The following is a 111052-nucleotide window of genomic DNA, read 5'->3' as shown; positions in this document are numbered from 1 at the left end:
GACCGAGGGCGCGAACGACCAGTCGAGGTCGGCGAAGACCTGGATCTGCTCGAACGCGTCGCACCAGAGTTCCTCGTCGTAGTCGGCGGTGCCGAGGTCGTACAGCTCGACCAGGGCGTTGGGCACCCGCCCGGCGGCCTCGGTCCCCTCGTAGTTGTCGGGGATGTCGCTGTAGATCTCGTGGGCCTGCTGGAAGCCCTCGCGGATCTCGTCGGTGATCTCGCCGGTGTAGGCCTCGGCGGTCTCCTCCGCGATGCTGCCCGCGTAGGAGAGGTTGGCGTCGGCCACCTCGCCGTCGGTGTCCTCCCACCGGGAGGCCGGGTGCGCGAAGTACTCGCCGTAGGTGGCGATGGCCTGGTCGTAGCGCTCGTCCGACATCTGCTGTTGGGCGCGGGTGAGGATGTCGCAGGCCTCGGCGCCCGAGCGTGCCCGGTCCATCAGGGACGGCGACATGGACAGCTGGAAAGCGCCCTCGACCCGCCCGTAGATGTCGACGGCCTCGACACACTCCCCCCTGGCGTGGACGGCGTCGGCGACCTGCAATCGCCACTCCCCCGCCTGCCACACACCGGCCAGCGCCGCCGTGACGGCGACCACCAGACCGGCCGCGGTCAGCACGGGCGCGATCCTCTTCGTCGGCTGACCACCCGAGGCCGCGGTGCGTTCGTCGTGGGAGCGCCCGACGAACAGCCCGTGGACCCCCGCGGCCAGGAACCAGACGAGAAGCACGGGAAGCCAGATCAGCAGGTGGTCCGCGGCCCCGTGCAGGGCGGCACCGACCAGGAGGCCCGCCGTGACGACCAGCGCGACGCCGAAGAAGATCCACTTGCGCAGGTAGAGGTATCCGGCACCGAGCCCGGAGAGGTTGAGCAGCGCGGCCCGGACCGCCGTCGGCGAGGCGAACAGCCCCATCCGGGGCGGCCTGGGCTGGGGGGCTCCGAACTGACCGGGGGGCATACCGCCGGGCGGCGGGCCGCCGGGGGGCATACCGCCGGGAGGGGGCCCGCCCATCCCGGCCGCGCCGACGGTCCCGGGTGGCGGGGCGCTGAACTGGGGTCCCGGGGGCGGACCGCCGGGAGGGGGCGCGAAACCGCCGGCGGGCGGCTGCGGCGGTCCCTGATGCGGGGGCGGTCCCGGCTGGGGCTGCTGCGGGCCTGAGGGGGGTTGTTGCGGACCCGAGGGGGGCTGCTGACCCGGGTACGGCTGCTGCGGGGGCGGTCCCGGCTGGGGCTGCTGCGGGCCTGACGGGGGTTGTTGTGGACCCGACGGGGGCTGCTGACCCGAGTACGGCTGCTGCGGCGGCTGACCGGGCTGGGGTTGGCCGGGGGGCTGCTGGGAGGGGTCCGAAGGAGGTGGTGAAGTCATGGGGGCCCTGGGGTCGGGAAGGTGATGGGGACGTCCCGCACACGGGACAGAGACGGGGATCGGTGTCCCCTGTTTCGACACTATCCGCGTACGGGGACGCCCTACCCCGTAACCCTCGGCCGGACCCGGCCAATCGCGACCCCCGGTCAGCTCCCGGACAGCGCCCGGCTGCGGTCGCGGGCCGCCTCGATCGCGTCGGTGAAGGCGGTGCGCACGCCGTGGCGCTCCAGTTCGCGCAGGGCCGCCGCCGTGGTGCCGCCCGGGGAGGTCACGGCCTCGCGCAGGACCACGGGGTGCTCACCGGAGTCCGTGAGCATGGCGGCGGCACCGGTCATCGTCTGCTCGACGAGCTTCTGGGCGGTGGCGCGCGGCATGCCCATCGCCACACCGGCCTCGACCATCGTCTCGGCGATGAAGTAGAAGTAGGCCGGTCCGCTCCCGGAGATCGCCGTCACGGTGTCCATGTGCTGCTCGCCGACGCGAATGACATCGCCGACGGCGCCCAGCAGGCTCTCTGCGCGGTCCAGGTGCCCGGGCTCGGCGTTGGCGCCGCCCGCGATGGCGGTCATACCCCGGCCCATGAGCGCGGGGGTGTTCGGCATGGCGCGCACGACGGGAACCCCGACGGGAAGGTGGCTCTCCATCACGGAGGTGGTGAGTCCGGCCGCGACGGAGATGACGAGGCGGTCCGGGGACAGGTGGGAGGAGAGGTCCTCCAGCAGGTCCACCATGTCCTGCGGCTTGAGGGCGAGCAGCAGTGTGTCGGCGCGCTTGGCGGCGTCCTCCGCGGGAACGACCTCGACGCCGTACCGCTGGCGGAGTTCGTCGGCGTGCTCCGCGCGCGGCTCGGTGACGAGGACGTCCTCCGGCGCGTGGCCCGTGGCCAGCATTCCGGCGAGGAGTGCCTCGCCCATCTTTCCGGCGCCGATGATCGCGATCATGAAGGGGTCCTCTCTGCGGGTCCCCTCCACGCTAACCGCACGGCCGCTCCGGTGTGGACGGGTCGTCTCACCGGCTGGACGGTCGGCCGCCGTCGCCCCCGTCCGTTCCGTGGTCGGTGTCCTGGTCGTCGACGGTCCCCTGGGGGTCCACGGAGAAGTGCCGGGGCGGTGCGGCCGGCCTGCGACGCAGGAGGGCGATGCGTTCACGCCGGTCCCGAGGCTGGTCGGCCGCCTCCGCGGCGGGGCGGGCGAAGTGCAGGCGGGTGAAGGCCAGCGCCTCGGCCAGTTCACGCAGCCGGGCCTGGCGGTCGGGGGACTTGCGTGTGCTCACCTCCAGGACCAGCTGGCCCTCGTAGGCGGTGGCCGCCAGATACTCCAGGACCTCGGCGACGGGCTGGCGGCCGCGGCCCGGGATGAGGTGTTCGTCGAGGTTCTGGCCGCCGAAGCCGTCGGCGACGTGGACGTGGGAGAGGCGGTCGCCGAGCCGCTTGGCCATGTCCATGGCGTCGGAGCCGGACATGGCGGTGTGCGACAGGTCGAGGGTGACGTCGGGGTAGTCGCGGTCGAGCGGGTTCCAGCTCGGCGCGTAGGGCACGACCTCGCGGTCGCGGACGCGCACCGGGTACATGTTCTCCACGGCGAAGGCGACGTCGGTCTCCTCCTGCATACGGGCGACGCCGGCCTCGAACTCCTTGGCGTACTCGCGCTGCCAGCGGAAGGCGGGGTGGACCACGATCGTCTTCGCGCCCAGGGCCTCGGCCATCTCCTTGGACCGGACGAGCTTGCCCCAGGGGTCTCGGCCCCACACGCGCTGGGTCAGGACCAGGCAGGGGGAGTGGACGGCGGTGACGGGCATCTGGTGGTAGTCCGAGAGGCGCCGCAGGAGGTCGATGTCCTGGCTGGCGGGGTCGGAGGAGACGAGCACCTCCACGCCGTCGTACCCCAGCTTCGCGGCGATCTCGAAGGCGGCAGGGGTCTTCTCCGGGTAGACCGACGCCGACGAGAGTACGACGGGCGCGCCTGGGACCTGGATAGGGCTCACGGGACCCAGACTATGCGCTACCCGGCCCCGCGCGCCTCCCGCCGCCGGGACCACGGCGTGCCGCGCTCCGGTGGCCGGTGCCGACGAACGTGGCCAGGCGGCGGATCCGGCTGGTGACGGCACGGAGGAGGGCGCGGCGCCCCGGTCCCCCGCCGGGGCTAGGGTTCGGACATGGTCCACAGACGCCCCGTGATCCCCGGGGACGCGATCCCCAGCCCCAACATCTGGAAGCACCCGCACACCTACGAACTGGAGAACGACGCTGTCGACCCCGACGGGGTGATCACCGCGGCCATGGACCGCGTGCGGCCGATCGACGGCGCCCATGTGCTGGACGTCGGCTGCGGCACCGGCTACCACCTGCCCGGGTTCGCCGCGCGGGCGCGGCTGGTCACGGGCGTGGAGCCGCACCCCCGGCTGGCGGAGGCCGCGCGGGCCCGGGTGCGCGGGCTGGACGGTGTCCGGGTGCTGGACGGGACGGCCCAGCGTCTGCCCGTCCCCGACGCCACCGTGGAGGTCGCGCACGCCCGGTGGGCCTACTTCTTCGGTCCCGGGTGCGAGCCCGGGCTGACCGAACTGGAGCGGGTCATGCGGCGCGGCGGGGTCGCGTTCGTGATCGACAACGACGCCACCCGCTCCACGTTCGGCGCGTGGTTCCGGCGGTCGCTGCCGAGCTACGACCCCCAGGCCGTGGAACGGTTCTGGGTGGCGCGCGGTTTCCGGCGCGAGGCCCTGACGATGCGCTGGGAGTTCACGGACCGGCGTGACTTCGAGGCCGTGGTCCGGATCGAGTTCCCCGCCGCGTTGGCGGCCGAGATCATCGACTCCCACCCGGGGCTGTCCGTGGACTACGCGATCAACGTGTGGTGGAAGAGGTACTGAGTGATGGGAGAGGCACCAGGGACACGGGTGCCGGGTCCGAATCTGTCACCTGCGAACGTCGGTGGTGGGACCACCCGACACGGTGGGCGTCACAGCCGTACGGCTCCGCCGAGGTTGTAGTGGAACACGTCGCGCTCTCGGACGTGGTCGCCCGTCTCGGGGGCGTCGATCATACGGCCCCGGCCGAGGTAGATGCCGACGTGGTAGACGTAGCCCCCGCTGTCGGACCAGTAGACGAGGTCGCCGCGGCGGGCCTGTGCGTAGGGGATCCGGACCCCCGCCGCCACCTGGTCGTGGGCGATGCGGGGCAGTTCGACCCCCGCCTGGCGGAAGGACCACTGGACGAGGCCGGAGCAGTCGAAGGTGCGCGGCCCGGTTCCGCCCCATCCGTAGGGCGTGCCCTTCTTCGACTCCGCGGCGCTGATCGCCGTCTCGACCGCCGAGGCGGACAGTCTCTGGTGGATCCGCTCGGATGCCGGGGCCGCGTCGGCGACCCCGCGGGCCGGTTGGGCCGAGGCCGGGGCGGATGCCGCGACGAGGAGGGACACGGCCGCCGCGGCGACGGCGATCGCCCGGGCGGCGGTCCGCACGGGTGCGGCCTGCCGCCCGGGACGCCCCGGACGGCAGGCCGGGATTTGCTCGTGGTGTCGAGAGTGACTCATGGGTTTCCCCGTTCGGATGTGACGGCGTCCCGGGCCGGGTCGGCCCCGGGGCGTTCCATCCCAACGGATCACCCTTCGTCGGTTTCACGCGTGAGCGAATCACCCTCTGTAATCAATTTGTCGCGCGTTCCCGGTAAAATCTTGCTCCCAAAAGCCGCATCTCAGTCAGTCGGCACCAGATTTCAGCCGAAGCTGACGACGTTCGGTAACAGAGCTCAGGCACCCAGCCGGGCCACGAGCCGCTCGGAGACGGCCACCATGCCCGCCTCGTTGGGGTGCACCGGCGCGGCCGTGTTCTCCGGGACCAGACCCTCGACCCAGCGCAGGGACGCCGACTGGCACACGTCGTGACCGCGTTCGAGGACGTCGACGAACACCGCGCCCGCGGCCTGGGACTCCTCCGCGATCATCTGGTTCAGGGCGGTCTGGGCACCGTCCAGGTAGGCCACGTCGCCCCAGGCGATGGGCGTGCTCGGCCAGCAGCCCCGGCCCTCCGGCAGGATCTGGAGGTAGCCGACGCCGACGACGGTCGCTCCGGGGCTGCGCTCGGCGATCTCGGCGTAGACGCCCGACACGTCGTCCCGCAGGCCCTCGATCCGCTGGTCGAGCTCGTCACCGTAGTGGTCGGCGCACGGGCTCCCGATCGGGTTCCTCAGACTCCGCTGGGCGCACTCCATCAGGACGTCGGTGAAGCCGAAGTCGTTGCCGCCGATCCCGACCGTCACCAGGTCGGTGTCGGAGGTCAGCGCGTCGAACTGCGGCGGAACATCGGTGAGGTCGGTGTGCTGGGGTTCGCGCAGGTCCCGGATGACCGCGCCGGAGCAGCTCACGTCGGTGAACTCGGTGACGCCCAGCGCGTCGGCAGCCAACCGGGCGTAGTTGCCGGACGACCTGAGGCAGCGGGGGTCGGAGCCGGGGGCGTACGGCGGGATCAGCGGCCCCGAGGTGAACGAGTCGCCGAGGGCCACGTAGTGGTCGTAGGCGGCCGCCTCCTCCGCCGCCGCGGGCGCGGGCGCGGCGGCCAGGCACAGGGCGGCGGCGAACGGGAGGGCGAGGAGGGGGGAGCGCCTGGGGGTGCGTCGGGGGCGGGAAGCGGACACGGTCGTGCTGTCGTCGGTGCGGGGCACGGGGTTCCTCTCCAGTGGGGGACCAGGGGTGTCGGACCCTACGCATTCTGTAACACAACCTACGAACGGCGTTGACTAACTCGTAGGTAACTTTCCTGTGTCCTGAGGCGCCGCCGCGAACGGCCGACCGCCCCGTCCGAGGGAGGCGTTAGCGTTGCGGGCATGGCCAAAGCAGCGAAGACGACGTTCCGGTGCAGCGACTGCGGGTGGACCACCCTCAAGTGGGTGGGCCGCTGCGGTGAGTGCCAGGCCTGGGGCACGGTGGAGGAGGCGGGCGCCCCGGCCCCGACGGCGGTCGCGGCGGCACCGGTGACCTCCCGCGCCCGGCCCATCACCGAGATCAGCGTCGAGACCGCCGAGGCCGTACCCACGGGGGTGGACGAACTCGACCGCGTCCTCGGCGGGGGCGCCGTCCCCGGCGGTGTCGTGCTGCTCGCGGGCGAACCGGGCGTCGGCAAGTCGACGCTGCTGCTGGAGGTCGCCGCGATGCGGGCCGCCCAGGGACCCGTCCTGTACGTGACCGGCGAGGAGTCCGCCGGTCAGGTGCGCCTGCGCGCCGAGCGGCTCGGCGCGCTCTCCGACAAGCTGTTCCTGGCCGCGGAGACCTCGATCGCCTCCCTGGTGAGCCACGTCGAGGCGGTCGGCCCCCGGCTGCTCATCGTGGACTCGGTGCAGACCATGGTCTCCCCCGAGGTGTCCGGTGTGCCCGGCGGCGTCACCCAGGTCCGCCAGGTGACGGGGGCCCTGATCCAGATCGCCAAGGAGCGCGGTATCGCGACGGTCCTCGTCGGACACGTCACCAAGGACGGTTCCATCGCCGGCCCCCGCCTCCTGGAGCACCTGGTGGACGTGGTGCTGCACTTCGAGGGCGAGCGCCACTCGCAGCTACGGCTGCTGCGCGCGGTCAAGAACCGGTACGGGCCCACCGACGAGATCGGGTGCTTCGAGCTGACCGAGAGCGGGATCGTCGGACTGCCCGATCCCAGCGGGCTGTTCCTCACCGAGCGCACCGACCCGGTACCCGGGACGTGCGTCACGGTCACCCTGGAGGGGCGGCGGCCGCTCATCACGGAGGTGCAGGCTCTGGTGGCCCCCACACCGCTGCCCGCGCCCCGCCGGGCCACGTCCGGGCTGGACACGTCCCGGGTGAACATGATCCTGGCGGTCCTGGAGAAGCGCACGGGCATGCGGCTGGCCAACATGGACGTGTACGCCTCCACGGTGGGCGGCGTACGGCTCGGGGAGCCCGCGGTCGACCTCGCCCTGGCCATGGCCGCGGGCAGTTCCAACAACGACGTGGCCCTGCCGCGCGGGTTCATCGCGATCGGCGAGGTCGGCCTGGCGGGGGACATCCGCGCCGTGAACGGGGTCCAGCGCAGGATCACCGAGGCGCAGCGGCTGGGCTTCACCGAGGCGGTCGTACCCAAGCACTCCGGTGACCCCGTGCCCGGGATCCGGACGCACGAGGTGGAGGAGCTCAGCGAGGCGCTGGCCTGGGTGGCGCGGCGGTCCAAACGCGCACGTGGCGCGTGAGGACAGGCCCGAAGGGGCACCGCTAGAAGTCGAAGACAGCGCCCTTGGCCGCGCGCAGCAGGCAGGTGTTGCCGAAGTTCTCCTGGTAGGTCTCCGAACCCCGCGCCGACGCGGTGACCGGGCGGTACTCCAGGGTGCAGGCCGCGGCCGGATCACCCGGGACGGCGTCGATCGAACCGGCCTGGGCGATGGCGGCGCAGGCCTCGGCCGCCCGCGGGTGGCTTCCTCCGCCGCCCTTGGGGGCGCACACCAGTGAGACCTCCCGCACCGACTGGTCCTCGAAGCCGACCCCCTCGACCAGCCGGAGCCGGTAGGCGCCGTACGAGGGCGGCCCGGACGGGGCCGCGGAGGTGACCGCCGTGGCCACGGGTGCGGCGGGGACGAGGACGATCGCGGTGGCGGCGCAGGTGGCCAGAACGGTCGCGACGGGTCTCACGAGAGCCTCCGGTACATCGGTGGGGCGTCGAACACGGGAGCGGGCCGTGTCGCCGCATCACTCACTTACGACTCTTCTACCCCGACGGAACGGGGTGTTGGCGGTCTACCGGTAGCTGCGGTCGTCGCGGTCGGTCTGGCCGTGGTGGCCGTGCAGCCAGCCGTAGTACCCGTGGTCACCGGACTCGTGCCCGCCTCGGTCCCCGGTGGACTCCCGGTCACCGTTCTCCCAGAAGTCGAAGACCGCGCCCTTGACGTCGAGCAGGACACACATGTTCGGGAAGGTCTTCTTGAAGTGCTCGGAGCCGCTGGACCGGGCGATGACGGGGTCCCAGATCATCGGACAGGCACTGTCGGCGAGGTCGATCCTCTTGATGGATCCGAACTCGTAGATGAGGTCGCAGGCGTCCTCGGGCCGCGGGTGGCTGCCGCCCGCGGGGTCGCAGTGGAGGCGCACGTGCTGCTTGTCGCCGGTGTCCTTGTCCTGGATCGAGAGCCTGTAGTACTCGAAGTTCCTCTCAGCCGCCTGCGCCGGAGCCGCCATGGACAGCGCGAGGGCGGAGACGGCGACACCGGAAAGGATGTTTCGGAACAGCTTCACCATGACTCCTGATGACGGTGGAATGACCTGACGTCACTCAGAGTAACATTACGATAACTTCCCGTGGCCTCTCTCGACGGTTCTCGCGTGGCGTGCGGCACGGCGGGGCCCGACAGCCGACCGGCCGCCCCCGAGGGAAGGGAGCGGCCGGTCGTCAGGTGGAACCTCAGGTCAGCTGGAACACCAGCTCGCCGGTGTCGCCCGCGTACTCCCCGTGCAGGTTGGCGCGGTACCACCCCGGGCGAGCGGCGGAGGAGTCACGGCAGTCCGTGAACGAGCGCTGCCGGTCCCAGCCGAACGTGAACTCCTCCGGCACCCCTCGACTGACCTGGCGCGCGTCGGCTGCCTCGCCCTCGACGCAGTCGGTGGTGGAGAAGATCCGGTCGTCACCGGAGTGGATGCGGATCTCCATGGCCTCGGCGCCCATGTCCACCGTGCAGGTCTGGTTCCCGGTGTTCACGACGGTGACCCGGAACCCCGGCTCGGCGCCGCTCCCGTAGACCTCCCGGTCCTCGTCGGCGAACGCGAAGGACACCACCACGTCCTCCGGACGGCACGCGTCCTCGGGGCTCTCGGGGGCAGCGGCACCGCCGGACTCGGCGTCGGCGCCCTCCCCGCCTCCGCCCCCGGCGGAGTCCCGGCCCTCCTCGTCCTCGGACGGATCGGACCCCTCGGAGTCCTCGTCCTCGCCCTCGGACGGATCGTCCTCGGGTTCCCCGCTCTCGTCCGCGGAGGGCGTCGCGGGTGGGACACTGGGAGTGGGGTCACTGTCCGCGGCGCCCGCCTCCGCCCGCGTCGGTTCGGCGTCGTCCCCGGAGGAGGGGCGGCAGGCGAACGCGATCAGGGTGAGGGCGAGCATGACCCCCGCCAACACGAGGGCACGCCGCTTCCAGTAGGTCTCGCGGCTGACAGCTCCTGGATGTCCGGTACTTGACGCCATGGGCCGTAGTATTGCGGTTTCGCGTGCCACCCACCTACCCAACCCGCCGATACTCCGTAAAAGATGAGCGATAACCCTTACAGCACAGCGGTTCTGGCGTGGTACGAGGCCAACGCCCGCGACCTTCCCTGGCGGACCCCCGGGGCCAGCCCCTGGTCGATCCTGGTCAGCGAGATCATGCTCCAGCAGACGCCCGTCGTGCGGGTACTGCCCGCGTGGCGGGCCTGGATGGAACGCTGGCCCACCCCGGCCGACCTGGCCAAAGAGCCCTCCGGCGAGGCCGTTCGCATGTGGAACCGGCTCGGCTACCCGCGCCGCGCACTGCGTCTGCACGCGTGCGCCGTGGCGATCACCGAGCAGCACGGAGGGCGCGTACCGGACAGCCACGAGACGCTGCTCTCGCTGCCGGGCGTCGGTTCCTACACCGCGGCGGCCGTGGCCAGCTTCGCCTTCGGACAGCGGCACGCCATTTTGGACACGAACGTTCGGCGTGTTCTCGCGAGAGCCGAAACCGGGATCCAGTACCCGCCGAAAACGCAGACGAAGGCGGAGACCGCCATCGCCGAGTCACTCCTCCCGCCGCTGCCGTCCGTCGCGGCGCGCTGGGGCGTGGCCGTGATGGAGCTGGGCGCCCTCGTGTGCACCGCCCGGACACCCGCCTGCGCGGACTGCCCGATCGCCGGTCAGTGCGCCTGGAGGCTGGCGGGCAAACCCGCCCACGACGGCCCGCCGCGCCGCGGGCAGACCTACGCGGGTACCGACCGGCAGGTGCGCGGGCGGCTGCTCGCGGTGCTGCGCGACTCCACCGCCCCGGTGTCCAAGGAGGCGTTGGACGCCGTCTGGGACGACGGAGTCCAGCGTGAGCGGGCCCTGGACGCCCTGGTCGCGGACGGTCTCGTGGACCCCCTCGACGACGGGCGGTACGCGCTGCCGGGCTGAGCCCGTCCCGGCCGCCCGCCCGGCTTCCCGGGCGGGCCCGGTCAGTCCTCCATGTCCAGCAGTTCGTCGGTGTCGGTGTCCTCCGAGTCCACTGTCAGCAGTGCTTCGTCGGCGGTCCCGTCGTGGGAACCGCTGCACGGAGCGCCGGGCTCCGGCGCCTGCGGGGACTGCTCGTACCGGCGCACGAAGGCGGCCAGGCGCGGGTCGTCGGGGCCGTCGAGGTGGATCTGCGCACCCCAGGCGGAGGCCACGACCGGTGCGGGCATACCCTGCTCGACCGGGCTGACCAGGAGGTAGTCCCCCTGCCGGTAGTGGGCCGCCAGGGTCGCCGCCCCGTCGCCGTCCACGGCCGCGGGGTCGTAGGTGACCCACACGGCCCCGTGCTCCAGGGAGTGCACGGCGGTCTCGTTCCTGATCGGCACCTCGTAGACACCGCAGTTCTGCCAGTAGCCGTAGTGCTCGCCGCCCGCGGGCGGGAACATCTCGTAGTCGACGGTCGCCGGAGGCTCCACGTGGTCGGCCGGCAGGCCCTCGTACTCGACCACGGCGTCCAGATCGGCCGAGCCCGGTGCTGGGTCTGCCCCTCCCCCGTCGTTGACCGCCCACAGGACGGCACCCGTGACCGCGACGAGGGCGACCACCAGCAGTCCGACACCGACGGCCACACCGATGACCACCCCGCGCCCCTTCTTCGGCGGGGCAGGCGGGTACGGGCCGGGGGCGCCCTGGGGAGGAGGCCCCTGGGGCGGACCGGGCGGACCGTACTGGTTCTGGGGCGCGTGGGGCCCCTGGGGGTACTGCTGGCCCGGCGGGTCAGGCTGGCCCTGGGGAGGACGCTGTTCCGGTGGCACCTGGCCGTCGGGCTGTCGGGGGTCCTGTGGATGGGTCACGCGCAAACCCTAACCACACGCCGCGCCGGACCGCCAGCACCGGTGGAAGCCCCACGCGAAGGGGGCACCCCCGAAGGGATGCCCCCGTCCGTAGTCGGGACCGGTGCGCGACCGAAGCCGTTACTCGCTCTTGCCCGCGGCCGGCTCCTCGACCTCGGGCGTGTCCGGAACCGCGGCGGGCTTGGGCACACCCTTGAAGGTGAACTTGGCCTCGGTTCCCTCGCCCTCGGCGTCGATCACCACGATCTGACCGGACTTGAGGTCACCGAACAGGATCTTCTCCGACAGCTGGTCCTCGATCTCCCGCTGGATCGTGCGACGCAGCGGCCGCGCCCCCAGGACCGGGTCGAACCCGCGCTCGGCCAGCACCTTCTTGGCGGCGGGGCGCAGCTCGATCCCCATGTCCCGCTCCTTGAGGCGGCTGTCCAGGCTGGAGATCATCAGATCCACGATCTGGAAGATCTCCTTCTCCGTCAGCTGGTGGAAGACGATGACGTCGTCCACACGGTTGAGGAACTCCGGCCGGAAGTTCTGCTTGAGCTCCTCGCTGACCTTGCCCTTCATCCGCTCGTAGTTGGTCTGGGCGTCGTCCTCCTTGGCGAAGCCCATCGCCACGCCCTTGGAGATGTCCCGGGTACCCAGGTTGGTGGTCATGATGATGACCGTGTTCTTGAAGTCGACGTTGCGACCCTGGGCGTCGGTGAGACGCCCCTCCTCCAGCACCTGCAGGAGCGAGTTGAAGATGTCGTTGTGGGCCTTCTCGATCTCGTCGAAGAGCACCACGGAGAACGGCTTGCGGCGCACCTTCTCCGTGAGCTGGCCGCCCTCCTCGTAGCCGACGTACCCGGGCGGGGAGCCGAACAGCCGCGAGACCGTGTGCTTCTCCATGAACTCGGACATGTCCAGCTGGATCAGCGCGTCCTCGTCCCCGAACAGGAACTCGGCCAGCGTCTTGGACAGCTCGGTCTTACCGACACCGGACGGACCGGCGAAGATGAACGAACCGCCCGGGCGCTTGGGGTCCTTCAGCCCGGCACGCGTGCGGCGGATCGCCTGCGAGAGCGCCTTGATGGCGTCCTCCTGGCCGATGACCCGCTTGTGCAGCTCGTCCTCCATGCGGAGCAGACGCGAGGACTCCTCCTCGGTCAGCTTGAAGACCGGGATGCCGGTGGAGGCGGCCAGGACCTCGGCGATGAGCTCCTCGTCGACCTCGGCCACGACGTCCATGTCGCCGGCCTTCCACTCCTTCTCCCGCTGCGCCTTCTTGTTCAGCAGCTGCTTCTCGTCGTCACGCAGCGACGCCGCCTTCTCGAAGTCCTGCGCGTCGATCGCCGACTCCTTGTCCCGGCGGACCTTGGCGATCTTCTCGTCGAACTCGCGCAGGTCCGGCGGAGCGGTCATCCGGCGGATGCGCATCCGCGAGCCCGCCTCGTCGATGAGGTCGATCGCCTTGTCCGGCAGGAAGCGGTCGCTGATGTAGCGGTCGGCCAGGTTGGCGGCCGCGGCCAGGGCGCCGTCGGTGATCGACACCCGGTGGTGGGCCTCGTAGCGGTCGCGCAGACCCTTGAGGATCTCGACCGCGTGCTTGACGGTCGGCTCGTCCACCTGGATGGGCTGGAACCGGCGCTCCAGCGCGGCGTCCTTCTCCAGGTACTTGCGGTACTCGTCCAGCGTGGTGGCACCGATGGTCTGGAGTTCGCCGCGGGCCAGCATGGGCTTGAGGATGGAGGCGGCGTCTATGGCACCCTCCGCCGCACCCGCGCCGACCAGTGTGTGCAGCTCGTCGATGAACAGGATGATGTCACCGCGGGTGCGGATCTCCTTGAGCACCTTCTTCAGGCGCTCCTCGAAGTCACCGCGGTAGCGGCTGCCCGCGACCAGGGCGCCCAGGTCCAGCGTGTACAGCTGCTTGTCCTTGAGCGTCTCGGGGATCTCCCCCTTGACGATCTTCTGTGCCAGCCCCTCGACGACCGCCGTCTTACCGACGCCGGGCTCACCGATGAGGACCGGGTTGTTCTTGGTCCGGCGCGAGAGCACCTGCATCACGCGCTCGATCTCCTTGTCCCGACCGATGACCGGGTCGAGCTTGCTCTCCCGGGCGGCCTGGGTCAGGTTGCGACCGAACTGGTCCAGCACCAGCGACGTGGACGGAGCGGACTCCGCGGACGCGCCCGTCGTCTGCGCCTCCTTGCCGGTCTGGTAGCCGTGCAGCAGCTGGATGACCTGCTGGCGGACCCGGTTCAGGTCGGCGCCGAGCTTGACCAGCACCTGGGCGGCCACACCCTCGCCCTCACGGATCAGACCCAGGAGGATGTGCTCGGTACCGATGTAGTTGTGGCCGAGCTGAAGCGCCTCGCGCAGGGACAGCTCCAGGACCTTCTTGGCGCGCGGGGTGAACGGGATGTGCCCCGACGGCGCCTGCTGGCCCTGACCGATGATCTCCTCAACCTGCTGCCGAACCGCTTCGAGGCTGATGCCAAGACTCTCCAGGGCCTTGGCGGCGACACCCTCACCCTCGTGGATGAGGCCGAGCAGGATGTGCTCCGTACCGATGTAGTTGTGGTTCAGCATCCTGGCCTCTTCCTGGGCCAGAACCACCACTCGCCGCGCGCGGTCGGTAAACCTCTCGAACATGTCTCGTCGCTCCTCTACAGAGCGGTCAGGCAGGGACGGTACTCGCCGACCCAACTCTTCCGCATATCGGCCCCACAGGGATAACCGCCCCGGGGAGCACTGCCGCACCCGTCCGTCCCGGACGACTGGTTGCCGACCGGTCGGACGTCTCCGTACGGCCGACCGTAGCCGTCCGTGCCAGAGACTTTCCCCGACGATAGGGCGTTCACCCAACATCCAACTACCAATTGGGGCGCCAGATTTCGGTGTACGCCGAAGGCGAACGGCCCGGGGGCTCCCATCCATCACGAGAGTCCCCGGGCCGCACGTGTGTAAGCCCGATTATCGGCTCTTAGCGAACACGCCGATCATCTGAGTTGTTGCGCACCGGCCACTCCGTGAGCGGAAAGCCCCGCCCGGAATTCTCCGGACGGCCACCGCCCCGTGGCCGGGGACGGTCGACCGCGCACGGCGGACCACTGCGAGCACCCGGTTCCCCCGCACACTGCAACGGAGGCGCGGGGCGGGTTCTTCCCCGCTCCGGGGGACGGCTTCCGCGTCCGGCCGCGGGGGACACGTGGGACCTCCGCCGGACACGGGGACCGCACGCCCGTTCCAGGGCCGCAGGACAACGTCCCGCCGTCACGGCTCACGCCGGTTCGGCGGGTCGTGTTCCGCCTCGGACCGGGCTCCGGTACCCGCCCGGGGTCGCGGCCCTCCGCCACCCCGGCATGCGCTCCGTGCCCGGCCACACCCCGGCGGCGCCGTGGACGCCTTCGGGGTGTCGCCCCGCGGCAGCGGTGGCGGATCCGGCCGCACCGCCCCTGGGTTTCGGTGAGCCCCTGCTATCCCCTGCATCCCGTGTCACTCGGGCCGCGGCGGGCCCGGGGATGGTCGGGTTCGGGTGCGTACCCCGGGACACCGGCCCGATCAAGACCTGACAACATTTCGGCGAACCCGGATGCCTGCGGCAAACCTAGCCCTTGATGGCCTCATATTCGGCGACGATCTTCGCGGGGATACGGCCGCGCTCATTGACCGGCTTGCCGGCGGCCTTCGCCCACGCGCGAATCTCGGCGCTGCGCTCACGGCTGGGCGCATTCCGGGAGCTGCCGCGGCGGGCGGGACCGCGACCGGACTTGGCCGGAGCCTTGCGAGCGGCGTCGACGAAGGGCGTAAGGGCGTCGCGGAGCTTGGCGGCATTACCCGCGCTGAGGTCGATTTCGTACACGGAGCCGTCCAGACCGAACGTCACCGTCTCCTCGGCCTCGCCGCCGTCGAGGTCGTCGACCAGGAAAACCTGGACCTTCTGTGCCATGGATTCAAACCTTTCAGAAGAGCAGTGCCTTCGCACCTGAATATAAAGCTATCTCGCGCGCAGGCAGAAGACAATTCCCGACGTGCCAGTAATCACCTGGACTTGACCCTGGGTTTCGGGGTCGCCGGAGCAGCGCGGGGCCGGAGGGCCCACACGCGCGGACTCGGCCCCGGATCAGGGTCGATCAGGGCACGATACGGTCAAGTACCGTATCAACGACCGTCGGATTCGGCCCGGTCACCGCGGTCGACAATCGGTGTCTCGTCGTTCGCGGCGGCCGCGGCGGTCTTCACGTCCGGGGCACCCACGGCCGCGTCGCCGCTGACCAGGCTGCCGTCCATCCGGCGAGGCGCCATCTCCCTGCGCAGCAGCTTGATGACGAAGGCGCAGAAGACGGTCGCGACAACCACCGGCGGGATCAGAGCGGAGATTACGTCGAGCAGCCCGGCGGGAAGCAGCGACGAAAGGTCACCCATCGAAGCGGTCCACCCTTCCTGGTTGTTACTTATTGCAGCAAATACCCGACTCAGCGTCGGGCCAGTCCTGGGGGATGACGCACCGGGTACCGGGCAATCGCATACCCGACATCATAGACATCGCTCGCCCCGGCCCGGTCCCGGAGGCACCGGAGTCCGCCCGACCCAAACCCGATGGTGACCAATGTCCGACAGCGTGTTCGGTGCCTCGTCGGCCGCGAACACCGGCCGCCCCCTGAGCGAACTCGATTCGCAACCCTTCGTAACCGCCCCCGTCGAACTCGATCACTCCGGAGGGGGGCGTCGAGCGTAGGTACACATTACCCGTCCTCTTCCCCTCTCATAGCACCCGGTCTCGTTAAGCGAGTCGGCCGGTAGGTGCCCGGAGCGCACCTCACCGGACCGTATCGGGAACTCAGTCCCAAGAGCACCCGAAAGCCTTTAGGCACGGGGGCTTCGGGACCTGGTCCCCAGGTGCACAAGCATGCGCGTGTTCCCGAGCGTGTTGGGTTTGACCCGCTCAAGGTCGAGAAATTCCGCGACACCCTCGTCATAGGAACGCAGAAGTTCCTCGTACACGCGGGCGGAGACGGGTGTGCCCTGGATCGGGGCAAAGCCGTGTTTGGCGAAGAAACCGGTCTCGAATGTCAGGCAGAACACACGCCGCACGTCCAACTCACCCGCCGCTTCCAGCAGTTTGGTCACGATTCGGTGTCCCACTCCGAAACCACGCAGAGAGGGATCCACCGCGACGGTCCGCACCTCCGCGAGGTCCTCCCAGAGGACGTGGAGGGCACCGCAGCCGACGACGCGGTACTCGACCCCCTCCTCGGAGCGGGCCGCCCCGAAGGCGTCCTGCGGGGGCACCGCGGAGCGGGGTTGGGCGGGTGGGTCGTCCGTGACCACCTCCGCCTCGGCGACCCAGAACTCCTGGATGTCCTCATAGAGATTGACGGTGCTCTTGGAGAGGACACGGCGGTCGACGGTGTAGGTGTCGACCAGGCGGCGGATGTGGGCCACGTCGCGCGTCTTGGCGCGACGGACCCGGACATGACGAACGGACATAGCCGGACCAGACTACGCCCACGTACGCACCCGCACCCACCGGATCGCTCTTCCTCCGGCGGGTGCCGTGTGTGTTCGCGCGTGTCGGGCCGGATATGCCCGTGGTCTTCCCGGCCGGGGCCGGGACGGCCTGGCTCAGATGAGCTGGCGTCGCGCGGCCCAGACGACCGCTTCGATGGGGGTGTTCACGCCGAGCATGTCGCAGATGTTGCGGATGCGGCGGCGCAGGGTCCGGGCGCTGAGTTCGAGTCGCCGTGCGGCCACCTCGGTGGTCACTCCGGTGGCGATCTCGGCGAGCAACTCCAGGTCCTCGTGGCTCAGCTCGGCCGGGGTGTAGGCGCCGCTCAGTGCCGTATCGCCTGAACGGGACTGCAGGGGGACCACGTTCTCCCGGTGCTCCCGCGGTTGGAGAGCGCTCTGGTCCTCAGCATGACGCCGTACGAGTGTGGCCTGTTCCACTCCGTCCTCCCTCATCCATGTGAGTGCGGAACATCAACTCGTCACCGGGCGGATCGAACGCGCCGGGGCGCGACAGGGACCCACGCGCCCGGCCACCTTCCGGGGACCCCTCTGGCACAGGGGTGGAGGGCGGTGGGGAACATGGGCCGCACGGGCCGTGTCACCGCGGTCTGGGACGGTCAGACCGCGCCGAGGGCACACGTGCGCGCGGGATAGGCGGACCTTGGGGTGGCCCTCACACCTCGCTCACTGTCGTACTCGATCCACTTCGGCGATCTCGCGGACCAAGGTCCGCCCTCAGCACGCTAGGCGGCCGTGATGATACCGTCAAGGGGCAGTAAATCACCATGAGTAGCACCCTTGGGCCTCTGGGTGACAGGGTGATGGGAGGTGCGTTTTCGACACTCGACTGACCTGCGTAAACTTTGTTTACCCTCCGTCGTCGACCGTGTGAACGCAGTTCCAAGGAAAACCTCGGTCCTGTCTGTCGGGACACCCCACTCTCACTGTGTTTTTGGGCGATATGTCGCAACAGTGAGGTCTGAACGGTGGCACACACCACATTCAGGTGACGAGGACGGGGCCGCCACGACTCGCGTGCGACGGCCCCGTCTCTTTTTCGGTCCCGCGGTTGCCCGGATGCGACCCGGACTCGTCCTGGTTCGTCAGTCGCCGGAGGGCTTGACGATCGGGAAGAGGACGGTCTCCCGGATGTTCTTTCCGGTGAACGCCATCAGGAGCCGGTCGATACCGACACCGACGCCACCGCTGGGCGGCATGCCGTACTCCAGGGCGCGGAGGAAGTCCTCGTCCAGCTGCATCGCCTCGGGGTCGCCCTCGGCGGCCATGAGCGACTGCTCGGTGAGGCGGCGGCGCTGCTCGACCGGGTCGACCAGTTCGGAGTAGCCGGTCCCCAGCTCCATGCCGAAGCCGATCAGGTCCCACTTCTCGGTGAGCAGCGGGTCCTCGCGGTGCTGGCGGGTCAGCGGGCTCGTCTCCACGGGGAAGTCGCGCACGAACGTGGGCTGGATGAGCGTGTGCTCGACCAGCTCCTCGAAGAGGTGCTCGACCAGCTTGCCCTGGCCCCACTGGTGGTCGAACTCCACACCCCTGCCCTCGGCCAGGCGGCGGACGTCCTCGATGGGCGTCCTCGGTGTGACCTCGGCGCCGAGCGCCTCCGACACGGAGCCGTACAGCGTGACGCTCGGCCACTCACCGCCCAGGTCGAAGGTCTGGCCGTCGCGCTCGACCACGGTCGTGCCGAACACCGCCCGCGCCGCCTCCTGGATGATCTGCCGGGTGACGTCGGCCATGACGTTGTAGTCGGCGTAGGCCTGGTAGAACTCCAGCATCGTGAACTCGGGGTTGTGCGTGGCGTCCGCACCCTCGTTCCGGAAGTTCCGGTTGATCTCGAAGACCTTCTCCAGACCGCCCACGACCAGCCGCTTGAGCGCCAGCTCCGGCGCGATGCGCAGGTACAGGTCCATGTCGTAGGCGTTGATGTGGGTGGTGAACGGACGCGCCGTGGCGCCGCCGTGCACCCGCATCAGCATCGGGGTCTCGACCTCGATGAAGTCCCGTGAGCTGAGCGTCTCCCGGATCGCCCGGATGGCGGCCGAGCGGCGGCGCACCATCTGCTGCGACTCGGGGTTGACGATGAGGTCGACGTAGCGCTGGCGCACCCGGGCCTCGGGGTCGGTGAGTCCCTTGTGCTTCTCCGGGAGCGGACGCAGGCACTTGGCGGTCAGCGTCCAGGAACGCACGAGGATGGACAGCTCGCCGCGGCGGGAGGTGATGACCTCGCCCTCGACACCCACGTGGTCGCCGAGGTCGACATCGGCCTTCCAGGCGTCCAGCCGTTCCTTGCCGACCTGGTCCAGGGACAGCATGATCTGCACGTCGCCGGTCTCGTCGCGCAGGGTGGCGAAGCAGAGCTTGCCGCCGGTGCGGTAGAGCATGACCCGCCCGGCGACGGCCACCTTCTCCCCGGTCTGGGTGTCGGGCTCCAGCCCCGTGTGTTTGTCGCGCACGGCACCGATCGACGTGGTCCGCGGGAAGGTCACGGGGAAGGGGTCGGTGCCCTCCTCCCGGAGACGGTCCAGCTTCTGGCGCCGGACCCGCATCTGTTCGGGCAGGTCGTCGTAGGAGTCGTGCGCGTCATTCACGGCCCCGATCCTACTCTCTTCCGGACACCCGATCGCCGCTGTCCACAGGCTGTCCGTCACCTCCGGCCTCCCGGAGGGGCCGATCCCGCGAGACGCGGATATTCCGTGATCGAACAATGCGGCCCAGCGCCAGGCGCATCCTGGGTATACGGTCCGCGCGAATATCGATACCGACGACGAACCAGTCGCCGCGGTCGTGCGGAGGTACGGCCGGGGGTGGCCCGTGGGGCGAGGTGCCTCGCCCCACCCACCCGGCTCAGCCGGCGTTGCGCTCGAAGACCAGGCGCAGTCCGATGAGGGTCAGCCACGGGTCGTGCACGTCCACGGTCTCGCACTCTCCGACGACCACCGAGGCCAGTCCGCCGGTGGCGACCACGGTCACGTCGTCCGGGGCGTCGGTGAGTTCGGCGACCATCCGGTCCACGATCCCGTCGACCTGGCCCGCGAAGCCGAACACGATCCCCGACCGCAGCGCCTCCGTGGTGTTCTTCGCGATCGCCGCGCGCGGCCGGACGATCTCCACCATGTGCAGCTGCGCGCCCCGCCGGGACAGCGCGTCCACGGAGATGTCGATCCCCGGCGCGATCGCCCCGCCGACGTACTCCCCCTTCGCGCTGACCGCGTCGAACGTGGTCGCCGTGCCGAAGTCGACCACGACCGCCGGGCCGCCGTACAGGTGGCTGGCGGCCAGCGCGTTGATGATGCGGTCGCTGCCCACCTCCTTGGGGTTGTCCATCCGGATCGGCACCCCGGTCTTGACCCCGGGCTCGACGATCACCGCGGGCACGTCGCCGAAGTGGCGGCGGAACATGTCACGCATCTCGTGCTGCACCGACGGGACCGAACAGCACAGCGCGATCCCCTCGATGTCGGCCGGGGCCCCCAGCGTGCTCCCGTCGATGAGCCCGCGCAGCACCACCGCCCACTCGTCGGCGGTGCGGCGCGTCTCGGTCCCCACTCTCCAGTGTTCGAGAAGGTCGTCGCCCTGGAACAGGCCGAACACCGTCTCGGAGTTGCCGACGTCGATCGCGAGCAGCATGTTGGGGAGCCTCATCCGTGGTCGAAGTGGTGTGTTCCCAAGAAATCTTCCACCAACCGGACCTCTCACAACAGGTCGAGTGCGATATCCAGTGCCGGGCTGGAGTGGGTGAGGGCGCCGACCGCCAGGTAGTCGACACCGGTGGCGGCCACGTCGGCGGCCACGTCGAGCGTCAGTCCGCCGGAGGACTCCAGGCGGGCGCGCCCGGCGACCAGCTCCACGGCGGCCCGCAGACCCCCCACCGTGAAGTTGTCGAGGAGGATCTCCTCCGCGCCGGCCGCGATCGCGTCCTCGATCTGGTCGATCCGGTCCACCTCGACCTCCAGCGGCAGGTCGGGGAAGCGCTCGCGGATGGCGCGCACGGCCGCGCCGACCCCGCCCGCCGCGACCACGTGGTTGTCCTTGACCAGCCCGGCGTCGCTGAGGCAGTACCGGTGGTTGACGCCGCCCCCGCAGCGCACCGCGTACTTCTCCAGCGCACGGAGTCCGGGGCGGGTCTTGCGGCTGTCGCGGATCCGGGCTCGGGTGCCGACCACCGCGTCCACCCAGGTCCGGGTGGCCGTGGCGATCCCCGACATGTGGGTGAGGAGGTTGAGCGCGGTCCGCTCCGCGGTGAGCAGGTCGCGCGTGCGGGCGGTGACGGCCATGAGCACGTCCCCGCGCTTGACCGCGTCGCCGTCGCGTGCGGAGCGGGCGATCTGCACGGCGCCGTCGGACACGAGCCAGAAGACGAGTTCGGCCAGGGGCAGGCCGCTCACCGTACCGTCGGCGCGCGCCACGACGTGCGCGGTCCGCACCTGGTCGGCGGGGATGGTGGCCACGGTGGTGACGTCGATGCGCGGACCGGCGGTGAGGTCCTCGGCCAGGGCGCGCCGCACCAGGTCCACATGGGACTGGTGGGGGGCCATGTACGGAAGGGTGAACTCGGCGCGCGAGTCCGGGTCGGGTGTCCCCTCGGCGAGGGGGAAGGCGATCCCGTCGAGTTCGGCGACGAGTTCGGGCGGCAGGGACGGGGTCCAGTCCTCGTCGGTGGCCACGGGGGTGTTCGCCTCCAGTCGGACGACGGTCGGCCGTGTCCGGAGCACGGGGTCGGGGTCGGGCGCGTCGGCGCGCTGGTGCGAGCCGCGGCTCTCGGTGCGGTGCAGGGCGGCGGCGGCCACGAGCCGGGCCACCGTCAGCAGGTTGGTCGCCTCCCAGGAGGCCGTGTCCGGGGCAGCGGGGTCGGCCGGGGCGGTGAGCGCGTCGAGTTCGGTGACCAGCGCGGCCAGCCCCTCGCCGGTGCGCAGGACCCCGGCGTGGCGGGACATCAGGGCGCGGACGCGGGTGGCGGTGGCGGGTTCGACGAGGCGGGTGACGTCGCCGACGGGAACGCCCCGTTCCGGGACCGGGAGCGCCTCCCGAGCGAGGCGGGCCGCGATCCGGTCCGCGTACACCAGGCCCTCCAGGAGGGAGTTGGAGGCCAGGCGGTTCGCGCCGTGCACGCCGGTGCGCGCCACCTCGCCGACCGCCCAGAGACCGGGGACGCTGGTGGCCCCGTCGATGTCGACCTCGGCGCCGCCGGAGGCGTAGTGGGCGGCGGGGGCGACGGGGATCGGCTGGGTGACCGGGTCGATGCCGTGTTCACGGCAGGACGCCAGGATGGTGGGGAAGCGGTGTTCCCAGGTGGCCGCACCGAAGTGGCGGCCGTCCAGGAGGACGTGGTCGGTGCCGGTCTCGGCCATGGTGCGCGCGATGGTCCTGGCCACGACGTCGCGGGGGGCGAGGTCGCCGAGTTCGTGCACGCCCTCCATGATGCGGTTGCCGTCGGCGTCCACGAGGTGGGCGCCCTCGCCGCGCACGGCCTCGGAGACCAGGGGCTGCCTGCCCCGGGCGTCGGGGCCCAGCCAGAGCACGGTGGGGTGGAACTGGATGAACTCCAGGTCGCGCAGGCGCGCCCCGGCCCGGGCCGCGAGCGCCAGCCCGTCACCGGTGGACACGGGAGGGTTGGTGGTGGCGGCGAAGATCTGGCCCATCCCCCCGGTGGCCAGGACGACGGCCGGGGCCAGGACGGCGCCGACACCGTCGCGGGCGCCCTCGCCGATGACGTGGAGGGAGACGCCGACGACGGCGGATCCGTCCGGGTCGCGCAGGACGTCGAGGGCGAGGGCGTGCTCGATGACCTCGATCCGCTCCTCGGCCAGGACCGCGGCCTGGAGCGCGCGCTGGATCTCCGCTCCGGTGGCGTCTCCCCCGGCGTGGGCGACCCGGTCCGCGCGGTGGCCGCCCTCGCGGGTGAGGGCCAGTTCCCCGCCCTCGGTGCGGTCGAACTCGGCGCCCACCCCGATGAGCCAGCGCAGGGCGCCGGGCCCCTCCTCCGCCAGGACGTGCACGGCGAGGGGGTCGCACAGCCCGGCCCCGGCCAGGTGGGTGTCGACCATGTGCGCGACCGGGTCGTCCCCGGGCGCCATGGCCGCCGCGACGCCGCCCTGGGCGTAGGAGGTGGAGCCGGTGGAGAGGCGGTCCTTGGTGACGAGGACGACCCGGCCGCGCTCGGTGCGCTGGACGTAGCGCAGCGCGGTGCTGAGCCCCGCGACGCCCGAGCCGATGACGGCGACGTCGGCGCCCACGCTCCACGACGGCGCGGGGGCGTCGGTCCGGGTCTGTCTGGATGAGGTCATGTGGGTCTCTTTCGCGAGTGCCGACTGGAGTTGCCGTTCGGGTGCCGCCGGGGTGCTCCGCGTGGGTACCGCGCCGCGGGCGTCCGTTGGGGGTGGTGGCGGGCGGGCCGGGCCGCGGGCGGGAACGAGCCTCAGGCGGGGACGGGGACGGGCGGTCCCCGGCCGTCCGGGCGCCCGAACACGGGCCGGGGGCCCGGAACGCACACTGCTAGGAGCGGGCCAGCCGGACCGGCGTGTTGTCGATGAGCCGGGTGGCGCCCACGCGGGCCGCGACGGCGAGGACGGCCTCGCCGGTGAATCCGGCGGGGGCGTCGGCGAAGGTGGCGGGGTCGACCAGGGCGAGGTAGTCGGGTTCGACGGGTGGCGTGGCCTTGGCGGCCTCGTCCAGGACCGCCTGCGCGGCGGCGCGGACCGCGTCGGGCCCGGCGCCGGCGGCGGCGCGCCCGGCGGTCAGGGCCCGGGACAGGGCGAGGGCGCTGGCGCGCTCGTCCGCGTCCAGGTAGACGTTCCGGCTCGACGTGGCCAGCCCGTCGGGGTCGCGCAGGGTGGGGGCGCCGACGATCCGCACGGGCAGGTTGAGGTCGGCGACCATGCGGCGGACGACGGCGAGCTGCTGGGCGTCCTTCTGCCCGAAGACGGCCAGGTCGGGGCCGACCAGGTGGAGGAGCTTGCTGACGACGGTGAGCACCCCGGTGAAGAACCCGGGCCGGGAGGCGCCCTCCAGACGGTCCCCCATGGCTCCCGCCTGGACGGTGACCATCTGCTCGGTGGGGTACATCGTGTTCACGCTCGGGGCGAAGACGACGTCGACCCCCTCCTGGGCGCAGACCTCGGTGTCCGTGTCCAGCGTGCGCGGGTAGCGGTCGAAGTCCTCGTTCGGGCCGAACTGGAGCGGGTTGACGAAGACGCTCACGACGACGGTGTCGGCCTGGGCACGGGCGAGGCGCATGAGGCTGCGGTGCCCCTCGTGCAGGGCGCCCATCGTGGGAACGAGGGCGACGCGTCCGGTGTCGGCGAGGGCCCGGCGCAGCTCCCCGGCCGTGTGGACGACCAGGGGTCCGTCGGCTGACGCGGGCTGTGACGTGGGCGTGGGTTCGGTCATCGGTGCTTCCCCGTGGTGGTGTGTCTCTCGCACACGGCGCGGACACCCCCGCCGTGCGACGCGGTGGGTCTCAGCGGCGGAGGACGTCGAGCAGGCGCGCGGCGTCGGCGGGGTCGAGCATCCCGGCGTTGATCGCGCGGTCCGCGGTGAGCCGGGCGAGCTCGACGTAGCTGGCGACGCTCTCCGGGGCGTTCTCGCGCAGTTGCTCGATGTGCCCGGCGACGGTACCCGCGTCACCGCGCAGGACGGGGCCGCTCAGTCCGTGGATACCGAGGCGCAGGGCGTTGTCGAGGGCGGCGCTGAGCATGGGTGCGAGCATCCGGCCCGGTTCGGGGACCCCGGCGGCGGCGAGGAGGGAGGCGCTGTCGGCCACCAGTGTGACCAGGTGGTTGGCGCCTCCGGCGAGGGCGGCGTGGTAGAGCGTGCGCTTGTCCTCGGTGATCCACACGGGTTCGGCGCCCATCTCGACCACGAGCGCCTCGGCGATCGGACGCAGCTGCTCGGGTGCGGTGACGCCGAACGCGCAGTTGGCGAGCCGCTCGACGTCCTCGTCGCGGCCGGTGAAGGTCATCGCGGGGTGGAGGGCCAGGGGCAGGGCTCCGGCGATGGTGGCGGGGGCGAGGATCCCGTAGCCGTGCGCGCCGCTGGCGTGGACGAGGATCTTGCCCCGCAGGTCGGTCCCGGTGGCGGCGAGCCCCTCGACGAGGTCGGGCAGGGCGTCGTCGGGCACCGTGAGCAGGACGAGGTCGCTGTCCCCGACGACCCCGGGGGCGTCGAGGACGCGCGCGGTCGGGAGGCGGGAGGCGACGTTGGCCCTGGAGGTCTCGGAGACCGCGGTGGCGGCGACGACCTTGTGGCCCGCCCTGCCCAGGGCCTGGCCGAGGACGGAGCCGACCCGACCGGGCCCGATGACACCGACCCGCAACCGCGCCGGTCGACCCCGTGTCGTCTCCATGGCCGTGCTCCCTCGTGGTTCGGTGCGTCCGGTCCTTCCAGCACCGTGACGCCTGAGCACACGATAACTCTCCTGACCCGGTGCACCGGCGACCAGGTCCGCGCACGCGGGCGGGGGCGGGCACCGCGTGCCCGCCCCCGCCGGGGCGTCGTGTCCGTGTTCCCCGGGCCGGGCCGGGGACCGCGGGAGGCCGCCGTCCGGACGACGGCCCGCGGCGGGCTCAGCCCTGGATGATCACACCGGAGTTGTAGCAGGACGCCAGGGACTGGCCGAGGACGGCGTTGGAGTTGCCGCAGCCGGCGTTGACGTTGTCGATGCCGTTGATGTAGGCGATGTTCCCGCTGACGTTGCCGCCGGTGCCGGAGGTCCAGGCACCCGCGTGGGCCGCCGCCGGTGCCGCGGTGAGGAGGACCCCGGCGGAGGCGAGGGCCACGGCGGCGGTGACGAACGTCTTCTTGAGCACTACGTGTCTCCTTCTGTGTCCGACCGGGGGGACCAGCCGGACCGTCGGTGTTCTTCCGGAGCACCCTGGGGGCGCTGGTGATGAAGTTACCCCTGGCGAACCCCGATTCACCCGCCTTGAGCTGGAGTTATCACGAGATACACGCCATTGTTCACACTGCGTAGTACCGCGCCTCGGGTTCGATCGGGACAAAGGCGGCGCATCACCGGGCCGCACATGCGCACAGCGTCACGGTTCGCCGGAATTCCAGCTGTGCACCAAACCGGGTTGCGGCCGACCGCCCCACGCCCGGGAGGGTCCAAACACGCGAAAGGGCGCCACCCTGGTGGGATGGCGCCCCGAGCGTGTCGCTCTGGAACCTGACCGGACCGGATCACCCGGGACGTCTCCCGGGTGGACACCCCCGACCGGCCAGGCCGCTTCAACCGCGATCCGGCTCGCTACGCGGCTACTCCATGACCTTGGCGTCGGAGCCGACGCAGCTGGCGCCCGCGACGCCGAGGATGCCGATCGCGTTGCCGCAGACGTTGATGGGGACGTTCAGGTCCGCCACGAGCTGGTTGCCACCGAGGATGCTCCCGTTACCCGAGGTGAAGATGTTGTCGTCGGCCATGGCCGGAGCACCGGCGAACAGGACACCGGCAGCGGCGGCGGTGACGGCACTGGCGGCGAGAGCCTTCTTCAGCATGGTTTCTCCCACTGGCCGGCTGACTGGGGGCGCCAACCGGGCCAAATCATTGACGATGTGTATGACTGTGAACACTCCCCGTGTTCGAAGACCATTTAGCCATACTCGACCGCCGCGCACGACCAGAACAACGAGATGCGGCGCGACCCTCACCTGGAACTATCACACCGAGTGAGCAGACATGTCGGACATGCAGTCGGCAATCCGGAGCACATCCCCCGCCTCATGTGACGCATCACACAATCACGTCCCGGGAGTGTCACGGGCCCCCTCCGTCGGCCCCTCCGTCGACCTCGTCGCCCACCGCTCGGTACCCGCCTCCGGTACCAGCGCGCGGCGGGCGGACCCCACCAGCGAGTCCAGGAGACCGCGGCCCTCCGCGGCCGTCCTGCCGGTGGCCCTCGCGTCCGCGGGCCCCGGCGGGATGTCGACGTCCAGCGACACCCGGCCCGTGAACCGGGCCAGGGGGCCCGCGGTCAGCCGCAGGGCCTGCATGCGCTCCGCGGGGACGATGTCCGTCACCCGACCGAACAGGCCGCGCACGGTGACGAACAGGTGCCCGTCCGCCCCCGCCAGCCGCGGTGCCCGCCTCCGGTTCGGCACGAGCGGCACCCGTGCCGGATCGGCTCCCCCGAACACCTCGTTGACCAGGGAGAAGGCCAGTCGGCGCGGCGCCACCGGGAGCAGTGTCGCCGAGTCCCCCTGACGGGCGCCCGCGTACCCGGCCACGTTGGCCTCCACGCGCGCCACGCCCAGGACCCGCCACAGCATCGGCTCCACGACGCGCACCGCCTGGACCCGCCCCGGGGGAACGGTCTGCATCCGGCGCTGGAACATCCCGTAGCGCAGCCGCAGGCCGTCGGAGGACAGCGACGCGTAGTAGTCCGTGTACCGCGCCAGCGGTCCCCAGAAGTAGCGGATCAGACCCAGGACCAGCGGGATGAGCGCGCCCAGGACGCCGGGCTCGGCCAGCATCACGCCCGCCGCGGCCAGCAGGAGCAGGGCGACGAAGGAGAACAGGACCGGCGCCCGGAAGGTCAGCGCGCCCAGCAGCAGGGGGAAGGGCAGGCGGTAGAACGGCCACTCGGGCGCCTCCGGGGAGCGCCCGGGCAGTCCGGCGGCGTGCGCGAGCACGGCGGCCCTGAGGCGCTCAGCCAGCGTCCTGCGCAGACACGGCAGCCGGATCGCGGTCCGGTCCCCACCCGCGAGTTCGATCCGCAGCTCGGCCAGGCCGAACACCTGCATCAGCAGCGGCTGGACGACGTCCACCGCCTGGAGGCGGCTCAGCGGAACCTCCCGCGACCCGCGCATCACCAGCCCGCTGTGCACGACCAGGTGGTCCTCACGCAGACCGAAGGTTCCGTACCACCACGCGGGCAGGGCGTAGGCCACCGTGCCGAAAACGACCGCGAACGCCAGAAGCACCACCCACACGAAGCCGAACGTGACCAGGATGGGACCCACCAGCGCCACGAACACCAGGGTGACCGCGACGACCCGCAGGGGGACGATCGACCAGTGCGACCGGAACTCCCCGCTGGTGACGTCGTCCTCCGGACGGGGGCGCCGCACCGGCGGCGGCGGGTACGCCACGGACGGCGGCATCAGGGCGGGTCCGCGCGGGAGCGCGCCCGGGACGGGACCGGCCGGCCGCGGGTGGGGACCGGGAACCGGCCCTCCGGGAACGGGTCCCCCCGGCGGAGGGGATCCCGCGGGCGGGGGCTGGGGTCCTCCCGGCGGGTGGGGAGGACCGGGCGGCGGGGCCGCTCCCCGCTGCCACGCGGGCGTCCGCTGGGTGTGCTGGGGGAACTGGCTCGATCCGTCCACTACAACCCCGTCGAGAAGCTCTCGCTGCGCGCCGCGAGACGGGCGCGCAGTTCCACCGCGTCGGCCAGCGGGAGGCCGACCACGCGGGTGTCGGCCGTACTCGCCGCCGTGCGCAGCCGCACGGTGGCGATCCCCAGAGCCTGCTCCAGCAGGTCGGCGGTCACGTCCACGACCTGCATCCGGCCGTAGGGCACCACGACCAGCTGGCGGAGGAACACGCCGTAGGTGAGGTAGAGCTCCCCCGTCCCCTCCGCGTAGCCCCACGACCGCCGGAACCGCCCCGCCAGGAACCAGGCGACGGCGAGGGCTGCCAGGGCGGCGCCGCCCGCTGCCGCCGCCCATCCGGGTCCGGCCCACACGTACGCCAGGGTCGCGGCGACCACTCCCCCGACCACGCACAGGGCGCCCACCACCAGCCTGCGGTACAGGGCCAGGGCGGGTGACACACGCGTCCAGGACATGCCCTCGGGCGGGGCGAACGCCGCCGCGAGCGGGTGGTCGGGCCGGGACGGGCCGGGCGGGTTCGGCGTCGGGGCCGGGTCACTGGTGTCCACGGGGCCAGTCAACCATCAGCGGGCAAACGGCCCGCGCCACGACCCGGTGGGCATGTCCCCCGCCCCGGGGATTCCGGTGTCGGGCGACGGGCCGTTCCTTCTGTGAGGGTTCCCGGCCGGATCATGGGCGGCGCCGCCCCGAGCGTCCCCCCTGCCCGACCCGCCGGACGTTCGGCATCGGTCGGCCCGGCGGTTCTCCCAGCGCGTGTCGCTGGCCGTCACCGATTCCGCGCGGGACGTGAACGTCACGCCGGGGTGCAGCGGAGAGTGCCGACGAGACGGGCGATGTCGGCGGCCTCGTCGGCGGCGTCGATGGATACGGCGAGCCGGTGGACCTCGGTCAGAGCCGCCAGCAGTTCGGTGATGAGCAGAGGGGTGGGGTGGCCCAGGTCCGGGCGGTGGTGGAGGAGGCTCCGGACGGCCCCGGCCAGGTCCGACACGTCGTCGGTGCCGGTGGTGTCCGCTCGGCCGTACGGGTGGACCGCGAGAGTGCTTACGGGCGCGGACGGCGCGGAGCGGCGGACGCGTCGGGGAAGGGACAGGTGGTCCTGCCGGGGTGTGTGGGGCACGGATGGCTCCTGGTCGTTCGTGGGCGGGTCAGGGGAGCTCGATACCGGTGCGGGCCTCCCAGATGAGGAGGGCGTGGACATGTTCGGCGGTGAGGCGATGGCGGCCGGTCGGCGTCGCGAGGCTGGTCAGGTGACCCTCCCGGCCCAGCGGACGACGGTGCTGGCGTGGACCCGGAAGAGGGCGGCGACCTCCTTCGGCGTCATGAGAGTTCCGGTGTCCGGAGCGGAGTCGTGCTCGGCGGTCATCGTCGTGGTGCCTTTCATGGGCGGGAGTAGGGGGTGCGCGGCGCGGGGACGATCGGGGCCGCCTGCGGATCGACCCTGTACACCCCAGGCGGGAACGGCATGCCGACGCGCGGCCCCGGGTCGGCCACTTTCTTCGCGAGCTCTGCCGGGGTGTCCGCCATCAGCGTCGGTTCGGTGGTCGTGTGCGGGTCCCGGTCGGTGGCGATCCAGGTGCGCCCGGTGCACCAGATCCAGTACCGGTCCCCGTACTCGGCCCGAAGACGCGCGAGGTCGGTCTTGGCGCTCATGAAGCGACCCACAGTGCTTCGGTGAGCCTCAACCGGAGTTCGGTGAGAGAGGCGGCGGTCAGGCCGACCAGTCCGTCGCGGCCGTCGACGCGCAGGGCTCGCCAGGAGCCGTCGACCTCCCACGCCGTCCATCCGGGGAAGTCCCGGCGGAACGCGGCGACGCGGGGGTCGCGCTCGTTCTCCACCGGCGGCGCGTTGGGTGGCTCCACGCGTTGACAGGTCATCAGCCTCACCTCGGGGATGTCGCGGTGAGATGACCGTAGGGGCGGCGACCGGCAGAGGTTCGCAGCCGCTGGAAGGTAAAAGATCCGCAGAATCCTGCGGGCAGTTTCAAGCGACCCCGGCGCGCTGAGCCAGTGGACGTAGCTCTGGTGTCGACCTGCGGTGTTCACGCCGCAGCAGTTCAGAGATCACCTGTGCGGTGTCCGGATCGTGCCGTACCAGCTCTGGCGCGATCTGCTCGGCATCGAGGAGCGTGTTCACCGCTGCCGCGTCCTGGCGGGTTTGGGTGTAGGCGCGAGCGACGTCGAGGCACACCTGCGCACGACGACCGACGAGCCCGGTGGGAAGGGATTCGACGTTGAGGGCTTCCCCAGCGACCACGGCCGCTTTGGCGTCTCCCACCTTCACGGAGGTGCTGATGGTGTGGATGGCGACGTTCGTCGGACCGAACGCTGTCCCGTGCAGGTTCCCGTCACGCCCGAGACGGTCGGCGGCGCGTTGGGCTTGGCGGAGAAAACGGGGGAGTGCCGCTTTGTCGAACTCAGCCGCTGCCGCCGTCGCCGCCGCCAGTTGGAGTCCGCCGTACACCGACAGCTCCTCAGGAGTCCCGGGGCACATCCGGCGTTCCAGAGCGGTCGACGCACCCATCGCCAGTTCGGCGGCTTCACCGGGGCGGCCTCGGGAGATGAACACGTAGGCCAACCGGTATGCGCCGACGGCGGCGAGGAGGGTTTCGTCGGCCCATTCGGATGCGGACATGGCCCGGTCGGCGGCCTGCCACGCCAGATCACGGGCACCCACACGGCGGAGCACGGCGGCGGTGGTGTTGTACACCATCGCCCGGACCGAACAGACGGAGGGACGGTCGGCACCTCGACCGCGTGTGGCGGCTTCGACATCACGGATGAGACGGGGTAGGCGGCGTCCGACTTCGGCGTACCTCGTTGCTTGGTAAGCCGCGTAGGTGCGATTCGCTTCGTCGCGCAAGCGCGCCACGTCGATGAGGGCATCGTCTCCGGTCTCGGCGACGATGGTTTCCAGGGGCGTATACCGCATCATGGCGCGCTCGATGGCATCAACCGCGGTGTAGCGCATCGGAGGAGCCTCGGATTCGCTGCCAGTCAGCTCAGCCAGGGGTAGCCGGAGCACGTCCGAGAGTCGAGTGAGGACGTCGTGGGAGTCCACGGACAGTTTCCCCCTCTCGACCTGCGACAACCACGATTCGGACCGTCCGACGAGCCCAGCGAGGACGGTTTGGGAATAGCCTCGCCGTTTACGGTGGCGCCGAATGATCTGGCCCCTGGTGGCTGCGTCCACACCGGGCCTCCGATCTAGAGAACGCGGATGGTCGTGTGTAGGTGTTCCCAGGTGGGGAGACGGGACTCGTAGGGGGCGTCGTGGTCGTAGACGAGTGTGACGGCGGGGATACCTCTGAGGGTGTCGAGTGACCTTTGGAACGCCGGGTGCGTGGCGAGCTGGGGTTTGCAGTGGGGGACGACGACAGTTGGAACGCCGTAGCCGACCATTTCGCACAGAAGCCCGATCGCGAAGTTGTCGGCATGGCCGTTGGCGAACTTGTTCACGCTGTTGAAGGTGAGCGGGCAGGCCACGACAAGGTCGGCGGGTGGAAGGCTCTTGCCGGTGCCGGGCATCCGGTACTCGACCCGGACAGATTCGCCGGTCAGTTTTTCCAGTTCGTCAGGGTCATGGAACCTCGCGCCGAGGGGAGTGGAAAGGCACACCACCGTGTAGCCGTCGCTGTGGAGTCGACGCACGAGATTGGGCACGCCTTCGGGGGCGGGCGCGCCGGAGACGACGAGATAGAGGGTTTTCGCCATGGGGGCAGTGTAGGTGTCAGGGTGTGGGCGGCAGGATGACCCACCGGAGGTAGAAGGGACCCCCTATGGCAGACGGGCAGGACACCCCCACCGTGGATTTCCTGTACGAGATCGGCCTGCTCAAGCGGTACAAGCGCACCGGTTGGGTGATCGCCGGGGTCCCCGATACGGAGTCGATCGCGGACCACTCGCACCGGACGGCGGTCGTCGCGGCGGTACTCGCGTCGATGGAGGGAGCGAACCCGGAGCGGGCGGCGTTCCTGGCGTTGTTCCATGACACGCAGGAGACCCGCACGATGGACGTGCCCTACATCGGGAAGCGGTATCTAAAGGCGGCACCGCCCGAGTCGGTGACCGCCGACCAGGTCACGGATCTGCCTGAGGTGGTGGGTGACATGGTCAGCGGTGCCGTGGCCGAGTACGAAGCGAAGGAATCTCCGGAGTCGGCGTGCGCGAAGGACGCCGACAAGCTGGAGTGCCTGTTGCAGGCGGTGGAGTATCAGGAGCAGGGCACGGACACGCAGGCGTGGGTGGATTCGTCTCTGGCGGCGTTGAAGACGGGTGCGGCTCAGCGGTTGGCGAAGGCTGCGATGGAGCGGTCTTCGCTGGCGTGGATGCATGAGGCGCGGGATTCGAAGCCGCCGCTGTAGGTGTTGCGTGGTTGGGGTCCTCGCCGCTGTGCGGGCGAGGCACCCGTTCGCGCCCTCATCCTCGGCCGCCTCGGGCAAACCGTTACCCGAGGCTGGTGATCACGCGCCCGGGGACGGTACTCCCACCGGGCGCCTCCCCTTCGCCGCGCCCGAGAGCACTGCACAGATCATTTCAATTCGGACCAAGAGGATAGTTCTAACAATACAGATAGATGACCCTGGCCCATTCTCAGGAACGTTCTGAGCTGGACCTATGCGTGCGGTCATGAAGTTTTTCCGATCCAGTTCGCAGAAAAGTTCGCCTCCACTCCCCGCGTGCCCTAATCTTCTTTCCGAAACCACAACTCCATACGCCGAAGACCCCGCGACGCTAGTTAGGCGCCCGGGGTCGTGGTCAGCAACTCGAACCTTTGAAGAAGGATTGCCGACATGGCTCAGTTTAGCCGTGCGGTCCTCAGGTCTGCCCTGGAGACCCTCAAGACCCTCCTCTCCCCCGCGTGCGGCCGCCACCCGGCCCGGCGCCGCCGCTCCACCCGGGTCCGCCGCTACACCCCGCCTCCCGTTCCCGCGCAGGTCAGCGCGCCGACCGAGGCCCGGGAAGCGCCCGCTCCCCACCCGGCACCCCGGTTCTCCCCTCCCGCCGAGCGCGTGCGCGCCGACAGGACCGCCCCCGTGCGCCCCTACTACGTGGCCTTCGAACGCGAACTCGCCCGCGCCCGGGCCCACCCCGCCCGCCGCCTGCGCGCCCGCACCACCCGGCCGGGCAGCGCCGCCACACCCCCCACCAGGCGCGCGAGCGCCTACACGCCCAAACACGCGGCCCCGCGGATTCCCGCCCCGCGCCAGGCCCCGGAGGGCGACCTGCTCGCGGCCCCGGTGGCGCGCGTCCCCGGTGAGTTCGACGAGCTCGCCGACCTCGTGCGCGCCTGGCACGCCCAGCGCGGCGGTCAGGGTCGTGAGGGGGTCGCGTGACCACGACGATGATGAGGCGACCCCGTCCGCTCGTGTTCTGGGAGCCCCGCGTCTACCGGGGCGAACTGTCCGAACTCGCGCAGGTGCGCAGGCACCTGGCCCGCGACCTGGCCGGGTTCGGTTCCGACCCGGTCGACACCCTCCGGCTCTGCGCCAGCGAACTGCGCCAGGCACACCGACCCGGACCGGCTGTACGGCGAGGTCATCCGGGGCCTGTCCATGCCCGACGGGCGCACCCTGCGGCTGTCGTTCAGCGACTCGGGCGGTGGGGGCGGCGTCCCCCGCGTGCCCAGAGAGCGCACCGGTGACGCGTGGGACCGGGCCGAGGGTCAGCGCGGCCTTCTCCCGCTGGAGAACCTCACCCGGGGGTGGGGCCACGTCCGGCTCGCCCCCTGGGCCGACCTCGGCACGTGCGTGTGGGCGGCCTTCGACGTCGACCCCGCCGCGGTGCCGGGCGGGCTGCGCCCCTTCGTGTTCGCGGACTGACCGGGGAGCACCGTGTGGGGTGGAGTAAGGAACCGCCCCACACGGGACAGCCGGTCCTCAGGCGCGTCCGGACGGGTCGTCGTCACCGTTGCCGTCCTCGGGCACCCGGCAGGCCGACTCCAGCCACAGCGCGGCACCCAGCAGCAACCCGCTGGAGGCCGCCGTGCCCAGAGCCGTGGCGAACAGCTCGCGGTGGCTGGGCAACACGAGCGTGTCGAGCACCGCGAGCGCCACGCCCAGGAAGAAACCCGCCGCAAGCGCCGCGAACAGGGCGCTGGCCTTGGCCAACGCGACCAGCCGGGCGGCACTGAGCGGCTGGATCGGCTCCGTCCCCGGAGCCCGGCGGATCCGCCGACGCGTCCGGCGCGCGGTGAACGCCTCGGCGAACGCCAGCAGGAGCAGGGTCGGGATCGCCGACCACGGCAGCGGCGGAAGGACGTCGACCGCCCCGGTGACCAGCCACCCCAGGAGGGCGCCGACCACCGTCAGCAGCACGGGGACGCGCCACCCCGTCGGCTGGAGCCTTCCCTCGTGCTCCTCGGCCATCAGCCGTCCGATCCCTCGGGGAGCCGCAGCCGGAGGTCCTCGCGGCGGCGCAGCTCCTGCTCCCCCGCCGCGTCGGCCGCCAGCACCGCGGCCAGGACGTCCTCCACCGCGCCGTGTCCGGGCAGCACCGCTGCGGGCTCCGCGTCGAGCCACGGCCGCAGCACGAACGCCCTCAGGTGGGCGCGCGGGTGCGGCAGGGTCAGGTCCGGGTCGCCGTCGCGCACCTCCCCGAAGGCGATGACGTCCACGTCGAGTGTGCGGGGCCCCCAGCGGACCTCGCGCACCCGGTCGAAGGCCCGTTCGGCCGCCTGCGCACGCCGCAGCAGGTCAGTCGGCTCGCCGTCGGCGTCCACCACCAGTACCGCGTTGAGGAAGGCACCCTGTTCGGGGCCGCCCACCGGGGCGGTCTCGTACACGGGCGACACCGCCACCGGCCGCGGCGCGCCCTCCCCGGCCAGGAGGTGGTCCACCGCGCCCTGGAGGGTCGCCATCCGGTCGCCCATGTTCGACCCCAGCGCCAGCACCGCGCGCGTCACGACCGCGCCTCCCGGCTCCGCGTGACGGTCACCGCGACGTCGGCGAACTCGTGCGGGATGGGCGCGGAGGGCTTGTGCACCGTCAGCTCCACCTCCCGGACGAGGGGCTCGGCCAGGCACTCGACGGCCAGCCGCTCGGCGAGCGTCTCGATCAGGTTGACCGGTTCGCCCCGGACGATCTCCACCAGCCGCTCGGCGAGCAGCCCGTAGTGCACGGTGTCACCGACGTCGTCACTGGCCGCCGCCGGGGCGGTGTCCAGCCGGAGCACCGCGTCGACCACGAAGTCCTGCCCCTCGCGGCGCTCGAAGTCGAACACGCCGTGGTAGCCGCGCGCCCGGAGCCCGCGCAGCGCGATGCGGTCCGCCATCAGGCCTCGTCCTCCCCCTCGTCGTCCATGAGGACGGGCGAGGCGTGGTGCGACCACAGCCGCCACCCCTGTTCGGTGTCGACGAAGAGGTTGGTGGTCACCACCTTGCCCCCGGCGACGAAACCGGGGCTGTCGTCCTCGGCGGTCAGCACGTTCTCCTCGCAGGTGACCATGGCGATGTCCCCGCCGACGCCGATGTGCGTCTCGGTCAGCACGTACTGGATGTAGGTGACGTTGGCCATGATGAGCGACCACGCCCGCATGATCTCGGCGCGCCCGCGCAGCAGCGGCCAGCCCGGGTTCACGCACACCAGGTCGGGGGCCTCGTGCTCCTCGGCCCACACGCTGCGCATCAGGTCGATGTCGCCGTTCTCGATGGCGCTGTAGAACTGCGCGTTGGCCTCGGCCACGCGCTCCATGACCTCCTGGCGCGACTTCACAGGCCACCCCGGTCCAGCGCCTCGGCACGTCCCCCGTCCAGACGGGCGCCGCCGTCGGACCAGGCGGCGGCCACGCGCACCGCGTCGGCGTTGGGGCGCACGTCGTGTACGCGCACGGCCCAGGCCCCCCGGTCGGCCGCCAGGGTGGTGACCGCGGCGGTCGCGGCGTCGCAGTCGACGAAGGGGCGGTCGGTGCCCTTGGCGTCGCCGAGCAGTCGGCTCAGGAAACGCTTGCGGGATCCCGCCACGAGTACCGGGCGGCCCAGTTCGTGGAACCGTTCGAGGTGCTGGAGCAGCGCCCAGTTGTGCGCCTGCTCGGGTCGTTTGGAGAATCCCAACCCCGGGTCCAGGACGATCTGGCCCGGGTCGACACCTGCACTGATCATGGCCTCCATACGGTCGCGGAGCTCATCGAGGACCTCCTGGACGACATCCGTGTACACGGCACGGCTCTGCATGTCATGACTATGCCCACGCCAGTGCATCAACACGTACGCAACGCCGGAAGAGGCCACGAGTCGGGCCATGGCCGGGTCGGCGAGACCCCCGCTGACGTCGTTGACCAGGACCGCTCCCGCCTCGACGGCCCGCTCGGCCACCTCGGCGCGCATGGTGTCCACGCTGACGGCGACACCGCGCGACGCCAGCTCCCGTACGACCGGGTCGACCCGGCGCATCTCCTCCGCCGCGGTGACGCGCTGCGCTCCCGGACGCGTGGACTCACCGCCGACGTCGACGATGTCCGCGCCCTCCTCGACCAGGCGCAGACCGTGCTCGATCGCGCGGTCGGGGTCGAACCACTCGCCGCCGTCGGAGAAGGAGTCGGGCGTGACGTTCACGACGCCCATCACCAGGCACCGCCCGAAGTCGGGCAGGCCCGGAACTGTCTGTTTCGGCCCCATAAGGATCACCCTACGCTCAGGGAGCGCCCCGGGGGGCACAGGCCCTGCCGCGCGCGAAGCCCCGGTATCCGACCGTGATGGTCGGATACCGGGGCCTGACGTGGTCGGAGCCGCGGATCGGGGGCGGCTCCGGGTCAGCGGCGGTCCAGGATGAGGCTCATCGCCTCCGACCTGGTGCGGTCACTGCTGCGGAAGATCCCGCGTACCGCCGAGGTGACCGTCTTGGCGCCGGGCTTGCGCACCCCGCGCATGGTCATGCACAGGTGCTCGGCCTCGACGACGACGATCACGCCGCGCGGCTGGAGGTGGTCCATGATGGCGTCCGACACCTGACCGGTGAGGCGCTCCTGCACCTGCGGGCGGCGCGCGTAGACGTCCACCAGGCGGGCGAGCTTGCTCAGGCCGGTGATCCGGCCGTCCGCGCCGGGGATGTAGCCCACGTGCGCGACCCCGTAGAACGGCACCAGGTGGTGCTCGCACGTGGAGTACAGCTCGATGTCCTTGACCAGGACCAGTTCCTCGTGGTCGGCCTCGAAGACCGTGGTGAGCACGTCGCCGGGCTTCTGGCCGAGGCCGGAGAACTGCTCCTCGTAGGCCCGGGCGACCCGCTCGGGCGTCTTGACCAGACCGTCGCGGTCGGGGTCCTCGCCGATCGCGATGAGGATCTCGCGCACGGCGCGCTCGATGCGCAGCCGGTCGACGGATCTGGGCGGGCGATCCTCGTCGAAGACGTCGCTCACGCCTGGTCCCCCTCGATCCTGTTGGTGGCGGGGCTGGGCAGCTGGCCGTTGGTGGCCGAGCCCTGCACCTCGGTGCCGTTGAGGTCGGTCAGCTCCTTCTTGGACAGCACCGGGGGCCGCTCGGAGGGCTGGCGCTTGCCGTAACCGGTGTAGGAGCCGCGCGACGGACGCTTGGTCACCGGGGCGAAGATCTCCAGCACCTGCGCCTTGGTGAGCGTCTCCTTCTCCAGCAGCGCCACCACCAGGTCGTCCAGGACGTCCCGGTACTCGACGAGGACCTCGTAGGCCTCGTCGTGCGCGGACTCGATGAGGCGGCGCACCTCCTCGTCGATGATGGAGGCGATCTCCTCGGAGTACTCGCGGGCGTGCGCCATCTCCCGGCCCAGGAAGGGCTCGGTGCTGGCGGAGCCGAACTTGCGGGCGCCCAGCCGCTCGCTCATGCCGTACTCGGTGACCATGTTGCGGGCGAGCGAGGTCGCCTTGTCGATGTCGTTGCCCGCGCCGGTCGTGGGCTCGTGGAAGACCAGCTCCTCCGCGGCCCGGCCGCCGAGCATCATGGCCAGCTGGTCCATCATCTGGGAGCGGGACGTGAGGAACTTGTCCTCGGTCGGCACCGACATGGTGTAGCCGAGCGCCCTGCCGCGCGGCAGGATCGTGATCTTGTGCACGGGGTCGGCGTTGGGCAGCGCGTGGCCCACCAGGGCGTGGCCGCCCTCGTGGTAGGCGATGACCTTCTTCTCCCGGTCGGACATGACGCGGGTCTTGCGCTCGGGACCGGCCATGACCCGCTCGATCGCCTCCTCCAGGATGGCGTGGGTGATCACCGTGGCGTCCGCGCGGGCGGACAGCAGCGCGCCCTCGTTGATGACGTTGGCCAGGTCGGCGCCGGTCATCCCGGCGGTCTGGCGGGCGATGACGTTGAAGTCGACGTCGTCGGCCATCGGCTTGCCCTTGGAGTGGACCTTGAGGATGTCGCGGCGGCCGTCCATGTCCGGGCGGTCGACGACGACCTGCCGGTCGAACCGGCCCGGGCGCAGCAGCGCAGGATCGAGGATGTCCGGGCGGTTGGTCGCGGCGATGAGGATGACACCGCCCTTGACGTCGAAGCCGTCCATCTCGACCAGCATCTGGTTGAGGGTCTGCTCGCGCTCGTCGTGGCCGCCGCCCATACCGGCGCCGCGGTGGCGGCCGACGGCGTCGATCTCGTCGATGAAGATGATCGCGGGCGCGTTCGCCTTGGCCTGCTCGAACAGGTCGCGCACCCGGGAGGCGCCGACACCGACGAACATCTCGACGAAGTCCGAGCCGGAGATGGAGTAGAACGGCACCCCGGCCTCACCGGCGACGGCGCGGGCCAGCAGGGTCTTACCGGTTCCGGGCGGGCCCATCAGGAGCACGCCCTTGGGGATCTTGGCGCCCATGGCCTGGAACTTGGCCGGGTTCTGGAGGAACTCCTTGATCTCGTGGAGTTCCTCGATGGCCTCGTCGGCCCCGGCGACGTCGGCGAAGGTGTTCTTCGGGGTGTCCTTGGTGATGAGCTTGGCCTTGGACTTGCCGAAGTTCATCACGCGCGACCCGCCGCCCTGCATCTGGCTGAAGATGAACCAGAAGATGGCGATGATGATGATCAGCGGGAGCAGGCTGAACAGGGCGGTGGTCCAGATCGGGGTCGTGGCGACCGAGACGCTGTAGTCCTGTAGGTTGCCGCCCTCGGCGTCGGCGTTCTCCTGGAGCAGGGTGCCGAGCTCGGCCCCCTGGCCCTCGACCCAGTAGGCCTCCAGGATCTCGTCGTCCGTGGTGGTCAGCAGGATGCGCTGGTCACGGTCGATGATCTCCGCGCTCTCCACCTGGTCCCGCTCGATGAGCTGGTACACGGTGGAGATGTCGGCCTGTTCCGGTTGGGGCCCGCCCCCGATGTCGAACACACGGAAGCCGATGACGAGCATGACGGCGACGGCCAGGATCCATATCCACGGGCCGCGGAAAAAACGCTTCAGATTCATGTGAGCGGAACCCTGTCGGGTCCGTCCCTCCTGACCAGGCCGCCCCGCCCCAGAGGACTTTCCGAAGCAGGACCAATCGGACACGTGCTCCCTGCGATGACGCCGGGATATTCGACGGTACACCTCGCTCTGCCGAGCGAGCACACCGCTCGGGCACCCGGAGCGGAGCCGTCACCGAAGCAACGACGAAGCCCCGTTCCGTTGTTCCCGAGCAGTGTTCGTCACGGGTTGGCCGTGGGCCTCCGCCGCGCTTCGGCCCGCGTTCGCTCCGGGCCTTGCGCGTCACCTCGGCCCGGGTTCGCCCCGGGCCGCCGTGGCGCTCACAACCCCGGGTTCTCAGTTCTCGTAGACGTGCGGGGCGAGGGTGCCGATGAACGGCAGGTTGCGGTACTTCTCCGCGTAGTCCAGGCCGTAGCCGACGATGAACTCGTTGGGCAGGTCGAAACCGATGTACTTGACCTCGAGGTCGACCTCGAAGGCCAGCGGCTTGCGGACCATCGTGCAGACCTCGACCGAACGGGGGCCGCGCGACTTGAGGTTGCCCACCAGCCAGGACAGGGTCAGCCCGGAGTCGATGACGTCCTCGACGATGAGGACGTCACGGTCCTTGATGTCGGTCTCCAGGTCCTTGAGGATGCGCACCACGCCGGAGGAGGTGGTCCCGGCCCCGTAGGAGGAGACCGCCATCCAGTCCATGGACACGGGCGTGTGCAGTGTCCGCGCCAGGTCGGCCATGACCATGACGGCGCCCTTGAGGACCCCGACGATCAGGAGGTCCTTGCCCGCGTAGTCCGCGTCGATCCGCTCACCCAGCTCCGCAAGGCGCGTATTGATCTCTTCCTCGGTGACCAGGACCTTCTCCAGATCCCGACCCATGTCTTTGGCGTCCACGCTCACTGTCCTCGCTGCTGGGTTCCCCGTTTGCGGCAACCAGGATAAACGTGGTCAACGAGGCGGCGGCGCCACCCGCCCGGGAACCGCGGGACGCACGACGGGGCCGATCAGCGCCCGAACCGCAGGCTCCCGGCGACGCGGCGCGCCCGGATTCCGCCCGGAAGGTCGATGTGGGCCTGCCCACGCCACTCCGTGACCAGCCGTTCGACCTCCCGGACGTGGCGGGCGGTCAGCGCGCTGGCGGGACAGCCCGCGGCGAGGGCGGCGCGGCGCAGCACCCGGGTGCGCAGCGCCGTCGGAGCCTCGGCCAACGGGCCGACCCGCAGCTCCGGTCCCGCCGCCGGCCCGGGGGTGTCCGGTGGACCCGTGTCGCCGGGGGCGCGGGGGGCCGCCGCGCCCTCTCCGGCGCTGGAGGCGGTGTACAGGTCCCCGGCCATGCCGTCGAGCGCGTCGGCGTCGGCCCGCAGCATCGCGGCCGTCCGCGCCAGAGCGGCCGCGATCCCCGGCCCCAGGGCCCGCTCCAGGGCGGGCAGCGCCTCGTGGCGCACGCGTGAGCGGGCGTAGCGGGGGTCGGCGTTGTGCGGGTCCTCCCAGGCGGCCAGGCCCATCCGGTCACAGGCCGCGCGGACGGTGGCGCGGTCCAGGTCCAGGAGGGGGCGCAGGTGGTGGCCGTTGCGGGGCGCCATGCCGGACAGGGAGCGGGCACCGGAGCCGCGTGCGAGCCCGAGCAGTACGGTCTCGGCCTGGTCGTCCAGTGTGTGGGCGAGCAGCACCACCGCGGGCGCGTGCTCGGCCGCCGCCGCGTCCAGGGCCGCGTAGCGGGCGCGCCGGGCGGCGGCCTCGGGGCCGCCCGTGCCCGCGACCCGCACCGTCCGCACGGAGACGGGGGACAGTCCCAGACCGCGCAGGACACCGGCGACGGACTCGGCGCGCTCGGCGGAGCCCTCCTGGAGACCGTGGTCCACGGTGACCGCCCCCGCGGCCCTGCGCATACGCGGTGCCTCGAAGGCGAGGGCCCCGGCCAGGGCGAGGGAGTCGGCGCCGCCGCTGCACGCCACCAGGACGGTGGTGTCGGACGGAAGGTCGGCCAGGACCCGCCGGACCGCCGAACGGACGGCGGCCACGGCGGGGGGAGGGCCACTCACTCCGCGATTGCCGCGGGGCGCACGACCCGGTCGATCCACGCGTTCGGGTCGCGGATCTCGGCCAGGGTGGGCAGGGTCTCGCGCGAGGTCCACACCTTGTTGAACTCGGCCATGCCGACCTCGGCGACCACGGCGCGGACGAACGCGGCGCCCTCCTCGTACTGGCGCATCTTGAGGTCCATGCCCAGCAGCTGGCGCATGATCCGGTCGAGCGGGTTGACGGCCTCGCGTCGCTTCTGGAAACGGGCGCGGATCCGCTCCACACTCGGCACGACCTCCGGGCCCACGGCGTCCATGACGTAGTCGCCGTGCCCCTCGGCCAGACTCATGACCGCGGTGATGCGGTCCATGATCTGGCCCTGTTCGGGGGTCTGGAAGGCGGTGATGAGGCTGGCGTCGCCACCGCGCACGGCGTCGGCGACGGCCTCGCCGGCGGAGCGCAGCCGTCCGATGAGGTCGGCGGCGTCCATCTCCGACGACAGCAGGAGCTCGCGCATCAGTTCCTGCACGTGCGAGCGCAGCCACGGCGTGGCCGTGAACTGCATGCGGTGGGTCTCCTCGTGCAGGCACACCCACAGGCGGAAGTCGCGGGGATCGACGTCCATTTCGCGTTCGGTGTTGACGATGTTGGGCGCCACCAGGGTCAGGCGGCCGGTCGGCGCGTGGCCGCTCGGGTCGGGCGGCAGGAAGAGTTCGTACTGGCCGAGGACCTTCCCCGCCAGGTAGGCGAGCACGGCGCCGAGCTGGACCCCGGTGACCCGGGACCCGACCGCCGAGGTCAGGGCAGCGGCGGTGCCGTTGTTCAGCCGCTCGGAGCTCATCTGCTCCAGGACGGGTTCGAGCACCACCCGGAACCCGTCGACGTTGGCCTTGATCCAGCCGGGGCGGTCGACGATGACCGCCGGTCCGGTGGGTTCGAGGGGGTTCATCCCGGTGAAGTCGCGCACGTGCCCGGCGGCCACGTTGGAAAGCTCGCGCAACTGCGCCACGGCCTGCCGTGCGTCGGAGAGGTCCACCTGCGGCCCCGGGCGGACGAGGCGGACACCGGTGTTGACGGCTACGTCCCAGTCGATCACAGTCACACCGCCAGCCTACCCACGCGTCGCCTCGCGGCACGGGGATCGGGGGACGAATTCCGGGAGGGGTCAGGGTGATCCCCCACCCCGCCCCGTCCGGTGCCCGGGGGAGGAGGAACCCCGGCCCTGAGGGCGCCCGAACACGGGCCGAAGCGCAGCGGCGGCCCCAGAGGCACCGCTCAGGTGCAGCCGCAGCCGGCCAGGGCGGCGGCGAGGGTGTCGAGCCGGGACCCGCTGGCGGCCGGCGTGTTGGCCATGAACGCGAAGAGGAAGGTGTGGCCGTCCTGGTCGCGGACGGTACCGGCCAGGGTGCTCACCCCGTTGAGCGTGCCGGTCTTGCCCCGGACCAGACCGGCGGCGTCGTGGGTGGTCGCGTACTCGCCGTAGCGCCCGTTCTTGGCCAGCGTGCCGGTGGAGTTCGCGGTGGGCAGCCCGGTCAGCGCCGCGTTCAGCTCGGGGTTGCCGGGGTCGGAGGCGATCCGGAGCAGCTCGACCAGGGCGCGCGGGGAGATGCGGTTCTCCGTGCTCAGTCCGCTGTTGTCGGACAGCTCCACGTTCTGCACGCCCAGGTCCGCCATCACCTGGTGGGTGGCGGCGGCCGCGCCCGCGAAGGAGGTCTGCTCGCCCATCGCATCGGCCGCGACCCGGCCCAGCGCCTCGGCCATGTTGTTGTCGCTCGCCAGCAGCATGTGCTCCACCAGGGCCGACACGGGCGCCGACGCGACGCTGGCCACGACGTCGCCGGCCGCCCCGCTCTCGGTCGGGTCTCCCTCGACCGGCACTCCCGCGCGCTCCAACTGGCGGGCGAAGGCCTCGGCGGCGTACAGGGGCGGGTCGTAGGCCCGGCCCTCGGTGGCGTCGATCACGCCGTCGGCGTTCTCGTCGTCCCAGCCGCTGTCGACCATCAGGGCGTGGGCGGGCGAGGTGCTGCCCTCGGTGACGTAGTTGGGCTTCCAGCCGGGGCCGAGGAGGGGCCCCGTGAAGTAGGAGTCGTCGTACCCGACGGAGACCGTCTCGACCCCCAGCTCGGCGAGGGCCTCCGCGGTCCGGTCGGCGAGCTCCGACAGGGTCGCTACCTGCGGGTAAGCTGCGGAGTCGGCGCGTTCGGTCAGGGTCACGTCACCCGCTCCCCGCAGCACCACACGGCCCCGGTCCGGGTCGAGGTACACCTCGGTGTGGAGCACGTGGTCGGGTCCGACGGCGGCGAGGACCGTGACCGCCGTGGCGATCTTCGTGGTCGAGGCCGGGGTGACCGGGGTGTCCGGGGCCAGCTCGAAGAGCGTCTCCCCGGTGGCCGCGTCGACGACGAAACCGGAGAGGCCCTCCTCCAGCCCGGAGTCGGACATGGGATCATCGAGAACGTCCGCGACCCTGCCCGGGTTGGCCGGAGCCGAGGTCGCGGGTTCAACCGCAGCCACGCCCTCCGCGTCCGTGACCGGGGCGGGCTCCGCCGGAACGGGCCGCGCCTCGATGACGTCGAGGGCGACCAGTCCGGCGACCAGCACGAATATGTTGAGCAGGGCCAGTGCGAGGAGGGCCTCGCCTCGTACCCGTCGCACCCTGGGCACCTGCCCTCCTTCGGTGTCGCGGCCAGACGTTGTAGTTATATGGCGACATTAGTCGCAATGGGAGCCGAGATCAGCATGGAATTCGACGTTACGATCGAGATCCCCAAGGGGGAGCGCAACAAGTACGAGGTGGACCACGAGACCGGTCGTATCCGTCTCGACCGCATGCTGTTCACCTCCACCACCTACCCCGCCGACTACGGTTTCGTCGAGGGGACACTCGGCGAGGACGGCGACCCCCTGGACGCCCTGGTCCTGCTCAAGGCCCCGACGTTCCCGGGCTGCCTCATCCGTGCGCGCGCGATCGGCATGTTCCGGATGCGCGACGAGGCGGGCGGCGACGACAAGCTGCTCTGCGTCCCGGCGACGGACCCGCGCCAGGAGCACCTGCGTGACATTCACCACGTGAACGAGTTCGAGCGCCTGGAGATCCAGCACTTCTTCGAGGTCTACAAGGACCTGGAGCCGGGCAAGTCCGTCGAGGGCGCCACCTGGGTCGGCCGCCACGAGGCCGAGCAGGAGATCATCGCCTCGGTCAAGCGCGCCGAGGAGGCGGGCGTGCACGGCGACCGCTCGCACATCTCCACCAGCGAGGAGAAGTAACCGCCGGTTCCACTCGGCGTTCCGACGACGGCCCGACCGGGGAGCGACTCCCCCGCCGGGCCGTCATCGTGTCCGGGGCCGGTCCGTCCCGAGCGGTCCCCGGGCAGGTCCCGGGCGGACTCCGTCAACGGGGCAGCAGGGGCTGCACCATCCCCCATCCCCCGGCGACCAGGCACCCGGTGAACACGATCGCCAGCAGCGCGGCCAGCAGGAGCAGCAGGACCGGCAGCTGGGAGACCATCCCGCGTGCCAGGAACCGGGTGGCCGGGGGCAGTGGGAAGCCGTCCCGGCCGAAGTGGTCGGCACGGGCGGTGACGTGCGCGCGGTAGCCGTCGAGCGCGGGCCCCGTCATCCCGTTGAGCACCCGTGCCCGCACCAGCTCGGTGCGCTCGGGCATCCGCCAGGGCTCGGCGGACTCCGGGCGGGCGCCCCCGCGCGCGTGCCGGGCGCACTCGACCTCGGCCAGGGCGTGCAGCCACTCCCGCAGGCGGTCGGTGTCCCGGAGGTGGCCGATGTGCGCGTGCGCGACGATCAGCGTGTCCCGGAGTACGACGTGCGCGGTGTCGCGGTCGCGTAGGACCAGGATGCAGCTCTGGTACAGCTCGTCCCCGTACGCGTCGAGCAGGTACGCGTAGGCGTCCGCCTCCGAGGTACTGGTGGAGCGCAGGGCGCGGAGAAGATCCCGGTCCGTCATAGACCTAGAATCTACGCCGCGCGCGACACGCCCTTCTCCTCTTTGCGCAAAGACCCCCGTTCCGCGCCCCCGGGCTCAGCCGCCACCCCCGGTGCCGCCGTCGGCCGGGGCGTCCTCCCCGTCGGGGCCGGGCCCCCCGTGCGGCACGGCCGCGGACTGCCGGAGGGCTCGGGTCAGCCCGTGCGCGCGCAGCCACAGGAGCACGTACGTGAGCACGGTGAGGCCCGCGACCAGCACCGCCGCCCCCGGGCCGAGGAAACCGAGCGCCATCACCCCGGCGGCCGCGACGACGAGCGCGCGCACGAGGACACGCGCCCACAGACCCGGGGTGCCCGGTCTCACCTGGGCTCCCGGGGGACGGATGCCTTCACGGCCACTCCTGACACTGCGGCTGGGGGAGGGGGAGCGTCCCGCACCGGCGTCGCTCACACGCCGTCCACGGTTTCCACATGTCACCACCATGCGACGCCACCCGCAACACGCCCGGGGCGGTGACCGGGTGAGACGATCGACACGCGCGTTCGCCCACGATCGCTTGACTCCCCCCGGGCTTTGCTGGTCTCCTTGGAACCATGCATCCGTACACGTCCGCCGACGCCATGGCTCGCACGGCCCCCGGGGCCCCCTGCCACCTGGCCGTCGAGGCGTGTCCGTGTTGTCGTCGCTGAGTCGCTCCGCCAGGCGTGTCCGCACGCCCGTGCCCGACCGCACCGGGCCGCGAGCGCCCCGTCCGCGTTCCCGTGTGAACTGACGGCGGCCCGCGCCCTCCCGGGGTGTCCCGCCTCCGCCTCCGCGCGCCCGGCGCTCACCCCCGCCGCCCCGACCTTCCGGGGCCCACCGACGACATCAGCGCGCTCCCGCCGTCGGAGCGCGCGCACGTGAAGGATCTTCCCACGATGCTCCAGCAGGCTTCCACCACCCTCCGCTCCGGCTCCGTGCCCGAGGGTACGGCCGTGACCGGCCCCGGCCCCGCCCGGGTCTCCCCGGAGGGGATCGGCGACGTGGTCGACGCCGGCCGCCGCTCCGGCTACGCCCACCTGAACGAACGCCGTCTGCCGACGATCGGCCGCCTGGTCGCGGCCGCGCGCGGGGCCGCCGACGCGATGCGCCGACCGACGCTCTGGCCCTCCCGCCGGGGCCGGTGGCAGCCCGCCCCGCGGGCGGCCCGCCGCCACGTGAGCGGGCGGCTCCGGGTGACCGCGGTGGCGCTCGAACCCAACACCTTCGTCCCGGAACCGGCCGCGCGCCCGGGACGGCGGCACTCTCTGGAGGTCCTGTTCCTGGTCGGCGGTCGGGCGCACCTGATCGCGTCGGGAGCCGGAGGGGAGATGCTGTCGGCGGCCGAGCTGACCCCGGGGCGCGCCCGGGTCGTGGGATCGGCCCAGCACTCCGCCGGAGAGCGCCCGACGACCCAGCACCTGGTGAACACCGGTGACGAGGTCGCCGTGGTGATCCGGGTGACCGCCTGAGCCGGGCCGGGCGTCGGCGTCACGCATCGGTGCCGCGCTCCGCGGCGGCCGCGCGGAGCGCGGCGTCCACCGCCTCGATCGAGCGGAGGACGGCCGCGGTGCGCCGCCCCTCCTCCAGGTAGGCGTTCATCACCTGGTCCAGCGCGTGGGGCGGCAGGTGCGCGCGCAGGTCCACCCGGGCTGTGCGGTACCCCTCGCGGGCGGCCTCCAGGGCGGCGGACACGTACTGGTGGGCCAGGCGGGAGAGGGCGACCGGATGTCGGCGCAGCACTCCGTGCAGCCGGTAGTCGGCCGGGACGTGGTCGAACAGCCACACCAGGGCCGTCTGCTCGAAGGAGTCCGACCCGGGTGGGTGCACACTCGCGGGCCAGTCCGGCGTCAGCGACTGATCGGGCATACCCGCCAGCATACCCGCTGTTCGAAAACCCGTTCGATCAACCCCGGCGCGGTGTACGGCGCCGACGGCCCCGTCAGTCGGCGGCCCCGCCCGCCTCCTCCGCCTTCTCCTCCGCGCGTTTCTCCAGTTCCACCCGGATGGCGAGTTCGGCCGCGTCGACCGCGGCACGGGCGGTGATCGCGTTCGTGTGCGCCCGCTCCAGCTCCTCCAGGAGGATGCAGTCGAAGGACACGCGTGCGTCGTGGATCGCGGCTTCCAACTGGCGTGATGCCTCTTGCAGACTCATGTCCCTCCCTTCCCCAGAACTCGGCCCCCGCACACCAGCGCCCCTCCCCCACCGTTCGCGTTCCCGCCCGTCCTGTCCCCGGCGCGTTCTACGATGTGCCCCATCACCGCTGTTCGCGGCGGTGCCGTTCATCCGGCCGGAGAGGGACCCCATGCGCAACCGCTACCCAGGGACCTGCACGACCTGTTCGGTCCCCGTCGCCGCTGGTGACGGCGTCGTCGTCAAGGACGGCGGCCGCTGGCGCACGTACTGCGCCGAGCACGAGCCGCGCCCCGTGCCGCCCGCGCGCGGCGACCACCCGGGGTGGCACACCACCCCCCTGCTCGGATTCGACTCCGAGACCTCCTCCCGCGATCCCGAGGACGCGTTCGTGGTCTCGGCCGCGCTCGTCGACAGGGACGGCAAGTCGACGACGTGGCTGGTGGACCCCGGTCCCCGCGAGATCCCCGAGGACGCGGTCGCCATCCACGGGATCAGCACCGAACGGGCGCGCGCCGAGGGGCGCCCCGCCGTCGAGTGCCTGGAGGAGATCGCCGGCGCCCTCACCGCGCACCTGGCGGCGGGCCAGGGGTTGGTGGTGTTCAACGCCCCCTACGACCTGAGGGTGCTCACACGGGAGCTGGAGCGGCACGGCCTGGCGCCGCTCCCGGATCGCCTCGGCTGCGCCGTGGCACCGATCGTGGACCCGTTGGTGATCGACCGCGGGGTGGAGCCCTACCGGCGCGGCAAACGCAACCTGAGCGCGATGAGCGAGTACTACGGGGTCGACCTGACCGAGGCGCACACCGCCGCTGCGGACGCCCTGGCTGCTGTGGCCGTGGCGGAGGAGATCGGGGCGCGGCACCCGGACGTGGCCGGACTCAGCCTCGTGGAGTTGCACGAGCGGCAGGTGCACTGGGCCCTCGGGTTCGCGCGCAGCCGCCAGGAGTGGTTGGACCGGACCAAGCCGGGCCACGGGACGGTCGTGGACGGCACCTGGCCCTAGCGGTGTGCGCCGCGGGCCTTCGCTTCGCCTCGGCCCGCGTTCGGGCGCCCGGGAAGGCGGGGACGCCTCATCCTCGTCCTCCCGGGCGCCCGTTGCCCTCCACCGCCCTCGACCGGCGCCCACGGCGCGGCCCCGCTCCTGGCCCGTTGCCCGCTCGCGGCTCGACTCGTCCCGCAGCGTCACGCCGACGCCCGAACGGCGAACCACCTGGGGTGACCGGCACGACCTAGGGTTCCAGCGCGTGTCCGGGGCCGGTGCCGTCCCCGAGTTCGGCGACGATCCCGCGGGCCCGCTCCTCGTCGACGTCGATCCGCTCGCTCACGATCCGCACCGCCTCCTCGGCGCGGTCCAGCGACACGAGGTTGCGCACCCGGGCACGGAGTGACGGCGGCAGGTCGTCGGGGCTCCGCGGCCCGGGGACGTACCCGCCGACCTGCTGCTGGAACGGCTCGGGCGGCTCGGCCGCCGGGGTCCGCCCGGCCGCGAGGCGCTCCTCCAGCGAGGCGATGACACGCCGCACCGCGTAGGAGCCCCCGCCGAGGACGAGGACGACTCCCACGAGGAGGAGCACCATGAACACCAGACTCATAGTGCGCATCTACCCGCATTCCGGTCATACCAGGCACGAGCTGACACAACGTACGGTAAGCATCCATTGACCGGCCTCGCCGGAAACACCTCGGGCCCGCCCGGAAGAACCGGACGGGCCCGAAGGGGTGGAGCCGCCTGTCGGAATCGAACCGACGACCTATTCATTACGAGTGAATCGCTCTGCCGACTGAGCTAAGGCGGCGCCGCGCAGCGCGTTCAACGCGGCGAAGCGGTCACCAGTCTAGCGCCTCCACCGAGGTGATTCGTACACGTTCACCGTGTCGGTTCCCTCACGCGCACGCCATCCCGTCCTCGGGGACGGTCAGCTCGATGAGGTACTCGTCCACCATCGCGTCCACGCACCCGTCCCCCATCCGGTAACCGGTGTGGCCGTCGCCGTCCCGGGTGACCAGGAAGCCGGAGTCGAGCTGCCCGGCGAGCGCCTCCGCCCAGGCGTAGGGCGTGGCCGAGTCGCGCGTGGTTCCCACCACCATGATCGGGTCGGCGCCCTCGCCGTCGAGCGGGCCGCCGGGGGCCACCGCCTCCTCCGGCCAGTAGGCGCACGGCAGCGCGCCCCAGGCGAGCCCCGGGCCGAAGTTCGGCGACTCCTCCTCCGCCTCGGCCGCGGCCTGCGCGTAGGCCGCGACGTCGCGCGGGCTCGGCGAGTCCGAGCAGTTGACCGCGATGAGCGCCGCCGTGGAGTTCTCGTAGTCCTCGGGCTCGGACCGGCTGTACAGGTCGTCCGCGAGCAGGATCAGGGCCGTGCCCTCACCGTTCTCCATGGCCTCGGTGAGCGCCTCACGCACCCGCGGCCACCAGGCGTCGGTGTACAGCGCCGCGAGCACACCGAGCTCCGCGCGCGTGCGGTTGACCTCGCGGTCGTCGAGGGCGTTGGGGAGGGGGTCGGCGGCCACGTCCTCCAGGAAGTCGTTCAGCACCGCGATGCCCTCGTCCACGCTGTCGCCGGGACCCCCCAGCGGGCAGTCGTCCCGCCCCACGCAGTCCTCGACGAACGCCCGCAGCGCGGTCTCGAAACCGGTCGCCTGCGCCACGCTGAGGTCGAGCTGGTCCTGGCTCGGGTCGACCGCCCCGTCCAGGACGAGCGCGCGGACCCGGTCGGGGAACTGGTCGGCGTACTGGGCACCGATGTGCGTGCCGTAGGAGGCGCCGAGGTAGGTCAACCGGTCGTCGCCCAGCAGCGCGCGCAGGACGTCCATGTCACGCGCGACGTCGGCGGTGCCCATGTGCCGCATGAGGTCGGGTGCGTTGGCCTCGCAGGCCTCGACGAACTCGCGGCTGCTCTCCGCCAGCTCCGCCATGCCCTCCTCGGTGACCTCCGCCAGGTCCGCGTCTCCGTCCTCGGAGTCCACGTCCGTACCGAGGAACTCGTCGAGCTCGACGGCGTCCAGACAGGTGAGCGGTGTACTCCGCCCCACCCCGCGCGGGTCGAACCCGACCACGTCGAAGCGCTCGCGCACGTCGTCGCTGATCGTGTAGGCGGCCTGGTCGACGTAGTCGAACCCCGACCCCCCGGGGCCGCCGGGGTTGACCACCAGCGAGCCGATGACGTCGTCACCCTCGGCGGACAGGCGCTTGACCGCGATCTCGATCCGCTCACCGCCGGGGTCGTCGTAGTCCAGGGGCACCTCGAAGACCGCGCACTCGGTGCCCTCCAGACCGGACTCGCAGCCGTGCCAGTCGAGCTCCTGGCCGGTGAAGTCCGCCAGGGCGCCGGCGGCACCGGCCTCCTCGGGGCTCCCCCCGGCATCGTCGGCACCGCCGAAGCTGCAGCCGGCCGCCAACAGCACCGCTCCCGCGAGCGTGGCCGCCAGCGGCCCCCGATTGATCGTGCCCACCCGTTGTCCGCCCTCTCCGTGTCGGCCGACCGTGGCCGGCGCGCGCCGTCGGCGCCGCACCATTGTGCCGGACCCGCCGGCGTGCGCGCCTCCGGGTCTGCGCCCACCGCCCCCACGACCCGCAACGAACATCCGGGGCGGGATACTCCCGGGGGCGCCGGGAGCGGTCAACCGCTGAGCAGCGCCGAGGTCATGGCCTCCATGGCGATCTGCGGGTGCACGTTGGCGGCGATCCGGTCACGGCAGCCCATGATGGCGTCGATCCTGCGGAGCGTGGCCTCGGGCGTGCTGGACCGCGCCACGCGCTCCAGGTCCCCGGAGCGGTCTCCGGTGGACAGCTCCACCCCCGCGCCCAGCTGGAGGGTGAGCACGTCGCGGTAGAACGCCGCCAGGTCGAGCAGCGCGCGGTCGTAGGAGTCGCGTTTGATCCGGGTGGCGCGCCGCTTCTGCCGGTCCTCCAGATCCTTGAGCGCGCCCGCGGCGCCCCGGACCGCCTTGGCCACCCCCTTGCCGGTGGAGCCCTCGCCGAAGGCCGCCTTCAGCTCACCCCGCTCCCGCTCGTCGAGGGCGGTGGTGAGGGCCTTGGACTCCTCCTCCGCGATCTCGTAGAGGCGGGCGGCGGCCGTGACGCACGCGCCGAGCCCGTCGAGCCGGGTCGGGATGGCCAGCACCTCCTCCCGCCGCCTGCGCGCCTCCGGGTCGGTGGCCAGCTGCCGGGCCCGGTCGAGCCGTCCGGCGGCCGCCCGCGCGGCGGCCCGGGCGGTCTCCGGGTCGACGCCCTCGCGGCGGACCAGAGCCTCGGCCACCTCCCGCGTGTTCGGCGTGGTCAGGGTGACCAGTCGGCAGCGGGACCGGATGGTGACGAGCAGGTCGTCGGGTGTGGGGGTGCACAGGAGCCACACGGTCCGGGGCGAGGGTTCCTCGACCGCCTTGAGCAGGGCGTTGGAGGCGGCCTCGGTGGCCCGGTCGGCGTCCTCGAACAGGACGACGCGGAACCGCCCACCGGAGGGTTTGGAACCGGCGCGCAGGACCAGGTCACGGGTGTCGGCGACACCGTAGCTCAGCCCGCTCGGCCGCACGTACAGCACGTCGGGGTGGGTCCCGGCGAGCACCTGGTGGCAGGAGTCGCAGTGTCCACAGCCGCCGTCGCGGCACTGGAGCGCCGCGGCGAAGGCGCGCGCCGCCTCCGAGCGGCCCGACCCGGGCGGGCCCGTGAACAGCCACGCGTGGGTCATCCCCCCGCCGGAGCCGCCCGCGACCAGGTCGCCGGCCGCCGCGACGGCGCGTTCCAGCTGGCCGACCGCGGCGCCCTGGCCGACGAGGTCGTCGAAGACCGTCACCCTTTTCCTCCCGTCACCCGCCACGGACACCCGGCTGCGCGCTCCTGCTTCCGGAACCGCTCTGGTGCCCGGTTCCAGGATAGGAGCCGACACCGACGCGAGGGGAGTTGTCCACAGGCCCGCTTCGCGCCGGGGGCGTCTGCGTGCGGTGGGAGTGGCCCAGTTCGGGGCCGAGACCGAAGTAGTGGCGGAAGCTGTAGATCAACGGGTTCCAGGCCGCCGGGTCGACGTGGTCCGTGCCGGGGACGACCACACGCTCGTCGGCGTGCACCCGGATCACGTCCGTCTCGACGATGACGTGGGCCCCCGACGTGTCGGGGAGCACCCGGACGGCCCTGGCCTCCAGTTGGAGGGGGCAGCCCGCCACCCTGGGCGGGCGCACCAGTTCGGAGGGGTGGGGGGTGAGCCCGGCGGCGGCGAACTTGTCCGGCTCGAAGCGGCAGCCGGGCGGCTTCGAGCCGGGGACCGGGCTGCGTCCCGTGAGCGGGGCGAGCCGCTCCACGGCCCGCCACTGGTGGGCGGCGGGCAGGTTGACCACGAGTTCGGGGCGTTCGGTGAGGTTGCGGGCGCTCTGCCCCTCAGAACCCAGTCCGAGGACGAGCACGCGGCCCAGGGCCCAGGGCCCAGGCCGAGGAGATCGGGGCGAGGTTGGGCGAGCCGTCCCCGTTCTCGGTGGACAGCAGCACCACCGGGGTGCCGAAGTAGAGGATGCTGGGTTCGATGACCAGGTGGCCGCCGCTCGGGTCCAGGGGCCGGTCACCCGCGTGCGCGGTGTTGGTGTCGGTGTCGGTGTCGGTGTCCATGGACCACGACCCTAGGAGCCGGACGTTTCGGCGGCGGCCGAACCGTTCCCGCGCCGCCGTGCCGGGGAAGCCGCCGGAAGACCCGGCGCTTCGGACCCATCACACGACGGCGCCCCCGCCACGTCTCGTGTCGGGGGCGCCGCCCTCCCGTGCTCGGACGGGTCACTCGTCCCTGATGACCGGGATCATCCCGGTCACGGCCTCCGAGCCGCTCGGCACCGGGTCGGGCAGCAGCGCACGGACCCGGCGGCGGATCTCGCGGCCGACCTTCTCCTGCGGTTCCCGGGCGTCCAACACCAGGTAGCGGTCCGGATTCGCCTTGGCCAGGCCCAGGAAACCCTGCCGGACCCGCTCGTGGAACTCCGCCGACTCGGACTCGATGCGGTCGGCGGGACCGCCGAGGCGGGACAGCCCGTCCTCGGGACGGACGTCGAGCAGCACGGTCAGATCCGGGACCAGCCCCTGGGTGGCCCAGTCGCTGATGTCGCCGATCTCCTCCGCCGACAGGTCGCGCCCGGCCCCCTGGTAGGCGAGCAGCGAGTCCACGTAGCGGTCGCTGATCACCACGGCGCCGCGTTCGAGGGCGGGCAGGATCTCCCGTTCGACGTGGTCGGCCTTGTCGGCCGCGTACAGCAGCACCTCGGCCCGGGGCGTGATGTGCGAGTTCTCCTTGTCCAGGAGCAGACCGCGCAGGCGCATGCCGAGCTTGGTCGCCCCCGGCTGCCGGGTGCCCACGACCTCGAAGCCCTGGTCGCGCAGCCACACGGTGAGTTCGCGGACCTGGGTGGACTTGCCCGCGCCCTCGCCGCCCTCGACGACGATGAACGCGCCGCCGTGGCCCGTCTCCTCCTCGTCCCCGTCCCCCTTCGGGTCGACACCGCGCAGGGCGGCGACCAGCTCGGGGACCAGGCCCGGACCGGCGTCGGGCACGCCCCGGTTCATCTGTCGGTAGCACACGAGCGCCACGACCACGGCCAGCAGACCGGAGACCATGAGGACCACGCCGCTGCCGCGCAGGTCGTAGGTGAGCGAGCCGATCGGCAGCGCGTAGTCGCCGATGAGACCGGCGGCGATCGGCGCGAGGGCGGTGGCACCGACCAGCACGATCCGGGCCGCGCCGTGCAGGAAGGCGAAGGTCCGCCCCCGGTACTCGTCCTCGACCTCGTGGCCGAGCATCGTCAGGCCGATGACCCACGCGATCCCCGCGCCCATGCCGAGGAAGGCCGTGAGCACGGCGGTGAGCACCATGTCGGCGACCGCACCGGCGAACAGCAGGGCCACGCCCGCGACGACGATGCTCAGCCCGAACAGACGGCGGCGGCTGAACTTCTTGAGCACGCGCGGACCGGCGAGCATGCCCAGCGCCATCCCGGCGAAGACGGCCGCGAAGACCATGCCGAAACCGGCGTTGCCCGCGCCCAGGGACTCGACGTGGATACGGCCGACGCCGATGACGGCGCCGCCCGCGGCGAAGGCGCCGAGCATGCCCAGCACCAGGCCGCGCACGAGCGGGGTCCCGCCGACGTAGCGCCACCCCGTCCACACGGCGCGCAGGATGCCGCTGTCGGCGGTCGCGTCCCCGCCGTCGGCCGCCGCCCTGTGCTTGGGGATGGGCAGCCCGACGACCACGATCGCGGCGACGAAGAACGTGACGCCGTTGAGGTACAGGGCGATGTCCGCCTCGGGGCTGGCCATCGAGGGCAGCAGCGCGCCGAGCACGTTGCTGACCGAGGCGAGCGCGGCGAACACCAGGGCCGCCACGGGCGCGGTGCCGTAGGTGGTGAGCAGGCTGAGCTGGTTGGCCTGCTCCAGGAACTTCTTGGGCACCAGGTTGGGGACGGTGGCGTCCTTGGCCGGGGCCCAGAACAGGGCGACGATCTCGGCCAGGAGGTTGGCGATGAGCAGCCACTCCAGGGCGAAACCGGGAACGAACAGCCCGACGAGCGGGATGGAGACGTACAGCAGACCGCGCAGCAGGTCGCCGACGACCATCGTCCAGCGCCGGTCGAGGCGGTCGGCGACCACCCCGGCCAGGGGGCTGAACAGGATCGACGGGGCGAGTTTGATCACCACCACGCCGCTGACCGCGAGGTACTGGACGAGCTGGGAGCTGTCGGCGGTGAAGATCGCCGCCAGCGACATCAGGGCCAGCAGGCTGAGCCAGTCGCCCAGGCTGGAGAGGGAAAGCGAGATCCACAGCCTTCTGAAGGGTGAGATCGCGAGAACGTGGCGCGCCTCGGACGGCGCTCCCAGGGGTGCAGATCTGCTCATAGCGCTCAAGATTATCGGTGAGGGGGATAGGGACCGACGGGTCGACGGCCCGTCGCGTGGTGATTCGAGAGATGGAGCCGGAGGTCACACACGTTTCACGTGTTCCCCTCCGTCACACACAGACTAGTACGGAACATCACTCCCGGACAGGGGGTGTTCCTACCGGGTCACCGCCCCCGCCGGAAACGGTCCACCCGGGCCCTCCCGCGGGAGGGCCCGGGTGGCGGGCGCGTGTCAGGACTCCTCGGTCGCGGACTTCCTCGGCGTGCCGTCCTTCTTCGCGGCGGTGCCCTTGGCGGCCGCGGCCTTGCGCGTGGTCGACGCCTTCTTCGTCGTCGTGGCGCCGGACCTGGCCGTCGTCGACTTCTTGGCGGTGGTCGACTTCTTGGCCGCGGGCTTCTTCGCCGCGGGCTTCTTCTTGGCCGGAGCCTTGGCCCGGCGCTCGGCGAGCAGCTCGGCGGCGCGCTCGTCGGTGATCGTCCCGACCTCGTCGCCCTTGCGCAGGGAGGCGTTCACCTCCCCGTCCGTGACGTAGGGGCCGAACCGCCCGTCCTTGATCACCATCGTGGCGCCCGAGGCCGGGTCCTGTCCCAGCTCGCGCAGGGGCGGCGCGGCGGCGCGGCGGCCGCGCTGCTTGGGCTGGGCGAAGAGCGCCCTGGCCTCGTCCAGGGTGACCGTGAAGATCTGCTCCTCGGCCTCCAGTGAGCGGCTGTCGGTGCCCCTCTTCAGATACGGGCCGTAGCGCCCGTTCTGCGCGGTGACCTCCTCGCCGTCGAGCTCGCCGACGACGCGGGGCAGCGCCAGCAGCCGCAGCGCGTCCTCCAGGGTGACGGTGTCCAGGTCCATCGACTTGAGCAGGGAGCTCGTGCGCGGCTTGGCCTTGGCCTTGGCCTTCCCCTTGCCGTTCTCCTCGGCGGGCTCCCCGATGACCTCGGTGACGTAGGGGCCGAACCGCCCGGACTTGGCCACGATCGCGCGGCCGGTCTCCGGGTCGGTGCCGAGGTCCCGGTCACCGCTGGGCTGGGCGAGCAGCTCCTCGGCCTTCTCCCCGGTCAGCTCGTCGGGTGCCAGGTCCTCGGGGACGTTGGCGCGCTCCCCGTTCCGGTCCAGGTAGGGGCCGTACCGCCCCACCCGCAGGACGATGTCCGTACCGGGCAGCGGCAGCGAGGAGACCTCCTTGGGGTCGATCTCGGCCAGGTGGTCGCCCACCAGTTCCTTGAGACCGGTCTCCTGGTGGCCCTGGGGGTCCTCGCCGCCGAAGTAGAAGCGGCGCAGCCACGGAAGGCTCTCCGTCTCACCGCGGGCGATGTCGTCGAGCACCTCCTCCATGCGGGCGGTGAACTCGTAGTCCACCAGGTTCCCGAAGTGCCGCTCCAACAGCTGGACCACCGCGAAGGCCAGGAAGGACGGCACGAGGGCCGTTCCCTTCTTGAACACGTAGCCGCGGTCCAGGATGGTGCCGATGATCGAGGCGTAGGTGGACGGGCGCCCGATCTCCCGCTCCTCCAGCTCCTTGACCAGGGTGGCCTCGGTGTAGCGGGCGGGCGGGCGGGTGCTGTGCCCCTCGGCCTCCAGCGTCTGGGCCTTGAGCGGGTCGCCCTCGGACATCGCCGGGAGGCGCCGCTCGCGGTCGTCGAGGTCGGCCGCCGGGTCGTCGGAGCCCTCGACGTAGGCCTTGAGGAACCCGTGGAAGGTGATGATCTTGCCGGTGGCGCTGAACTCGGCGACCTCGCCGCTGGCGGAGGTGCCCTCGATCCGGACGGTGACGGACTCGCCGACCGCGTCCTTCATCTGGGAGGCGACGGTGCGCTTCCAGATCAGTTCGTAGAGGCGCAGCTCCGGGCCGGACAGGCCGGTCTGGGAGGGGATGCGGAACTCGTCACCCGCCGGGCGGATGGCCTCGTGCGCCTCCTGCGCGTTCTTGACCTTGCTGGCGTACACGCGCGGCTTGTCGGGCACGTGGTCGGCGCCGTACAGGCGGCGGGCCTGCGAACGCGCGGCGTTCAGCGCGCTCTCCGACAGCGTGGTGCTGTCGGTACGCATGTAGGTGATGTGGCCGTTCTCGTACAGCCGCTGGGCGACCTGCATGGTCTGCTTCGCGGACAGGCCGAGCTTGCGGGACGCCTCCTGCTGGAGGGTCGTGGTGCGGAACGGCGCGTACGGGGAGCGGCGGTAGGGCTTGCGCTCGACCGACCGGACCGCGAACCCGGCACCGGTCAGCCGCTCGGCGAGTCCGCGCGCGGCGGCCTCGTCCAGGTGGCGGACGGGGCGGTCGGAGCGCAGGGTGCCCTGGGAGGTGAAGTCGCGGCCGAGGGCCACGCGGGTGCCGTCCACGCTGACCAGCGCGGCGGGGAACGCGGCGGGACCCTCGGGGGCGCCCGCCCCGGTGGCGTCGAAGACCGCCTTGATGCCCCAGTACTCGGCGGAGGTGAAGGCCATCCGCTCGCGTTCGCGCTCGACCACCAGGCGCGTGGCGACCGACTGCACCCGCCCGGCGGAGAGCTTGGGCATGACCTTCTTCCACAGCACGGGGGAGACCTCGTAGCCGTAGAGACGGTCCAGGATGCGGCGCGTCTCCTGCGCGCTGACCAGCCGCGTGTTCAGGTCACGCGTGTTGTTGGCGGCGCGCTGGATGGCGTCCTTGGTGATCTCGTTGAAGACCATGCGGCGGACGGGGATCTTGGGCTTGAGCTCCTCGCGCAGGTGCCAGGCGATCGCCTCGCCCTCGCGGTCCTCATCTGTGGCGAGCAGGAGTTCGTCGGCCTCCGCCATGAGCTCCTTGAGCTTCTTGACGTGCGACTTCTTGTCGGCGTTGACGACGTAGAGCGGCTCGAAGTCGCCGTCGACGTCCACACCGAGCCGCGCCCACGGCTGCCCCTTGTACTTGGCGGGGATCTCGGCGGCCTTCTCGGGCAGATCACGGATGTGGCCGATGCTGGACTCCACGACGTAGCCGCGCCCCAGATAGCCGGCGATGGTCTTCGCCTTGGCGGGCGACTCGACGATGACCAGAGCGGTCCCCGCTCCCTGCCGTCCGCTGTCCTTCGAGCCGTTCTTGCCGGCGCTGCCCTTCGTGGGTGGCACGCTGTTCCCCTACGTCTAGCCCTACGTGATCTGTCCGACCGTGTTCCCGCGGTTCCCTGGGAACCGACAGTAACCGAATGCCAGGCCCTCCCCCGTCGATGGGTGAGCGGCCCCGGTCCGGGATCCCTCCCGCGTCCGGGTGCCGGGCTCACAACCACCGGCACCCGCAGAATAAGCGTTGTCCGACCCGGTACCGCTCCATGGCGTCCGCGCGTGGCCGTGGCGACCGTCTCCCACGATCGCCCACCGGCTCCGGGGAGCACCCGGAATTCAGTTTCAACGTGACATCGGTCACACCCGGAGAGTCGGTGTTCCACGCCCCCCAGAATGCGGCGAGTCCTCCCGGATATTCCCGGGAGGACTCGGCTCACGTCCTGGGCCGGTGGCGATCACCCCCACGCTCCCGCAGTCCACCGCGATCCATTACGGAACGGGAGTGCGGAGGCGACTCACCGGCACGGACGGTATCCGCTGCGCCGAAGCGCCGTGCACGGGACCTCCCCACGGGCGTGTACCGCCGTCCGGTGGTGTTCGGCGTCTCGCAGTCCACCGCGATCCATTACGGAACGAGACACCGCACTCCTCCGGCCGTCCGGCCCACCGCCCCGGGGCGGAACCGCTGGGTCGTTACAGGCCCACTCCGGCGACCCCGAGCAGCTGGCCGACCGGGTCGGCGGCCTGCATGGCCGAGGCCTCGGGCAGCTCGTCGGCGTGCTCGGGAGCGTGCTCCCGGACGGCCTGGGTCGTGGTCTCGCTCAGGCCGTACTGGACGGGCACCATCTCCGAGACGGGCACCTCGGGCAGCTCGTTCAGGACGGGGGCGGCGTCCAGGGCACCCGACTGGTGCTCGACCGGGGCGCTCATGTGGTGGACCTCGGCGCTGTCACCGGTGGAGCTCGCCCCGGCGGTGCCGAGCACGGCGCCGACCGCGTTGCCCGTGATGTTCACCGGCACGTCGCCGTCGACGACGGCCTGGTTGCCGCCGAGCACCGAGCCGTTGCCGGAGGAGGCCACGTCGTGGCTGTCGTGCACGACCGCCTCGGTGTCGGTGGCCGCCGCGCCCGCGACGCCGCCCACGGCACCGATCGCGTTACCGGAGAAGTTCACCGGCACGTCCAGGTCGGCCACCAGCTGGTTGCCGCCGACCAGGGATCCGTTGCCGGAGGTGGCGATGTCCGAGTGCGCCATGTGCTCGCGCTCGACGGGGGCGGACTGCCGGAGGACGCCCGCGTCCACACCGGAGGTGTCGGGCAGCACCTGGACGTTCTCGGCGGCCTCGCCGACCAGGTCCATCGTGCCGAACTCGGCGGGAGCCGACTGGTAGGAGCGGTAGCCGTCACCGAGGTCGTCGCTGAGGCCGTCGACGCCGTCGTGGCGGTGCCCCTCGTGCACGATCGCGTCGGCGTCGGTGGCCGCCGCGCCCGCGACGCCGCCCAGGGCGCCGATCGCGTTGCCGGACACGTTCACCGGCACGTCCAGGTCGCCGACGATCTGGTTGCCGCCCAGGATCGAGCCGTTGCCCGAGGAGGCGATGTCGCGGCCGCCGTCGTGGCCCTGGTGGCGGTGCCCCTCGTGCACGATCGCGTCGGCGTCGGTGGCCTGGGCCCCGGCCATGCCGCCCACGGCACCGATCGCGTTGCCCGCCACGTTGACCGGGACGTCGCCGTCGACGACGGCCTGGTTGCCGCCCAGGATCGAACCGTTGCCCGAGGTCGCGATGTCGCGGTCGCCCTCGTCGATCACGGCCGCCGTCGAACCGGTGCAGGAGGCGCCGGAGACGCCCAGCACCGCACCGACCGAGTTGCCGCAGACGTTGATGGGCACGTCGCCGTCGACGACCAGCTGGTTGCCGCCGCCGATCGAGCCGTTGCCGGAGGTGGCGATGTCGCCGTCGGCGAACGCCACTCCCGTCCCCAGGGCGACGAAGCCGGCTGCCAGGAGCATGGCCTTCGCTGATGTGCCAGCCCACTTACTCATGTGGGAAGTCCTTTCGGAAAACGAGTTGAGAAGGTGTCGTGCTCGGGCCCCAGGCCGTTCCATGCCCCTGGGTGGGGCACGGGCCTTCGACCAAGGCCGGGGATCATCCGGTCGGCCGCGCACCTGGGCGGTGCGTGTCTGCCGGTCTGGAGAGCGCGCCGCGGTCCGGCTCCGCTGGGTGCGGGCGAACGCGCGCGCTCCGTCGATCAGCTCCGCTCTGGTTGAGCGGCGGCTGACGTGAACCCCGCGATCTCGGCCACGGCCGGTGCTGCGGGACTCGCGTCAACCCCCGGGCCGTCGGACGGCCCGGGTGGCCGATCAGGCGCGGGCGCGCCGACGGAGGCCCAGGAGGATCAGTCCGGCCCCGGCCGCGGCGGTGGCCAGAGCGGCGGCGACCATCCAGAGCAGGCCGGTGCCGTCGGTGCCGGTGACGGCGAGTTCGGTGTCGTCCCCGGCGGGAGCGGAGGGCTGCTCGGTGACGGGCGCCCCCGGACGCTCCTGCGGGGGCGCGCCCTCCTCCTCCGGAACCTCGCCCCGGTTCTCCTCGGTGGGGGCGGGGGACTCCTCAGGGCTGGGGGAGGCGGTCTCCCCGGGGGTGCCGCCCTCGTCCGGGGTGTCCTCCCTGGGGTTCTCCTCGGGGATCTCCTCGCCGTAGCCGTCGTAGCCGTCGTAGCCGTCGTCGGTGCGGCGGTCGACCGGATCCGCCGGGGAGCCGGGCTCCCCTGAGGGCCCGTCGTGGACGACGGCCGCGCCGTCCGTGCACTGTGCCCCGGCCACGCCGACCACGGCGACGGCGTTGCCGCAGACGTTGACGGGGACGTCGCCGTCGACGACCACCTGGTTGCCGCCGCCGATCGACCCGTTGCCGCTGGTCGCGGTGTCGGCGTGGGCGGCACCGCCGGCGGCGGTGAGGAGTCCGGCCGCCAGGAGGGCGGCGATGCGGGGCGTTGCGGTGTGGGTCATCACATGTCCTTGGGTCAACGAGGAAGTCTTCTGGCGGCTCGTGTGACCACGGACGGTGACTCCAGGCTGGATCAGCCGAAGGAGTGGCTACCCGCCGCAGAGGCGGGGAGATCGCGCGCTGGGCGCGCTGACCGGCCGCGGTCGTACGACGCGGCTACTAGTCAGGGGAGTAGGAGGGGTCGTCCGCGGCGTCGCGGACGACCAGGGTGGGGTCGCCGGGAAGGGCGACCCGCTGGGCCCGGGGCGCGGTGTGCACGGCCCTGGCCATGAGGAACCCGGCCGCACCGGGCGTGGGGAACGACGGCGCGGACGCACCGGTCGCGTCGGTCCCGGCGGAGTGCGGCGCACCGCCCGCGATGAGGCGGACGCGGTCGGCGGTCTCGTCGTCAGCGGCGGCGGCCTGCTCGGCGGCCGCCTCGAACGAGGCCGCGTTCCGGACGGTCGCGGGCGGCGCCGCGGCCGTGCCGGCGGCGGATCCCGGAGCGTCCTCCTGTTCCCGCGCGGCGTCCGGAACAGCGGTCCCGGGCACCTCGGGAACCACGGAGGGTTCGGTGCCGGCGTCGAGGGCCGGCAGGTCGACGGGGACCGTGCGGCGCACGGTGGCGCCGACCCCCTGCCCCGCGTCGGTCAGGCCCTCGGTGACCGTGTCGACCAGACCGGTTCCGTGCAGGGAGTCGTCGGTGGTCTCCACCACGCCCCGGCCCGCGCGGGCGACGCCGGTGACGAGCTCTCCGGCACCGCGGGCGGTGCCGTCGACGGTCCGGGCGGTGTCGTCGACCACGCGGGTGGTGGCCGTACGGGCGGCGGTCTCGTGGAGCGCCGCGGTGACACCGGTCCCGTCCAGGGCGTGCGCCGGAAGCGCCGCGGTCTGGGGGACGACGGTGTCGGTGAGCGAGGAGGCCCGGTCTCCGGCACCGGCGAGCACGGGCTCGCGCGGGGCCCCGGTCCGGACGGTGTCCTGGACGGCGTCGTCCGCTCCGATGACACGGCCGACCAGGCCGCCGGTCTCGGGGGCGGTGTCGGCCTGTGCGACACCGAACCCCCCGGCCAGCCACGCGACGGCGGCGATGCCGGACAGGAGCAACAGTCGGATGTAGGCACCCTGGGAGTCACGGGCAGCGCGGTTGGACGACACCAACCACCCTCGTCCCGCGAGCACCATCGGATGCCCCCTTCACTGTCACTGGACGGTCCCGTGCGGCGGTTCCACCGCGGTCGCACGGCGGTGCCGGGTTCGTGGCGCGCCCTGAGCGGGCGCGGAACCTCGACACCGTCGAACTGAAAGCAACCGTACCATCACGTTGGGTGAACGTGAGCGTGATCGCGGATCACGCCGAGAAGTTCTCGGCGCTCCCGCCCCGGAAGGGCGCCGCGAACCCGGACGGGGTCAGCTCATGGCGACGAACCTGTCCAGAACGCGCACACCGAACCGAAGGCCGTCGATCGGCACGCGCTCGTCGACACCGTGGAACATCCCCGCGAAGTCCAGCTCCGGAGGCAGCCGCAACGGGGAGAACCCGTAGTTGCGCACGCCCAGGCGGGAGAAGCTCTTGGCGTCGGTGCCGCCGGAGAGGCAGTAGGGCACGGCCCTGGCCCCCGGGTCCTCGGCCAGCAGGGACTCCTGCATGGCGGTGACCAGACCGCCGTCGAAGGAGGTCTCCACCGCCGGGAGGTGGTGGATGAACTCGCGGCTGACCTTCGGCCCCAGGAGGCGGTCGATCGTCGCGAAGTACGCGTCCTCCGTCCCCGGCAGGAAGCGGCCGTCCACCTGCGCGGTCGCCTCACCGGGGATGACGTTGGCCTTGTACCCGCCGCCGAGCACCGTGGGATTGAGGGTGTTGCGCAGGGTGGCGCCGATCATGCGGGCGATCGGGCCGAGCCGGGCGACGGTGGCGTCCACGTCGCGCTCGTCGAACTCGATCCCGAACTCCTCGCAGATCTCCTCCAGGAAGGTCCGGACGGTGGGGGTGAGCTGGACGGGGAACTCGTGCTCGCCGAGCCGGGCGACGGCCGCCGCCAGTTCGGTGACCGCGTTGTCGGCGTTGACCATCGAACCGTGCCCGGCGGTGCCGCGCGCGGTCAGCTTCATCCAGGCGATGCCCTTCTCCGCGGTCTCCACCAGGTAGAGGCGGCGGTTCTCCCGGACCGTGAACGAGAAGCCGCCGACCTCGCTGATCGCGGCGTCGCAGTCGGCGAACAGGTCGGGGTGCTCGTCGACGAGGTACTGGGCGCCCCAGGTGCCGCCCGCCTCCTCGTCGGCGAGGAAGGCCAGCACGATGTCGCGCGGGGGCCGGCGCCCCTCGCGCAGGCGCTGGCGGAGCATGGCCAGGACCATGGCGTTCATGTTCTTCATGTCGACGGCGCCGCGACCCCAGACGCAGTCGTCGGCGACCTCCCCGGCGAAGGGGTGGTGGGTCCAGTCGTCCGGCGCCGCGGGGACGACGTCCAGGTGGCCGTGGATGAGCAGCGGGGGACGGGTGGAGTCCTCGCCCGTGATCCGCGCCACCACGTTGCTCCGGCCGGGGTGCTTCTCGTAGATCCGGGACTCGACGCCGACCTCGTCGAGCCTGCCCGCGACGTACTCGGCGGCCTTGCGCTCACCGGGCCCCGAGTGGTCGCCGTAGTTGGAGGTGTCGATCTCGATGAGTTCCCTGCACAGGTCGACGACCTCGACCTCGGCCGCGCTCAACGCGTTGTCCGGCTCTGCCATCTCACAACTCCCGTCCAGCGGCATGGGCTTCCGCGTGTCCCACCGACCATGTCACGCCCGCCCCCCGCCGGAAAACTGGTTCGGGACACCTCGGACCTTTGCTATGGTTGACCTGTCCGGCGCGGCAAGCGCCGAGCACGACCCGGTCCGGGTGGCGGAATAGGTAGACGCGCTAGCTTGAGGTGCTAGTGGCCGTTAAGGCTGTGGGGGTTCAAGTCCCCCCTCGGACACCAACGAAGGCCCTGTTCGCAGGGCCTTTTTTCATGCCCGGATCCACCCAGGACGGTGGGGGCCCCTGAGGAACGAGGCCCCGACCGGGGGACACGTGTTCACCACAGGCTCCGGGCCCGCGGGACGACGCCACCCCTTCACCGTCAGGGGGAGAAGCTCTCGTTCTCCTGCTGGAACGAGGTCAGGACACCGTTGACCTCGGAGGGAAGCCTCTCGGAAGGCGGCCAGGGGGTCGGCACCTGCAGCGGAACGAGCTGTGACGGCTGCGGGCGCTGGGAGGGACCGCTGCGCACCATGTGTTCGACGCGGTCGGGATAGCCGGCGAACCCCTGCGATTCGTGCCACGGGTACCACGCGCCCCGTGTCGTCAACGGGTCGAACCCCCACCTGGCGGTCCTCGCCGCGGCCTCGTTCTCCACGGTCGGGTCGGCCAGCGCCGCCCGCTGCCTGGTCCTGCGCATGACGAAGAACGTGATCCCCAGCCCGGCGAACAGCACCGTCGGTACGGCTCGTCGGACGATCGACCCGGTGGGGTCGGGGTTGGGGTTGATGGCCTCGCAGTCGGCCTCGCTCATGATGAAGTTGTCCGGGTCCTCGAGGATCTCCAGACATTCCGCGTAGGTGAGCCGGTCGGAGCTCCCGGCCTGCTCGGCGTTCTCCGCGATCACCCCGCCGACGATCTGCAGGAGCATCATGAGGGCGAACAGGCCGGAGAGGACGAAGCTGAGGATCGAGGCGAGCTTGAGCCCGTTCTGCTTCAACCGCGCCGGGTAGCTGGTGAAGCGGTTCCTCTCGTCAGCGGGGGTCTCAGCCTGCGCCCGCCTGATCGCGTCCGCCCACACGGCGTTCCAGACGCGTTCGCGGTTGCGCAGGAACGGGATGAGGACGGCGGCGCGTTGCTGCCAGTCGACGAACGCCGCGCCCTCCGGCGTCTGCCGCCACATCGAGAACTCGTGCCGGGCGGTCTGTTCGGCCATGGCCTGCTGAAGCGCGTGCTGCTCGTGCTGGAGTGCGAGTTGCTGCTCCTGCGACCTCGCCGCCCGTGCGGTGTTCGCGGCGGTGATGCCGTTGAAGACCATGCTGGCACCGCTGGCGAACGCGACGCCCTTGAGAAGCTTCGTGTTCTGGGCCGCCGACTGGGCGGCGCTCGCGGCCGACCGGTCGATGTTGCCCAGATGTTCCGCGCTTCTCGCGGCCGAATGATCAATGTTCCGCAGATGGTCTTTCGGAGATTGGAACATGCCGTCACCGATCCTTTCTACTCGTACGTGGATGAGATCCTCACGTGGAGTCACCGATGACGCAGCGCGGCGAGCACCCCTCGGCCGATCGGGAATCATGCCCCGCAGACCAACGGCAAGGGTAGCGACAATGCCGGTTGGTGACCATTCCCGGGCAGCGCCCCGGCCTCGACGGCCGTAGCGGCGCGCCTCACCGGAAGAGCCGTCCCGTCGGGCTTGCGCAGGTCGGGCCCCGTCCCGGAACCTCCGGTGCGGGGCCTATCCCGTGGAGTACGGCGGGGTGCGACCGGATTGCCTCCCGACAACGGAGATCCCGCCTCAATCCGCGCGCACCGGTGGAACGGATTCCTGGCCATTCCTGTTCAGCGCCGTGTCCGCCTACACCTTCCCTCTCCACGGGGTTGGGCAGCGCGACGTTCACGTCCCCCTCGGACACCACCGCAAGCCCTGTTCGCCGGAGCTTTTCCGTGGCCCGAGGACGCGGTGTGCGGCCTCCGGGCGAAGACGGCGGACCTCAAACCGCCCTCCGGGGGCTCGGGGCCCGGCCGAGGAGGGCGGCCAGGAGCGCGCCGGCGGCCAGGCCGCCGGCCACCCACATGACGGACCCGCCGCCGAACCCGTCCATCACCCGGCCGCCGACGAGGGCGCCCAGGGCGATGCTGGCGTTGAAGACACCGACGAACAGCGCGGTGACGCTCTCCGCGGCGTCCGGAGCGGACCGCATCATCCAGGTCTGCGCGCTGACCGACACCCCGCCGTAGGCCAGGCCCCACAGCGCCATGAGCACCGCGGCCCCCGCGAACGAGGAACCGAGCGACGGGAGCGCCAGAACGGCGGCGCCCAGGCCGACGCTGATCACCGCGAGCGTGGTGCGCGGCGCGCGCACCGCCCCCGGGCCCGCAGCGAAGTTGCCGACGAGGCCGAGCACCCCGTAGACGAGCAGCAGCGCCCCGACGGCGCCCGCACCGATCCCGGCCGCCCCCTCCAGCACCGGGCGCACGTAGGTGTAGGCGGCGAAGTGGCCGGTGACCAGCAGGACGGCGAGGAAGAGTCCGGTGAGCACGCGCGGCTCGGCCAGGATCCGCGCCGTCCCGCCCAGCCGGGCGGGACGGTCGGTGGTGAGCCGGGGTAGGAGCACGGCCATCGCCACGGCCACGGCCAGGGACAGCCCCGCGATCGCGACGAAGGACTCGCGCCAGCCGCTCCACGCCTGGACGTAGGCGCCCAGCGGTACACCGATCACCGAGGCGGCCGCGACGCCGCTGAAGATCAGGGAGGTGGCCGCACCGACGGACCGTTCGGCGACCAGGCGGGGGGCCAGGGCCCCGGCGGTCGCCCAGACCCCGCCCATGCCCAGGCCGACGAGGACGCGGGCGGCGACCATGGCGGTGAAGGTCGGCGCCCAGGCGGCGAGCAGGTTGGCGGCGGCGAGCAGGAGCATGAGCGCCACGAGTACCGTGCGGCGGTCGGCCCGGCCGAACACGAACGGTGCCAGCGGAGCGGTCACGGCGGCGACGAGACCGGTGACGGTCAGCGTCAGGCCCGCGGTGCCCTCACTGACCCCGAGGGAGTGGCCGATCGGGGTCAGCAGCCCCACCGGCATCATCTCGGAGGTGATGACCGTGAACGTGCCGGCCGCCACGACGGCCACGGCGGGCCATCCTCCGGCGGGGCGCGGGGTCACCGTCGACCCGGGTCGGACGGAAGCAGAGAGGTTGGACATGCGGATGATCCAACCCGTGTGACCGGACGGGAACAACGGCGATCCGCTCATGCTTCAATGAGCCGGGCTCATCGATGGCGGCCGAGCTGGGGGAGGACGGGATGCCGGGGTTGGAGGCCAGGGAACTGGAGTGCTTCCTCGTCCTGGCCGAGGAGTTGCACTTCGGGCGTACGGGCGAGCGGCTCGGTGTCTCCCAGAGCCGGGTCAGCCAACTGCTGCGCTCCCTGGAGGCGCGGATCGGCGCCCGGCTGGTCGACCGCACGAGCCGGCGTGTCCGGCTGACCGGCGCCGGAGCCGACTTCGCCGCCGCCCTCGGACCCGCCTACGCGGCGGTGGAGGGGGCGGTCGAGGAGGCGCGGACCCGGGCGCGCGACGCCCGCGCGCGGATCCGGGTCGGTTTCCAGGGGGTGGTCTACGAGCGGGTCACCCGTGCCGTCACGGCCTTCCACGGACGCCGCCGCGACCACCGCGTGGACCTGACCGAACTCCCGCTGTCCGACCCCTTCGGCGCGCTGCGGCGCGGCGAGGTGGACGCGGCCGTGGTGCTGCTGCCGGTCGAGGAGCCGGACCTGACCGTGGGCGTGGTCTTCTCCGAACAGCGGCAGCACCTGACCGTGCCCGTCGGCCACCCCTTCGCACGGGTCGCGCACGTGGGAGCGGAGGACCTCGCGCTCATCCCCCTCATCCCGGTCACCGGCCCCGCCCCGGAGTACTGGAGACGGGTCCACTCCCCCGAGGCCACACCCGGCGGTCGGGCCGTCGCGCACACGGAGGGCGTCCGCACCCTCCAGGAGGGGCTGACGCGCGTGGCGGCCGGACGCGGGGCGATGCTGCTGTGCGGGGCGACCGCCGCGCACCACCGGCGGCGGGACGTCGCGTTCGTCCCGGTCACCGGGTTGCCCAACTCGGCGCTGGCGCTGGTGTGGCCGAGCGGCGGACGCACGGCGCACCTGGAGGCACTCGCGGCCGCGATCGCCGAGGTGGCGGACTGACGGTGCTGCCGCGGCCGTGTGTTCCCGCCCCGGCCGGGTCCCTCCCCCGTCACCGGGAGCCGCGGGCACCGGCTCGTCCGGTCGGTGTCGGGCCCCGTCGCGTACGGACGGGGGTCTCGCGTGGCTCTCCGGGCGGGTTCTCCCCCTCCGCCCGCGGTCGGTCACCGCGCTGGGTCCGGTGTCCGGATGTGCTTGTCTGGGGCACGTGCACCAGACCCCCGACCCGTTCCTTACCCCCAGCGCCGCGGAGACCGCGGCCCGGGTACTCGGCGGGCGGACCAGCGCGGTGGCCGCGGTCGAGTCCGCCCTGGCCGCCGTGGAACGGACCGACACCGCCGTCAACGCCTTCCGCGAGGTCTGGCCGGACGCCGCGCGGACGCGGGCCGCCGCCGTGGACGCCGCGCTGGCCGAGGGGCGGCGCCCTCCGCTGGCCGGGGTGCCGATCGCGGTGAAGGCGTCCGAGGGGCTGACCTCCGTCCAGGCGCGGCGCCTGGTCGCGGCCGGTGCCGTCCCCGTCGGCGCCACGTCGGTCCCGGGGCCGGGAACCGCGTGGAAGACCTGGGGCGCGACCGAACGCGGACCCACGCTCAACCCGTGGCGGGCGGACGTCGTGCCGGGCGGGTCGTCCGCCGGTTCGGCCGCGGCGGTCGCCGTCGGGGCGGTGCCGCTGGCGACGGCCAGCGACGGGGCGGGATCGACGCGGATCCCCGCCGCCTGGTGCGGGATCGTCGGGTACAAGCCGACCACGGGGCTGCTCCCGGCGCGGGACCGCGCCGGTCTGGCGATCGGCGGCCCCCTCGCCCGCACGGTGGCGGACGTGGAGCTCTACCGGGACGTGGTCCTGGCGACCGCTCCGGGGAGGGCCGCCGGGCCCCGGGCCGGAGCCGTCCCCGAAGGAGCGCCCGGAGCGGCTCCCCTCCCGCCGACCAGGGTGGCGTGGTCCCCCACCCTGGGGTTCAACCGGGTGGACCCGGACGTGCGGCGGACGGTGGAACGGGCCCTTCAGACGTGGGCGGGCCGCTCCGGGGTCGGGGTGGAGGAGAGGGACCCGGTACTCACCGACCCCGCCGAGAGCTGGTTCGCCCGGCGGGGCGCGCGGCGGGCCGGGGACCGTGGCGACGACGCGCGCAACCGCGCCGCGCTCGACACGCTCCTGGGCACCGTCGACCTGCTGGCCACCCCGACCACGCCGAACCTCCCGCACCCGCACGAGGGCCCCGGCGAGGTGATGAGCGTCGGCTTCACCTGGCTCCTCAACATCACCGGGCACCCCGCGATCAGCCTGCCCGCCGGGCTGTCCCCGGACGGTCTGCCCGTGGGCGTCCAACTCGTCGCCGCCCACCACCGCGACGCGTTCCTGACGGCCGCGGCGGCCGACTACGAGCGGTCCGTCCCCTGGCCCCGGCTCGGGACGCGCGGGCCCCGCTGACCGGGCGCCCGGGACACCACCGCCTTCTGCAGGGCCTCCAGGGGTCCCGCCGGGAACCGCCGCAGCCACAGCGTCGACCCGGTCAGGAGCAGGGCGCAGACCACCGCCCAGAGCCCCATCACCCACCACGGGCCGTACGCCTCGAAGCGGACGGCGAGCCCCAGGCCGAACCCGTAGCACAGCAGCGCGCAGACGACGTTCTGCGTCACGTAGCCGGACATCGCCGTCCGCCCCAGCGAGGCGAACGCCCCGACGACGCGGCCCCGCGGGTTCACCCGGTCCAGGAGCCAGCCGACGGCTCCGACGTAGCCGAGCGCGACGATCGGGGCCGCCACGTACCGGTCGACGAGGAAGAGGTCCGTCCCGGCCAGCGACGTGGCCACGTTCAGCGGCACGCCCACCCCGATCCCCCACACGAGCATGCGGGACCGGATGCGGCGCCCGGTGGCGTCGGCGCCGAAGGCCCCGGCCCGGAACAGTCGTACCCCCAGCAGGAACATGAACAGCAGCAGGCCGAACGCGACGATCGGTTCCAGACGGAGCAGGAGGAAGTGGTCGAGCCGGAAGGCCACCTGGTCGAGGTAGCCCCCCTCCGCGTACAGGGCCGCGACGTCTCCGGGGACGCCGCCGTCCTCCGGTGACGGGTCGGCCACCATGGCGGCGGTCACCAGGGCGACGAACGCCAGGTGCAGGGAGAGCGCGGTCCACATCACGGCGCCGCGCACCCGCTCGGAGCGGCTGAGCAGCCAGGCGACCACCACGGACACGGCGGCGTACCCCATGAGCACGTCGGCCGCGAAGACGAGGGTGAAGTGCACCAGGCCCTCGGTGAACAGGAACAGCGCCCGCCACATGTAGGGCCCCGGCCAGCGTCCGCCCCGCCGTGCCGCCGAGCGGTACTGGATGGCCAGGCCGACCCCGAACAACAGGGTGAGCATGGACAGGAACTTGCCGTTGGAGACGAGCAGGAAGACGCCCCGGGCCAGACCGGCGGCCGACGGGTCGGCCAGGAAGGGGCCCATCGGGCTGAGCGTGTCGGTCCCGTAGAGCATGACGCCCTCGCCGCCCGGGGAGGCGAAGATCCACACGTTGGTGGCGAGGGTGCCCAGGATGGCGAGTCCGCGCAGGACGTCGAGCAGCGGCAGTCGGCCGCCGGGCCCGGCGTGCTCGTCGGCGGGTCGGGTCGGTGGGTTCGATCGGATGTCACTGGTCATGGGGGTCCCCTTCGCGGTGCTCGGACGGGTCGTCGGGGCTCCCAGGGGCAGCGCAGAGCCGGTCGAGGTAGGTACGCAGGGAGTCGCGGATCTCCTCCGCCGGGAACTCCCGCGTGGTGACGAGGTGGTTCATGGTCAGGCCGTCGACGAAGGCCACGAGCCGGGTGGCCTCGCCGCGGGCGTCGGTCCGCTCCGGGAGGTCCCCGCGGCGCACGGCGTCCTCGAATCCGTGGGTGATCCCCGCCACCAGGGCCGCGGTCGTGTCCTGGTGCAGGCGCGCCATCTCCGGGTCGGTGAGGGTCGCGGGGAGGAACTCCAGCCAGACGGTCAGCTCCAGTCGGCGTTCGTCGTCGAGCGGCAGGAGGGTCTCGGCGAAGCGGTACAGCAGCTCACGGTAGGAGCCGCGCCTGTCGATCGCGTGGAAGCGCTCCTCGGCCCGCCGGTACATGTGCCGCACCCCGAACAGCAGCAGGTCGGACTTGGTGCGGAAGTAGCGCTGCACCAGCCCGACGGAGACACCCGCCTCGTCGGCGACGTCCGCGAGGGTCGTCCTGGCCAACCCCCGGTCGGCCACCGCGCGCATGAGTGCCTCGGCGACCTGGATCCGCCGTCCTTCGTGGTCCGCTGTTCGTGCCATAAAAAAATATTAGCGGCATATTTTTATGAACGCCAGTGCGGCGCGCCCCGGGGCGCCGCCGAGGAGAACCGGATCCGCCCGGGACTTGACCTCAACTTAACTTGAGGTAAGAGGGTGGGTCCCGCGCCGCGAGGAGCGGCGCCTGACGACCTGAGGAGCGATGACGATGCGTGCGGTTCGAGTCAAGGAGTTCGGCGGCCCCGAGGTACTGGTGACCGAGGAGGTGCCCGACCCCGTCGCCGGCCCCGGAGAGGTGGTGATCGACGTCACCGCCGCCGACATCCTGTTTCTCGACACCCTCCTGCGCCGGGGATGGGGGCAGGAGTTCTTCCCGGTGTCCCTCCCCTACACGCCCGGCTCCGGGGTGGCCGGAACGGTCTCCTCCGTCGGGGAGGGCGTCGACGCGGCGTGGATCGGGACCCGGGTGGTCGCCGAGACCGGCCGGGGCAACCCCGGAACCGGGCAGGTCCTCCCGACCGACGGCTACGCCGAGCGGGTGGCGACCCCCGAGGAGCGGCTCATCCGGGTGCCCGACGGCCTCGACCCGACCCACGCCGTGGCCCTGCTGCACGACGGCGCCATGGCCAGGCTGCTGGAGGGGGCGGCCCGGTTCGAGCCCGGCACCTGGGTCCTGGTCGCGGCGGCCGCCGGCGGCGCGGGCAGCCTGGCCGTCCAGCTGGCGCGTGCCGCGGGGGCGCACGTCGTCGGCGCGGCCCGGGGTGAGGGCAAGCTCGACCTGGTGCGCTCCCTGGGCGCCGACGCGGCCGTCGACTACTCGAAGCCGGGCTGGGTGGAGGAGGTCCGCGCGATCACCGGCGGGGAGGGTGCGCGCGTGGTCCTGGACGGCGCGGGCGGCGATCTGGGCGTGGCGGCCTTCGGTGCCGTCGCCGACGGGGGCCACTTCATCAGCTACGGGACCGCGTCCGGCTCGTTCGCCGAGGTCGACGAGGAGGCGGCCGAGCGCCGGAAGGTGACGGTCACCGGACTCCTCGACCTGGAGGGCAACGACACCTCGCACAAGCGCGACCTGACCCGGGACCTCCTGGAACTGGCCGCGGAGGGCCGCGTCACGCCGAGGATCGGGGTCGCGCTCCCCCTGGAGCGCGCGGCCGAGGCGCACGCCGGCCTGGAGGAGCGCACCTCCGTCGGCAAGACGCTCCTGGTGGTCTGAGGCGCGGTCCCTGCGGGACTGCCGACCGGGGCTCCCCTGCGGTGGGGTCCACCCCAGCGCCCCCGGGGAGCCCCGTGCCCAGCCCTGTGATCACGCGCGGGGACGGCCCGCCCCTCGCCCTCGGCGCCCCGGACCCGGAGGAGGTCCGCCCGACCCGTCCACCTGTGATGCAATGTGCGCAGTTCGGGGAGGCACACGTCCCCGGCACAGCCAACGGGACATCGAGACAGGAGGGTGCGCGCAGATGACCAACCGCGCGTACGTGATCGCAGGGTCGGAGGCCACCGGCGGCGCCGGGATCCAGGCCGACCTCAAGGCCTTCCAGGAGCTGGGCGTGTACGGGGTGGGGACGATCACCTGCATCGTCTCCTTCGACCCCGCGAACGGGTGGGGGCACCGCTTCGTCCCCGTCGAACCGGGTGTCATCGCCGACCAGATCGAGGCGGCGACCTCCTGCCACGACCTGGACGTGGTGAAGGTCGGGATGCTCGGGACACCCGACACCATCGACGTGGTCTCCCGCGCCCTGGCCGCCCGCCGGTGGCGCCACGTGGTGCTCGACCCGGTCCTGATCTGCAAGGGCCAGGAGCCGGGCGCGGCCCTGGACACCGACGAGGCACTCACCGGGAAGGTGCTGCCCCTGGCCACGGTCATCACGCCGAACCACTTCGAGGCGCGCACCCTGGCGGGCATGGACCGGATCGACACGGTGGACGACCTGGTCGAGGCGGCGCGGCGGATCCACGCGCTCGGCCCCGGCCACGTCGTCGCCAAGGGCGGTGTGGAGCTGCCCGGACCGGACGCGGTGGACGTGTACTTCGACGGCGAGGAGGTCACCGTCCTGCGCGCGCCGAAGATCGGCGACGAGCGGGTGAGCGGCGCGGGCTGTACGTTCGCCGCGGCCATCACCGCGGAACTGGCCAAGGGCGCCGAGGTGGGGGCCGCGGTGGCCACCGCCAAGCGGATGGTCCGCGAGGGGATCGCCCAGCGCCTGACCACGCACGCCCCGTTCGCCTCCGTGGTCCCGCTGGCCCCGTAGGTCGGTCGACCGCAGGTCCGCCCGGGCGGGTGGGGACGACGGCCTCCCCGCCCGGGCGCGGCCCCGTTTCCGGCGTGGACTGTCAGACCGGGTCGAGGCGGTCCCTGAGCAGGCAGAACTCGTTGCCCTCGGGGTCGGCGAGGACGTACCAGGGCTCCTCCCCCGTCTGGCCGATGTCGACGGGTTCGGCCCCGGCGGCCAGGAGGCGTTCGAGTTCGGCGTCCTGATCGCGGTCGGTGGCGTTGACGTCGATGTGCAGCCGGGGCTTGCGCCGTTCCGGGGCGTCGCAGCGGATGAGGGCGATCGTCGGCTGCGGGCCGCCGTACCCTTCGCGCGGCCCGATCTCGACGCCCTCCTCTCCCCGGGCGAGCACGACGAGGTCCAGGACCTCGCACCAGAACCGTGCCAGCGCCTCGGGGTCGCGGCAGTCGAGCACGAGTTCGCTGATACGGCATGCCATCGGGGAAACCCGCTCTCGGTCCGGGGAGTGTCGGAGCGTCCGCGCGCGGATCCCGTGGGCGCCCCGCGGAGAACACCCGCGCGACCCTACCGGGCGGGGTGGGCGGAGGCGAGGGCGTTCCCGGCCCCTCACCGCGTACCGTCCCTAGTCGAGGGTGTCGCCCAGGGACACCAGGAGCTTGCGCAGCAGCCCGGCGAGCTGGTCGCGCTCACCCTCGTCGAGCACCTCCAGGAGCCGCTCCTGGTTGGCCACGTGTCCGCCCACCACCCGGTCGACGAGCTCCAGCCCCTCCGGGACGAGCGTCACCAGCGTCCTGCGCCGGTTCGTCGGGTCGGTCTCGCGCGTCACCAGCCCCCGGGCGACCAGCCGGTCCACGCGGTTGGTCATCGCCGCGCCGCTCACCATCGTCATGGCCACCAGTTCCTTGGGCGTGAGGGAGTAGGGCGCACCCGAACGGCGGAGCGTGGCCAGGACGTCGAACTCCCACCGCTCCAGGCCCTCCTCGGCGAGGAACCTCTCGACGGAGCGCCAGAGCAGCGGGGTGGCCCGGCCCATCCGCCCGATGATGCCCATGGAGGACGCGTCCAGGTCGGGGCGCTCGCGCGCCCACTGGCTGAGGAAAACGTCGACGGCGTCGTTCATCCGGCGATGATAGCCGCCTTGACCCAGGGGAGCTTCACGACCTAATATTTCGACATCGAAAGATTCATCATCGAAAGGTTCGTTGTAAAAATGAACATGCGGCCCCCCGCCACCGCCTCCGGCCGGCACCTCCGGCACGGGGCGGTCGCGACCGTCACCGACCGCGGAGGGTGCACGACCGCCGCCCGCTCCACCGACCTCCGCGACGCGGGAGCCTCCCGATGACCCGCGGCCGCGTCGCCCTCGACTCCCTGCTCACCCTGATCGCCCCGGTGGTGTGGGGCAGCACCTACATCGTCACCACCGAACTCCTGCCGCCCGACCGCCCGCTACTGGCCGCCACCATGCGTTCCCTGCCCGCCGGCCTGGTCCTCCTCGCCGTCTGCCGCGTCCTGCCGCGCGGCGTGTGGTGGTGGCGCGTCCTGGCCCTGGGCACCCTCAACATGGGGGTCTTCTTCTACCTGCTCTTCGTCGCCGCCTACCTGCTGCCCGGCGGGGTCGCGGCCCTGGTCATGTCGGTCCAGCCGATGCTGGTGCTGGTCCTGGCCGCGCTCCTGCTCGGCGACCGGATCCGGCCGGTCCACGTGCTGTCCTGCGTGCTGGGCGTCACGGGCGTGGGGCTGCTCGTCGTCGGCCCGGAGGCCGCGCTGGACCCGGTGGGGATCCTGGCCGGACTCGCGGCGGCGGGCTGCATGGCGACCGGCATCGTGCTCACCAAGCGGTGGGGCCGACCGGAGGGAGCGGGCGTACTGGCGATGACCGGATGGCAGCTCACCGCCGCCGGGCTGGTGCTGGCCCCGGCCACCCTCGCCTTCGAGGGACTGCCCGACCGGATCACCGGCCCCAACCTGGCCGGGTTCGCCTACCTCGGCGGGATCGGCGCACTGCTCGCCTACGCGCTGTGGCTCCGCGGTGTCGAACGCCTGCCCGCGCTGGCCGTGTCCTTCCTGTCCTTCGGCAGCCCGCTGGCCGCCACGATCCTGGGCTGGGCGGTCCTCGGCCAGGCCCTGACCCCGGTCCAGCTGGCCGGGGCCCTGATCGCGGTGGCGGCGGTGGCCGTCGTCCAGATCTCCTCGTCCCGGGGCGGCCCGGCCCGGAGAACGGGCCGCCGGGACGGCGCACCCCGCGGGGAGGCGCTCACCGGAACGAGAAGCTGAAGCAACGAAAGAGAACACGTACGAACACTTTCCGACAACACCCGACCGCCGAGAGCCGACACTCCCCCGCCCCAAACCCCAGACTCCACCGGGTATTGACACCACAGCCCCCGTTGAGAGACTGCATCAAACAGAATCGAACACCACGCCCCGCGCCGTGCGGAGGCGGGGCGTCGGACAGGGGGGCGCATGCTGGCCGCACGACGGCAGGAGTTGATCCTCGAACGGGTGCGCAGGACCGGCTCGGTCCGCGTCAACGAACTGGTCGAGGGCTTCTCCGTGTCGGACATGACCATCCGGCGGGACCTGGACGCCCTGGAGAGCCGGGGTGAGGTCCGCAAGGTGCACGGCGGGGCCGTCTCCACCGGTCCCGCCCGAACCGACGAGCCCGGGTTCGAGGCCAAGTCGACCCGCCAGGAGGCGGAGAAGCACGCGATCGCCCGCGCCGCCGCCGACCTGGTCGAACCGCACAGCGCCGTCGGCCTGTCGGCGGGCACCACCACCGCCGCCGTCGCCGCGTGCCTGGTCCGCACCCCCGGTCTGACCGTCGTCACCAACTCCCTGCGCGTCGCCGACGTCCTCCACCGCTCCCCGAGGTCGGACCGGACCGTCGCGCTCACCGGCGGTTTCCGCACCCCCTCCGACGCGCTCGTGGGTCCGCTCGCGCTCGCGTCGGTGCGCGGGATCAACCTGGACGTGCTCGTCCTCGGCGTGCACGGCATGCAGGAGCGGGCCGGGTTCACCACCCCCAACCTCATGGAGTCCGAGACCGACCGGGCGCTCGTGGACGCCGCCGCCACCCTCGTGGTGGCCGCCGACCACACCAAGTGGGACACGGTCGGGATCAGCACGATCGCCCCGCTGGACCGGTGCGACGTCCTGGTCACCGACGCGGGCCTGGGCACCCGGGCGCGGGAGGTGCTCAGCGAGCGGGTGGGCCGCCTCGTGGTCGCCGACGTTCCGGGCGCGGGGGTGGCGGGGGCATGAGGCGGACCACGTCCCGTCTGGCCGACGGCCGCGAGATCATCTACTTCGACGACGGGGACGCGCCCCGTACCGTCCTCCCCGACACCCGCGACCTGCCCCCGGTGTCGACGGGTTCGGAGATGCGCTTCGACCCCCTGCTGCGCGAGTGGGTGGTCGTCGCCTCCCACCGCCAGGACCGCACCCACCTGCCGCCCGGTGACGACTGCCCGCTGTGCCCCTCGGCGGACGACCGTCGCACCGAGATCCCCGCGCCCGACTACGACGTGGTGGCCTTCGAGAACCGCTTCCCGTCGCTCGCGCCGGGGGACGGGAGCGCACTCGGTCCGGTCGGGGAACTGGAGCCGTCCCGGCGGGCCAGCGGCGGCCGCTGCGAGGTGCTCGTCTTCGGCCCCGACCACCACGCGTCCTTCGCCGACCTCTCCCCCGGACGGGTGCGCACCATCATGGCCGCGTGGGTGGACCGGACGGTCGTGCTCTCCGCTCTGCCGGAGGTCGAGCAGGTGTTCTGCTTCGAGAACCGGGGGTCGGAGATCGGTGTGACGCTGCACCACCCGCACGGACAGATCTACGCCTTCCCCTTCCTCACCCCCCGCACCCTGCGCGTACTCGACTCCGCCGAGCGCTACCGCGAGCGGACCGGGGAGGACCTGTTCGCGAACGTCCTGCGCGCCGAGCGGGAGGCGGGGGTGCGGGTGGTCGCCGAGTCGGAGCACTGGACGGCGTTCGTCCCGGCGGCGGCGCGGTGGCCCGTGGAGGTCCACGTGTACCCGAACCGCCGGGTCCCCGACCTGCCCGCGCTGACGGAGGAGGAGCGGGCCGACTTCGCCGATCTCTACCTGGACGTGCTGCGGCGGATGGACGCCCTCTTCGACGGCCCCCTGCCCTACGTGGCCGCCTGGCACCAGGCCCCGGTGCGCGACCGGCGCGACCTCGCCCGGCTGCGGCTGGAGCTGTTCTCCGTGCGACGCGCACCGGGCAGGCTCAAGTACCTGGCCGGGGCCGAGTCCGGGATGGGCGTGTTCGTCAACGACGTCGCCCCCGAGACCACCGCCCGGCGCCTCCGGGAGGCGGCGGCGTGAGCCGTGCGACGGCGGCCTTCCGCACCGCCTTCGGGTACGCGCCGGAGGAGGCGTGGGCCGCCCCCGGGCGGATCAACCTGATCGGCGAGCACACCGACTACAACGACGGCCACGTCCTGCCGATCGCCCTCCCCCGCGTGCTGACCGCGGCGGCCGCCCGCCGGACGGACGGGCGGATCCGGTTCCGCTCGCTCCAGGCCGCCGAGGGGTTCGAGGGCCGCCTCGCGGACCTGGCGCCCGGGTCGGTACCGGGGTGGGCGGCCTACCCGGCGGGCGCCCTGTGGGCCATGGCCGAGGCGGGCCTGCCGGTCGGGGGCCTGGACCTGCTGGTGGACAGCACGATCCCGGCCGGGGCGGGGTTGTCGTCGTCGGCTGCGCTGAGCTGCGCGACGGTCCTCGCCGCCGCCGGACCGCACGGGATCGGTGTGGGCCGGGCCGAGGTGGCGCGGCTGGCCCAGCGCGCGGAGAACGCGTTCGTGGGGATGCCGTGCGGGATCATGGACCAGTCCGCGTCCGTGCTGTCCGTGGAGGGGCACGCCCTGTTCCTGGACACGCGGTCCCTGGCGGCCGAACCGGTGCCGTTCGCCCCGGCCGGGCACGGGCTCGCCCTGCTGGTCGTCGACACGCGCGCGCCGCACCGCTTGGTGGAGGGCGCCTACGCCGACCGCCGCCGCTCCTGCGAGAGGGCCGCGCGCGCCCTGGGGGTGGACGCGCTGCGCGACGTCCCCGAGGAGGGGCTCGATGCGGCGCTGGCCGCCCTGTCCGACGGGTCGGACCGTCGCCGTGTGCGGCACGTGGTCACCGAGAACGCCCGGGTGCTGGCCGCCGTGGAACTGCTGCGCGCCGGGGACCTGCGCGGTGTGGGCCCGCTGTTCACCGCCTCCCACGCGTCCCTGCGCGACGACTACGGGGTGAGCGTTCCCGAGGCGGACACGGCCGTCGACGCCGCGCTGGCCGCCGGAGCGCTGGGGGCCAGGATCACCGGCGGCGGCTTCGGGGGGTGCGTGATCGCCCTGGTGGAGGCGGACGGGCGGGAGGCGTGCGCCGCGGCGGTGCGCGGGGCCTACCGGCAGCGCGGGTTCACCGCCCCGGTCCTCTTCGAGTCCGCCCCGGCCGCCGGGGCGCACCGGGTCCATCCGGTCTGAGCACGGTCACCAGCGGGCCGAGGACACCAGTCCCTCGGTCTCGTCCAGCCCGTAGCCGTCCACCACGATCACGTCCGGACCCTCCAGCAGCCACACGCGCTGGTCGAAACGGGCGAAACCGGAGGCGGCGGTGTCGAAGCACAGGACGGAGCCCGTGGCCCGGACCGCCCGGCCGCCCTCGGCGGTGACCGTGGCGGTCTCCCAGTCGTCCTCGTCGTCCCCCCTGCCGTCCAGCGCGCGGACGGGGACGCCCTCCGGGCACGCCCCGGGGTTGGAGGAGGGGGCGTAGGCGGCCCACGTCCCCGGCGGGGCGAAGTCCATCGGCGCGTAGCCCGGTCCGCCGTGGTCGAGCACCTGCGGCCCGAGGACCTTGAGGTGTCGGCAGCCGGTGCCGAGGTCACCCCAGGACCAGTCGCCCCCCGCGCAGGCCGCCTGGCCCCGCGGGTACAGCGCCAGCCACTCGGTCTCCTCCAGTTCCGCCCCGGGGTCGCTGAGGGGGCCGACCGGCTCGGTCACGGACTCCGCGTCCCAGCCGTCCGGCAGGGGGAGGGACACGCCCGCCAGTTCGGCCCGGGGCGTGTCCGTCCCCTCGGTGGGGCTGGCCGACGCGGAGGGGACGCCGCCGTCCGGGGCGCCGGAACCGGGGGCACCGCCCCCCGGGAGACAGGCGGTCAGCGTCGCCGCGGCCACCGCCGCGAGGGTCGCGACGGCGGTCGGCGCCCTCCCGGAACAGGCTGGGCTGACCGCGGTACCGGAGGTGCGCGGGTCGAGGGGCATAGGGGAGTTCCTCCGCTCGGATCCGGGGCCGGATGTCCCGGTCCCACACCGTGGGACCGGTGCGGACGGCGCAAGGTTCCCGCGCACGGGGAGGCCACCGGTCGCGCACCGGTGGCCTCGGGAAGCGTCGGGCGGGGCCGCCCGCTCAGGCGGCTCCCCCGGGCTTCCTGGCGTACATACCGTCGGCTATGTACACGATGGCGGCCGCGACCAGCACCTGGACGATCAGCACCCACCACCACATGGACGAGATGAGGTTGGCGAGGAACCCGCCGACGAAGGCGGCCACGATGCCCAGGAGCAGGGTCAGCCAGATCGGCAGGTGCTGTTTGCCCGGGACGACGAGTCGGCCCAACGCACCGATGATCAGACCGACGAAAATGGCGCTGATGATTCCGGTGATCTCCACGGGTCCCTCCCTGGTCGACGCCCCTACCCTCGTTCCCGCTGATCAGGTGATGGACACCGCGTACACGCCAGCCGGGGGCAACCCTTGGCCGGACCTTGGACGGGACGTGGGACGCGCGTGGCCGGAACGGCCCCGCGCACCGCGCCCCTTCTGCCGTCGGCAGAAGCGCGCCCGCCCCCTCCCCCGCACCGCGCGCACGGCGTACGCTCGGACTCGGAGCAGCGCCGCACGCCCGGGAGGAACCGATGACCGACACCGTCCTTCGCTCCCTGGACGAGGCCCGCCGCGGACCGCGCCCGCAGGCGCGCGAGGAGCCCGTGGAGCGCGGCGAACCGCTCATGCGCGACCTCATCGGCGACCTGCTGCGGCGCACCCGGACCGAGCAGGGGCGGACGCTCCGGGAGGTCGCCGAGGACGCCCAGGTCTCGCTCCCCTACCTGTCGGAGATCGAGCGCGGCCGCAAGGAGGCCTCCTCCGAGGTGCTCGCGGCGGTGTACCGCTCCCTGGGGCTGAGCCTTCCCGACGTCCTCGCCGAGCTGTACCGGAGCACCGTCCCGGCCGCCCCGTTCCGGACCGGTACCGGCCTGGGCGACTTCCGGCGGGCGGGCGCGGCCCCCGTCCCCGCTCCCGCGCGCGGGGCCCGGGTCATGTCCCTGGCCGCCTGAGCGGCACCCGACCGGCCACGGACCGTCACGGAACCTCGACAGGGGCGACCGCGAAGCGCGGACGTCCCACGGAGCACCGTCGAGCGATCACACCAGGCGACCACCGGTGTCGCCCCGCCGCCTCCGCCGCGCGGGCGCGCGGCCCCGGCCCGTCGGAGACGGCGCTCCCCGGGCCGGGGCGGTCGGGTGCGGACGGCCCCTCGTCCCGGTGCTCCACGGACCGGGATCCGGGCGGGTTCCGCCGCCCGGCGGTCAGCGGGTGGTGACGATCCCGTCCACCAGACCGTAGTCCCTGGCCTGCTCGGCGGTGAAGATCCTGTCCCGGTCGGTGTCGGCCCGCAGCCGCTCCACCGTCTGCCCCGTGTGCCGGGACAGGATCGACTCGACCTGCGAACGCACGCGCAGGATCTCCTCCGCCTGGATCTCCAGGTCGGCGGCGACGCCCTGTCCCTCGGTCGACGGCTGGTGCAGCAGCACCCGGGCGTGCTCCAGCGCCATCCGCTTGCCCGCCGCCCCCGCCGCGAGCAGCACGGCCGCCGCCGAGGCCGCCTGGCCCATGCACACCGTGGCGACGTCGGCCCGGGCGAACCGCATGGTGTCGTAGATGGCGGTCAGCGCGGTGAACGATCCGCCCGGCGAGTTGATGTACAGCTGGATGTCGGACTCGCTCGACTCGTAGTCCAGGTGCAGCATCTGCGCCATGACCACGTTGGCGACGTCGTCGTCGATCGGTGTCCCCAGGAAGATGATCCGCTCCGACAGCAGTCGGCTGAACACGTCGGAGGACCGCTCGCCCCGGGGGGTGCGCTCCACGACCATCGGCACGGTGTAACGTCCGCTCACTCGCCCTGCCCCCCGATCCGGTTGGCGAACCCGGGCGCGGCGGTCCCGAGGCGGAACCCGCTGCCCTCCAACTCGCGCACCGACGTCACCACGTGGTCGACGAAGCCGTAGTCCCTGGCCTCCTGGGCGGTGAACCACGCGTCGCGGTGCTGGTCGCTGGTGACGGCCTCCTCGCTCTGGCCGGTGTGCTCGGCGATGAGCCGGATCATGGTCCGCTTCGTGTGCGCGAGGTTCTCCGCCTGGATGGCGATGTCGGCGGCGGTCCCGCCGAGCCCGCCCGAGGGCTGGTGCATCATGATCCGCGCGTGCGGCAGGGCGTACCGCTTGCCCGCCGTCCCGGCACAGGCCAGGAACTGGCCCATGCTGGCGGCGAAACCCATGACCAGCGTGGACACGTCGTTGGGGATGAACCGCATCGTGTCGTAGACGGCCATACCCGCGTAGACGGAACCCCCGGGGCTGTTGATCGCGAGGGTGATGTCGCGCCGGGGGTCCTCGTCGGCCAGCAGCAGCATCTGGGCGCACACCCGGTTGGCGCTGGTCTCGTCCACCTGCGTGCCCAGCAGCACGATACGGCTGCGCAGGAGGCGGGCCGCCAGCTGGTCGTCGAAGGCGCCGCCGACGGCGTCGTGTTCGGCGAGGGGCCGTTCGTGGGTCAGCATGGAATCTCCTCCACCGGTCGGCGGAGCGCTCGTCCGCCCGGCCGGTGGTTCCACCCTGCGGCGGCACGCCCGGAGACTTCCACCGTTTCGGCCCGGGGCAGATCTGCCCACGGCAGAGCCCGGCCGACTGCCGGAGGAACCGCCTGGTCAGACCACCGCGGGCCGTTCCACGGCACCGTACGCGCCCCGTGTCCCGGTCGGGCTCACACGTCGTCGAGGGCCTCGCGCAGGTCCCGCAGGATGGTGACCACGTACGGCCGCAGCGACGGCCGGATCGCGTCGTACATCCTGCGCTGCCTGTCCTCCAGCACGGACCGGCGGGCGGCGAGGAGCCGCTCACCCTCCTCGGTGATGTGCACCACCGTGCTGCGCTCGTCCCGCTCCGAGCGACGGCGCGCCATCACGCCCTTGCGCTCCAGCTGTTGGATCATGCGAGTGGCGGAGGGGGACGACACGCCGACGACCCGGGCGACCGCTCCGACACTCGGTTCGTCCATGCCCCGCACGGCCTCCATCAGGAGGGTCTGCGTCAGCGTGAGCTCCTCGTGCGCCTGGCCACCGCGGGAGCGGGCGTGTATCGCGGCGTTGATCAGTTCGGTCCAGGCGCGCTGGAACTCGTCGAGCCCGACGTCGGGCGGTTCGGTGTCGTGTGCTCCGGGGTCGGGCGGTTCGACTCCGGGTTCGGCTGTCTCGTCAGACACGAAACGATCCTCGCTGACTGGGCGTACGCCACACACCTGGACGCGCGCGGCGGTTTGATTATTGTGTAGTCTAGCTATTAGATAGCCAAGGTACGTAATTTCACGATGATCCATGCCCCGCCGAGGCCGAACCGACACCTTCCACCCGCGAAACCGTCGCCCCGGTCGCGGGGTGGCGGGTGTCCGCTCCAGGCGTAGGCGGGCCCGGACCCATCCGGGAGGGACGCATTGACCACCGTGCTCGTCGCGCACTTCATCGCCGCGGCGCTCGCTCCCCTGCTCGTGCGCCGTTGGGGGCGGAACGCGTTCGTCGCGCTCGCCGCCGTCCCCGGCGCCTCCGCCGTCTGGGCCCTCCTCCAGGCCCCCGCGGTCACGCGCGGCGACGCGCTCTCGACGTCGGTCGCGTGGGCGCCGCAGTTCTCCCTGCGGCTGGGCCTGTACATGGACGCGCTCGGCCTGGTGATGACACTCATCGCCGCCGGTGTGGGCGCGCTCATCCTCGTCTACTGCTCCCGCTACTTCACGGACTCCGAACCCGGGCTCGGCCGGTTCGCGGGCGTGTTCACCGCCTTCGCCGCCGCCATGCTCGGCCTGGTCCTGGCCGACGACCTCATCCAGCTCTTCGTGTACTGGGAGCTGACCACGGTCTTCTCCTACCTGCTCATCGGGCACAGCACCGAGCAGAAGGAGAGCCGCCGCGCCGCCATGACCGCGCTGACGGTCACCACCGCGGGCGGACTGACCATGTTCGTCGGCCTGATCATGCTGGGCCGGGCGGCCGGCACCTTCGTCATCTCCGAGATCGTCGCCGATCCCCCGTCCGGCGGCACCGCGCTCACCATCGCCCTGGCGCTCGTCATGGTCGGCGCCATGTCGAAGTCGGCCCTGACCCCCTTCAGCCTGTGGCTGCCCGCCGCCATGCGCGCGCCCACGCCGGTCTCCGCCTACCTGCACGCGGCGGCGATGGTCAAGGCCGGTGTGTACCTGACCGCCCGTCTCACCCCCGCCTTCCACGACGCCGTCGTCTGGCAGTCCATGGCACTGGCCTTCGGCGTGCTCACCATGCTGCTCGGCGGGTGGAAGGCGCTGCGCCAGTTCGACCTGAAGCTGGTGCTGGCCTACGGCACCATCAGCCAGCTCGGCTTCCTCGTCGCCCTCCTCGGGGCCGGGACGCGGGCCGCCGCGCTCGCCGGCGTCTCGATGCTCGTCGCGCACTCCCTGTTCAAGGCGGCGCTGTTCCTCGTGGTCGGGATCATCGACCACTCCACCGGAACGCGGGACCTGCGCGAGCTGTCGGGCCTGCGCACGGCGATGCCCGGCACGTTCTGGACCGCGCTGGCCGCCCTCGTCTCCATGGCCGGGGTACCGGTCGCGCTCGGCTTCGCCGCCAAGGAACTGGCGTTCGGCGCGTTCACCGGCGGCGGAGTCGTCGACACCGCCGTGATCGTCGGGCTGGTCGCCGGGTCCGCCCTCACCGTCGCCTACAGCCTGCGCTTCCTGTGGGGCGCCTTCGCGGTGAAGGAGAACGTCCCCGAGACCCCCGTGCACGCGCCCGGACCGCTGTTCCTGGCGCCCGCCGCGGTCCTCGCCGCGCTCGGCCTGCTCGGCGGCCCGTTCGCCGGCCTGATCGACCCGCTCCTGAGCGCCTACGCCGACACCGTCCCGTCGGCCCCCGGCGCCGAGACCACGCACCTGGTCCTGTGGCACGGCTTCGAGCTACCGCTCCTGCTGTCCGCCCTCTGCCTGACCCTGGGCTACGTGCTCTTCCTCCTGCGCCACCGGGTGGCGCGGCTGGGCGCGCGCACGGCGTTCGTGGACCCCGACCGGATCTACCGGCGGATGCTCGCCGCGCTGGAGAACATCGCCCTCCAGCTCACCGGGGGGACGCAGCGCGGTTCGCTGCCCGTCTACCTCGGCACGATCCTGGTCACCGTGGTGGTCGCGTCGGGCTGGCCCATCCTCACCGGCCGCCTGTGGGACCTTCCCGCGCCGCCCGTACGGGTGTGGGACACCCCGGTGCAGCTGATCCCGACCGTGATCATCATCCTGACCTGCCTGTTCGTCCTGTTCGTGCGGCGCCGCCTGTTCGCGGTCGTCCTGGTCGGGATGACCGGCTACGGATGCGCCGTGCTGTTCTTCCTCCAGGGCGCCCCCGACCTCGCGCTCACGCAGTTCCTCGTGGAGACCGTCAGCCTGGTCGTCTTCGTCCTGGTCCTGCGCCGTCTGCCCGCCCGCTTCTCCACACCGGCCCTGCGCGGTCGCCGCATGTGGAACCTGGTGATCGGTGTGGCCACCGGGGCGCTCGTGGCGAGCATGACCTACTTCGCGCTCGCCGGACGCCAGGACGAGTCCGTCTCGCCCGGCTTCGTCGACGCCGCCCACGAGGTCGGCGGGGAGAACATCATCGCCGTCCTGCTCGTCGACGTGCGCGCCTGGGACACCATGGGCGAGATCTCCGTCCTCGGCGCGGCCGCGGCGGGCGTGGCCAGCCTGATGTTCGTGCGCCGCCGCGCCCAGCCGCGCGGCGGCCCGCACGGGCTCCGACCGGTGTCGCACACCGCGCCGACCGCCCCTCCGGGCGGGGGCGGGGCCATCGACCTCGGCGGCCTGCGCACCGCGCCGCGCGAGGCGCACATCCGGCCCGCCACCACGAGGACGTGGCTGACCGGCGCCGAGGCCCTGCCCACGGAACGGCGGTCGGTCATCTTCGAGGTGATCTCGCGCTTCCTCTTCCCGGTGATCATGGTGATCTCCGTGTACCTGCTGTTCACCGGCCACTCCGCGGTCGGCGGCGGGTTCGCCGGGGGCATCGTGGCCGGGCTCGCGCTCATCGTCCGCTACCTGGCGGGCGGCCGGTTCGAGCTGTACGCCACCGCCTGGGTGCAGCCCGGCGCCCTCATCGGCGCGGGCCTGGCCCTGGCGACCGGGATGGCGCTGGCCGGTCCGCTGTTCGGTGACGACATCCTGTCGGGCGGGTCCCTGGACCTGCACGTCCCGTTCATGGGCCACCTGCACCTGACCACGGGCCTGGTGTTCGACACCGGCGTGTACCTGCTGGTCATCGGCCTGATCCTGGACATCCTCCGCAGCCTCGGCGCCCGGATCGACGAACAGATCGAACGGGACGCCGCGCACACCGCGGAAGCCGCCCGACGCGGGGCCGAGTCCCCGGCCGAGGAGGTCACCTCGTGAACGACACCCCCAGTCTCATCCTCGTCCTCGTCGTCGGCGTGCTGGTCGCGGTGGGCGTCGTCCTCCTCCTGGAGCGCAGCCTGACCCGCGTCCTGCTCGGGTTCGTCATGCTCAGCAACGGCGTCAACCTGATGATCCTCGCCGCGGGCGGCGCGGCCGGGGGCCCGCCGATCCTCTGGCTCACCGAGCCGGACGAGATGTCGGACCCGCTGCCGCAGGCGATGATCCTGACCGCCATCGTCATCACCCTCGGCATCACCGCCTTCCTGCTGGCCATGGCCTACCGGAGCTGGCAGTTGGAGGGCAACGACGAGGTCCAGGACGACGCAGAGGACCTCCGGATCGTTCGGGGCGAGGGCATCCGCGCCGTCCGCAGGCGGTTCCGCCGCGAACGCCGGCGTCTGCGCGCCGACATCCGCGCCCAGCGGGCCGAGCTCCAGGCGACCATCGCGACCGCCGACGCCCAGGAGCTGGCCGAACAGGCGCGGATCAAGGCGGAGATCGCCGCCGCGCAGGCCGAGCTCGCCCGGTTCGAGGTCGACGCCGAGGAGAGCGGCGCCGACGAGCACTCCCAGGAGACCGTGCGGCGGTTGACCGACCGCACGCAGACGATGGTCGAGCAGGTGGCCGAACTGCGCGGGCGTATCCGCCGGGGCCGCAGGAAGCTGCGGGAGCACCGCCGCGCCGACCGGGCCGCCGAGCGCGAGTTGTGGCGGGAACTGCGGCGCCGGGTCCGCTCCCAGCGGCGGCGGATGCGCCAGACCATGCGGGCCGAGCGCGAACGCCTGGCCCGTGCCGAGGACAGCGAGCTGCAGGGGAACGACTGATGAACGACGGATCCCTCTTCGCCGCGAGCCTGCACCACCTCGTCCCGCTGCCGGTGGTCCTCCCGCTGTTCGCCGCCGGGGTCAAGCTCGCGCTCGGCAGCCGCTGGCCCCGGTTCCAGCAGTGGGTCAGCGTCGCCACGCTCACGGCCGTACTCCTGATCGGCTTCGCGCTCATGGTCGGCGCCGACACCTTCGGGCCGCTGGCGGTCCAGCTCGGCGGCTGGGAGGCGCCGCTCGGGATCACCATGGTGGCCGACCGGCTGTCGGCCCTGTTCGTGACCGTGTCCGCGGCCATCACACTGGCCGTGCTCGTGTACTCCATCGGGCAGGGCATGGCGGGCAAGGCCGAGGTGGCGCCGCTGTCGGTGTACCAGCCGACCTACCTGATCCTGGTCGCCGGGGTGTCCAACGCCTTCCTGGCCGGTGACCTGTTCAACCTCTACGTCGGTTTCGAGATCCTGCTGACGGCGAGCTACGTCCTGCTGACCCTGGGCGGGACCCAGCCGCGCATGCGCGCGGGCGCCATCTACGTGGTGGTGTCGCTGCTGTCCTCGGTGCTGTTCCTCATCGCGATCGGGCTCGTCTTCGCGGCGACCGGGACCGTGAACATGGCGCTGCTGGCCGAGCGGCTGTGGGACGTGCCCACCGAGCTGCGGCTCGTGCTGGAGGTCATCCTGGTCGTCGCCTTCGGCATCAAGGCCGCCGTGTTCCCGCTGTCGGCGTGGCTGCCCGACTCCTACCCGACCGCGCCCGTGCCGGTCACCGCGGTGTTCGCGGGCCTGCTGACCAAGGTGGGTGTGTACGCGATCATCCGCGCGCAGACCCTGATGTTCCCCGGCACGCAGATCGACACGCTCCTGCTGTGGGTCGCCCTGGCCACCATGATCATGGGCGCGCTGGGCGCGGTGGCCCAGAACGACATCAAGCGCCTGCTCTCCTTCACACTGGTCAGCCACATCGGGTACATGCTGTTCGGGGTGGCGATCGGCAACGAGCTCGGGCTCTCCGGCGCGGTGTTCTACGTCGCCCACCACATCACCGTGCAGACGACGCTGTTCCTCATCACCGGGCTGATCGAACGGCGCGGCGGGTCCACGTCGCTGGACGACCTGGGCGGGCTGGGGCGCATCGCCCCGGTGCTGGCCGTGCTGTTCTTCATCCCGGCGATGAACCTGGGCGGCATCCCGCCGCTGTCCGGGTTCCTCGGCAAGCTCGGCCTGCTCCAGGCCGGTGTGCAGGCCGGGACGCCGATGGCGTACGCGCTGGTCGTGGCGTCGGTGGTGACCAGTCTGCTCACGCTGTACGTCATGGCGCGGGTGTGGAACTACGCGTTCTGGCGGGCGCCGGCCGAGGGCATGGTCGCCGAACCGGGCACGGTCCTGGAGGAGAGCGAGGAGGGGGGCGGCGACACGTCCACCGCCGCACTCGGCCCGGAGGAGGCGGTCGGTCCCGCCTCCCGCCTGGAGGACACCGCGACCCGGGCCGCGACGCGGGTGGTCACGTCCGTGGTCCTGCCCCGGAGCATGGTCGGCGCCACGATGGCGCTGGTCGCCATGGGACTGGCCCTGACCGTGTTCGCGGGCCCGCTCATCGCCTACTCGTCGGAGACCGCGATGGAGCTGATCGAGCGCACTCCGTACATCCACGCCGTACTGGGAGGCAGCCGATGACCGTGGAGGAACCGCGTCGGCGGGACGGATCCGCCACCGGCGGCGGCCGGGCCCTGCGGGTGCTGCGCCGCCGGTTGGGCAAGGTGCAGCTGCCCGTGGCGCTCGGCATGACCCTGGTGTGGATGCTGCTGTTCAACGGCTTCCACTGGCGGGAGGAGTCGCTGGGCCTGGCGGTGCTGGGGTTCGGTGTGTCGGTACTGGTCACGGTGGTGTTCCCGCTGCCGCCGATCGGGCCGGGGCTGCGGCTGCGCCCGCTGAGCGCGCTGCGGCTGCTGGTGTTCGTCGTCTCGGAGATGGTCGTGGCCAGCCTCCAGGTCACGCGGTACGTGTTCGCCCCCGGGCCGCCGGTGCGCAGCTCCGTGATCGCCGTGCGGCTGCGCACCGACTCCGACCTCATGCTCGTGTTCACGTCGATCATCCTGACCGTGATCCCCGGAAGCGTGGTCGTGGAGGTCGAGCAGCCGAACCGGATGCTGTACGTGCACGTCCTCGGCGCGGTCGACAGGGAGGGGGCCGAGCGGGCCCGCCAAGGGACGCTGCGGCTGGAGGAGCGCATCGTGCGCGCCCTCGGGACCGCTCGGGACATCGCCGATCTGGAGGCCGCGACCGCGGCCGGGAGGGGGAACGCGTGACCGCTCTGTGGATCACCATCGCCGTGCTGCTCGGGCTGGCCGCCCTGCTCGGCACGGCCCGCCTGATGCTGGGGCCGAGCATCCTGGACCGGGCGCTGTCCGTCGACGTGCTCGTGGCCTCGGCGCTCACCGGCATCGGCGCCTACGCGGCGGTCAACCGCGACCCGTCGGTGCTGCCGATCCTGCTGGTGCTGTCCCTGGTCGGGTTCGTGAGCTCGGTCAGCGTCTCCAAGTTCGTGGCCCGCCGCCACCTGAGCGAACACCTGCGGGACCTCGTCGCCGGGGGGCCGGAGGGCAGCGGAGGCGCGCCTGGCACCGACGGTAAGGGGAGGAAGGCGTGAGCGATGACGTGGTCGCGGTCCTGGACTGGATCGCGGTGCTGTGCCTACTGGCCGGGGCGGCGCTGTCCCTGGTGGCGGGGGTCGGCCTGGTCCGCTTCCCCGACCTGCTCTCCCGGATGCACGCGGCGGCCAAGCCCCAGGTGCTCGGGCTGCTCCTCGTCCTGGTCGGTATCGGCCTGCGCATCGCCCCGCAGGAGACCGGTGTGTTCAACACGGGCACGCTGATCCTGGTGGGGCTCTTCCAGGTGCTGACGGTGCCGGTGGCGGGGCACATCGCCGCCCGGGTGGCCTACCGGACCGGGCGGATCCGCGACGACCTGCTGGTGACCGACGAGCTGGCCGAGCGGATCGACGAGCGGCGGGACGGCGGCTCCTCGGCTGATCCGGGGGACCGCCAGGCCTGAGTCCGCCGTCCCGGGGCCCCGGGACGGCGGGCGGTACCGCGGCGGGGCCGCTCACTCCGGCCGTTCGGCCTCCTCGTCGGTCATCAGCCGCGACCGGATGAGGAAGCGCCGCCCCGTCGGCGCCTCCAGGGAGAACCCGGCACCGCGGCCCGGGACGACGTCGATGGTCAGGTGGGTGTGCCGCCACAGGTCGAACTGGGACCGGGACATCCACACCGGGACCGGTTCGGGCCCGCCGACCTCCAGGTCGCCCAGGTGGACGTCCGACGCGCCGGTGCGGAACTCCCCCTCCGGGTAGCACATCGGGGAGCTGCCGTCGCAGCAGCCGCCGGACTGGTGGAACATGAGCGGCCCGTGCTCGGCGCGCAGGTCGCGGAGCAGGGCGGCGGCCTCGTCGGTGACCGCCACCCGCTCCGCCCCCGCGCCGCCCGCGGGGGCGGGCATCAGAACAGCCCCAGCGCCGAGTCGGAGTAGCTCACCAGCAGGTTCTTGGTCTGCTGGTAGTGGTCGAGCATCATCCGGTGGTTCTCCCGGCCGATGCCCGACTGCTTGTACCCGCCAAAGGCCGCGTGCGCGGGGTAGGCGTGGTAGTTGTTCACCCACACGCGCCCGGCCTGGATGTCCCGGCCCGCCCGGTAGGCGGTGTTGCCGTCGCGCGACCACACGCCCGCGCCGAGCCCGTACAGGGTGTCGTTGGCGGTCTTGACCGCGTCCGCGTAGTCGTCGAACCGGGTCACCGACACCACGGGGCCGAAGATCTCCTCCTGGAAGATCCGCATGTCGTTGCTCCCCTCGAAGACCGTCGGCGTGACGTAGTAGCCGCCGGACAGGTCGCCGCCGAGGTCGGCGCGCCCGCCTCCGGCGAGCACCTTGGCGCCCTCCTGGACCCCGATGTCGATGTAGGACAGGATCTTCTCCAGCTGGTCGTTGCTGGCCTGGGCGCCGACCATGGTCTGGGTGTCCAGCGGGTTCCCCTGGACGATGGCGCCGACCCGCTCCAGCGCGTCGCCGAGGAAGCGGTCGTAGATGGACCCCTGGACGAGCGCCCGGGACGGGCAGGTGCACACCTCGCCCTGGTTGAGCGCGAAGAGCGTGAACCCCTCCAGCGCCTTGTCGTAGAAGGCGTCGGTGCGGTCGGCGACGTCGGCGAAGAAGAGGTTCGGACTCTTGCCGCCCAGCTCCAGGGTGACCGGGATGAGGTTCTCCGACGCGTACTGCATGATCAGGCGCCCGGTGGTGGTCTCCCCGGTGAAGGCGACCTTGCGCACGCGGGGGCTGGAGGCGAGCGGCTTGCCCGCCTCCGCGCCGAAGCCGTTGACGACGTTGACCACGCCGGGCGGCAGCAGGTCGGCGATGAGCTCGACCAGCAGGAGGATCGAGGCCGGGGTCTGCTCTGCGGGTTTGAGCACGACCGCGTTCCCGGCGGCGAGGGCGGGGGCCAGCTTCCAGGTGGCCATGAGCAGGGGGAAGTTCCAGGGGATGATCTGGGCGACCACGCCCAGCGGCTCCTGGAAGTGGTAGGCGACGGTGTCCTCGTCGATCTGGGAGCTGTGCCCCTCCTGGGCGCGGACGGCCCCCGCGAAGTAGCGGAAGTGGTCCACGGCCAGCGGCAGGTCGGCGGCCAGGCACTCGCGGACCGGTTTGCCGTTCTCCCAGGACTCGGCGACGGCGAGCCGCTCCAGGTTCTCCTCGATCCGGTCGGCGATGCGGTTGAGCACGAGCGCGCGCTCGGCGGGCGAGGTCCGGCCCCAGGCGGGCGCGGCGCCGTGGGCGGCGTCGAGGGCGAGTTCGACGTCCTCGGCCCCGCTGCGGGCGACCTCGGTGAAGGTCCGGCCGGTGACGGGGGTGGGGTTCTCGAAGTAGCGCCCCCGCACGGGGCGGACCCACTCCCCTCCGATCCAGTTCTCGTAGCGCGGAGCGTACTCCACGACGCTGCCGGGCTCGCCGGGGGGCGTGTAGACCGTCATGACTGCCTCCTCGTCTTCCGTCGGCGCCGGTGTCCGGGACCGGCGCCACCGCTGCGGACGTGACGCTAGTCACCACGACGTTGCGAGCACGTTGCACCGGTGTGGCCGGCTGGGTGCCGGAAGGCGCCGGGGGCCGGGTGGGTCACGCGTCAGCGGCCCAGCCAGCGGAGCCGGCCGCGCAGGGCGGCGTGCCCCGGGGAGGAGGGGTCGACCGCGCCGAGCGCCGCCGCCACCGCGCGGGGATCGTCGCGCCACCCGGGCCGCTCGGCCCAGTCCCGCAGCACGTCGGGGGAGGCGTGGTCGGCGAGGACGGCGCACACCTCGGCCTGGAGGGCGTCGCGTACCTCCACCACGCCCGGCGCCTCGGAGCTCGGCAGAACGGGACCCGGACAGGCGTCCAGGGCAGCCCGGTGCTCCCCCGCGGCGAGGTGGCGGCGGACGTCGTCGACGTCGGTCGTGATCGGGCGGCACAACCGGTAGGGGCGGGAGGCGAGCAGCTCCGGGCCGACCAGTCGCCGCAGCCGCGCCACCTCGGCGCGGACCGTGACCGGGGCGGCGTCGCGTTCGTGCAGGCGTGCGCCCAGGGCGGCGCCGGTCAGTCCGCCGGGGCAGCGGGAGAGCAGCAGCAGGATCTCGGCGTGGCGGAGGCTGAGCGCGACGGTCCGCCCGTCGAGGACGAGTGCGGCCCCGTCCGTCCCGAGGACGCTCAGGCGGGCACGGCCGGGGGCCGGGGCGCCGGGGCCCGGTCGCGGCGGGGTGACCCGGCCGACCAGGCGCAGCGCCCGCAGTTCCGACTCGGCCGCCGCGGCGGCGGCGCGGACCAGGGCGAGGGCGTGCGGCGAGGCGGCGTCATCCTCGCCGGTGAGGTCGAGGACGCCGAGCAGCGCGCCGGTGTCGGGGTCGTGCAGGGGCGCCGCGGAACAGCTCCAGCGGTGCACGCCCCGGGCGAAGTGCTCGCTGGCGAAGACCTGGACCTCGTGGTCGAGGGTGAGCGCGATGCCGGGCGCGCTGGTCCCCGCCGACCGCTCGTGCCAGTTGGCGCCCTCGACGAAGGCCATGTCCTCGGCGCGGTCGCGCAGCCGGTGGTCGCCCTCGACCCACAGGAGGTGGCCGGAGGCGTCACCGAGCGCGACGAGCTGGGGGCCGGGGGCGGTGTCCACGAGGAGTCGGCGCAGGAGGGGCATGACGGGGGCGAGCGGGTGGGCGGCGCGGTGGTCGCGCAGGGCGTGGCCGGTGAGCTCCACGCGGGGCGTCGTCCGGTCGGGGTCGACCCCGTGCCCGGCGCTGCGCCGCCAGGAGTCACCGACCACGGTGCGGACCCGGTCGCCGAGCTGCCCGGAGTCGGTGAAGCGCGCGTGGGCCACGGCGACGTCGCGGCGCAGGGCGTCGGGGTCGGCCCCCCGTGCCCAGGCGATCCACCCGTCGGCCATCCGCTGTCTCCCTTCACCGGACCGGCCACGGGCCGCCGTGGCGACCCGCCCCGTGACCCGAGTGAAGCCCTGTACGCGGCGCTTGGCAAGGGGTGGTGGGAAACCCGTGCGGGACCGGCGCCCGGCCACCGGAGCACTCGGGGCGGTGCACTCGACAGGAAAACCGAGCCCGAACGTACAACTTCTTGCACCATGAAGACGAGTTCAGGTGCGCCGCGAAGGGCTGAGACATGAAGACCATGACCTACTCCGAGTCCCGTGCCAACTACGCCGCCGCGCTCGACTCCGTGGTCGACGACCGGGAGGAGGTCGTCATCACCAGAGCGGGGCGTGAGCCGGTGGTGATGATGGCGCTGTCGGAGTACGAGACCCTGAGGGAAACGGCCTATCTCCTCCGCAGCCCCGAGAACGCCCGACGCCTGGTGACCGCGATCGAGGAACTGGAATCCGACCGCGGGATCGAGCGGGAGTTGGGCGAGTGAGGCTGGTCTGGGCCGAGAGCGCCTGGGAGGACTACGTCTGGTGGCAGAGCCAGGACCGGAAGATCCTCAAGCGCGTCACCACACTGGTCGAGGGCATCGCCCGCAACGGCAACGAGGGCATCGGGAAGCCGGAGCCGCTGCGACACGGCTTCCAGGGTTACTGGTCACGTCGCATCACCGACGAGCACCGACTCGTGTACAAGCTGGTCGAGGATGAGATCCGCGTCGCCGCCTGCGGGTACCACTACGGGAGATGACCCCGTGTGTCAGCGCCGGGAGCGGCCGGACAGCCGGGCGAGGGGTCGGGAGGCCGGGGCCGCACGCCAGCCCGTGGGACGCCGACGGGTACACGCTCGCGTGCGGAGGCGGGGCGGACACCGCCTCCGCCGTGGGCAGCGTCGACGTGGTCCGGAGCGCGGACGCCCGGCTCGACCCGGGGATCGTCCCGGGCATCCTCATCCCCATGGGCGGCTTCCTCACCGGCCTGGTCATCGTCCTGGTCACCCTGGTCACGCGCCTGTCGCACGAGTGCGACCTGAGGCGGCGCCAGCGGTGCCCGCGACCGCACGGCCCCGTCCCGCCGTACCGGGGGTGGTCGGGCCCTGGGTCACTCGTGCGGCGGCTCGCCGGTGACCACGTGGTCGGCGTGGTTGAGCGCCTCCAGGACGAGTCGGCGCAGGTGGCCGTCGCGCATGCGGTAGATCGCGTGCCGGGCCTCGCGACGCGCCTCCACCAGGCCCGCGAGGCGGAGCTTGGCCAGGTGCTGTGACACGGCCGTCCGCGAGGCTCCGCTCGCCTCGGTGAGCCGTCCGACGTCGGCCTCGCCCTGGGCCAGCGTCCAGAGCAGACACAGGCGCGTGGGGTCGGAGAGCATGCGAAAGACGTCGGCGGCCACGGTGAGCCGCTCGGGGCCCGGGGGTTCCGCGTGGAACAGGCTCGGGGCGGAGGGCGGCTCGTGATCGGACATGCGCGCAGTCTAGGCGTGTTCCGCGCACACGTACTCCCCGCACGGCGAACGGCGCCCGCCGAATCCGCCCCACACCGTCGACGGGGCACCGCCGGACCCCCGGATGCCGGACGGAAACCCAGGGGGTGACATGTGCGCAAGTGCGCACATATACTTTTCTGGACTGCCGCCGACCCCCGGGAGCCCCGCCCATGCTCCGCGTCCTCGCCCATCCGACCTACCGCCGCCTGTTCACCGCCCAGGTGCTCGCCCTGCTCGGCACCGGCCTGGCGACCGTCGCCCTCGGTCTGCTCGCCTACGACCTCGCGGGCGCCGACGCCGGAACCGTGCTGGGCACCGCCCTGACCATCAAGATGGTGGCCTACGTCAGCGTGTCGCCACTGGTCGGAGCGGTGGCCGCGCGGCTCCCCCGCCGCGCCTTCCTGGCGGCCGCCAGCGCCCTGCGCGGGGTCTGCGCCCTGGGACTCCCCCTGGTCGACCAGGTGTGGCAGATCTACCTGCTGATCCTGCTGCTCCAGACGGCCTCGGCGGCGTTCACCCCCGTCTTCCAGGCCACGGTCCCCGACGTCCTGCCCGACGAGCGCGACTACACCCGGGCCCTCTCCCTGTCCCGGCTCGCCTACGACCTGGAGAGCCTCGCCAGTCCGCTCATCGCGGCGGCCCTGCTCACCGTGGTGGGGTACGGCACCCTGTTCCTGGGCACCGCGGCCGGGTTCCTCGCCGCGTCCGTGCTGGTCCTGGCGGCGCCCCTGCCCGGTACGCGCACCGACGGCGCGTCCGCCCCGACCGGGTCGCTGCTGGGCGTGGGCCCGTTCCTGCGCGTCCCCCGGCTGCGCGCCCTGCTCGCCATGAACCTGGCCGTGGCGTCCGCGACCGCCGTCGTCCTCGTCAACACGGTGGTCATCGTGCGGGGCGGCCTGGGCCGGGAGCAGTCGGCGGTGGCGCTGGCGCTGGGTGCGTTCGGCGCCGGGTCGATGGCGGTGGCCCTGCTGCTGCCCCGCGTCCTGGAGAGGACCGGTGACCGCACGGTGATGCTGCCCGCCGGGTTCGTCCTCGCCCTCGGGCTGGCGGGCGCCGCCCTCACCCTGTCCGCGTCGACCGGGACCGCGGCGTGGCTGGGGCTGCTCGCGTGCTGGCTCCTCCTCGGCGCGGGCACATCGCTCGTCCTCACCCCCACCGGTCGCCTGCTGCGCCGATCCGGCGGCCACCACCCCCTCCCGGCACTGTTCGCCGCCCAGTTCGCGCTGTCCCACGCCTGCTTCCTGCTCACCTACCCCCTGGCCGGGTGGCTGGGGGCGCACGCGGGCCAGCCGCTCACCCTCGGAGTGTTCGCGCTGCTGGCGCTCGGCTCGGCGGGAGCCGCCACCGTGCTGTGGCGGGACCGCGTGCCCGCAAGGGCAGTGTGAACCGCGGCGGGTGCGGCTCGTCCACCGGCGTGTGACGGGTCAGGCCCACCGAAGGGCGAATCCGTCGCCTTCAGGGACGACCCGGGACCCGAGGTCGCGGGAGACGTCGTCGAGGGTCTCCTGGAGCCACCACGCGTCCTGGCGGGAGGCCGGTTCCAGGCGCATCCGCCGCGACCGCAGCGGCACCATCCGCAGGGAGAGCAGTCGCCCGCTGCCCGGGTCGACGGACACCAGGTACATCAGCCGCAGGTCGTCCCGGTAGCGCTCGTAACCCTGGATGCCCTCGTAGTCGTTGACGAAGTCGCCGCAGCCGTAGAGCACCAACCGGTCGCGGTAGACCTCGATCGGCCGGGGGTGGTGCGAGGAGTGGCCGTGCACCACGTCCACGCCGCCGTCGACCAGCGCGTGGGCCAGGTCCGCCTGCTCCGTGACGTCGTAGCCCCAGTTGGTGCCCCAGTGCACCGAGGCGACCACCACGTCGCGCGGGCCGCGCTCCCGCCGTACCCGCTCGACGATCGCGGGGGCGCCCAGTTCCGCGTCCTCGGACACGAGGTGGACGCCGGGACGGCCCTCACGCGCCGACCAGGCGGGCGGGATGCCGGTCGACGTGGTCCCGAACGCGGTGACCAGGACCCGCCCGCCCCCGTCCAGGTCCACCGCCACCGGTGCGCGGGCCGCCGCCGCACCGCGTCCCGCCCCCGCCGAGCGCAGTCCCGCGGCGGCCAGGGAGTCGAGCGTGTCCTCCAGACCGCGCGGGCCGAAGTCCAGTACGTGGTTGTTGGCGAGGGAGCACACGTCCGGGCGCACCGCCGCCAGACACGGGAGGTTGCCGGGGTGCATGCGGTAGTGGATGCCCTTGCCGGGTACGAACGCCCCGTCCCGGGTCACGCTGGTCTCCAGGTTCAGCATCCGCACGTCCGGGGCGGCGGCGTCCAGGACGTCGAGCGCGTCGCCCCACGGCCAGGCGAAGTCCACGGGGCGCGGGATCGGCCCGTTGGCCCGCTCGGCCAGTTCGACGTAGCCGCGCGCGTCCCGGACGTAGTACTCCTCCAGGACCGGATCACCGGGGTGCGGCAGGATCTGGTCCACGCCGCGCCCGAGCATCACGTCGCCGCAGAGGAAGACCGTCACCGGCTCGGTGCGCACCCTCCCAGCGTACGCCCGTCGTCCGAAGCCGGCAGGGCGCGCTCGTCCCGACGGCGGGGCCGAAGAAGGATTTACGCGACATTGAACGCCCGGGGCAGCGGTTCCTCACTCATCGTGCTGTGCTGATGACCGTCTCCGCCGCCACGCGCGGCGCGGACGCCGTCCGCTGTCAACCACACACCTGTCGAGGAAGTGCGCATGCCGTCGATGACCACGCGTGACAACGTAGACATCCACTACAAGGACTGGGGGGACGGACGCCCGGTCGTGTTCATCCATGGATGGCCGCTCAACGCCGACGCCTGGGACGACCAGATGAAGTGGGTGGCGGACAACGGTTTCCGGGGCGTCGCGCACGACCGGCGCGGTCACGGCCGTTCCGACCAGCCCTGGAACGGCTACGACTTCGACACCTTCGCCGACGACCTCGACGACCTCATGAACCACCTGGACCTGCGGGACGCGACCCTCGTGGCCCACTCGATGGGTGGCGGGGAGCTCGCCCGCTACATCGGTCGGCACGGCACGGGCCGGGTCCGCCAGGCCGTCCTGCTGTCGGCGGTGCCCCCGATCATGGCCAAGTCGACGGATAACCCCGAGGGGGTGCCCGAAGCCGTGCTCAGCGGGATCAAGGAGGGCATCGTCAAGGAGCGTTCGCAGTTCTGGAAGGACACCGCCGAGGGGTTCTTCGGCGGAAACCGCCCGGGAAACAAGGTCACCCAGGGCAACAGGGACGCCTTCTGGTTCATGGCCATGCACCAGTCCGTCCAGGCCGGAGTCGCGTGCGTGGACGCCTTCGGCTACACGGACTTCACCGACGACCTGCGGCGCTTCGACGTGCCGACCCTGGTGATCCACGGCGACGACGACCAGGTGGTGCCCATCGACGCGACCGGCCGCAAGACCGCCCGGATCGTCCCGAAGGCCACCCTGAAGGTCTACGAGGGCGCGTCCCACGGCATCGCGCTCGTCCCAGGGCACAAGGAGAGGTTCAACCGGGACCTGCTGGAGTTCCTCAAGAACTGATCCCATCCGGGGGCGGCGCGGCGGCGGGCCCCGTCCCCGGAACGGCACCCCGCGGACGGGTCCGACCGTGCTGGCCACAATCTTGCGCATGTTGACCCTCAGGCCACTGTCGGGGGCGGAGTCCGCGCAGGAGACTGGTGGCCGCGGCCCGGTGGCGCGCCGTCCGCCCGGACGGACGCCTCCCCCCTCCGGAACCCGCGCCCAGCGCACGGGGCCGCGCCACCCCCACCCCCGCAGGGATGTCGATAAACCCGAGGTCACACATGTACCTGGTCCACCTGACTTTTCTCCACCCCCACCACAAACACTTTCCCGAGAACATCAGGGAAATGGTGGAATCCGCCGCGGAATCCAGCGACGGACTGGAGCACGTCAGCGTGCACCGAAGGGTGGACACGGACCCGACGCTCGGGCTCTTCCTACGCTCCGGCAGCCTCGCCGACGCCGAGCGCACCGCGACCCGAATCTGGCGCAGAACCGTCGAAGACCAATCTGAACTGGGTGAATACCAGCTCTTCAGGTGCGAGGTGCCACTCATCGGCGACATCGCGCCCTGAGTCGGAGGGGACGCCCCGGACCCCGCCGGACTGTGGACGAAAAGGGCCATGGACCGTTTAGGACAGCACCGAATCCTTCACTTCGGCAGAATCGCGTGCCCATAATGAACACATCGCAAGGCACACCGAAGAAATGAAGGGAAACACCATGACCACCAGGATCCCCGCTTTCTCCGTCACGGTTCTCGCCATTCTCTCGCTGGCCTTCGCGGCCCTTTTCTCCGGCCAGCCGGAAGCGGCCCCGACGGTCCACACCGCCGCGGCCGACGACTCGGGCTGGCAGTCCGACGACTCCGGCTGGCAGTAGGCACGGCCGGCGGCGCGCGAACCCCCCAACCCGACGGAAGGTCAACGGTGCACACCACGGAGTCCCCCGGGCCCGACCACGCCGCACTGGCGGAGGAGTTCGGAACCCCGCTCTTCGTCTACGAGGCCGACGTCCTCGAACAGTCCCACGCCCAGCTCAGACAGGCGCTCCCCGACGGCGTCGACATCATGTACTCGCTCAAGGCCAACCCGAACATCAGCGTCTGCGCGCTGCTCGGTGCGCTCGGCGCCGGTGCGGAGGTCAGCTCACACGCCGAGCTCGTGACCGCGCTCCGCGCCGGGGTGGCACCGTCGGACATCATCTTCCTCGGCCCCGGCAAGTCCGACGAGGAGCTGCGGGCGTGCGTCGACGCCGGGATCGCGGCGCTGGTGTGCGAGTCGCTGGAGGAGGTCGAACGGCTCGACGCGCTGGTCGGACGGAGCGGGTCGGCGCCCTTCCCCGTGATGCTGCGGGTGAACCCGTCCTTCACCGCCAGGGGCCAGGGCCTGGCCATGGGCGGCAAGCCCCGGCAGTTCGGCATCGACGAGGCCGCGGTCCGCGACGCCAAACGCCGCCTCGCCGACCTCGGCGGGGTACGCGTGACCGGGATCCACGCCTACATGGGTACCCGGTTCCTCGACCACACCAGCGTCGTGGCCAACACCGAACGCATCCTCGGCCTGGCCGAGTCCCTGGCGGCCGACCTGGGCATCGGCCTGGAGACCGTCGACTTCGGGGGCGGACTCGGCGTGGCCTACTTCGCGGGCGAGGACGATCCGGACATGGCCGGGCTGCGCGGGGGGATGCACGAGGTCGTCGCCGGCTTCCGTGAACGCAACCCCCGCTGTCGGCTGATGATGGAGTCCGGACGCTTCCTCACCGCCCGGGCCGGGACCTACGTGGTCCGGGTCCGCGAGGTCAAGGAGTCCATGGGCGAGCTCTTCGCCGTGGCCGACGGCGGCACCAACCACCACATGGCGGCCGTGGGCGTCGGCAGCTTCGTCAAACGGGACTTCCCGATCCGCCACCTCGGCGCGTCCGACGCCCCCGCCACGCACCGGTACTCCGTCACCGGACCGCTGTGCACCCCCAACGACCTGATCGTCAAGAAGGCCGCCCTGCCCGAGGTCCGCCCCGGTGACCTGCTCGGCATCGGCCGGTCGGGCGCCTACGGCCCCACCGCCTCACCCGGTCTGTTCCTCAGCCACGGATACCCGGCCGAGGTCCTCGTCCACCGGGGCCGGGCCCACCTGGTCCGGGTGCCGGACACGACCGAGGACCTGCTGGGCAGGCAGCGCCTGGTCCGGCTCCGATGAACGCGACGACGGCCGCCCTCCGCGTCGGGGTGGACGTCCTCGACCGCCGCGAACTCGACCGCCTGCTGCGCCGCCCCTGGTTCCTCCGCCTCTGCTACGCGCCCGAGGAGCGGTCGGAGGCCGAGGGGATGGGGGCGCACCGCCGGACGGAGTTCCTCACCGGGCGCTTCGCCGCCAAGGAGGCCGTCCTCAAGGCCCTGGGCAGAGGGATGTTCCAGGGCGTGGCCCTGAGCGACATCCGGGTGGAACGGACCGGGGAGGGCGCACCGCGCGTGGTCTTCCTCCGCGCCGCCGCCGCACTGGGGCTGCCCCGCGTGAGCCTGTCGATCTCGCACAAGAACGACGTCGTGGTCGCCGTGGCGCTCTGCACCGACCACACGCACACCTGAAAAGGAGACAGCAGCGCATGCCGACCGCCACCGACGACCCGACCGCGTCCGCCGACGCGCCGCCGACGGACCGGGACCAGCCCACGACCGCCTCCCTGCGCGTGCGGCTCAGCGAGAGCGACGCCTACTACGGAGGGGGTGTGGTGGAGGGAGCCCGGGTGCTGCGCCTGTTCGGCGACCTGGTCACCGAGATCACCGTCCGCGAGGACGGCGACGAGGGCCTGCTCTCCGGCTACTCCGACGTCCGCTTCACGGCCCCCGTCGCCCCCGGCGACTACCTGGAGGTCCACGGGCGGCTGGTCCGCCGGACCCGCCTGCGCAGGGTCGTCGAGCTCAGCGCCTTCAAGGTGATCAGCGCCGACCCCGTGACCCGCCCCAGCGCCGCCCGGCTCCTGCCGGAACCGCAGCTGGTGTGCTCGGCCACCGCGACGACCGTGGTCCCCCGCGAGGCCGTGACCCGGAAGGAGACCCCGTGACCACCGATCCCCGACTCCTGCACGACCTGCTCGACCACGCGGCCGGGAGGGACCCCGGCGGCCCCGCCCTGGGCACCGGTGACCGGACGGCGAGCTTCGGGGAACTGGCCTCCGCCAGCTCCCGCCTCGCCCGCCACCTGCGGGCCCGGGGCCTGCGGCGCGGCGACCGCGTGGCCGTGCGTACGGGCGACCCGCTGGCCGCCGTCGCGGCGCTCTTCGCGGTCTCCCGGTCGGGCGGGGTGTTCAGCCTCCTGCACGAGAGCGTGCGGGACGGGGCGTTCACCCACGTCCTGGAGGACGCCGAGCCCTCGGTCGTGGTCTGCGACACCGACGACGCCAGGGGCGAGGCCACCGCCGCCGGAGCCGACTTCCTCACCACCCGCGACCTGCTCGCCCTCGCCGACGCTCCGGACCCCGAGGGCGCGGACGAGACCTCCCCGGTACTGGAGGTCGACCCGGTCTGCATGATCTACACCTCGGGCACCACGTCCCGGCCCAAGGCCGTGGTCAGCACCCACCAGCAGATCCTGTTCGCCGCCCGGGCGATCCACGGTCGCCTGGGCTACCGGGCGGACGACACCGTCTACTGCCCCCTGCCGGTGTCCTTCGACTACGGCCTCTACCAGGTCTACCTGGTGATGCTCGCCGGAGCCCGGCTGCGGTTCGGCTCACCGGCCGAGGCCGGACCGCTCCTGCTGCGCAGCCTGGTCGAGAGCGCGGCCACCGTCCTGGCGGGCGTCCCGGCGGTGTCGGACCGGCTGGCCTGGCTGGCCGCCCGGGGCAGGCGCCGCCCCACGTCGCTGCGCCTGCTCACCAACACCGGCGCGGCCCTGTCGGAGAAGACCGTGGCCGCGCTGCGCGCGTCCCTGCCCGGCCTGCGCGTGCAGGTGATGTACGGGCTCACCGAGTGCAAGCGCGCGGCCATCATGCCGCCCGACGGGGACCTGGAGCGGCCCGGATCGTGCGGGCTGCCCCTGGACGGGACCGAGATCTTCGTGATCGGCCCCGACGGCGAGCGCCTGCCCGCCGGGGAGACCGGCCAGATCGTGGTCCGGGGCCCCAACGTCATGGCGGGGTACTGGCGGCGCGAGGAGCTGACCGCCGAGCGCTTCCACCGCCGCGACGGGCTCTTCCCCGAGCTGCGCACCGGCGACTACGGGTGGGTGGACGAGGACGGCTACCTCTACTTCGACGGCCGCAGGGACGACATCTACAAGGAGCGCGGCTTCCGGGTGAGCGCCACCGAGGTGGAGGCCGCCGCGCACCGCGTCGAGGGGGTGGACTCCGCGATCGTCCTGCCCCCCGCCGGCGGGCGCCCCGCCCAGCTGGCCGTCATCTCCAGCATTCCCAGGGAGGAGGTCCTGGAGCGGATGCGCCGGGAGATCGAGGAGTTCAAGGTCCCCCGGGTCTGCGTCCGCCTCGACGACCTGCCCACCAACGGCAACGGCAAGGTCGACCGGGCCAGGCTCGCCGACCTGATCTCCGCGTCGGGGCGCGCCTGAGCGCCCCGTCCCACGAGCACCACGAGCACCGAACAGCACGAGAACCGAACACGACCGCACCCGACCCTCCGGGTCACCACACGTAGGGAGAGCCCCCATGCAGCGCAACGACGTCGTCACCGCCCTCGAAGCCGCCCTGTCCGAGGCCCTGGAGCGCGAGATCGCCGACCTGGACGGCAGCGTCCGCCTCTTCGACGACCTGCACCTGGACTCCACCTCGATGCTGGAGGTCCTCATGTCCCTGGAGGAGTCCATCGGTTTGGAGGTCGAGCCGGAGGACCTGGAGATCGAGGCGTTCGAGTCGGTCGACTCCCTCACCGCGTTCGTCCTGTCCACCCGGCCGGCCGCGGTCTGACCCCGCCCGCGAACGGCGGCTTCCGGCCGAGGCCGCACCGACCACCGCCCCCCAACCCCGAGAGGTCGCCATGCTGATCCGTTCCTTCGCCGAGATCGAGGACACCGAACGCCACGTCAAGGGAGCCAAGGGCACCTGGGAGAGCAGGCGGATCGTGCTCGCCCGGGAGGGCGTCGGGTTCTCCCTGCACGAGACCACCGTGTACGCGGGCACCGAGACGTCCCTCTGGTACGCCAACCACTACGAGGCGGTCCTGTGCGTCGAGGGCGAGATGGAGCTCACCAACGACGAGACCGGTGAGAGGCACTGGATCACCCCCGGCGTCATGTACCTGCTCGACGGACACGAGCGGCACACGCTGCGCCCCACCAGGGACTCGCGCTTCATCTGCGTGTTCAACCCGCCCGTCACCGGCCGCGAGGACCACGACGAGAACGGCGCCTACCCCCTCCTGACCGACGCGGCCGGTTCCTGACCCGGCCGACGGCGCGACACCGACCCCCCACCCAGAACAGGGAGCACCCATGACCGTCATGATCGACGCCCCCGCCCGCGCCGCCGCACGCGACCGGGTCGTCTTCCGCCGCCCGGAGCCCGCCGACGCCCGCGCCGTGTGGCACCTGGTGGACGAGTCCGACCAGCTCGACAACAACAGCGAGTACTACTACATGATCTGGTTCCGCGACTTCGCGCGGACCTCGGTGGTGGCCGAGCTCGACGGCGAGGTCATCGGTTTCCTCAGCGGCTACCGCCGGCCGGACCGGCCCGACACCTACTTCGTCTGGCAGGAGGCCGTCAGGCCCCGGCACGGCATCCCCTTCCTCGGGGTGAAGCTCTTCGACCACGCCGTGCAGGAGCAGATCCTCGACGGCGCCCGGTACGTGGAGGCCACCGTGTCGGAGGAGAACACCCCGATCGTGATGGTGCTCAAGCGCTTCGCCAAGCGGTGGGACGCCCAGGTGGACAGGAGCGTGCTCTTCTCCAGCGCGGACTTCGGCGGGGGCCACCACGAGGAGACCCTCTACCGGATCGGCCCGGTCCTGCCCTGAGCGGACCCGGGGTGAGCCGGGCGCCGGGACGGTGGTGGACACCGTCCCGGCGTTCGCGTGTGCGGGGAGGGGCCTCAGGCCGCGGAGGCCGTTCCCCGGAAGGTGCGCCGGTAGGCGCTGGGGGACACGCCCAGTTCGACGTGCATGTGCTGGCGCAGCGACGCGGCCGTCCCGAACCCGGCCTCGTCAGCGATCCGGTCCACGGACAGGTCGGACTCCTCCAGGAGCTGGCGGGCCCGGTCCAGGCGCTGCTGCGTGACCCACTTCCCCGGTGACTGCCCCACCTCCTCCCGGAAGCGGCGCGTGAACGTGCGCACGCTCATCGACTCCTGTTCGGCCATCTCCCTCAGGCTCGGCTGGAGGTGGAGGTGGTCCAGGACCCAGGCCCGGGCCCGGGCGGTCGCCGAGCGCTCCGGGGCCGGGACCGGGTGCCGGATGTACTGCGCCTGGCCGCCGTCCCGGTGGGGCGGGACGACGGTGTTGCGGGCCACCTCGTTGGCGACGGCCGCGCCGTGGTCGGTGCGGATCATGTGCAGGCTCAGGTCGATCCCGGAGGCGACCCCGGCGGCGGTCAGCACGCGCCCGTTGTCGGTGTAGAGCACGTCGGGGTCCAGGTCGATGTGCGGATACATGGCGCGGAAGTACCCGGCGGACTTCCAGTGCGTGGTCACCCGGCAGCCGTCGAGCAGGCCGGCGGCGGCGAGCACGAACGCCCCGGTGCAGATGGAGGCCACCCGCGTGTCCGGTCGCACGCGGGCGAGGGCGGCGGCCAGCCCGGGGTCGAGCGGGTCGTGCGGGCGCTCGTGGTAGTCCTCGTCGGCGGCGGGGACGATCACCGTGTCGGCCCCGCCGATCACCTCGGGGCCGTGCGCGACGTTCATGGTGACGTCGGTGTCGGTCAGGATCTCGCCGGGCTCCAGCGCGAAGGTGACGACCTCGTAGATCGGCCGGTCGTCCGCGTCGCGTGCCCGGCCGAACAGCCGGTGGACGATGCCGACCTCGATGGGCAGCAGACCGTGGCGGGCCAGGACGGCCACGCGGTGGAGCCGGGAGGGCGGAGCCGGAGGCCGTCCGTCGAGGGTGAGGGGTGCACGGTAGTCCATGGCCCGATTCTTTCACATGTTGGCTTTCGGGACACTGTCAGCGGTGGGGGGATCCGCAGGACTCTGGGGACATGCCCAACGACACCGCCTCCCCGCAGAGGCCGACACCCGTCCTGTTCCACCGCGCGTGGGCGATCGCCGCCATCGCCTGCCTGACCATCGTGGCCGCGGCGGCCTTCGCCGCGATGCCCGGCATCCTCATCGACCCCCTGCACACCGAGTACCAGTGGTCACGCGGTTCGATCGGTGTGGCCGCGTCGGTCAACATGATCGTCTACGGCCTCATCGCCCCGTTCGCGGCGGCGCTGATGGACCGGTTCGGCATCCGCCGGATCGCCCTGGTGGCCATGCTCACCATCGTCACCGGAGCCTGCCTGACCACGGTGATGACCGACGTGTGGCAGCTGACCCTGTACTGGGGGCTGCTCATCGGCGCGGGCACCGGCTCGCTGTCGATGACCTTCGCCGCGACCGTCGCGGGCAACTGGTTCGTGGAGCGCCGGGGACTGGTCATCGGAGCGCTCACCGGGTCCAGCGCCTTCGGCCAACTGGTCTTCCTGCCCGCCCTGGCCTGGATCGTCGACCACCAGGGGTGGCGTCCGGCCATCGTGACCCTCGCCCTGACGGCGGGCACGATGATGGTCCTCATCGCGCTGGTCCTGCGCGACCACCCCGCCGACCTGGGGCAGCGGCCCTACGGGGCACCGGAGTTCGTGGAGCGGCCGAAGGCGGACCAGGGCGCGGCGCGCCGGACGGTCCGGGTCCTGTACTCCTCCGTGCGAAACCGTCGGTTCTGGGTCCTGGCGGGGGCGTTCGCGGTGTGCGGCGCGACCACCAACGGGATCATGTGGACCCACTTCGTGCCCGCCGCCCAGGACCAGGGGATGGCCGTCACGGTCGCCGCCTCCCTGGTGTCGATGATCGGCGTGTTCGCCCTGGTGGGCACGGTCCTGTCCGGGTGGCTCACCGACCGGGTCGACCCGCGCCTGCTCCTGGTGGGCTACTACGGGGGCCGGGCTCTGCTGCTGGCCGCGCTGCCCGCGCTGCTCGGGCCGGACGCCGGGGTGGTGCTCGTGTCCTGGGTCGTCATGTTCGGCCTGCTCGACGTCGCGACCGTGCCCCCGACCATCCTGCTGTGCCGCCGGGCCTTCGGCGCGGACGGCGCCATCGTCTTCGGCTGGGTCAACGCCGTCCACCAGGTCGGGGCCGGGGCCATGGCGGTCTTCGGCGGCTTCACCCGCGACGTCACCGGCGGCTACGGCCCGGTGTGGATGCTGGCCGCCGCCCTGTGCGTCGTCGCCGCGGTGGCCGTGTTCGGCTTCGCCCGCCCCGGCGGGGGCGACGGCGCCCCGACCGAGAACGCCTCCTCCTCCGAGCCCGAGAAGGTGTGAGCACCATGAGCGAGCCCCGAACCGGAACCGCCCCCGGGACCGCCGTCGAGCCGGTCCCCGGGCCCGGGCCCCGCAGGGCCCCCTCCCTCCCCTTCTCCCTCGTCCTGCTGCTCCTGGCCTCGGCCGTGGCCTACATCGGCTTCGCCGGGTTCGACCAGAACCTGCGGGCGGCGCGCGGGGAGGGTGACCCCGGCACGTTCACCGCGGTCAGCCTCTCCTGCATCCAGCACCCGGGGCACGAGTCGTGCACCTGCAACGGCCACTTCACGCCCAGCGGCGGCGGGGAGGCACGCGGGGTGTACCTGCACGCCGCCGGGCGGGAGACCTGTGTGGAGGGGGCCCGGATCGCGGCCGTGGACGCGGGCGCGGACAACCGGGTCTACGGCCCCGACGGCTCCCGGGAGTGGATCCTGTCCGGCTTCCTCGTCCTGGGTCCGCTGGTCGTGGCCGGGGTGGTCGCGGTGACGTGGACGCGTCACCTGCGCCGTTCCCCGGAAGGAGCCGGTCAATGACGGCGGATTCACCGTGCATTCATTTTTCCGGATCGCGGACAACAGCCGTCACCCACCGTAGGAATCGCAGGTAATAACCCTTTTCAGTCGCACCCGGGACGCCCTGCCAGGAGTTTCGTGAATGGCAGCACCGACGACCCCACCAGGACCGGAGCCCCGTGGTATAAGTACATGGTCCCGGAGGAAGAGGAAAGCGTACGACGTCCCATACGAGGGTGAGAACGGCGTTGGATGGTCTGGGTGTCGATCCCGTGGTCGAATCGGTCTATCGGCGTATGCTCTTCCATCCCGAGGACGGAGTGTCGGAACTCGCCGGTGGCCTGGACATTTCCGAGAAAGAGGTTCGGGAGGCCCTGGACGTTCTCAGCGAACTGGCCATGGTGCGTTCCTCCACCAGCTCCGGCGGTCGGCTGCACGCGATCAACCCGCAGCTGGGAACGCAGATCCTCCTCGCCCACCAGCAGGCCGACCTGGCCCGCCGACAGCAGCGACTGGAGGAGAGCCGGGCGGCGGCCGCCCAGCTGGTCGGTGACTTCAGCGAGAACTTCGGCGCCGCGCCCGAGGACGCGGAGCTGTCCGTCATCCGGGGGCTGGACGAGATCCGGGACAACCTGCACCTGCTCAACGAACAGGTGTGTGAGGAGTTCCTGACCTTCGCCCCCGGCGGCTCCCAGACCCCCGAGAACATGAAGGCCTCCCAACCGCTCAACCGCAGGCTGCTGGAGCGCGGAGTGCGGATGCGGACCGTGTACCTGGACAGCCTCACCAACGACCCGGACAGCGTCGCCCACGCCAGGGACCTGGTGGACCTGGGGGCCCGGGTCCGCACGGCTCCGTCCCTGCCGACCCGGATGATCATCTGCGACCGGTCCGTCGCGATGGTCGCGATCGACGACCAGGACACGGCCACGGGCGCCGCGGTGATCAGGGCGCCCGGTGTGCTGACCGCCCTGTGCACGCTGTTCGAGGCGGTGTGGCGGGAGGCCCGGGAACTCGCCCCGACGCCGAGCAAGGAGACCGCAGACGAGATGACCCCGCAGCAGGGCGAGGCGCTGAGACTGCTCGCGCAGGGGCACACCGACGAGGTGATCGCCCGGCGGCTGGGCGTCTCGCCGCGCACGGCCCGGCGGTTCGCGTCGGAGATCATGGTGCGCCTGTCCGCGAGGAGCCGGTTCCAGGCGGGCGTCAACGCCGTGCGCCGCTCCTACCTTCCGGCCGAATGACGGCCTTCGATCCCTCGGCCCTGGTCGGCCGCCGCCTGGACGGGCTGTTCGCCGCGTGGTGGGTGGCGGAGGACGGGAGGCCGCAGGGCCCGCTCGACGTGTGGCTGGTGGGCGAACAGGGCGTGCCCGCCCACCTGACGACGGCCGCGGACTGGCGCCTGGTCGTGGCGGAGGAGCATCCGTACGGGGACTACGACATGGGCGACCTGGGCCGGGTCGAGGTGCTGCCGACCGCCGAGGGGACCCCGTTCGCCCGCCACGTCGGTGAGGTGGTGCGGGCCGTCCACCAGGACTGGGACCCGGACCACGGGCTCACCGGGCTGGCGATCGAGTTCCCGGACGGCACCGTCCACGTGGACGGCTGGGACGGCGACCTGCGCCTGCGGGACTGACGCGCGCCCCGGGCACGCGTCCGCCGGGATGTCCCCGCCGGTGTCTAGCATCGGCCCCATGACCACTCTCACCCAGCTGCGTAAGTCCGCCCTCGCCCTTCCGGAGGTCGAGGAGGACACCCGCTCCGGCACGGTCGCGTTCTCGGTGCGCGGCACCGGGTTCGTCTCCGCGACCGGCGACGGCCGGGTCCGGCTGTGCCTGCCGGTCGCCGAGGTCGAGGCCGCCGAGGCAGCGCACCCCGGCGGGGAGCGGATCGTTCGGGGGGAGGAGGTGATCGGGTTCGGTGTCCCGCTGGCCGACGTCGGCGGCAGGGACCTCAACGCCCTGGTCCGCGCGGCCTGGTACCACCGCGCCCCCGAGCGGCTGGCCGCCGGGCTGGCCGCGGCCGACGCCGGGACCGGACCGGCGGACGGCGACCTGCCGACGGCGATCGGCAGGCCCGCCACCCGGGCCCTGCTCGGGGCCGGGCTGGGCACGCTCGCGGAGGTCGCCACCCGCAGCGAGAAGGAGCTGCTGGCGTTGCACGGCGTCGGCCCGAAGGCTGTGCGGGTTCTGAAGGAGACGCTCGACGAGCGGGGCATGTCACTGCGCTGACGAAGCCTCAACGCGTCACCCCCGCGTGCGCGGGGAGCAGGCGTGCTGGCGCCGGACAGAGAAGGGTTGGAGGGGTCCATCCCCGCGTGCGTGATGAACGGTTCGGGTTACAGATTCCGGTAGGACTCGCTGCGGTGTGCCACGGTCAGCACGAGCACCAGCAGCTCCCCATCGCGGATCGTGTAGAGGATGCGGTAAGCGCCGACCTTAACCCGCCACAGGCCCTGATAACCCGTCATCTGCACGCACCCGTGCGGACGTGGGTCCTCACTCAGAGCGCGGGCCCTGTCCAGCACCCGTTTACGTACGGGCTTGTCGAGCTTGGCGACTTCCTTGGCAGCCTGAGCCTCGAACCGGACCGTGTAGACCTGATCGGTCACAGGTCCAGCTCCCGCTCCAGGTCTTCGAGGGACACAGTCTCGGATCGACCCGCTTCGACATCAGCCAGGCGCTCAGAGGCGATACGGGCATCCCGCTCGTCCAACAGGGCCTCGTAGTGATCGACAAGTTCAGCGGGAACGATCGCAGCGGCCCGCCGATGGCTGCGGCCACGCGTGATGAAGGTGATCTCGTCGCCGTAATGGGCGCGGTTGACGCGCTCGGAGAAGTGATCGCGGGCCTCGGTCACGGACAGCTCGTCCCGACCGGCCGTCTCGGTACTCATGCTCCCCATCATGCCTCAATCAAGCGCCATGCTGGCGTGGTTGGCGCAATTCCTTTCCCTTCTCATACCAGGCACGGTGGCGACCTCGAACCCGGTGACCCCATCCCCGCGTGCGCGGGGAGCAGAACCCTGTAGGCCACACCAGCCCCGCCACCCCGGGTCCATCCCCGCGTGCGCGGGGAGCAGGGCCCGTGGATGACCGTGAACGAGCAGCGGGCGGGTCCATCCCCGCGTGCGCGGGGAGCAGGGCCCGTGGATGACCGTGAACGAGC

General features: G+C 72.3%; 115 protein-coding genes, 2 tRNA genes and 1 pseudogene (1 of these 118 cut by a window edge). 43 read left to right on the top strand and 75 right to left on the bottom strand.

Features of this window, described 5'->3' with window-relative positions; genetic code table 11:
• The 3 genes from ACTVAJ_RS12450 to ACTVAJ_RS12440 form a co-directional block, all read right to left on the bottom strand.
• On the bottom strand, positions 1 to 912 hold the 5' portion of the coding sequence (locus ACTVAJ_RS12450; RefSeq protein WP_470388287.1) for a DUF1109 domain-containing protein. The gene continues 552 nt to the left of window position 1, outside the view; 912 of the gene's 1464 nt are visible here — the first part of the coding sequence; the start codon lies at positions 910 to 912; its stop codon lies beyond the left edge, outside the window.
• Positions 913 to 1511: 599 nt separating this feature from the next.
• Complete coding sequence (gene proC / locus ACTVAJ_RS12445) at positions 1512 to 2306, bottom strand: pyrroline-5-carboxylate reductase (RefSeq protein WP_470388286.1); 795 nt, start codon at positions 2304 to 2306, stop codon at positions 1512 to 1514.
• 67 nt (positions 2307 to 2373) lie between these two features.
• Entirely contained in the window at positions 2374 to 3348 is a 975-nt protein-coding gene (locus ACTVAJ_RS12440; protein WP_470388285.1) for a sugar phosphate isomerase/epimerase family protein, read from the bottom strand.
• A gap of 171 nt (positions 3349 to 3519) precedes the next feature.
• Here ACTVAJ_RS12440 and ACTVAJ_RS12435 point away from each other — a divergent pair, with 171 nt between their 5' ends.
• On the top strand, positions 3520 to 4230 hold the full coding sequence (locus tag ACTVAJ_RS12435; RefSeq protein WP_470388284.1) for a class I SAM-dependent methyltransferase: 711 nt from the start codon (positions 3520 to 3522) through the stop codon (positions 4228 to 4230).
• Positions 4231 to 4319: 89 nt separating this feature from the next.
• On the opposite strand, the gene ACTVAJ_RS12430 is transcribed toward ACTVAJ_RS12435, so the two are convergent.
• A complete protein-coding gene (locus ACTVAJ_RS12430; protein ID WP_470388283.1) occupies positions 4320 to 4892 on the bottom strand; it encodes a C40 family peptidase in 573 nt (190 codons plus the stop codon).
• Positions 4893 to 5107: 215 nt separating this feature from the next.
• Positions 5108 to 6019: an SGNH/GDSL hydrolase family protein gene (locus ACTVAJ_RS12425; protein ID WP_470388282.1), complete on the bottom strand. Its 912-nt coding sequence runs from the start codon at positions 6017 to 6019 to the stop codon at positions 5108 to 5110.
• A gap of 162 nt (positions 6020 to 6181) precedes the next feature.
• Between ACTVAJ_RS12425 and radA the strand changes: the two genes are divergently transcribed.
• Positions 6182 to 7552, top strand: a complete 1371-nt coding sequence (radA, locus tag ACTVAJ_RS12420) for a DNA repair protein RadA (protein ID WP_470388281.1) — start codon at positions 6182 to 6184, stop codon at positions 7550 to 7552.
• Between the two features lie 22 nt (positions 7553 to 7574).
• Here radA and ACTVAJ_RS12415 read toward each other — a convergent pair whose 3' ends face one another.
• The 3 genes from ACTVAJ_RS12415 to ACTVAJ_RS12405 form a co-directional block, all read right to left on the bottom strand.
• Entirely contained in the window at positions 7575 to 7988 is a 414-nt protein-coding gene (locus ACTVAJ_RS12415) for an SSI family serine proteinase inhibitor (protein WP_470388280.1), read from the bottom strand.
• Between the two features lie 105 nt (positions 7989 to 8093).
• Positions 8094 to 8591 carry an SSI family serine proteinase inhibitor gene (locus ACTVAJ_RS12410; RefSeq protein WP_470388279.1) on the bottom strand — a complete coding sequence of 166 codons (498 nt, stop codon included), beginning with the start codon at positions 8589 to 8591 and terminating at the stop codon, positions 8094 to 8096.
• Between the two features lie 163 nt (positions 8592 to 8754).
• Positions 8755 to 9447 (bottom strand): hypothetical protein, encoded by a 693-nt coding sequence (locus ACTVAJ_RS12405; RefSeq protein ID WP_470388489.1) that lies wholly within the window; start codon positions 9445 to 9447, stop codon positions 8755 to 8757.
• 144 nt (positions 9448 to 9591) lie between these two features.
• On the opposite strand from ACTVAJ_RS12405, the gene ACTVAJ_RS12400 reads away from it, so the two are divergent.
• The gene (locus ACTVAJ_RS12400) at positions 9592 to 10467 is read left to right on the top strand and encodes an HhH-GPD family protein (RefSeq protein WP_470388278.1); all 876 of its coding nucleotides are present in this window, start codon (positions 9592 to 9594) and stop codon (positions 10465 to 10467) included.
• A gap of 41 nt (positions 10468 to 10508) precedes the next feature.
• On the opposite strand, the gene ACTVAJ_RS12395 is transcribed toward ACTVAJ_RS12400, so the two are convergent.
• From ACTVAJ_RS12395 to ACTVAJ_RS12295, 21 genes are all read right to left on the bottom strand, one after another.
• Entirely contained in the window at positions 10509 to 11357 is an 849-nt protein-coding gene (locus ACTVAJ_RS12395; protein WP_470388277.1) for a DUF3105 domain-containing protein, read from the bottom strand.
• A gap of 120 nt (positions 11358 to 11477) precedes the next feature.
• Complete coding sequence (locus ACTVAJ_RS12390; RefSeq protein ID WP_470388276.1) at positions 11478 to 13991, bottom strand: ATP-dependent Clp protease ATP-binding subunit; 2514 nt, start codon at positions 13989 to 13991, stop codon at positions 11478 to 11480.
• 955 nt (positions 13992 to 14946) lie between these two features.
• Complete coding sequence (locus ACTVAJ_RS12385; RefSeq protein WP_470388275.1) at positions 14947 to 15288, bottom strand: histone-like nucleoid-structuring protein Lsr2; 342 nt, start codon at positions 15286 to 15288, stop codon at positions 14947 to 14949.
• 212 nt (positions 15289 to 15500) lie between these two features.
• Complete coding sequence (locus ACTVAJ_RS12380) at positions 15501 to 15764, bottom strand: hypothetical protein (protein ID WP_470388274.1); 264 nt, start codon at positions 15762 to 15764, stop codon at positions 15501 to 15503.
• A gap of 441 nt (positions 15765 to 16205) precedes the next feature.
• Positions 16206 to 16829 carry an amino-acid N-acetyltransferase gene (locus ACTVAJ_RS12375; protein ID WP_470388273.1) on the bottom strand — a complete coding sequence of 208 codons (624 nt, stop codon included), beginning with the start codon at positions 16827 to 16829 and terminating at the stop codon, positions 16206 to 16208.
• 135 nt (positions 16830 to 16964) lie between these two features.
• Complete coding sequence (locus tag ACTVAJ_RS12370) at positions 16965 to 17288, bottom strand: LuxR C-terminal-related transcriptional regulator (RefSeq protein ID WP_470388272.1); 324 nt, start codon at positions 17286 to 17288, stop codon at positions 16965 to 16967.
• A gap of 665 nt (positions 17289 to 17953) precedes the next feature.
• On the bottom strand, positions 17954 to 19453 hold the full coding sequence (gene lysX, locus ACTVAJ_RS12365) for a bifunctional lysylphosphatidylglycerol synthetase/lysine--tRNA ligase LysX (RefSeq protein ID WP_470388271.1): 1500 nt from the start codon (positions 19451 to 19453) through the stop codon (positions 17954 to 17956).
• A 256-nt stretch (positions 19454 to 19709) separates the two neighbouring features.
• Positions 19710 to 20492, bottom strand: coding sequence for a type III pantothenate kinase (locus ACTVAJ_RS12360; RefSeq protein ID WP_470388270.1), 783 nt, complete (start codon positions 20490 to 20492; stop codon positions 19710 to 19712).
• Between the two features lie 65 nt (positions 20493 to 20557).
• Positions 20558 to 23149 (bottom strand): L-aspartate oxidase, encoded by a 2592-nt coding sequence (locus tag ACTVAJ_RS12355; protein ID WP_470388269.1) that lies wholly within the window; start codon positions 23147 to 23149, stop codon positions 20558 to 20560.
• A gap of 208 nt (positions 23150 to 23357) precedes the next feature.
• Positions 23358 to 24251 (bottom strand): pantoate--beta-alanine ligase, encoded by an 894-nt coding sequence (gene panC / locus ACTVAJ_RS12350; protein WP_470388268.1) that lies wholly within the window; start codon positions 24249 to 24251, stop codon positions 23358 to 23360.
• 70 nt (positions 24252 to 24321) lie between these two features.
• On the bottom strand, positions 24322 to 25206 hold the full coding sequence (locus ACTVAJ_RS12345) for a Rossmann-like and DUF2520 domain-containing protein (RefSeq protein WP_470388267.1): 885 nt from the start codon (positions 25204 to 25206) through the stop codon (positions 24322 to 24324).
• A gap of 220 nt (positions 25207 to 25426) precedes the next feature.
• Positions 25427 to 25669, bottom strand: coding sequence for a hypothetical protein (locus ACTVAJ_RS12340; protein ID WP_470388266.1), 243 nt, complete (start codon positions 25667 to 25669; stop codon positions 25427 to 25429).
• Between the two features lie 448 nt (positions 25670 to 26117).
• Positions 26118 to 26357, bottom strand: coding sequence for a DUF320 domain-containing protein (locus ACTVAJ_RS12335; RefSeq protein WP_470388265.1), 240 nt, complete (start codon positions 26355 to 26357; stop codon positions 26118 to 26120).
• 243 nt (positions 26358 to 26600) lie between these two features.
• Complete coding sequence (locus ACTVAJ_RS12330) at positions 26601 to 27962, bottom strand: PH domain-containing protein (protein WP_470388264.1); 1362 nt, start codon at positions 27960 to 27962, stop codon at positions 26601 to 26603.
• Positions 27963 to 28183: 221 nt separating this feature from the next.
• The gene (locus ACTVAJ_RS12325; RefSeq protein ID WP_470388263.1) at positions 28184 to 28738 is read right to left on the bottom strand and encodes a PH domain-containing protein; all 555 of its coding nucleotides are present in this window, start codon (positions 28736 to 28738) and stop codon (positions 28184 to 28186) included.
• Between the two features lie 245 nt (positions 28739 to 28983).
• Complete coding sequence (locus ACTVAJ_RS12320) at positions 28984 to 29307, bottom strand: hypothetical protein (protein WP_470388262.1); 324 nt, start codon at positions 29305 to 29307, stop codon at positions 28984 to 28986.
• Between the two features lie 126 nt (positions 29308 to 29433).
• On the bottom strand, positions 29434 to 29571 hold the full coding sequence (locus ACTVAJ_RS12315; protein ID WP_470388261.1) for a hypothetical protein: 138 nt from the start codon (positions 29569 to 29571) through the stop codon (positions 29434 to 29436).
• The gene (locus ACTVAJ_RS12310; protein ID WP_470388260.1) at positions 29568 to 29840 is read right to left on the bottom strand and encodes a hypothetical protein; all 273 of its coding nucleotides are present in this window, start codon (positions 29838 to 29840) and stop codon (positions 29568 to 29570) included. Before ACTVAJ_RS12310 ends, ACTVAJ_RS12315 begins: the two co-directional genes overlap by 4 nt.
• Positions 29837 to 30064, bottom strand: coding sequence for a hypothetical protein (locus tag ACTVAJ_RS12305; RefSeq protein WP_470388259.1), 228 nt, complete (start codon positions 30062 to 30064; stop codon positions 29837 to 29839). Before ACTVAJ_RS12305 ends, ACTVAJ_RS12310 begins: the two co-directional genes overlap by 4 nt.
• A 106-nt stretch (positions 30065 to 30170) precedes the next feature.
• A complete protein-coding gene (locus ACTVAJ_RS12300) occupies positions 30171 to 31379 on the bottom strand; it encodes a helix-turn-helix domain-containing protein (protein WP_470388258.1) in 1209 nt (402 codons plus the stop codon).
• A 14-nt stretch (positions 31380 to 31393) separates the two neighbouring features.
• Entirely contained in the window at positions 31394 to 31900 is a 507-nt protein-coding gene (locus ACTVAJ_RS12295; RefSeq protein WP_470388257.1) for a flavoprotein, read from the bottom strand.
• A 65-nt stretch (positions 31901 to 31965) separates the two neighbouring features.
• Between ACTVAJ_RS12295 and ACTVAJ_RS12290 the strand changes: the two genes are divergently transcribed.
• The 3 genes and pseudogenes from ACTVAJ_RS12290 (at position 31966) to ACTVAJ_RS12280 (ending at position 34008) form a co-directional block, all read left to right on the top strand.
• Positions 31966 to 32550, top strand: coding sequence for an HD domain-containing protein (locus ACTVAJ_RS12290; protein WP_470388256.1), 585 nt, complete (start codon positions 31966 to 31968; stop codon positions 32548 to 32550).
• 429 nt (positions 32551 to 32979) lie between these two features.
• Complete coding sequence (locus ACTVAJ_RS12285; RefSeq protein WP_470388255.1) at positions 32980 to 33522, top strand: hypothetical protein; 543 nt, start codon at positions 32980 to 32982, stop codon at positions 33520 to 33522.
• Between the two features lie 8 nt (positions 33523 to 33530).
• Positions 33531 to 34008: pseudogene (locus ACTVAJ_RS12280) on the top strand (ATP-binding protein).
• 57 nt (positions 34009 to 34065) lie between these two features.
• Here the strand turns inward: ACTVAJ_RS12280 and ACTVAJ_RS12275 are convergent.
• The 11 genes from ACTVAJ_RS12275 to dacB form a co-directional block, all read right to left on the bottom strand.
• A complete protein-coding gene (locus ACTVAJ_RS12275; RefSeq protein ID WP_470388254.1) occupies positions 34066 to 34554 on the bottom strand; it encodes a DUF3180 domain-containing protein in 489 nt (162 codons plus the stop codon).
• Positions 34554 to 35090: a 2-amino-4-hydroxy-6-hydroxymethyldihydropteridine diphosphokinase gene (folK, locus tag ACTVAJ_RS12270; RefSeq protein WP_470388253.1), complete on the bottom strand. Its 537-nt coding sequence runs from the start codon at positions 35088 to 35090 to the stop codon at positions 34554 to 34556. The genes ACTVAJ_RS12275 and folK overlap by 1 nt, the downstream gene beginning before the upstream one ends.
• The gene (gene folB, locus ACTVAJ_RS12265) at positions 35087 to 35458 is read right to left on the bottom strand and encodes a dihydroneopterin aldolase (RefSeq protein ID WP_470388252.1); all 372 of its coding nucleotides are present in this window, start codon (positions 35456 to 35458) and stop codon (positions 35087 to 35089) included. Before folB ends, folK begins: the two co-directional genes overlap by 4 nt.
• Entirely contained in the window at positions 35458 to 35898 is a 441-nt protein-coding gene (locus ACTVAJ_RS12260; RefSeq protein WP_470388251.1) for a nuclear transport factor 2 family protein, read from the bottom strand. The genes folB and ACTVAJ_RS12260 overlap by 1 nt, the downstream gene beginning before the upstream one ends.
• The gene (folP, locus tag ACTVAJ_RS12255; RefSeq protein ID WP_470388250.1) at positions 35895 to 36800 is read right to left on the bottom strand and encodes a dihydropteroate synthase; all 906 of its coding nucleotides are present in this window, start codon (positions 36798 to 36800) and stop codon (positions 35895 to 35897) included. The genes ACTVAJ_RS12260 and folP overlap by 4 nt, the downstream gene beginning before the upstream one ends.
• Positions 36801 to 36934: 134 nt before the next feature.
• Positions 36935 to 37540 (bottom strand): GTP cyclohydrolase I FolE, encoded by a 606-nt coding sequence (folE, locus tag ACTVAJ_RS12250; protein WP_470388249.1) that lies wholly within the window; start codon positions 37538 to 37540, stop codon positions 36935 to 36937.
• Positions 37537 to 39543, bottom strand: a complete 2007-nt coding sequence (ftsH, locus tag ACTVAJ_RS12245; protein ID WP_470388248.1) for an ATP-dependent zinc metalloprotease FtsH — start codon at positions 39541 to 39543, stop codon at positions 37537 to 37539. Before ftsH ends, folE begins: the two co-directional genes overlap by 4 nt.
• A 336-nt stretch (positions 39544 to 39879) precedes the next feature.
• A complete protein-coding gene (gene hpt / locus ACTVAJ_RS12240; protein WP_470388247.1) occupies positions 39880 to 40434 on the bottom strand; it encodes a hypoxanthine phosphoribosyltransferase in 555 nt (184 codons plus the stop codon).
• A 110-nt stretch (positions 40435 to 40544) separates the two neighbouring features.
• The gene (gene tilS, locus ACTVAJ_RS12235; protein WP_470388246.1) at positions 40545 to 41582 is read right to left on the bottom strand and encodes a tRNA lysidine(34) synthetase TilS; all 1038 of its coding nucleotides are present in this window, start codon (positions 41580 to 41582) and stop codon (positions 40545 to 40547) included.
• Positions 41579 to 42658 carry a zinc-dependent metalloprotease gene (locus tag ACTVAJ_RS12230; protein ID WP_470388488.1) on the bottom strand — a complete coding sequence of 360 codons (1080 nt, stop codon included), beginning with the start codon at positions 42656 to 42658 and terminating at the stop codon, positions 41579 to 41581. Before ACTVAJ_RS12230 ends, tilS begins: the two co-directional genes overlap by 4 nt.
• Before the next feature lie 179 nt (positions 42659 to 42837).
• Positions 42838 to 44226, bottom strand: a complete 1389-nt coding sequence (dacB, locus tag ACTVAJ_RS12225) for a D-alanyl-D-alanine carboxypeptidase/D-alanyl-D-alanine endopeptidase (RefSeq protein WP_470388245.1) — start codon at positions 44224 to 44226, stop codon at positions 42838 to 42840.
• 75 nt (positions 44227 to 44301) lie between these two features.
• Between dacB and ACTVAJ_RS12220 the strand changes: the two genes are divergently transcribed.
• Complete coding sequence (locus tag ACTVAJ_RS12220) at positions 44302 to 44829, top strand: inorganic diphosphatase (RefSeq protein WP_470388244.1); 528 nt, start codon at positions 44302 to 44304, stop codon at positions 44827 to 44829.
• A 124-nt stretch (positions 44830 to 44953) separates the two neighbouring features.
• Here ACTVAJ_RS12220 and ACTVAJ_RS12215 read toward each other — a convergent pair whose 3' ends face one another.
• Complete coding sequence (locus tag ACTVAJ_RS12215; RefSeq protein WP_470388243.1) at positions 44954 to 45523, bottom strand: RNA polymerase sigma factor; 570 nt, start codon at positions 45521 to 45523, stop codon at positions 44954 to 44956.
• 75 nt (positions 45524 to 45598) lie between these two features.
• Positions 45599 to 45865, bottom strand: a complete 267-nt coding sequence (locus ACTVAJ_RS12210) for a hypothetical protein (RefSeq protein ID WP_470388242.1) — start codon at positions 45863 to 45865, stop codon at positions 45599 to 45601.
• Between the two features lie 554 nt (positions 45866 to 46419).
• On the opposite strand from ACTVAJ_RS12210, the gene ACTVAJ_RS12205 reads away from it, so the two are divergent.
• A complete protein-coding gene (locus ACTVAJ_RS12205; protein ID WP_470388241.1) occupies positions 46420 to 46992 on the top strand; it encodes a hypothetical protein in 573 nt (190 codons plus the stop codon).
• A 19-nt stretch (positions 46993 to 47011) separates the two neighbouring features.
• Here the strand turns inward: ACTVAJ_RS12205 and ACTVAJ_RS12200 are convergent, their stop codons facing one another.
• Both ACTVAJ_RS12200 and ACTVAJ_RS12195 read right to left on the bottom strand, forming a co-directional pair.
• The gene (locus ACTVAJ_RS12200) at positions 47012 to 47401 is read right to left on the bottom strand and encodes a hypothetical protein (RefSeq protein ID WP_470388240.1); all 390 of its coding nucleotides are present in this window, start codon (positions 47399 to 47401) and stop codon (positions 47012 to 47014) included.
• Positions 47402 to 47462: 61 nt separating this feature from the next.
• The gene (locus tag ACTVAJ_RS12195) at positions 47463 to 47675 is read right to left on the bottom strand and encodes a hypothetical protein (protein WP_470388239.1); all 213 of its coding nucleotides are present in this window, start codon (positions 47673 to 47675) and stop codon (positions 47463 to 47465) included.
• 151 nt (positions 47676 to 47826) lie between these two features.
• Between ACTVAJ_RS12195 and ACTVAJ_RS12190 the strand changes: the two genes are divergently transcribed.
• Positions 47827 to 48660 carry an exonuclease domain-containing protein gene (locus ACTVAJ_RS12190; RefSeq protein WP_470388238.1) on the top strand — a complete coding sequence of 278 codons (834 nt, stop codon included), beginning with the start codon at positions 47827 to 47829 and terminating at the stop codon, positions 48658 to 48660.
• Between the two features lie 226 nt (positions 48661 to 48886).
• Here ACTVAJ_RS12190 and ACTVAJ_RS12185 read toward each other — a convergent pair whose 3' ends face one another.
• From ACTVAJ_RS12185 to ACTVAJ_RS12130, 12 genes are all read right to left on the bottom strand, one after another.
• Positions 48887 to 49258, bottom strand: a complete 372-nt coding sequence (locus ACTVAJ_RS12185; RefSeq protein ID WP_470388237.1) for a hypothetical protein — start codon at positions 49256 to 49258, stop codon at positions 48887 to 48889.
• A gap of 119 nt (positions 49259 to 49377) precedes the next feature.
• Positions 49378 to 49453, bottom strand: a tRNA-Thr gene (locus ACTVAJ_RS12180).
• An 88-nt stretch (positions 49454 to 49541) separates the two neighbouring features.
• Positions 49542 to 51107, bottom strand: a complete 1566-nt coding sequence (locus tag ACTVAJ_RS12175; RefSeq protein ID WP_470388236.1) for an alpha/beta hydrolase — start codon at positions 51105 to 51107, stop codon at positions 49542 to 49544.
• A 167-nt stretch (positions 51108 to 51274) separates the two neighbouring features.
• The gene (locus tag ACTVAJ_RS12170; protein ID WP_470388235.1) at positions 51275 to 52447 is read right to left on the bottom strand and encodes a DNA polymerase III subunit delta'; all 1173 of its coding nucleotides are present in this window, start codon (positions 52445 to 52447) and stop codon (positions 51275 to 51277) included.
• A gap of 13 nt (positions 52448 to 52460) precedes the next feature.
• The gene (locus ACTVAJ_RS12165) at positions 52461 to 53051 is read right to left on the bottom strand and encodes a flavin reductase family protein (protein ID WP_470388234.1); all 591 of its coding nucleotides are present in this window, start codon (positions 53049 to 53051) and stop codon (positions 52461 to 52463) included.
• Positions 53026 to 53250: a hypothetical protein gene (locus ACTVAJ_RS12160; RefSeq protein ID WP_470388233.1), complete on the bottom strand. Its 225-nt coding sequence runs from the start codon at positions 53248 to 53250 to the stop codon at positions 53026 to 53028. The genes ACTVAJ_RS12165 and ACTVAJ_RS12160 overlap by 26 nt, the downstream gene beginning before the upstream one ends.
• 162 nt (positions 53251 to 53412) lie before the next feature.
• On the bottom strand, positions 53413 to 55521 hold the full coding sequence (gene tmk / locus ACTVAJ_RS12155; protein ID WP_470388232.1) for a dTMP kinase: 2109 nt from the start codon (positions 55519 to 55521) through the stop codon (positions 53413 to 53415).
• A gap of 234 nt (positions 55522 to 55755) precedes the next feature.
• On the bottom strand, positions 55756 to 58605 hold the full coding sequence (topA, locus tag ACTVAJ_RS12150; protein ID WP_470388231.1) for a type I DNA topoisomerase: 2850 nt from the start codon (positions 58603 to 58605) through the stop codon (positions 55756 to 55758).
• A gap of 627 nt (positions 58606 to 59232) precedes the next feature.
• Positions 59233 to 60582 (bottom strand): hypothetical protein, encoded by a 1350-nt coding sequence (locus ACTVAJ_RS12145; RefSeq protein WP_470388230.1) that lies wholly within the window; start codon positions 60580 to 60582, stop codon positions 59233 to 59235.
• A gap of 318 nt (positions 60583 to 60900) precedes the next feature.
• Positions 60901 to 61545: a chaplin family protein gene (locus tag ACTVAJ_RS12140; protein ID WP_470388229.1), complete on the bottom strand. Its 645-nt coding sequence runs from the start codon at positions 61543 to 61545 to the stop codon at positions 60901 to 60903.
• A 157-nt stretch (positions 61546 to 61702) separates the two neighbouring features.
• On the bottom strand, positions 61703 to 62707 hold the full coding sequence (locus tag ACTVAJ_RS12135; RefSeq protein WP_470388228.1) for a hypothetical protein: 1005 nt from the start codon (positions 62705 to 62707) through the stop codon (positions 61703 to 61705).
• Between the two features lie 225 nt (positions 62708 to 62932).
• Positions 62933 to 64255, bottom strand: a complete 1323-nt coding sequence (locus ACTVAJ_RS12130) for a M20/M25/M40 family metallo-hydrolase (protein ID WP_470388227.1) — start codon at positions 64253 to 64255, stop codon at positions 62933 to 62935.
• A 145-nt stretch (positions 64256 to 64400) separates the two neighbouring features.
• Between ACTVAJ_RS12130 and ACTVAJ_RS12125 the strand changes: the two genes are divergently transcribed.
• Positions 64401 to 64488, top strand: a tRNA-Leu gene (locus ACTVAJ_RS12125).
• Between the two features lie 141 nt (positions 64489 to 64629).
• Here ACTVAJ_RS12125 and ACTVAJ_RS12120 read toward each other — a convergent pair.
• Together ACTVAJ_RS12120 and ACTVAJ_RS12115 are read right to left on the bottom strand one after the other, a co-directional pair.
• A complete protein-coding gene (locus ACTVAJ_RS12120; RefSeq protein ID WP_470388226.1) occupies positions 64630 to 65727 on the bottom strand; it encodes a hypothetical protein in 1098 nt (365 codons plus the stop codon).
• Positions 65728 to 66241: 514 nt separating this feature from the next.
• Complete coding sequence (locus tag ACTVAJ_RS12115; protein WP_470388225.1) at positions 66242 to 67378, bottom strand: MFS transporter; 1137 nt, start codon at positions 67376 to 67378, stop codon at positions 66242 to 66244.
• Between the two features lie 146 nt (positions 67379 to 67524).
• Between ACTVAJ_RS12115 and ACTVAJ_RS12110 the strand changes: the two genes are divergently transcribed.
• On the top strand, positions 67525 to 68442 hold the full coding sequence (locus ACTVAJ_RS12110) for a LysR family transcriptional regulator (RefSeq protein ID WP_470388224.1): 918 nt from the start codon (positions 67525 to 67527) through the stop codon (positions 68440 to 68442).
• Between the two features lie 205 nt (positions 68443 to 68647).
• Positions 68648 to 69871, top strand: a complete 1224-nt coding sequence (locus ACTVAJ_RS12105; protein WP_470388223.1) for an amidase — start codon at positions 68648 to 68650, stop codon at positions 69869 to 69871.
• Here ACTVAJ_RS12105 and ACTVAJ_RS12100 read toward each other — a convergent pair.
• Together ACTVAJ_RS12100 and ACTVAJ_RS12095 are read right to left on the bottom strand one after the other, a co-directional pair.
• The gene (locus tag ACTVAJ_RS12100) at positions 69820 to 71085 is read right to left on the bottom strand and encodes a DUF418 domain-containing protein (RefSeq protein WP_470388222.1); all 1266 of its coding nucleotides are present in this window, start codon (positions 71083 to 71085) and stop codon (positions 69820 to 69822) included. The genes ACTVAJ_RS12105 and ACTVAJ_RS12100 overlap by 52 nt on opposite strands.
• On the bottom strand, positions 71075 to 71722 hold the full coding sequence (locus tag ACTVAJ_RS12095) for a TetR/AcrR family transcriptional regulator (protein WP_470388221.1): 648 nt from the start codon (positions 71720 to 71722) through the stop codon (positions 71075 to 71077). The genes ACTVAJ_RS12100 and ACTVAJ_RS12095 overlap by 11 nt, the downstream gene beginning before the upstream one ends.
• Positions 71723 to 71888: 166 nt before the next feature.
• Between ACTVAJ_RS12095 and ACTVAJ_RS12090 the strand changes: the two genes are divergently transcribed.
• Positions 71889 to 72893 carry a zinc-binding dehydrogenase gene (locus tag ACTVAJ_RS12090; RefSeq protein ID WP_470388220.1) on the top strand — a complete coding sequence of 335 codons (1005 nt, stop codon included), beginning with the start codon at positions 71889 to 71891 and terminating at the stop codon, positions 72891 to 72893.
• A 244-nt stretch (positions 72894 to 73137) separates the two neighbouring features.
• Positions 73138 to 73932 carry a bifunctional hydroxymethylpyrimidine kinase/phosphomethylpyrimidine kinase gene (gene thiD / locus ACTVAJ_RS12085; protein WP_470388219.1) on the top strand — a complete coding sequence of 265 codons (795 nt, stop codon included), beginning with the start codon at positions 73138 to 73140 and terminating at the stop codon, positions 73930 to 73932.
• Positions 73933 to 74014: 82 nt separating this feature from the next.
• Here thiD and ACTVAJ_RS12080 read toward each other — a convergent pair whose 3' ends face one another.
• Both ACTVAJ_RS12080 and ACTVAJ_RS12075 read right to left on the bottom strand, forming a co-directional pair.
• Positions 74015 to 74392: a VOC family protein gene (locus ACTVAJ_RS12080; protein WP_470388218.1), complete on the bottom strand. Its 378-nt coding sequence runs from the start codon at positions 74390 to 74392 to the stop codon at positions 74015 to 74017.
• 144 nt (positions 74393 to 74536) lie between these two features.
• Complete coding sequence (locus ACTVAJ_RS12075; protein WP_470388217.1) at positions 74537 to 75034, bottom strand: MarR family winged helix-turn-helix transcriptional regulator; 498 nt, start codon at positions 75032 to 75034, stop codon at positions 74537 to 74539.
• 221 nt (positions 75035 to 75255) lie between these two features.
• Here ACTVAJ_RS12075 and ACTVAJ_RS12070 point away from each other — a divergent pair, with 221 nt between their 5' ends.
• The 4 genes from ACTVAJ_RS12070 (at position 75256) to galK (ending at position 79402) form a co-directional block, all read left to right on the top strand.
• Positions 75256 to 76191 carry an EamA family transporter gene (locus tag ACTVAJ_RS12070; RefSeq protein ID WP_470388216.1) on the top strand — a complete coding sequence of 312 codons (936 nt, stop codon included), beginning with the start codon at positions 75256 to 75258 and terminating at the stop codon, positions 76189 to 76191.
• A 189-nt stretch (positions 76192 to 76380) separates the two neighbouring features.
• On the top strand, positions 76381 to 77178 hold the full coding sequence (locus ACTVAJ_RS12065; RefSeq protein ID WP_470388215.1) for a DeoR/GlpR family DNA-binding transcription regulator: 798 nt from the start codon (positions 76381 to 76383) through the stop codon (positions 77176 to 77178).
• The gene (galT, locus tag ACTVAJ_RS12060) at positions 77175 to 78257 is read left to right on the top strand and encodes a galactose-1-phosphate uridylyltransferase (protein WP_470388214.1); all 1083 of its coding nucleotides are present in this window, start codon (positions 77175 to 77177) and stop codon (positions 78255 to 78257) included. Before ACTVAJ_RS12065 ends, galT begins: the two co-directional genes overlap by 4 nt.
• Positions 78254 to 79402 (top strand): galactokinase, encoded by a 1149-nt coding sequence (gene galK / locus ACTVAJ_RS12055; protein WP_470388213.1) that lies wholly within the window; start codon positions 78254 to 78256, stop codon positions 79400 to 79402. The genes galT and galK overlap by 4 nt, the downstream gene beginning before the upstream one ends.
• A 6-nt stretch (positions 79403 to 79408) precedes the next feature.
• Here galK and ACTVAJ_RS12050 read toward each other — a convergent pair whose 3' ends face one another.
• Both ACTVAJ_RS12050 and ACTVAJ_RS12045 read right to left on the bottom strand, forming a co-directional pair.
• Complete coding sequence (locus tag ACTVAJ_RS12050) at positions 79409 to 80179, bottom strand: hypothetical protein (RefSeq protein WP_470388212.1); 771 nt, start codon at positions 80177 to 80179, stop codon at positions 79409 to 79411.
• Positions 80180 to 80324: 145 nt separating this feature from the next.
• Positions 80325 to 80588 (bottom strand): GlsB/YeaQ/YmgE family stress response membrane protein, encoded by a 264-nt coding sequence (locus ACTVAJ_RS12045; protein WP_470388211.1) that lies wholly within the window; start codon positions 80586 to 80588, stop codon positions 80325 to 80327.
• 245 nt (positions 80589 to 80833) lie between these two features.
• Here ACTVAJ_RS12045 and ACTVAJ_RS12040 point away from each other — a divergent pair, with 245 nt between their 5' ends.
• A complete protein-coding gene (locus ACTVAJ_RS12040) occupies positions 80834 to 81253 on the top strand; it encodes a helix-turn-helix domain-containing protein (RefSeq protein WP_470388210.1) in 420 nt (139 codons plus the stop codon).
• 252 nt (positions 81254 to 81505) lie between these two features.
• Here ACTVAJ_RS12040 and ACTVAJ_RS12035 read toward each other — a convergent pair whose 3' ends face one another.
• The 3 genes from ACTVAJ_RS12035 to ACTVAJ_RS12025 form a co-directional block, all read right to left on the bottom strand.
• Complete coding sequence (locus ACTVAJ_RS12035; protein ID WP_470388209.1) at positions 81506 to 82096, bottom strand: ClpP family protease; 591 nt, start codon at positions 82094 to 82096, stop codon at positions 81506 to 81508.
• Positions 82093 to 82758 (bottom strand): ClpP family protease, encoded by a 666-nt coding sequence (locus ACTVAJ_RS12030; RefSeq protein ID WP_470388208.1) that lies wholly within the window; start codon positions 82756 to 82758, stop codon positions 82093 to 82095. Before ACTVAJ_RS12030 ends, ACTVAJ_RS12035 begins: the two co-directional genes overlap by 4 nt.
• Positions 82759 to 82961: 203 nt before the next feature.
• A complete protein-coding gene (locus ACTVAJ_RS12025) occupies positions 82962 to 83459 on the bottom strand; it encodes a MarR family transcriptional regulator (protein ID WP_470388207.1) in 498 nt (165 codons plus the stop codon).
• Positions 83460 to 83696: 237 nt separating this feature from the next.
• On the opposite strand from ACTVAJ_RS12025, the gene ACTVAJ_RS12020 reads away from it, so the two are divergent.
• The 6 genes from ACTVAJ_RS12020 to mnhG are packed head-to-tail and all read left to right on the top strand — an operon-like array spanning position 83697 to position 90525.
• Entirely contained in the window at positions 83697 to 86651 is a 2955-nt protein-coding gene (locus ACTVAJ_RS12020; RefSeq protein WP_470388487.1) for a Na+/H+ antiporter subunit A, read from the top strand.
• A complete protein-coding gene (locus ACTVAJ_RS12015) occupies positions 86648 to 87478 on the top strand; it encodes a Na(+)/H(+) antiporter subunit C (RefSeq protein ID WP_470388206.1) in 831 nt (276 codons plus the stop codon). The genes ACTVAJ_RS12020 and ACTVAJ_RS12015 overlap by 4 nt, the downstream gene beginning before the upstream one ends.
• Positions 87478 to 89148: a Na+/H+ antiporter subunit D gene (locus ACTVAJ_RS12010; protein WP_470388205.1), complete on the top strand. Its 1671-nt coding sequence runs from the start codon at positions 87478 to 87480 to the stop codon at positions 89146 to 89148. The genes ACTVAJ_RS12015 and ACTVAJ_RS12010 overlap by 1 nt, the downstream gene beginning before the upstream one ends.
• The gene (locus tag ACTVAJ_RS12005) at positions 89145 to 89780 is read left to right on the top strand and encodes a Na+/H+ antiporter subunit E (protein WP_470388204.1); all 636 of its coding nucleotides are present in this window, start codon (positions 89145 to 89147) and stop codon (positions 89778 to 89780) included. Before ACTVAJ_RS12010 ends, ACTVAJ_RS12005 begins: the two co-directional genes overlap by 4 nt.
• Positions 89777 to 90121, top strand: a complete 345-nt coding sequence (locus ACTVAJ_RS12000; protein WP_470388203.1) for a monovalent cation/H+ antiporter complex subunit F — start codon at positions 89777 to 89779, stop codon at positions 90119 to 90121. The genes ACTVAJ_RS12005 and ACTVAJ_RS12000 overlap by 4 nt, the downstream gene beginning before the upstream one ends.
• Entirely contained in the window at positions 90118 to 90525 is a 408-nt protein-coding gene (gene mnhG, locus ACTVAJ_RS11995; protein ID WP_470388202.1) for a monovalent cation/H(+) antiporter subunit G, read from the top strand. The genes ACTVAJ_RS12000 and mnhG overlap by 4 nt, the downstream gene beginning before the upstream one ends.
• Positions 90526 to 90576: 51 nt before the next feature.
• Here mnhG and ACTVAJ_RS11990 read toward each other — a convergent pair whose 3' ends face one another.
• From ACTVAJ_RS11990 to ACTVAJ_RS11980, 3 genes are all read right to left on the bottom strand, one after another.
• A complete protein-coding gene (locus ACTVAJ_RS11990) occupies positions 90577 to 90969 on the bottom strand; it encodes a DUF779 domain-containing protein (RefSeq protein ID WP_470388201.1) in 393 nt (130 codons plus the stop codon).
• On the bottom strand, positions 90969 to 92492 hold the full coding sequence (exaC, locus tag ACTVAJ_RS11985) for an acetaldehyde dehydrogenase ExaC (RefSeq protein ID WP_470388200.1): 1524 nt from the start codon (positions 92490 to 92492) through the stop codon (positions 90969 to 90971). The genes ACTVAJ_RS11990 and exaC overlap by 1 nt, the downstream gene beginning before the upstream one ends.
• Before the next feature lie 149 nt (positions 92493 to 92641).
• A complete protein-coding gene (locus ACTVAJ_RS11980) occupies positions 92642 to 93922 on the bottom strand; it encodes a GAF domain-containing protein (RefSeq protein WP_470388199.1) in 1281 nt (426 codons plus the stop codon).
• 230 nt (positions 93923 to 94152) lie between these two features.
• Here ACTVAJ_RS11980 and ACTVAJ_RS11975 point away from each other — a divergent pair, with 230 nt between their 5' ends.
• Both ACTVAJ_RS11975 and ACTVAJ_RS11970 read left to right on the top strand, forming a co-directional pair.
• Entirely contained in the window at positions 94153 to 94404 is a 252-nt protein-coding gene (locus ACTVAJ_RS11975) for a type II toxin-antitoxin system Phd/YefM family antitoxin (protein WP_470388198.1), read from the top strand.
• Complete coding sequence (locus ACTVAJ_RS11970; protein WP_470388197.1) at positions 94401 to 94661, top strand: Txe/YoeB family addiction module toxin; 261 nt, start codon at positions 94401 to 94403, stop codon at positions 94659 to 94661. Before ACTVAJ_RS11975 ends, ACTVAJ_RS11970 begins: the two co-directional genes overlap by 4 nt.
• Before the next feature lie 350 nt (positions 94662 to 95011).
• Here the strand turns inward: ACTVAJ_RS11970 and ACTVAJ_RS11965 are convergent, their stop codons facing one another.
• Positions 95012 to 95371 (bottom strand): ArsR/SmtB family transcription factor, encoded by a 360-nt coding sequence (locus ACTVAJ_RS11965; RefSeq protein WP_470388196.1) that lies wholly within the window; start codon positions 95369 to 95371, stop codon positions 95012 to 95014.
• A 191-nt stretch (positions 95372 to 95562) separates the two neighbouring features.
• Here ACTVAJ_RS11965 and ACTVAJ_RS11960 point away from each other — a divergent pair, with 191 nt between their 5' ends.
• Positions 95563 to 96777, top strand: a complete 1215-nt coding sequence (locus ACTVAJ_RS11960) for an MFS transporter (protein ID WP_470388195.1) — start codon at positions 95563 to 95565, stop codon at positions 96775 to 96777.
• Positions 96778 to 96816: 39 nt separating this feature from the next.
• On the opposite strand, the gene ACTVAJ_RS11955 is transcribed toward ACTVAJ_RS11960, so the two are convergent.
• Positions 96817 to 97923 (bottom strand): CapA family protein, encoded by a 1107-nt coding sequence (locus tag ACTVAJ_RS11955; RefSeq protein ID WP_470388194.1) that lies wholly within the window; start codon positions 97921 to 97923, stop codon positions 96817 to 96819.
• 198 nt (positions 97924 to 98121) lie between these two features.
• Between ACTVAJ_RS11955 and ACTVAJ_RS11950 the strand changes: the two genes are divergently transcribed.
• The 10 genes from ACTVAJ_RS11950 (at position 98122) to ectA (ending at position 104900) form a co-directional block, all read left to right on the top strand.
• Positions 98122 to 98949 carry an alpha/beta fold hydrolase gene (locus ACTVAJ_RS11950; protein WP_470388193.1) on the top strand — a complete coding sequence of 276 codons (828 nt, stop codon included), beginning with the start codon at positions 98122 to 98124 and terminating at the stop codon, positions 98947 to 98949.
• Positions 98950 to 99212: 263 nt separating this feature from the next.
• Entirely contained in the window at positions 99213 to 99506 is a 294-nt protein-coding gene (locus tag ACTVAJ_RS11945; RefSeq protein WP_470388192.1) for a hypothetical protein, read from the top strand.
• A 148-nt stretch (positions 99507 to 99654) separates the two neighbouring features.
• Positions 99655 to 99813 carry a hypothetical protein gene (locus ACTVAJ_RS11940; protein WP_470388191.1) on the top strand — a complete coding sequence of 53 codons (159 nt, stop codon included), beginning with the start codon at positions 99655 to 99657 and terminating at the stop codon, positions 99811 to 99813.
• A gap of 47 nt (positions 99814 to 99860) precedes the next feature.
• Complete coding sequence (locus tag ACTVAJ_RS11935; protein WP_470388190.1) at positions 99861 to 101129, top strand: type III PLP-dependent enzyme domain-containing protein; 1269 nt, start codon at positions 99861 to 99863, stop codon at positions 101127 to 101129.
• Positions 101126 to 101518, top strand: a complete 393-nt coding sequence (locus ACTVAJ_RS11930) for a holo-ACP synthase (RefSeq protein ID WP_470388189.1) — start codon at positions 101126 to 101128, stop codon at positions 101516 to 101518. Before ACTVAJ_RS11935 ends, ACTVAJ_RS11930 begins: the two co-directional genes overlap by 4 nt.
• 17 nt (positions 101519 to 101535) lie before the next feature.
• Positions 101536 to 101994 carry a 3-aminobutyryl-CoA ammonia lyase gene (locus ACTVAJ_RS11925; RefSeq protein WP_470388188.1) on the top strand — a complete coding sequence of 153 codons (459 nt, stop codon included), beginning with the start codon at positions 101536 to 101538 and terminating at the stop codon, positions 101992 to 101994.
• Positions 101991 to 103496, top strand: coding sequence for a class I adenylate-forming enzyme family protein (locus ACTVAJ_RS11920; protein WP_470388187.1), 1506 nt, complete (start codon positions 101991 to 101993; stop codon positions 103494 to 103496). The genes ACTVAJ_RS11925 and ACTVAJ_RS11920 overlap by 4 nt, the downstream gene beginning before the upstream one ends.
• Positions 103497 to 103593: 97 nt before the next feature.
• The gene (locus ACTVAJ_RS11915) at positions 103594 to 103851 is read left to right on the top strand and encodes a phosphopantetheine-binding protein (protein WP_470388186.1); all 258 of its coding nucleotides are present in this window, start codon (positions 103594 to 103596) and stop codon (positions 103849 to 103851) included.
• A 70-nt stretch (positions 103852 to 103921) separates the two neighbouring features.
• On the top strand, positions 103922 to 104326 hold the full coding sequence (locus ACTVAJ_RS11910) for an ectoine synthase (protein WP_470388185.1): 405 nt from the start codon (positions 103922 to 103924) through the stop codon (positions 104324 to 104326).
• A gap of 49 nt (positions 104327 to 104375) precedes the next feature.
• Entirely contained in the window at positions 104376 to 104900 is a 525-nt protein-coding gene (ectA, locus tag ACTVAJ_RS11905; protein WP_470388184.1) for a diaminobutyrate acetyltransferase, read from the top strand.
• Positions 104901 to 104974: 74 nt separating this feature from the next.
• Here the strand turns inward: ectA and ACTVAJ_RS11900 are convergent, their stop codons facing one another.
• The gene (locus tag ACTVAJ_RS11900; protein WP_470388183.1) at positions 104975 to 106003 is read right to left on the bottom strand and encodes a GlxA family transcriptional regulator; all 1029 of its coding nucleotides are present in this window, start codon (positions 106001 to 106003) and stop codon (positions 104975 to 104977) included.
• Between the two features lie 71 nt (positions 106004 to 106074).
• Between ACTVAJ_RS11900 and ACTVAJ_RS11895 the strand changes: the two genes are divergently transcribed.
• From ACTVAJ_RS11895 to ACTVAJ_RS11875, 5 genes are all read left to right on the top strand, one after another.
• Entirely contained in the window at positions 106075 to 107394 is a 1320-nt protein-coding gene (locus tag ACTVAJ_RS11895) for an MFS transporter (RefSeq protein ID WP_470388182.1), read from the top strand.
• Between the two features lie 5 nt (positions 107395 to 107399).
• On the top strand, positions 107400 to 107906 hold the full coding sequence (locus tag ACTVAJ_RS11890) for a hypothetical protein (RefSeq protein ID WP_470388181.1): 507 nt from the start codon (positions 107400 to 107402) through the stop codon (positions 107904 to 107906).
• Between the two features lie 275 nt (positions 107907 to 108181).
• Positions 108182 to 109129 carry a LuxR C-terminal-related transcriptional regulator gene (locus ACTVAJ_RS11885; protein WP_470388180.1) on the top strand — a complete coding sequence of 316 codons (948 nt, stop codon included), beginning with the start codon at positions 108182 to 108184 and terminating at the stop codon, positions 109127 to 109129.
• Positions 109126 to 109521, top strand: a complete 396-nt coding sequence (locus ACTVAJ_RS11880; protein ID WP_470388179.1) for a hypothetical protein — start codon at positions 109126 to 109128, stop codon at positions 109519 to 109521. The genes ACTVAJ_RS11885 and ACTVAJ_RS11880 overlap by 4 nt, the downstream gene beginning before the upstream one ends.
• A gap of 58 nt (positions 109522 to 109579) precedes the next feature.
• Entirely contained in the window at positions 109580 to 110116 is a 537-nt protein-coding gene (locus tag ACTVAJ_RS11875) for a hypothetical protein (RefSeq protein WP_470388178.1), read from the top strand.
• A 107-nt stretch (positions 110117 to 110223) separates the two neighbouring features.
• Here the strand turns inward: ACTVAJ_RS11875 and ACTVAJ_RS11870 are convergent, their stop codons facing one another.
• A complete protein-coding gene (locus ACTVAJ_RS11870; RefSeq protein WP_470388177.1) occupies positions 110224 to 110496 on the bottom strand; it encodes a type II toxin-antitoxin system RelE family toxin in 273 nt (90 codons plus the stop codon).
• Complete coding sequence (locus ACTVAJ_RS11865) at positions 110493 to 110780, bottom strand: antitoxin of toxin-antitoxin stability system (protein ID WP_470388176.1); 288 nt, start codon at positions 110778 to 110780, stop codon at positions 110493 to 110495. Before ACTVAJ_RS11865 ends, ACTVAJ_RS11870 begins: the two co-directional genes overlap by 4 nt.
• Positions 110781 to 111052 lie beyond the last annotated feature (272 nt).

Source organism: Nocardiopsis sp. KDC1DS13DA1 (assembly GCF_055632325.1).
Note: the sequence above shows the minus strand (reverse complement) of the source record. Positions and strands in the feature narration are given on the sequence as shown.

Coding starts and splice junctions, on each gene's coding strand:
- ACTVAJ_RS12030 (WP_470388208.1), bottom strand. CDS start 82,758: ATGCTGACCCACGAACGGCCCCTCGCCGAACACGACGCCGTCGGCGGC.
- ACTVAJ_RS11890 (WP_470388181.1), top strand. CDS start 107,400: ATGAGCGAGCCCCGAACCGGAACCGCCCCCGGGACCGCCGTCGAGCCG.
- galT (WP_470388214.1), top strand. CDS start 77,175: ATGAGGCGGACCACGTCCCGTCTGGCCGACGGCCGCGAGATCATCTAC.
- ACTVAJ_RS12435 (WP_470388284.1), top strand. CDS start 3,520: ATGGTCCACAGACGCCCCGTGATCCCCGGGGACGCGATCCCCAGCCCC.
- ectA (WP_470388184.1), top strand. CDS start 104,376: ATGACCGTCATGATCGACGCCCCCGCCCGCGCCGCCGCACGCGACCGG.
- thiD (WP_470388219.1), top strand. CDS start 73,138: ATGACCAACCGCGCGTACGTGATCGCAGGGTCGGAGGCCACCGGCGGC.
- ACTVAJ_RS12065 (WP_470388215.1), top strand. CDS start 76,381: ATGCTGGCCGCACGACGGCAGGAGTTGATCCTCGAACGGGTGCGCAGG.
- ACTVAJ_RS11960 (WP_470388195.1), top strand. CDS start 95,563: ATGCTCCGCGTCCTCGCCCATCCGACCTACCGCCGCCTGTTCACCGCC.
- ACTVAJ_RS12400 (WP_470388278.1), top strand. CDS start 9,592: ATGAGCGATAACCCTTACAGCACAGCGGTTCTGGCGTGGTACGAGGCC.
- ACTVAJ_RS11915 (WP_470388186.1), top strand. CDS start 103,594: ATGCAGCGCAACGACGTCGTCACCGCCCTCGAAGCCGCCCTGTCCGAG.
- ACTVAJ_RS12290 (WP_470388256.1), top strand. CDS start 31,966: ATGGCAGACGGGCAGGACACCCCCACCGTGGATTTCCTGTACGAGATC.
- ACTVAJ_RS11965 (WP_470388196.1), bottom strand. CDS start 95,371: ATGTCCGATCACGAGCCGCCCTCCGCCCCGAGCCTGTTCCACGCGGAA.
- ACTVAJ_RS12430 (WP_470388283.1), bottom strand. CDS start 4,892: ATGAGTCACTCTCGACACCACGAGCAAATCCCGGCCTGCCGTCCGGGG.
- ACTVAJ_RS12305 (WP_470388259.1), bottom strand. CDS start 30,064: ATGACCTGTCAACGCGTGGAGCCACCCAACGCGCCGCCGGTGGAGAAC.
- ACTVAJ_RS11910 (WP_470388185.1), top strand. CDS start 103,922: ATGCTGATCCGTTCCTTCGCCGAGATCGAGGACACCGAACGCCACGTC.
- ACTVAJ_RS12190 (WP_470388238.1), top strand. CDS start 47,827: ATGCGCAACCGCTACCCAGGGACCTGCACGACCTGTTCGGTCCCCGTC.
- ACTVAJ_RS12200 (WP_470388240.1), bottom strand. CDS start 47,401: ATGCTGGCGGGTATGCCCGATCAGTCGCTGACGCCGGACTGGCCCGCG.
- ACTVAJ_RS12005 (WP_470388204.1), top strand. CDS start 89,145: ATGACCGTGGAGGAACCGCGTCGGCGGGACGGATCCGCCACCGGCGGC.
- ACTVAJ_RS12355 (WP_470388269.1), bottom strand. CDS start 23,149: ATGACCTCATCCAGACAGACCCGGACCGACGCCCCCGCGCCGTCGTGG.
- folB (WP_470388252.1), bottom strand. CDS start 35,458: ATGGCGGACCGCATCGCGCTGCGCGGGCTCCGGGCGCGCGGCTACCAC.
- radA (WP_470388281.1), top strand. CDS start 6,182: ATGGCCAAAGCAGCGAAGACGACGTTCCGGTGCAGCGACTGCGGGTGG.
- tmk (WP_470388232.1), bottom strand. CDS start 55,521: ATGAGCAGATCTGCACCCCTGGGAGCGCCGTCCGAGGCGCGCCACGTT.
- ACTVAJ_RS11900 (WP_470388183.1), bottom strand. CDS start 106,003: ATGGACTACCGTGCACCCCTCACCCTCGACGGACGGCCTCCGGCTCCG.
- ACTVAJ_RS12390 (WP_470388276.1), bottom strand. CDS start 13,991: ATGTTCGAGAGGTTTACCGACCGCGCGCGGCGAGTGGTGGTTCTGGCC.
- ACTVAJ_RS12185 (WP_470388237.1), bottom strand. CDS start 49,258: ATGCGCACTATGAGTCTGGTGTTCATGGTGCTCCTCCTCGTGGGAGTC.
- ACTVAJ_RS11895 (WP_470388182.1), top strand. CDS start 106,075: ATGCCCAACGACACCGCCTCCCCGCAGAGGCCGACACCCGTCCTGTTC.
- ACTVAJ_RS12110 (WP_470388224.1), top strand. CDS start 67,525: ATGGCGGCCGAGCTGGGGGAGGACGGGATGCCGGGGTTGGAGGCCAGG.
- ACTVAJ_RS12220 (WP_470388244.1), top strand. CDS start 44,302: ATGGAATTCGACGTTACGATCGAGATCCCCAAGGGGGAGCGCAACAAG.
- ACTVAJ_RS12330 (WP_470388264.1), bottom strand. CDS start 27,962: ATGCCGCCGTCCGTGGCGTACCCGCCGCCGCCGGTGCGGCGCCCCCGT.
- ACTVAJ_RS12090 (WP_470388220.1), top strand. CDS start 71,889: ATGCGTGCGGTTCGAGTCAAGGAGTTCGGCGGCCCCGAGGTACTGGTG.
- ACTVAJ_RS12205 (WP_470388241.1), top strand. CDS start 46,420: ATGCTCCAGCAGGCTTCCACCACCCTCCGCTCCGGCTCCGTGCCCGAG.
- ACTVAJ_RS12275 (WP_470388254.1), bottom strand. CDS start 34,554: ATGGCCGAGGAGCACGAGGGAAGGCTCCAGCCGACGGGGTGGCGCGTC.
- ACTVAJ_RS11930 (WP_470388189.1), top strand. CDS start 101,126: ATGAACGCGACGACGGCCGCCCTCCGCGTCGGGGTGGACGTCCTCGAC.
- ACTVAJ_RS12380 (WP_470388274.1), bottom strand. CDS start 15,764: ATGGGTGACCTTTCGTCGCTGCTTCCCGCCGGGCTGCTCGACGTAATC.
- ACTVAJ_RS12285 (WP_470388255.1), top strand. CDS start 32,980: ATGGCTCAGTTTAGCCGTGCGGTCCTCAGGTCTGCCCTGGAGACCCTC.
- ACTVAJ_RS12405 (WP_470388489.1), bottom strand. CDS start 9,447: ATGCTCGCCCTCACCCTGATCGCGTTCGCCTGCCGCCCCTCCTCCGGG.
- ACTVAJ_RS12040 (WP_470388210.1), top strand. CDS start 80,834: ATGACCGACACCGTCCTTCGCTCCCTGGACGAGGCCCGCCGCGGACCG.
- ACTVAJ_RS12160 (WP_470388233.1), bottom strand. CDS start 53,250: ATGGACACCGACACCGACACCGACACCAACACCGCGCACGCGGGTGAC.
- ACTVAJ_RS11875 (WP_470388178.1), top strand. CDS start 109,580: ATGACCACTCTCACCCAGCTGCGTAAGTCCGCCCTCGCCCTTCCGGAG.
- ACTVAJ_RS12195 (WP_470388239.1), bottom strand. CDS start 47,675: ATGAGTCTGCAAGAGGCATCACGCCAGTTGGAAGCCGCGATCCACGAC.
- ACTVAJ_RS12075 (WP_470388217.1), bottom strand. CDS start 75,034: ATGAACGACGCCGTCGACGTTTTCCTCAGCCAGTGGGCGCGCGAGCGC.
- ACTVAJ_RS11925 (WP_470388188.1), top strand. CDS start 101,536: ATGCCGACCGCCACCGACGACCCGACCGCGTCCGCCGACGCGCCGCCG.
- ACTVAJ_RS12100 (WP_470388222.1), bottom strand. CDS start 71,085: ATGACCAGTGACATCCGATCGAACCCACCGACCCGACCCGCCGACGAG.
- folP (WP_470388250.1), bottom strand. CDS start 36,800: ATGGGGCCGAAACAGACAGTTCCGGGCCTGCCCGACTTCGGGCGGTGC.
- ACTVAJ_RS12315 (WP_470388261.1), bottom strand. CDS start 29,571: ATGAAAGGCACCACGACGATGACCGCCGAGCACGACTCCGCTCCGGAC.
- ACTVAJ_RS11950 (WP_470388193.1), top strand. CDS start 98,122: ATGCCGTCGATGACCACGCGTGACAACGTAGACATCCACTACAAGGAC.
- ACTVAJ_RS12360 (WP_470388270.1), bottom strand. CDS start 20,492: ATGCTGCTCGCGATCGACGTCGGCAACTCCGAGACGGTGTTCGGCCTG.
- proC (WP_470388286.1), bottom strand. CDS start 2,306: ATGATCGCGATCATCGGCGCCGGAAAGATGGGCGAGGCACTCCTCGCC.
- ACTVAJ_RS11980 (WP_470388199.1), bottom strand. CDS start 93,922: ATGGCCGACGGGTGGATCGCCTGGGCACGGGGGGCCGACCCCGACGCC.
- ACTVAJ_RS12135 (WP_470388228.1), bottom strand. CDS start 62,707: ATGGTGCTCGCGGGACGAGGGTGGTTGGTGTCGTCCAACCGCGCTGCC.
- ACTVAJ_RS12120 (WP_470388226.1), bottom strand. CDS start 65,727: ATGTTCCAATCTCCGAAAGACCATCTGCGGAACATTGATCATTCGGCC.
- ACTVAJ_RS12345 (WP_470388267.1), bottom strand. CDS start 25,206: ATGGAGACGACACGGGGTCGACCGGCGCGGTTGCGGGTCGGTGTCATC.
- ACTVAJ_RS12295 (WP_470388257.1), bottom strand. CDS start 31,900: ATGGCGAAAACCCTCTATCTCGTCGTCTCCGGCGCGCCCGCCCCCGAA.
- ftsH (WP_470388248.1), bottom strand. CDS start 39,543: ATGAATCTGAAGCGTTTTTTCCGCGGCCCGTGGATATGGATCCTGGCC.
- ACTVAJ_RS11945 (WP_470388192.1), top strand. CDS start 99,213: ATGTACCTGGTCCACCTGACTTTTCTCCACCCCCACCACAAACACTTT.
- ACTVAJ_RS12050 (WP_470388212.1), bottom strand. CDS start 80,179: ATGCCCCTCGACCCGCGCACCTCCGGTACCGCGGTCAGCCCAGCCTGT.
- ACTVAJ_RS12335 (WP_470388265.1), bottom strand. CDS start 26,357: ATGCTGAAGAAGGCTCTCGCCGCCAGTGCCGTCACCGCCGCCGCTGCC.
- ACTVAJ_RS12410 (WP_470388279.1), bottom strand. CDS start 8,591: ATGGTGAAGCTGTTCCGAAACATCCTTTCCGGTGTCGCCGTCTCCGCC.
- ACTVAJ_RS11865 (WP_470388176.1), bottom strand. CDS start 110,780: ATGAGTACCGAGACGGCCGGTCGGGACGAGCTGTCCGTGACCGAGGCC.
- ACTVAJ_RS12215 (WP_470388243.1), bottom strand. CDS start 45,523: ATGACGGACCGGGATCTTCTCCGCGCCCTGCGCTCCACCAGTACCTCG.
- ACTVAJ_RS12375 (WP_470388273.1), bottom strand. CDS start 16,829: ATGTCCGTTCGTCATGTCCGGGTCCGTCGCGCCAAGACGCGCGACGTG.
- ACTVAJ_RS12145 (WP_470388230.1), bottom strand. CDS start 60,582: ATGAGTAAGTGGGCTGGCACATCAGCGAAGGCCATGCTCCTGGCAGCC.
- ACTVAJ_RS12310 (WP_470388260.1), bottom strand. CDS start 29,840: ATGAGCGCCAAGACCGACCTCGCGCGTCTTCGGGCCGAGTACGGGGAC.
- ACTVAJ_RS12080 (WP_470388218.1), bottom strand. CDS start 74,392: ATGGCATGCCGTATCAGCGAACTCGTGCTCGACTGCCGCGACCCCGAG.
- ACTVAJ_RS12130 (WP_470388227.1), bottom strand. CDS start 64,255: ATGGCAGAGCCGGACAACGCGTTGAGCGCGGCCGAGGTCGAGGTCGTC.
- ACTVAJ_RS12385 (WP_470388275.1), bottom strand. CDS start 15,288: ATGGCACAGAAGGTCCAGGTTTTCCTGGTCGACGACCTCGACGGCGGC.
- ACTVAJ_RS11940 (WP_470388191.1), top strand. CDS start 99,655: ATGACCACCAGGATCCCCGCTTTCTCCGTCACGGTTCTCGCCATTCTC.
- panC (WP_470388268.1), bottom strand. CDS start 24,251: ATGACCGAACCCACGCCCACGTCACAGCCCGCGTCAGCCGACGGACCC.
- ACTVAJ_RS11880 (WP_470388179.1), top strand. CDS start 109,126: ATGACGGCCTTCGATCCCTCGGCCCTGGTCGGCCGCCGCCTGGACGGG.
- ACTVAJ_RS11975 (WP_470388198.1), top strand. CDS start 94,153: ATGAAGACCATGACCTACTCCGAGTCCCGTGCCAACTACGCCGCCGCG.
- ACTVAJ_RS12095 (WP_470388221.1), bottom strand. CDS start 71,722: ATGGCACGAACAGCGGACCACGAAGGACGGCGGATCCAGGTCGCCGAG.
- ACTVAJ_RS12010 (WP_470388205.1), top strand. CDS start 87,478: ATGAACGACGGATCCCTCTTCGCCGCGAGCCTGCACCACCTCGTCCCG.
- ACTVAJ_RS12070 (WP_470388216.1), top strand. CDS start 75,256: ATGACCCGCGGCCGCGTCGCCCTCGACTCCCTGCTCACCCTGATCGCC.
- ACTVAJ_RS11990 (WP_470388201.1), bottom strand. CDS start 90,969: ATGCCCGCCCCCGCGGGCGGCGCGGGGGCGGAGCGGGTGGCGGTCACC.
- exaC (WP_470388200.1), bottom strand. CDS start 92,492: ATGACGGTCTACACGCCCCCCGGCGAGCCCGGCAGCGTCGTGGAGTAC.
- ACTVAJ_RS11885 (WP_470388180.1), top strand. CDS start 108,182: ATGCTCTTCCATCCCGAGGACGGAGTGTCGGAACTCGCCGGTGGCCTG.
- ACTVAJ_RS12140 (WP_470388229.1), bottom strand. CDS start 61,545: ATGACCCACACCGCAACGCCCCGCATCGCCGCCCTCCTGGCGGCCGGA.